The sequence below is a fragment of the Achromobacter pestifer genome (assembly GCF_902859625.1).
Lineage (GTDB): Bacteria > Pseudomonadota > Gammaproteobacteria > Burkholderiales > Burkholderiaceae_B > Achromobacter > Achromobacter pestifer.
In genome coordinates this window covers 576,717-690,286 of sequence record NZ_CADIJX010000003.1, presented here as the reverse complement: position 1 = coordinate 690,286, position 113,570 = coordinate 576,717, and the positions used below count along the sequence as shown (strand labels likewise).

110 protein-coding genes and 1 tRNA gene (2 of these 111 cut by a window edge) are annotated in these 113,570 nt (G+C 64.1%); 62 read left to right on the top strand and 49 right to left on the bottom strand.

Annotated elements, in window-relative coordinates:
• The 3 genes in view from HV753_RS14740 to HV753_RS14730 are tightly spaced (at most 9 nt apart) and all read right to left on the bottom strand, a layout consistent with a single transcriptional unit that may run on beyond the window.
• Positions 1–183 carry the start of an ABC transporter permease gene (locus tag HV753_RS14740; protein ID WP_175175218.1) on the bottom strand. Its footprint begins 648 nt before the window's first position, so 183 of the gene's 831 nt are visible here — the first part of the coding sequence; the start codon lies at positions 181–183; its stop codon lies beyond the left edge, outside the window.
• Positions 184–186: 3 nt separating this feature from the next.
• Entirely contained in the window at positions 187–1,161 is a 975-nt protein-coding gene (locus HV753_RS14735) for an ABC transporter permease (RefSeq protein ID WP_175175217.1), read from the bottom strand.
• A 9-nt stretch (positions 1,162–1,170) separates the two neighbouring features.
• Entirely contained in the window at positions 1,171–2,775 is a 1,605-nt protein-coding gene (locus tag HV753_RS14730) for an ABC transporter substrate-binding protein (RefSeq protein WP_175175216.1), read from the bottom strand.
• 260 nt (positions 2,776–3,035) lie between these two features.
• Here HV753_RS14730 and HV753_RS14725 point away from each other — a divergent pair, with 260 nt between their 5' ends.
• The 9 genes from HV753_RS14725 to HV753_RS14685 are packed head-to-tail and all read left to right on the top strand — an operon-like array spanning position 3,036 to position 12,371.
• A complete protein-coding gene (locus HV753_RS14725) occupies positions 3,036–3,908 on the top strand; it encodes a VOC family protein (RefSeq protein WP_175175215.1) in 873 nt (290 codons plus the stop codon).
• 1 nt (position 3,909) lies between these two features.
• Positions 3,910–5,019, top strand: a complete 1,110-nt coding sequence (locus tag HV753_RS14720; RefSeq protein WP_175175214.1) for a M14 family metallopeptidase — start codon at positions 3,910–3,912, stop codon at positions 5,017–5,019.
• 37 nt (positions 5,020–5,056) lie between these two features.
• Positions 5,057–6,070, top strand: a complete 1,014-nt coding sequence (locus tag HV753_RS14715) for a quinone oxidoreductase family protein (RefSeq protein WP_175175213.1) — start codon at positions 5,057–5,059, stop codon at positions 6,068–6,070.
• Positions 6,067–6,489, top strand: a complete 423-nt coding sequence (locus HV753_RS14710) for a PaaI family thioesterase (protein WP_175175212.1) — start codon at positions 6,067–6,069, stop codon at positions 6,487–6,489. Before HV753_RS14715 ends, HV753_RS14710 begins: the two co-directional genes overlap by 4 nt.
• Before the next feature lie 27 nt (positions 6,490–6,516).
• Positions 6,517–8,163 (top strand): ABC transporter substrate-binding protein, encoded by a 1,647-nt coding sequence (locus HV753_RS14705; RefSeq protein ID WP_175175211.1) that lies wholly within the window; start codon positions 6,517–6,519, stop codon positions 8,161–8,163.
• 10 nt (positions 8,164–8,173) lie between these two features.
• Positions 8,174–9,145, top strand: coding sequence for an ABC transporter permease (locus tag HV753_RS14700; RefSeq protein ID WP_175175210.1), 972 nt, complete (start codon positions 8,174–8,176; stop codon positions 9,143–9,145).
• Between the two features lies 1 nt (position 9,146).
• Positions 9,147–10,034, top strand: coding sequence for an ABC transporter permease (locus HV753_RS14695; RefSeq protein WP_175175209.1), 888 nt, complete (start codon positions 9,147–9,149; stop codon positions 10,032–10,034).
• Positions 10,035–10,059: 25 nt separating this feature from the next.
• Positions 10,060–11,601 carry a class I adenylate-forming enzyme family protein gene (locus HV753_RS14690; RefSeq protein WP_175175208.1) on the top strand — a complete coding sequence of 514 codons (1,542 nt, stop codon included), beginning with the start codon at positions 10,060–10,062 and terminating at the stop codon, positions 11,599–11,601.
• Positions 11,598–12,371 (top strand): SDR family NAD(P)-dependent oxidoreductase, encoded by a 774-nt coding sequence (locus HV753_RS14685; RefSeq protein ID WP_175175207.1) that lies wholly within the window; start codon positions 11,598–11,600, stop codon positions 12,369–12,371. Before HV753_RS14690 ends, HV753_RS14685 begins: the two co-directional genes overlap by 4 nt.
• Positions 12,372–12,526: 155 nt before the next feature.
• On the opposite strand, the gene HV753_RS14680 is transcribed toward HV753_RS14685, so the two are convergent.
• Both HV753_RS14680 and HV753_RS14675 read right to left on the bottom strand, forming a co-directional pair.
• A complete protein-coding gene (locus tag HV753_RS14680) occupies positions 12,527–12,973 on the bottom strand; it encodes a GNAT family N-acetyltransferase (RefSeq protein WP_175175206.1) in 447 nt (148 codons plus the stop codon).
• A gap of 175 nt (positions 12,974–13,148) precedes the next feature.
• The gene (locus HV753_RS14675) at positions 13,149–13,757 is read right to left on the bottom strand and encodes a glutathione S-transferase family protein (protein WP_175175205.1); all 609 of its coding nucleotides are present in this window, start codon (positions 13,755–13,757) and stop codon (positions 13,149–13,151) included.
• A 113-nt stretch (positions 13,758–13,870) separates the two neighbouring features.
• Here HV753_RS14675 and HV753_RS14670 point away from each other — a divergent pair, with 113 nt between their 5' ends.
• The gene (locus HV753_RS14670; RefSeq protein ID WP_175175204.1) at positions 13,871–14,878 is read left to right on the top strand and encodes a helix-turn-helix transcriptional regulator; all 1,008 of its coding nucleotides are present in this window, start codon (positions 13,871–13,873) and stop codon (positions 14,876–14,878) included.
• Positions 14,879–15,374: 496 nt separating this feature from the next.
• On the opposite strand, the gene HV753_RS14665 is transcribed toward HV753_RS14670, so the two are convergent.
• On the bottom strand, positions 15,375–16,340 hold the full coding sequence (locus tag HV753_RS14665; RefSeq protein ID WP_246288277.1) for a helix-turn-helix transcriptional regulator: 966 nt from the start codon (positions 16,338–16,340) through the stop codon (positions 15,375–15,377).
• A 114-nt stretch (positions 16,341–16,454) separates the two neighbouring features.
• Between HV753_RS14665 and HV753_RS31400 the strand changes: the two genes are divergently transcribed.
• From HV753_RS31400 to HV753_RS14625, 8 genes are all read left to right on the top strand, one after another.
• The gene (locus HV753_RS31400) at positions 16,455–16,667 is read left to right on the top strand and encodes an H-NS family nucleoid-associated regulatory protein (RefSeq protein WP_175175202.1); all 213 of its coding nucleotides are present in this window, start codon (positions 16,455–16,457) and stop codon (positions 16,665–16,667) included.
• A gap of 223 nt (positions 16,668–16,890) precedes the next feature.
• The gene (locus HV753_RS14655) at positions 16,891–18,432 is read left to right on the top strand and encodes a DUF1254 domain-containing protein (protein ID WP_246288276.1); all 1,542 of its coding nucleotides are present in this window, start codon (positions 16,891–16,893) and stop codon (positions 18,430–18,432) included.
• A gap of 42 nt (positions 18,433–18,474) precedes the next feature.
• The gene (locus tag HV753_RS14650; protein WP_175175201.1) at positions 18,475–19,923 is read left to right on the top strand and encodes a DUF1254 domain-containing protein; all 1,449 of its coding nucleotides are present in this window, start codon (positions 18,475–18,477) and stop codon (positions 19,921–19,923) included.
• A 58-nt stretch (positions 19,924–19,981) separates the two neighbouring features.
• Positions 19,982–21,022 (top strand): DUF1254 domain-containing protein, encoded by a 1,041-nt coding sequence (locus HV753_RS14645; RefSeq protein ID WP_175175200.1) that lies wholly within the window; start codon positions 19,982–19,984, stop codon positions 21,020–21,022.
• 279 nt (positions 21,023–21,301) lie between these two features.
• Complete coding sequence (locus tag HV753_RS14640) at positions 21,302–22,183, top strand: transporter (protein ID WP_246288275.1); 882 nt, start codon at positions 21,302–21,304, stop codon at positions 22,181–22,183.
• A 511-nt stretch (positions 22,184–22,694) separates the two neighbouring features.
• Positions 22,695–22,982, top strand: a complete 288-nt coding sequence (gene groES, locus HV753_RS14635; protein ID WP_054423089.1) for a co-chaperone GroES — start codon at positions 22,695–22,697, stop codon at positions 22,980–22,982.
• A gap of 39 nt (positions 22,983–23,021) precedes the next feature.
• On the top strand, positions 23,022–24,662 hold the full coding sequence (gene groL, locus HV753_RS14630; protein ID WP_169271334.1) for a chaperonin GroEL: 1,641 nt from the start codon (positions 23,022–23,024) through the stop codon (positions 24,660–24,662).
• 213 nt (positions 24,663–24,875) lie between these two features.
• A complete protein-coding gene (locus tag HV753_RS14625) occupies positions 24,876–25,808 on the top strand; it encodes a YihY/virulence factor BrkB family protein (protein WP_175175199.1) in 933 nt (310 codons plus the stop codon).
• Positions 25,809–25,815: 7 nt separating this feature from the next.
• Here the strand turns inward: HV753_RS14625 and HV753_RS14620 are convergent, their stop codons facing one another.
• The gene (locus tag HV753_RS14620) at positions 25,816–26,298 is read right to left on the bottom strand and encodes a MarR family winged helix-turn-helix transcriptional regulator (RefSeq protein ID WP_175175198.1); all 483 of its coding nucleotides are present in this window, start codon (positions 26,296–26,298) and stop codon (positions 25,816–25,818) included.
• 153 nt (positions 26,299–26,451) lie between these two features.
• Between HV753_RS14620 and HV753_RS14615 the strand changes: the two genes are divergently transcribed.
• The 10 genes from HV753_RS14615 (at position 26,452) to HV753_RS14570 (ending at position 35,863) form a co-directional block, all read left to right on the top strand.
• Positions 26,452–27,909 (top strand): 2-hydroxymuconic semialdehyde dehydrogenase, encoded by a 1,458-nt coding sequence (locus HV753_RS14615; protein ID WP_175175197.1) that lies wholly within the window; start codon positions 26,452–26,454, stop codon positions 27,907–27,909.
• A gap of 25 nt (positions 27,910–27,934) precedes the next feature.
• Positions 27,935–28,366, top strand: a complete 432-nt coding sequence (locus tag HV753_RS14610; RefSeq protein WP_175175196.1) for a RidA family protein — start codon at positions 27,935–27,937, stop codon at positions 28,364–28,366.
• Between the two features lie 27 nt (positions 28,367–28,393).
• Entirely contained in the window at positions 28,394–29,440 is a 1,047-nt protein-coding gene (locus HV753_RS14605) for a LysR substrate-binding domain-containing protein (protein WP_175175456.1), read from the top strand.
• Between the two features lie 166 nt (positions 29,441–29,606).
• The gene (locus HV753_RS14600) at positions 29,607–30,158 is read left to right on the top strand and encodes a 3-hydroxyanthranilate 3,4-dioxygenase (RefSeq protein ID WP_175175195.1); all 552 of its coding nucleotides are present in this window, start codon (positions 29,607–29,609) and stop codon (positions 30,156–30,158) included.
• A gap of 23 nt (positions 30,159–30,181) precedes the next feature.
• Positions 30,182–31,183: an amidohydrolase family protein gene (locus HV753_RS14595; protein WP_175175194.1), complete on the top strand. Its 1,002-nt coding sequence runs from the start codon at positions 30,182–30,184 to the stop codon at positions 31,181–31,183.
• Positions 31,184–31,238: 55 nt separating this feature from the next.
• Positions 31,239–32,414, top strand: a complete 1,176-nt coding sequence (locus HV753_RS14590) for an ABC transporter substrate-binding protein (protein ID WP_175175193.1) — start codon at positions 31,239–31,241, stop codon at positions 32,412–32,414.
• A 40-nt stretch (positions 32,415–32,454) separates the two neighbouring features.
• Complete coding sequence (locus HV753_RS14585; protein WP_175175192.1) at positions 32,455–33,375, top strand: branched-chain amino acid ABC transporter permease; 921 nt, start codon at positions 32,455–32,457, stop codon at positions 33,373–33,375.
• A gap of 9 nt (positions 33,376–33,384) precedes the next feature.
• Positions 33,385–34,371 carry a branched-chain amino acid ABC transporter permease gene (locus HV753_RS14580; RefSeq protein ID WP_175175191.1) on the top strand — a complete coding sequence of 329 codons (987 nt, stop codon included), beginning with the start codon at positions 33,385–33,387 and terminating at the stop codon, positions 34,369–34,371.
• Positions 34,368–35,156 (top strand): ABC transporter ATP-binding protein, encoded by a 789-nt coding sequence (locus tag HV753_RS14575; RefSeq protein ID WP_175175190.1) that lies wholly within the window; start codon positions 34,368–34,370, stop codon positions 35,154–35,156. Before HV753_RS14580 ends, HV753_RS14575 begins: the two co-directional genes overlap by 4 nt.
• Positions 35,153–35,863, top strand: a complete 711-nt coding sequence (locus HV753_RS14570; protein WP_175175189.1) for an ABC transporter ATP-binding protein — start codon at positions 35,153–35,155, stop codon at positions 35,861–35,863. Before HV753_RS14575 ends, HV753_RS14570 begins: the two co-directional genes overlap by 4 nt.
• Here the strand turns inward: HV753_RS14570 and HV753_RS14565 are convergent.
• The 9 genes from HV753_RS14565 to HV753_RS14525 form a co-directional block, all read right to left on the bottom strand.
• A complete protein-coding gene (locus HV753_RS14565; RefSeq protein ID WP_175175188.1) occupies positions 35,860–36,912 on the bottom strand; it encodes an Ldh family oxidoreductase in 1,053 nt (350 codons plus the stop codon). The two genes, HV753_RS14570 and HV753_RS14565, sit on opposite strands and share 4 nt — an antisense overlap.
• A gap of 10 nt (positions 36,913–36,922) precedes the next feature.
• A complete protein-coding gene (locus HV753_RS14560; RefSeq protein WP_175175187.1) occupies positions 36,923–38,443 on the bottom strand; it encodes a mannitol dehydrogenase family protein in 1,521 nt (506 codons plus the stop codon).
• Positions 38,444–38,591: 148 nt separating this feature from the next.
• Positions 38,592–40,127 carry a UxaA family hydrolase gene (locus HV753_RS14555; RefSeq protein WP_175175186.1) on the bottom strand — a complete coding sequence of 512 codons (1,536 nt, stop codon included), beginning with the start codon at positions 40,125–40,127 and terminating at the stop codon, positions 38,592–38,594.
• A gap of 40 nt (positions 40,128–40,167) precedes the next feature.
• Positions 40,168–41,034: a fumarylacetoacetate hydrolase family protein gene (locus HV753_RS14550; RefSeq protein ID WP_175175185.1), complete on the bottom strand. Its 867-nt coding sequence runs from the start codon at positions 41,032–41,034 to the stop codon at positions 40,168–40,170.
• 30 nt (positions 41,035–41,064) lie between these two features.
• Positions 41,065–41,811 carry an SDR family oxidoreductase gene (locus HV753_RS14545; protein ID WP_175175184.1) on the bottom strand — a complete coding sequence of 249 codons (747 nt, stop codon included), beginning with the start codon at positions 41,809–41,811 and terminating at the stop codon, positions 41,065–41,067.
• Between the two features lie 13 nt (positions 41,812–41,824).
• Entirely contained in the window at positions 41,825–43,234 is a 1,410-nt protein-coding gene (locus HV753_RS14540) for a TRAP transporter large permease (protein ID WP_175175183.1), read from the bottom strand.
• Positions 43,235–43,300: 66 nt separating this feature from the next.
• On the bottom strand, positions 43,301–43,933 hold the full coding sequence (locus tag HV753_RS14535) for a TRAP transporter small permease (RefSeq protein WP_175175182.1): 633 nt from the start codon (positions 43,931–43,933) through the stop codon (positions 43,301–43,303).
• A gap of 61 nt (positions 43,934–43,994) precedes the next feature.
• On the bottom strand, positions 43,995–44,969 hold the full coding sequence (locus HV753_RS14530; protein WP_175175181.1) for a sialic acid TRAP transporter substrate-binding protein SiaP: 975 nt from the start codon (positions 44,967–44,969) through the stop codon (positions 43,995–43,997).
• Positions 44,970–45,097: 128 nt separating this feature from the next.
• Entirely contained in the window at positions 45,098–45,832 is a 735-nt protein-coding gene (locus HV753_RS14525) for a FadR/GntR family transcriptional regulator (RefSeq protein WP_175175180.1), read from the bottom strand.
• A 170-nt stretch (positions 45,833–46,002) separates the two neighbouring features.
• Here HV753_RS14525 and HV753_RS14520 point away from each other — a divergent pair, with 170 nt between their 5' ends.
• The 3 genes from HV753_RS14520 to pyrF are packed head-to-tail and all read left to right on the top strand — an operon-like array spanning position 46,003 to position 48,594.
• Entirely contained in the window at positions 46,003–46,401 is a 399-nt protein-coding gene (locus HV753_RS14520) for a diacylglycerol kinase (protein ID WP_175175179.1), read from the top strand.
• Between the two features lie 47 nt (positions 46,402–46,448).
• On the top strand, positions 46,449–47,768 hold the full coding sequence (locus HV753_RS14515; protein ID WP_175175178.1) for an NAD(P)/FAD-dependent oxidoreductase: 1,320 nt from the start codon (positions 46,449–46,451) through the stop codon (positions 47,766–47,768).
• 7 nt (positions 47,769–47,775) lie between these two features.
• On the top strand, positions 47,776–48,594 hold the full coding sequence (pyrF, locus tag HV753_RS14510; RefSeq protein ID WP_175175177.1) for an orotidine-5'-phosphate decarboxylase: 819 nt from the start codon (positions 47,776–47,778) through the stop codon (positions 48,592–48,594).
• Positions 48,595–48,627: 33 nt separating this feature from the next.
• Here the strand turns inward: pyrF and HV753_RS14505 are convergent, their stop codons facing one another.
• The 6 genes from HV753_RS14505 to ribBA all read right to left on the bottom strand — a co-directional run bounded on the left by HV753_RS14505 (position 48,628) and on the right by ribBA (position 53,077).
• Positions 48,628–49,197 carry a CinA family protein gene (locus HV753_RS14505; protein ID WP_175175176.1) on the bottom strand — a complete coding sequence of 190 codons (570 nt, stop codon included), beginning with the start codon at positions 49,195–49,197 and terminating at the stop codon, positions 48,628–48,630.
• Positions 49,194–49,700, bottom strand: coding sequence for a phosphatidylglycerophosphatase A family protein (locus HV753_RS14500; RefSeq protein ID WP_175175455.1), 507 nt, complete (start codon positions 49,698–49,700; stop codon positions 49,194–49,196). The genes HV753_RS14505 and HV753_RS14500 overlap by 4 nt, the downstream gene beginning before the upstream one ends.
• A gap of 69 nt (positions 49,701–49,769) precedes the next feature.
• Entirely contained in the window at positions 49,770–50,735 is a 966-nt protein-coding gene (gene thiL, locus HV753_RS14495) for a thiamine-phosphate kinase (RefSeq protein ID WP_175175175.1), read from the bottom strand.
• A 138-nt stretch (positions 50,736–50,873) separates the two neighbouring features.
• Positions 50,874–51,383 carry a transcription antitermination factor NusB gene (nusB, locus tag HV753_RS14490; RefSeq protein ID WP_006227614.1) on the bottom strand — a complete coding sequence of 170 codons (510 nt, stop codon included), beginning with the start codon at positions 51,381–51,383 and terminating at the stop codon, positions 50,874–50,876.
• Complete coding sequence (gene ribH, locus HV753_RS14485; protein WP_175175174.1) at positions 51,352–51,888, bottom strand: 6,7-dimethyl-8-ribityllumazine synthase; 537 nt, start codon at positions 51,886–51,888, stop codon at positions 51,352–51,354. Before ribH ends, nusB begins: the two co-directional genes overlap by 32 nt.
• 10 nt (positions 51,889–51,898) lie before the next feature.
• Positions 51,899–53,077, bottom strand: coding sequence for a bifunctional 3,4-dihydroxy-2-butanone-4-phosphate synthase/GTP cyclohydrolase II (gene ribBA / locus HV753_RS14480; RefSeq protein WP_175175173.1), 1,179 nt, complete (start codon positions 53,075–53,077; stop codon positions 51,899–51,901).
• A 227-nt stretch (positions 53,078–53,304) separates the two neighbouring features.
• Between ribBA and HV753_RS14475 the strand changes: the two genes are divergently transcribed.
• The 7 genes from HV753_RS14475 (at position 53,305) to HV753_RS14445 (ending at position 60,473) form a co-directional block, all read left to right on the top strand.
• Complete coding sequence (locus HV753_RS14475) at positions 53,305–54,132, top strand: HAD-IIB family hydrolase (RefSeq protein WP_175175172.1); 828 nt, start codon at positions 53,305–53,307, stop codon at positions 54,130–54,132.
• A gap of 12 nt (positions 54,133–54,144) precedes the next feature.
• Positions 54,145–54,960 (top strand): IclR family transcriptional regulator, encoded by an 816-nt coding sequence (locus HV753_RS14470; RefSeq protein WP_175175171.1) that lies wholly within the window; start codon positions 54,145–54,147, stop codon positions 54,958–54,960.
• 159 nt (positions 54,961–55,119) lie between these two features.
• Complete coding sequence (gene phnD, locus HV753_RS14465) at positions 55,120–56,118, top strand: phosphate/phosphite/phosphonate ABC transporter substrate-binding protein (RefSeq protein WP_175175170.1); 999 nt, start codon at positions 55,120–55,122, stop codon at positions 56,116–56,118.
• 6 nt (positions 56,119–56,124) lie between these two features.
• The gene (phnC, locus tag HV753_RS14460; protein WP_175175169.1) at positions 56,125–56,895 is read left to right on the top strand and encodes a phosphonate ABC transporter ATP-binding protein; all 771 of its coding nucleotides are present in this window, start codon (positions 56,125–56,127) and stop codon (positions 56,893–56,895) included.
• On the top strand, positions 56,892–57,776 hold the full coding sequence (phnE, locus tag HV753_RS14455; RefSeq protein ID WP_175175168.1) for a phosphonate ABC transporter, permease protein PhnE: 885 nt from the start codon (positions 56,892–56,894) through the stop codon (positions 57,774–57,776). Before phnC ends, phnE (HV753_RS14455) begins: the two co-directional genes overlap by 4 nt.
• A complete protein-coding gene (phnE, locus tag HV753_RS14450) occupies positions 57,773–58,597 on the top strand; it encodes a phosphonate ABC transporter, permease protein PhnE (RefSeq protein ID WP_175175167.1) in 825 nt (274 codons plus the stop codon). Before phnE (HV753_RS14455) ends, phnE (HV753_RS14450) begins: the two co-directional genes overlap by 4 nt.
• Positions 58,598–58,814: 217 nt before the next feature.
• Positions 58,815–60,473 (top strand): CYTH and CHAD domain-containing protein, encoded by a 1,659-nt coding sequence (locus tag HV753_RS14445; RefSeq protein ID WP_175175166.1) that lies wholly within the window; start codon positions 58,815–58,817, stop codon positions 60,471–60,473.
• A gap of 335 nt (positions 60,474–60,808) precedes the next feature.
• On the opposite strand, the gene HV753_RS14440 is transcribed toward HV753_RS14445, so the two are convergent.
• Complete coding sequence (locus HV753_RS14440) at positions 60,809–61,057, bottom strand: hypothetical protein (protein WP_175175165.1); 249 nt, start codon at positions 61,055–61,057, stop codon at positions 60,809–60,811.
• On the opposite strand from HV753_RS14440, the gene HV753_RS14435 reads away from it, so the two are divergent.
• Positions 61,057–63,252 (top strand): phosphocholine-specific phospholipase C, encoded by a 2,196-nt coding sequence (locus HV753_RS14435; protein ID WP_175175164.1) that lies wholly within the window; start codon positions 61,057–61,059, stop codon positions 63,250–63,252. The two genes, HV753_RS14440 and HV753_RS14435, sit on opposite strands and share 1 nt — an antisense overlap.
• Positions 63,253–63,324: 72 nt before the next feature.
• On the opposite strand, the gene ftsY is transcribed toward HV753_RS14435, so the two are convergent.
• On the bottom strand, positions 63,325–64,362 hold the full coding sequence (gene ftsY / locus HV753_RS14430) for a signal recognition particle-docking protein FtsY (RefSeq protein WP_343056507.1): 1,038 nt from the start codon (positions 64,360–64,362) through the stop codon (positions 63,325–63,327).
• Positions 64,363–64,768: 406 nt separating this feature from the next.
• Here ftsY and rsmD point away from each other — a divergent pair, with 406 nt between their 5' ends.
• The 4 genes from rsmD (at position 64,769) to HV753_RS14410 (ending at position 67,476) form a co-directional block, all read left to right on the top strand.
• Positions 64,769–65,335, top strand: coding sequence for a 16S rRNA (guanine(966)-N(2))-methyltransferase RsmD (gene rsmD, locus HV753_RS14425; protein WP_175175163.1), 567 nt, complete (start codon positions 64,769–64,771; stop codon positions 65,333–65,335).
• 58 nt (positions 65,336–65,393) lie between these two features.
• Entirely contained in the window at positions 65,394–65,897 is a 504-nt protein-coding gene (gene coaD, locus HV753_RS14420) for a pantetheine-phosphate adenylyltransferase (RefSeq protein WP_006227601.1), read from the top strand.
• Between the two features lie 107 nt (positions 65,898–66,004).
• Positions 66,005–66,256, top strand: coding sequence for a YfhL family 4Fe-4S dicluster ferredoxin (locus tag HV753_RS14415; protein ID WP_006221659.1), 252 nt, complete (start codon positions 66,005–66,007; stop codon positions 66,254–66,256).
• The gene (locus HV753_RS14410) at positions 66,253–67,476 is read left to right on the top strand and encodes a benzoate/H(+) symporter BenE family transporter (RefSeq protein ID WP_175175162.1); all 1,224 of its coding nucleotides are present in this window, start codon (positions 66,253–66,255) and stop codon (positions 67,474–67,476) included. The genes HV753_RS14415 and HV753_RS14410 overlap by 4 nt, the downstream gene beginning before the upstream one ends.
• A 78-nt stretch (positions 67,477–67,554) precedes the next feature.
• Here the strand turns inward: HV753_RS14410 and HV753_RS14405 are convergent, their stop codons facing one another.
• Both HV753_RS14405 and HV753_RS14400 read right to left on the bottom strand, forming a co-directional pair.
• Positions 67,555–67,941: an MOSC N-terminal beta barrel domain-containing protein gene (locus tag HV753_RS14405; protein ID WP_175175161.1), complete on the bottom strand. Its 387-nt coding sequence runs from the start codon at positions 67,939–67,941 to the stop codon at positions 67,555–67,557.
• Positions 67,938–70,433, bottom strand: a complete 2,496-nt coding sequence (locus HV753_RS14400; RefSeq protein WP_175175160.1) for an AsmA family protein — start codon at positions 70,431–70,433, stop codon at positions 67,938–67,940. Before HV753_RS14400 ends, HV753_RS14405 begins: the two co-directional genes overlap by 4 nt.
• A 394-nt stretch (positions 70,434–70,827) precedes the next feature.
• On the opposite strand from HV753_RS14400, the gene HV753_RS14395 reads away from it, so the two are divergent.
• Positions 70,828–72,426 carry an MDR family MFS transporter gene (locus HV753_RS14395; protein WP_175175159.1) on the top strand — a complete coding sequence of 533 codons (1,599 nt, stop codon included), beginning with the start codon at positions 70,828–70,830 and terminating at the stop codon, positions 72,424–72,426.
• A 3-nt stretch (positions 72,427–72,429) separates the two neighbouring features.
• Positions 72,430–72,873, top strand: a complete 444-nt coding sequence (locus HV753_RS14390; RefSeq protein ID WP_175175158.1) for a MarR family winged helix-turn-helix transcriptional regulator — start codon at positions 72,430–72,432, stop codon at positions 72,871–72,873.
• 33 nt (positions 72,874–72,906) lie between these two features.
• On the opposite strand, the gene HV753_RS14385 is transcribed toward HV753_RS14390, so the two are convergent.
• A complete protein-coding gene (locus HV753_RS14385) occupies positions 72,907–73,845 on the bottom strand; it encodes a LysR family transcriptional regulator (protein ID WP_175175157.1) in 939 nt (312 codons plus the stop codon).
• A gap of 89 nt (positions 73,846–73,934) precedes the next feature.
• Between HV753_RS14385 and HV753_RS14380 the strand changes: the two genes are divergently transcribed.
• From HV753_RS14380 to HV753_RS14370, 3 genes are read left to right on the top strand one after another with little or no spacing between them, the layout of a single operon-like run.
• Entirely contained in the window at positions 73,935–75,149 is a 1,215-nt protein-coding gene (locus tag HV753_RS14380) for a CaiB/BaiF CoA transferase family protein (RefSeq protein WP_175175156.1), read from the top strand.
• Positions 75,149–76,213 (top strand): zinc-binding dehydrogenase, encoded by a 1,065-nt coding sequence (locus HV753_RS14375; protein WP_175175453.1) that lies wholly within the window; start codon positions 75,149–75,151, stop codon positions 76,211–76,213. Before HV753_RS14380 ends, HV753_RS14375 begins: the two co-directional genes overlap by 1 nt.
• Entirely contained in the window at positions 76,162–77,190 is a 1,029-nt protein-coding gene (locus HV753_RS14370; protein WP_425485894.1) for a Bug family tripartite tricarboxylate transporter substrate binding protein, read from the top strand. The genes HV753_RS14375 and HV753_RS14370 overlap by 52 nt, the downstream gene beginning before the upstream one ends.
• A 73-nt stretch (positions 77,191–77,263) precedes the next feature.
• On the opposite strand, the gene HV753_RS14365 is transcribed toward HV753_RS14370, so the two are convergent.
• Positions 77,264–78,385 carry a Fic family protein gene (locus tag HV753_RS14365; protein ID WP_175175155.1) on the bottom strand — a complete coding sequence of 374 codons (1,122 nt, stop codon included), beginning with the start codon at positions 78,383–78,385 and terminating at the stop codon, positions 77,264–77,266.
• A 132-nt stretch (positions 78,386–78,517) separates the two neighbouring features.
• The gene (locus HV753_RS14360; protein WP_175175154.1) at positions 78,518–79,063 is read right to left on the bottom strand and encodes a hypothetical protein; all 546 of its coding nucleotides are present in this window, start codon (positions 79,061–79,063) and stop codon (positions 78,518–78,520) included.
• A gap of 176 nt (positions 79,064–79,239) precedes the next feature.
• Between HV753_RS14360 and HV753_RS14355 the strand changes: the two genes are divergently transcribed.
• Entirely contained in the window at positions 79,240–79,608 is a 369-nt protein-coding gene (locus tag HV753_RS14355; protein WP_175175153.1) for a hypothetical protein, read from the top strand.
• A gap of 59 nt (positions 79,609–79,667) precedes the next feature.
• Here HV753_RS14355 and ychF read toward each other — a convergent pair whose 3' ends face one another.
• The 10 genes from ychF to HV753_RS14305 all read right to left on the bottom strand — a co-directional run bounded on the left by ychF (position 79,668) and on the right by HV753_RS14305 (position 89,554).
• On the bottom strand, positions 79,668–80,759 hold the full coding sequence (gene ychF / locus HV753_RS14350; RefSeq protein WP_175175152.1) for a redox-regulated ATPase YchF: 1,092 nt from the start codon (positions 80,757–80,759) through the stop codon (positions 79,668–79,670).
• A 95-nt stretch (positions 80,760–80,854) separates the two neighbouring features.
• Positions 80,855–81,634 (bottom strand): CPBP family glutamic-type intramembrane protease, encoded by a 780-nt coding sequence (locus HV753_RS14345; RefSeq protein WP_175175151.1) that lies wholly within the window; start codon positions 81,632–81,634, stop codon positions 80,855–80,857.
• Positions 81,631–82,230: an aminoacyl-tRNA hydrolase gene (pth, locus tag HV753_RS14340; protein ID WP_175175150.1), complete on the bottom strand. Its 600-nt coding sequence runs from the start codon at positions 82,228–82,230 to the stop codon at positions 81,631–81,633. The genes HV753_RS14345 and pth overlap by 4 nt, the downstream gene beginning before the upstream one ends.
• Positions 82,231–82,330: 100 nt before the next feature.
• Complete coding sequence (locus HV753_RS14335; protein WP_175175149.1) at positions 82,331–82,939, bottom strand: 50S ribosomal protein L25/general stress protein Ctc; 609 nt, start codon at positions 82,937–82,939, stop codon at positions 82,331–82,333.
• A gap of 144 nt (positions 82,940–83,083) precedes the next feature.
• The gene (locus HV753_RS14330) at positions 83,084–84,034 is read right to left on the bottom strand and encodes a ribose-phosphate pyrophosphokinase (RefSeq protein WP_006227587.1); all 951 of its coding nucleotides are present in this window, start codon (positions 84,032–84,034) and stop codon (positions 83,084–83,086) included.
• 144 nt (positions 84,035–84,178) lie between these two features.
• Positions 84,179–84,255: transfer RNA gene (locus HV753_RS14325), tRNA-Gln, on the bottom strand.
• A gap of 1 nt (position 84,256) precedes the next feature.
• Complete coding sequence (gene ispE, locus HV753_RS14320) at positions 84,257–85,156, bottom strand: 4-(cytidine 5'-diphospho)-2-C-methyl-D-erythritol kinase (protein WP_175175148.1); 900 nt, start codon at positions 85,154–85,156, stop codon at positions 84,257–84,259.
• A gap of 62 nt (positions 85,157–85,218) precedes the next feature.
• Positions 85,219–86,817: a methyl-accepting chemotaxis protein gene (locus tag HV753_RS14315; RefSeq protein ID WP_175175147.1), complete on the bottom strand. Its 1,599-nt coding sequence runs from the start codon at positions 86,815–86,817 to the stop codon at positions 85,219–85,221.
• Between the two features lie 248 nt (positions 86,818–87,065).
• Positions 87,066–87,638 carry a lipoprotein insertase outer membrane protein LolB gene (gene lolB / locus HV753_RS14310; RefSeq protein WP_175175146.1) on the bottom strand — a complete coding sequence of 191 codons (573 nt, stop codon included), beginning with the start codon at positions 87,636–87,638 and terminating at the stop codon, positions 87,066–87,068.
• A 29-nt stretch (positions 87,639–87,667) separates the two neighbouring features.
• Entirely contained in the window at positions 87,668–89,554 is a 1,887-nt protein-coding gene (locus HV753_RS14305) for a tetratricopeptide repeat protein (protein ID WP_175175145.1), read from the bottom strand.
• On the opposite strand from HV753_RS14305, the gene mutM reads away from it, so the two are divergent.
• From mutM to HV753_RS14285, 4 genes are all read left to right on the top strand, one after another.
• The gene (mutM, locus tag HV753_RS14300) at positions 89,553–90,380 is read left to right on the top strand and encodes a bifunctional DNA-formamidopyrimidine glycosylase/DNA-(apurinic or apyrimidinic site) lyase (RefSeq protein ID WP_175175144.1); all 828 of its coding nucleotides are present in this window, start codon (positions 89,553–89,555) and stop codon (positions 90,378–90,380) included. The two genes, HV753_RS14305 and mutM, sit on opposite strands and share 2 nt — an antisense overlap.
• Before the next feature lie 139 nt (positions 90,381–90,519).
• Positions 90,520–91,473 carry an MBL fold metallo-hydrolase gene (locus HV753_RS14295; protein WP_175175143.1) on the top strand — a complete coding sequence of 318 codons (954 nt, stop codon included), beginning with the start codon at positions 90,520–90,522 and terminating at the stop codon, positions 91,471–91,473.
• A 113-nt stretch (positions 91,474–91,586) separates the two neighbouring features.
• Positions 91,587–93,266 carry an FAD-dependent oxidoreductase gene (locus tag HV753_RS14290; RefSeq protein ID WP_175175142.1) on the top strand — a complete coding sequence of 560 codons (1,680 nt, stop codon included), beginning with the start codon at positions 91,587–91,589 and terminating at the stop codon, positions 93,264–93,266.
• A 17-nt stretch (positions 93,267–93,283) separates the two neighbouring features.
• Entirely contained in the window at positions 93,284–93,481 is a 198-nt protein-coding gene (locus HV753_RS14285; RefSeq protein WP_175175141.1) for a DUF2783 domain-containing protein, read from the top strand.
• A 160-nt stretch (positions 93,482–93,641) separates the two neighbouring features.
• Here the strand turns inward: HV753_RS14285 and HV753_RS14280 are convergent, their stop codons facing one another.
• A complete protein-coding gene (locus HV753_RS14280) occupies positions 93,642–93,830 on the bottom strand; it encodes a hypothetical protein (protein ID WP_175175140.1) in 189 nt (62 codons plus the stop codon).
• A 43-nt stretch (positions 93,831–93,873) separates the two neighbouring features.
• Positions 93,874–94,788, bottom strand: a complete 915-nt coding sequence (locus HV753_RS14275; RefSeq protein ID WP_175175139.1) for a LysR family transcriptional regulator — start codon at positions 94,786–94,788, stop codon at positions 93,874–93,876.
• Positions 94,789–94,956: 168 nt separating this feature from the next.
• On the opposite strand from HV753_RS14275, the gene hmgA reads away from it, so the two are divergent.
• Positions 94,957–96,255 carry a homogentisate 1,2-dioxygenase gene (gene hmgA / locus HV753_RS14270; protein ID WP_175175138.1) on the top strand — a complete coding sequence of 433 codons (1,299 nt, stop codon included), beginning with the start codon at positions 94,957–94,959 and terminating at the stop codon, positions 96,253–96,255.
• A 162-nt stretch (positions 96,256–96,417) separates the two neighbouring features.
• Complete coding sequence (fahA, locus tag HV753_RS14265) at positions 96,418–97,737, top strand: fumarylacetoacetase (RefSeq protein WP_175175137.1); 1,320 nt, start codon at positions 96,418–96,420, stop codon at positions 97,735–97,737.
• Positions 97,738–97,762: 25 nt separating this feature from the next.
• Here fahA and HV753_RS14260 read toward each other — a convergent pair whose 3' ends face one another.
• From HV753_RS14260 to HV753_RS14250, 3 genes are all read right to left on the bottom strand, one after another.
• The gene (locus HV753_RS14260) at positions 97,763–98,665 is read right to left on the bottom strand and encodes an acyltransferase (protein WP_425485898.1); all 903 of its coding nucleotides are present in this window, start codon (positions 98,663–98,665) and stop codon (positions 97,763–97,765) included.
• A 176-nt stretch (positions 98,666–98,841) separates the two neighbouring features.
• The gene (locus tag HV753_RS14255) at positions 98,842–100,737 is read right to left on the bottom strand and encodes an LTA synthase family protein (RefSeq protein WP_175175135.1); all 1,896 of its coding nucleotides are present in this window, start codon (positions 100,735–100,737) and stop codon (positions 98,842–98,844) included.
• A gap of 218 nt (positions 100,738–100,955) precedes the next feature.
• Positions 100,956–101,684, bottom strand: coding sequence for a FadR/GntR family transcriptional regulator (locus HV753_RS14250; RefSeq protein WP_175175134.1), 729 nt, complete (start codon positions 101,682–101,684; stop codon positions 100,956–100,958).
• 129 nt (positions 101,685–101,813) lie between these two features.
• On the opposite strand from HV753_RS14250, the gene HV753_RS14245 reads away from it, so the two are divergent.
• The 5 genes from HV753_RS14245 (at position 101,814) to HV753_RS14225 (ending at position 106,501) form a co-directional block, all read left to right on the top strand.
• Entirely contained in the window at positions 101,814–102,671 is an 858-nt protein-coding gene (locus HV753_RS14245) for an NAD-dependent epimerase/dehydratase family protein (protein WP_175175133.1), read from the top strand.
• An 8-nt stretch (positions 102,672–102,679) separates the two neighbouring features.
• Positions 102,680–103,558 carry an SMP-30/gluconolactonase/LRE family protein gene (locus HV753_RS14240; protein ID WP_175175132.1) on the top strand — a complete coding sequence of 293 codons (879 nt, stop codon included), beginning with the start codon at positions 102,680–102,682 and terminating at the stop codon, positions 103,556–103,558.
• A gap of 120 nt (positions 103,559–103,678) precedes the next feature.
• Positions 103,679–104,656 (top strand): TRAP transporter substrate-binding protein, encoded by a 978-nt coding sequence (locus HV753_RS14235; protein ID WP_175175131.1) that lies wholly within the window; start codon positions 103,679–103,681, stop codon positions 104,654–104,656.
• Positions 104,657–104,663: 7 nt separating this feature from the next.
• Positions 104,664–105,227 carry a TRAP transporter small permease gene (locus tag HV753_RS14230; RefSeq protein WP_175175130.1) on the top strand — a complete coding sequence of 188 codons (564 nt, stop codon included), beginning with the start codon at positions 104,664–104,666 and terminating at the stop codon, positions 105,225–105,227.
• Entirely contained in the window at positions 105,218–106,501 is a 1,284-nt protein-coding gene (locus HV753_RS14225) for a TRAP transporter large permease (RefSeq protein ID WP_175175129.1), read from the top strand. The genes HV753_RS14230 and HV753_RS14225 overlap by 10 nt, the downstream gene beginning before the upstream one ends.
• On the opposite strand, the gene HV753_RS14220 is transcribed toward HV753_RS14225, so the two are convergent.
• The 5 genes from HV753_RS14220 to HV753_RS14200 form a co-directional block, all read right to left on the bottom strand.
• Positions 106,453–107,244 carry a phosphatase PAP2 family protein gene (locus HV753_RS14220; protein WP_175175128.1) on the bottom strand — a complete coding sequence of 264 codons (792 nt, stop codon included), beginning with the start codon at positions 107,242–107,244 and terminating at the stop codon, positions 106,453–106,455. The genes HV753_RS14225 and HV753_RS14220 overlap by 49 nt on opposite strands.
• A 65-nt stretch (positions 107,245–107,309) precedes the next feature.
• Positions 107,310–108,674, bottom strand: a complete 1,365-nt coding sequence (locus HV753_RS14215; RefSeq protein WP_175175127.1) for a sensor histidine kinase — start codon at positions 108,672–108,674, stop codon at positions 107,310–107,312.
• Positions 108,671–109,384, bottom strand: coding sequence for a response regulator transcription factor (locus HV753_RS14210; RefSeq protein ID WP_175175126.1), 714 nt, complete (start codon positions 109,382–109,384; stop codon positions 108,671–108,673). Before HV753_RS14210 ends, HV753_RS14215 begins: the two co-directional genes overlap by 4 nt.
• 48 nt (positions 109,385–109,432) lie before the next feature.
• On the bottom strand, positions 109,433–110,848 hold the full coding sequence (locus HV753_RS14205) for an FAD-binding oxidoreductase (protein WP_175175125.1): 1,416 nt from the start codon (positions 110,846–110,848) through the stop codon (positions 109,433–109,435).
• Between the two features lie 95 nt (positions 110,849–110,943).
• Positions 110,944–111,573: a BPTD_3102 family carboxylase-like protein gene (locus tag HV753_RS14200; RefSeq protein ID WP_175175124.1), complete on the bottom strand. Its 630-nt coding sequence runs from the start codon at positions 111,571–111,573 to the stop codon at positions 110,944–110,946.
• 322 nt (positions 111,574–111,895) lie between these two features.
• Here HV753_RS14200 and HV753_RS14195 point away from each other — a divergent pair, with 322 nt between their 5' ends.
• Together HV753_RS14195 and pgi are read left to right on the top strand one after the other, a co-directional pair.
• On the top strand, positions 111,896–113,287 hold the full coding sequence (locus tag HV753_RS14195) for a phosphomannomutase/phosphoglucomutase (RefSeq protein WP_175175123.1): 1,392 nt from the start codon (positions 111,896–111,898) through the stop codon (positions 113,285–113,287).
• A 7-nt stretch (positions 113,288–113,294) separates the two neighbouring features.
• Positions 113,295–113,570, top strand: partial view of a glucose-6-phosphate isomerase gene (gene pgi / locus HV753_RS14190; RefSeq protein ID WP_175175122.1) — the start only. The gene runs 1,278 nt beyond the window's last position; 276 of the gene's 1,554 nt are visible here — the first part of the coding sequence; its start codon is at positions 113,295–113,297; its stop codon lies off the right edge, out of view.

The window sequence follows — 113,570 nt, the reverse complement described above, 5'->3', positions numbered from 1 at the left end:
CTGGTCGGTGCCCAGCACAAAGCGCGCATTTTCGCCAGGCCATTGCAGCGGCCTGCCTGCCAGGCTGAGCGGGTTCTTCGGGTACCACAGGCCAGCGCCTAGCGCGCCGGCACAAACCAGCGCCAGCAGCACCAGTCCGAGCACGGCGATGGGGCTATGGAAGTATCGGCGTATCGTTTCCATGGTTCAGCTCCGTGCAATGCGAGGGTCAAGCCGCGCATACAGCAGATCGACCACGAAGTTGATCGTGATCACCAGCAGCGCCGACACGAACACGATGCCCAGCAAGGTGTTCAGGTCGCGCTGCACCACCGATTCGTAGGCCAGCCGGCCCAGGCCGGGCAAGGCGAAGACACTTTCCACTACGACCGAACCGCCCAGCATGGTGCCGGCCTGCAAGCCCAGCAGCGTGATCATGGGCAGCAGCGCGTTGCGCAGGATGTGCCGCGCGACGACGGCCGTCTCGCGCAGGCCTTTGGCTCGCGCCGTGCGCACGAAGTCGTGCGTGGACACTTCCAGCATCGACGCGCGCATGATGCGCAAATAGGTAGCCAGGAAGATCAACGCAAGCGTGGCGGTCGGCAGCACAAGGTGCCAGGCGATGTCCAGGATGCGCGCCCAGCCCGAGTAGCCGGAGGCGATCGTCTCGAAGCCGCCCGCGGGCACCCAGTCCAGCCACACGGCAAAGACGAAAATCCCCATCAACCCGAACCAGAACGACGGCGTGGCGCAGAACACCAGGCCCAGCGTGGAGATCAGCGCGTCCGCCCAGCCATTGACGCGGCGCGCCGCGATGACGCCCAGCGCCATGCCGCCGGTGAAAGCGAAGGCCAGCGCCGACCCCATCAACAGCAGCGTGGCGGGCAGGCGTTCGGCGATTACCGTCGAAACCGGCTTGCCGTAGATGGCGGAGTAGCCCAGATCCAGGTGTACGAGCCGCCACAGGTAGCTGCCCAGGCGCGACGTCGTGGATTGGTCCAGTTCATAGTGGGTGCGCATGGCGGCGATGGTGGCGGCATCGGCCCCGCCGATCTGCGCCACCAGCGCATCCACCGTGTCGCCCGGCGCCAATTGCAAGAGCAGGAACAAGCCCGCCAGGATAATCAGCAGCGCTGGCGCGGCGGCCGCCAGCCTGCGGGCGGCCAAAGTCAGGAAACCCATGCCCGCGTCCTAGGCCGAGAGCCAGGCGTCATGCCAGTCGCTGGACGGCCAGCGCGCATTGTTGTGGCCGTTTTGCAGCTTGCGGCTAGCGACCGAATAGAACTGCCGTTCCGTCGCCATCCAGATGGGAAGCTCGTCATTGACGGCCGCGACCCACTCCGCGTAAAGCGCCTTGCGGCGGGCCGGGTCGATCTCGGACGCGGCATCGTCGATCAGCTTGTCCACCTTGTCCGATTGCCAGCCGTACTGGTTGGTCCACGGCGCGCCCGCAGGGCTGCCCGAGCGATACCAGACGGTGGTGGAGACGGCGGGATCGCCGCGATACTGGTGCCAGCCCGTGGCGATATCGAATGTATGGTTCTTGTAGACGGACGCCAGCGCGCCAGCGATGTCGTATTGGACGATCTCCACCTTGATGCCGACGGCTTCCAGCGACTGCTGGATGAAGGTGGCCAGCAACGGCACGTCTTCGCCGTTCTGGATGGGCACCAGTTTCAGCGTGAAGCGCGTGCCACCGGCGCCGCGCTTGTAGCCGGCCTCGTCCAGCAGGGCCTCGGAACGCTTGACGTCGAACGGATACGGCGGCTTGCTTGCGGTCGGAAAGAACGTCTCGGACGTGGACGGGATCGGACCGGTCGCGGGCTTGCCCAGCCCGTAAAGGAAGTTCTCGATGAAGAAATCGATGTCTATCGCGTGCACGATGGCGCGGCGGACGCGCACGTCGGCCAGCTCCTTGCGCCGGAAGTTGAATTCCAGCGTGTTGTTGAACACGTTGGCCTCCAGCCCCTTGCTGCGGACTTCAAAGCGCGGGTTTTGCTTGAGCCGGTCCAGGTCCGCCAGGGTCAGCTGCGAGTACGCGCTGAGCTGGATCTGGTCCGTTTCAAGGGCTGCGGTGGCCGCGGACTTATCCGTGATGATGCGCCATACGATGCGGTCCAGATAGGGCTGGTCGCGGCGCCAGTAGTTCGGGTTGCGTTCGGCGATGATGAACTGCCCCCGCTGGTACTGCGCGAACTTGAAGGGTCCCGTGCCCACGGGCGCGGTGTTGGCCGGGTTCTCCAGCACGTCGGTTCCCTCGTACAGATGGCGGGGCACCACGTATCCCAGGTCCGCCAATGCACGCAACAGCAGATCCAGCGGCATGGGCCGGCTATAGCGGAACACGGCCGTATGCGGGTCGGGCGTATCAACGGCATCCAGGTAAAGCTGAAGGGCCGTACCGAAGTTCAGGTGCTTCTTCCAGAGTTCCAGCGCGTTGTATTGCACGTCGGCCGACGTGAAGGGTTTGCCGTCATGCCAGGTCACGCCTTCGCGCAATTTGAAGGTGATGGTCTTGCCGTCGGGTTCGGTCGTCCATGACGTCGCCAGTTGCGCTACCGGCTTGCCGGCGGCGTCCAGGTCCACCAGCGATTCGATGATCTTGCTGGTCACGATGTACACCCCCGTCGAGGCGCGCAACGCAGGGTTGAGGATGCGTTGTTCAGAACCTAGATGGACGTTCAGCACGCCGCCATGACGAGGGGCCGTGGTCTGAGCCAGCAACGATGTGGGGAAAGCCATCGAAGCGGCCAGCGCTCCGGAGGACAGGAGGAATTCACGGCGGGTAGTGCGCATCGGAAGGGACTCTATGGTTCTGCCAGGAAGAAGCTGCGGATCATAGGCCTGCGTTATGAGCCAGGAGAAATGCCGATTTCTCATTTGCTCATGCGTCCGTCCGGCCCCCTATGGCCGATGCTGCGCGCAGGCAGGCTCATGAAGCGCGTTTGACGGCCCGTCGATTGAAAATCAAATATCCACATGCGAATTCAATCGTTCTAGCCAGCCGATGCCTGCGCCAGACTGCCAGTCTTTCCAACGCGCATTCAGGAGCTTTGATGTCTCTCCCGTCAGTCACCGGCCTAGATCACTACATCATCCGCGTCAACGATCTGCAGGCGGCGACCGACCGCTATGTGAAGCTGGGATTCAGCCTTGCGCCGCAAGGCAGGCACCATCGCGGCACCCGCAACCAGACCATCATTCTTGATGCCAACTACCTGGAACTGCTCTATTTCCCCGAGGAATTGAAAGCGGAGTCGCGCTTTAGCGGCTATGACGACGCCTATGAAGGCCCTGTCGCCACCGCCTTGCAGACCACTGACAGCACGGCCGTGCACGCGGAACTGGCGCGGCTGGGCATCACCGCGGAACCGCCGCAAAGCGGCGGCCGCCCGGTGCATCTGCCCGAAGGCAGCGAAGACGCCGCCTGGAACAACACCAATTTTCCGGCCGGCCTGTTGGGCGTGCCCGACTTCTTCACGTGCGGCCACCTGACACGCCACCTGGTATTCCGGCCGGAATGGCAGGAACACGCCAACGGCGCGCGGCGCATCGAATCGCTCATCGCCGTCCATCCCGATCCCGACTCGCTGCGCGCTGGCTATGAACGCGTGTTCGGGCCGATCGCCATCAGCGGACTGCCCGACGGCGGCCTGCAAGTGCGCCGCGGCAGCCTGCGCATCGACTTCCTGAGTCCTGCCGCCTTCGAACAACGCTACCCGCGCGTCCGCGTGCCTGCCGGCTTGCCGGCATCGGCGCACGGCGGCTGGTTCGCCGGATCGGTGATCGGCGTGCGCGATCTGGCGAAGACGCGCGCCCTGTTCGAGGCCAACCAGGTGAATTACCGCGCCAATGCGCAAGGCGAACTGGTGGTGGTGCTCGAAGACGGGGCGGGCGCGTTGCAGGTCTTCGTGCAAGAGGCGGCCTGACATGAGCGGCACCTTGCCCGATTACTGGGATTGCTTTTCCGCCGATTACGCGGCGGCGCGCCGGACGTTCATTGCCGTTGCGACAGAACGCGGCGCGGCGCTGTCCCGCCATGAGCATCCCTCGCTGAAAGATCCGCATGGCCAGCCGCTAAGCGTGGATGTCGCCGTGCTGGGCCGTGCCGATGCGCCGCGCACGCATCTGGCCATCAGCGGCACGCACGGCCTGGAAGGCGCGGCGGGTTCCGCCGTTCAGATCGGCTGGCTGCGCGCCGATGGCGGCAAGCCCTTGCCGGACGACGTGAACGTCGTGCTGGTGCATGCGCTGAATCCTTACGGCTATGCGTACGACACCCGCACGACCGAAAACAACGTCGACCTGAACCGCAACTTCATCGACCACACGCGCCCGACGCCGGTCAACCCGCATTACGCCACGCTGCATCCGCACCTGATTCCAGACGCCTGGACCGAAGCCAGCCTGGAAGCCGGCGCGCGCATGGTGGAAGCGTTCCGCGAAACGCACGGCGCCGACGCGCTGTTCAACACCACCGCCAGCGGCCAATACACGCATCCGGATGGCCTGGTCTACGGCGGCAGCGGCCCCGAGTGGTCCAACCGCACCCTGCGCCGCATCATCGACGAACATCTGGCCGCCAGCGAACGTGTGGCCTTCATCGACTGGCACACCGGCATCGGCGAATACGGCGAACCCTTTTTCCTGTGCTTCAACGAGGAAGGCAGCGCCGAACAGGCGCAGGCCGCCCATTGGTGGGGCGTCGAGCGCGTCCGCGACCAGCGTCCGCATGGCCTGGCGCGCCCTGACTACCAGGGCCTGGTCTTCCGTGGCGTGCAACAGGCGCTGGGCGCGCGCGCACTGGCCGGCGCCGTCGTCGAATTCGGCACACGCGGCCTGCAAATGCGGCCCGCGCTGAGGCTGGACCAGTGGCTGCGTTTCAAGGCGCCGCACGCACCCGACGCCGCACGCGACGCCCAGTTGCGCGCCGACCTGGTCGACGCCTTCGTGCCCATCTCCAGCGTATGGCGGCGCAGCGCCCTCGCCCATGGCCTGGCCATCACCCGCCAGGCGGTCGCCGGCGTGGCGGCCTGGTGAGTTTTCTTCCTATTTCTTCTTCCTACTACTGGCAGTCATGAAAGCAATCGTTTTGCGTGAACACGGCGGCACCGACAAGCTCCGCCTGGAAACCGAATTTCCGGATCCCATCGCCGGGCCGGACGACGTCGTCATTCGCGTGCGCGCGTCCTCCTTGAACTACCACGACGTGTTCACGCGCCGCGGCATGCCCGGCATCAAACTGCCCTTCCCCGTGATCATCGGCCTGGACGTGGCCGGCGAAATCGTGCAGACCGGCGCAAACGTGCAGGACTGGAAGGCTGGCGACCGCGTGCTGGTGGATCCGATCGACCGCGTCGACGGCGGCCTGGTGGGCGAAACCATCCATGGCGGTCTGGCCGAGCTGTGCCGCGTTCCGGCGCACCAGTTGCTGCGCCTGCCCGACGAGGTGAGCTTTGAGCAGGCCGCGGCGCTGCCCGTGGCCTACGGCACCGCGCTGCGCATGATGAACCGCATTGGTCAGATCCAGGCCGGGGAAAAGGTGCTGATCCTGGGCGCCAGCGGCGGCGTGGGCGTGTGCGCGGTGCAACTGGCCAAGCTGGCCGGCGCCGAAGTCATCGCCTGCGCGGGCACGCCCGAGAAAGGCGAAGCGCTGCGCGCCCTGGGTGCCGACCACATCATCCTCTACACCGAGGAAGACTTCCTCAAGGCGGTACAGGAGCGCTTTGGCCGCCCTGCCCGCCGCCGTGGCGCCAAGTCGGGCGGCGTCGATGTGGTGGTGAACTTCACAGGCGGCGACACCTGGGTGAAATCGCTGCGCTGCCTGCGCCTGGGCGGACGGCTCTTGACCTGCGGCGCCACCGCGGGCTTCGACCCCAAGGAAGACCTGCGCTACATCTGGACGTTCGAGTTGCAGATCCGCGGGTCCAACGGCTGGGACCGCGAAGACCTGCATGAACTGCTGGAACTGGTGCGCAGCGGCCGCCTGCACGTGGAGGTGGACCGCAGCTGGCCGCTTGAGCAAGGCGCCGAGGCGTTGGCATCGCTGGAAGATCGCAAGATCGTCGGCAAAGTGTTGGTGACGTCATGAGCGACGTGCTGAATGCCGCCCAGATCCAGGCCAAGTTCGACGATTCGTCCTTCATCGCCTGGCTGGGCCTGTCTGTCAGCGCCGTGGACCACGAGCGCGGCGAACTGACCGTGCTGGCCCCGATGCGGGCCGAATTCGAACGCGGCGCCGCCAGCGGCCAATGGCATGGCGGCCCGTTGGCCGCCGTGATCGACACCGTGGGCGACTTCGCCGTCGGCATGCTGCTGGGCCGCGGCCTGCCCACCATCAACTTCCGCGTCGACTACCTGCGGCCCGCCGTCAACACCGGCCTGACCGCGGTGGCGCGCGTGCGCCGCAATGGGCGCAGCGTCGGCGTGGCCGACGTCGACCTCTACAACGACCAGGGCGCGCTGGTCGCCATCGGTCGCGCCACCTACGCCACGCTCAGCCAAGGCTGAGGCGCATTACCCAACAAGGATGCCATCATGACCCAAGCCCCACGCCTCGGACGGCGCGCCTTCCTGACCCGCACCGCCGCCGGAGGCCTGGCCGCCACCGGCCTGGGCGCACTGCCGCAGGCGCTGTACGCCGCCACCGCCCAACCTGGCTCGGACACTGGCCCCGCCCGCAAGGGCGGCACGCTCGTCGCCACCTGGGGCGGCCTGGAGCCGCAAGCGCTGTTCGTGCCCGGCGGCGGCGGATCCAGCCCGTTCCAGACATCCACCAAGATCCTGGAACGGCTGCTCAAGCTGGATGCCGACCTGAAGTTCCAACCGGCGTTGGCGCTTAGCGTCACCCCGGCGGCGGACTTCCGCAGCTACACCATCAAACTGCGCGAAGGCGTCACTTGGCACGACGGCACGCCGTTCACGTCGGCCGATGTCGTCTACAACGTGTTGCAGCACTGGAAGCCGATCTCGGCGGGCATCGCGCTGAAGTCATTGACGGACGCCACCGCGCCGGACGCGCAGACGGTGATCCTGGCTTTCAACGCGCCGGTGCCGGAATTCTTCCTGAAATCCACGCTGTCCGGCCAGTATCAGCTGTTGGTGCCCAAGCACCTGTACGACGGCAAGGACCTGATCACCAATCCGCTGAACAACACGCCGGTGGGCACGGGTCCCTGGAAATACGGCAAGTGGGTGCGCGGCAGCCACGTCGAATACCAACGCAACGACAAGTACTGGAACCCGGGCGAACCCAACCTGGACAAGCTGGTCATCCGCTGGTGGTCCGACCCTGCCTCGCGCGGCGCCGCGCTGGAAACGGGCGAGTTGGGCCTGGCCTATTCCAATCCGGTTCCCGCCCGCGACATCGACCGCCTGGTCAAGACGGGCAAGGTCGTCGTGGACACGCGCGGCTACCAGAACACGGCCTGGACGGTGACGGCGGAATTCAATCAACGCCGCGACATCGTCAACCGCCGCGAGGTGCGCCAGGCCATCCTGCACGCCATCGACCGCCAGTTCATCGTCAACACCATCTATTACGGCCGCGGCAAACCTGCCATTGCCCCGATCTTCAGCAGCAACCCGCTGTTCTTCACCGAAGACGTGCCGCGCTATCCCTTCGACCCGAAGAAAGCCGCCGCGCTGCTGGACGCCGCCGGCCTGCCCGTCAAGGACGGCAAACGCTTCACCGTCAACCTGGTGGCCGCCGCGTGGTTCGAAGAGAACGCCAAGCTGGGCCAGTACCTGAAGCAGGCGCTGGAAGACGTCGGCATCGCCGTCAAGCTGGATTCGGTGGACCGTGCGACCGCGCTCAAGCGCATCTATGGCGACTACGACTACGACATCGCAGTGTCCAATTTCACCTCGCCGCTGGAACTGGTGCCCACCGTGACCCAGTTCTTCACCACCGACGGCATCGTGAAAGGGGCCGCCTTCCGCAACGCCACCGGCTACTCGAATCCCGAGATGGACGCCCTGGTCGGCAAGCTGGCGGTCGAGACCGCGCCTGAAGCCCGCAAGGCTCTGGCCGCGCAGTTCGCACGCCTGGCCTCGACCGACGTGCCGATCGTGCCGCTGGTGGAAATCCAGTCTTTCACGCTGGCCGGCAAGAACGTGCGCAACTTCACGACCGGTGCGAACGTCCAGGGCGAAACCCTGGCCGACGTCTGGCTGCAAGCGTAAGAGCGCCGCCATGCCATTGCGTTTGATCTTGCGCCGCCTGCTCCAGGCCGTTCCACTGTTGCTGGGCGTGGTGGTGCTTAACTTCGTCCTGATCCAGTCCGTGCCCGGCACGTTCCTGGACGTCATGACGGCCGAGCAGCAGGTCACCGACCCGGCGCTGATCGAACGGCTGCGCGTGACATACGGACTGGACCAGCCGCCGGCCGTCCAATTGCTGAAGTACATCGGCTCGGTCGCCAGGCTGGATTTCGGTTATTCCTACCGGCACAACCTGCCGGTGCTGGACGTGATCCTGGCCCATCTGCCGGCCACGCTGGTGCTGATGCTGGCCAGCATCGCCATCGCCGTGCTGGTCGGCATGGGAGCGGGCATCGTGTCCGCCATCAAGGTCAACACTTGGTGGGACAGCGCGGTCTCGGCCTTTGCCGTGCTGTGCTTTGCCGCGCCCAGTTTCTGGCTGGGCATCATGCTGATCATCCTGTTTTCAGTGAAGCTGGGCTGGTTTCCCGTCGGCGGCATGGTCACCATCGGCCTGGACGGCGGCTTGTGGCGGCAAGCGCTGGACGTGCTGCATCACCTGGTGCTGCCCGCCGTTGCCCTGGGCCTGTTCTATTCCGCGACCTATGCCCGCGTCATGCGGGCGTCGATGCTGGAAGTCAGCCGCATGGACTACGTGCGCACCGCCTACGCCAAGGGCCTGACGCGAACCGCCGTGGTGCTCCGGCACATCCTGCGCAACGCGGTGCTGCCCATCGTGACCTTGCTGGGCCTGCAATTGGGTTCGGTGCTGGGGGGCAGCATCGTGGTCGAAGCCGTGTTCAGTTGGCCCGGCATCGGCGGCGTGCTGTTCGACAGCGTCATGAGCCGCAACTACCCCGTGGTGCTGGGCATCCTGGTGCTGAGCTCCTTCGTGGTGGTCCTGGCCAACATCGCCGTCGATCTTCTCTACACGCGGATGGACCCGCGCATCAAGGCTGTTTGATATGTCCGCCTCCCCTTCCCTCACCACTCTGCCCACCGCCCGCGCCCCTGCCCGTCCGGCCTCGTTCGCCGCCCGATTCGCCAGGAACCGCGGGGCGGTGGCGGGCGCGATCGTCCTGCTGCTGGTGGCGTTGCTGGCCGCCGGCGCCGGCTGGCTGTATCCGACCAACCCGTTGCGCATCGTCGGAGCGCCCGAGATCTGGCCCTTCGAGTCCTGGCGTTATCCGCTGGGCACGGACTCCATGGGCCGCGACATCGCCGCGCTGATCGCGCATGGCGCGCGCGCTACCTTGCTGATCGGCCTGGTCGCCGCCGCGACCGCGACCGCGATCGGGGTCAGCATCGGCGCGGCCGCCGCCTGGTCCGGCGGTTGGATCGACGAAGTGCTGATGCGCGTCACCGAACTGTTCCAGATCATTCCGAACGTGGTCTTCGTGCTGACCGTCGTGTCGGTGCTGGGGCCACATATCGAAGCCATCACGCTGGCCGTCGGACTGGTGTCGTGGCCGCCCATCGCCCGGCTGACCCGCGCCGAATTCCTATCTTTCAAGGAACGGGAATTCGTGCAGGCCAGCCGTGCCGTGGGCATGAGCCCGCTGCGCATCGTCGCCGGCGAGATCCTGCCCAACGCGCTGCCCCCGGTCATCGTGATGTCGTCGCTGGTCGTGGCGGGCGCCATCCTGTACGAATCGGTCGTGTCCTTCCTGGGACTGGGCGACCCCAACATCGCCAGCTGGGGTCGGCTGGTCGGCGAAGGCCGCAGCCTGATCCGGTCCTCCTGGTACATCTGCGCCGTGCCCGGCGTCGCGATCATGCTTGCCGTGCTGTCCCTGAACCTGGTCGGAGACGGCCTGAATGACGCGCTCAACCCCAAGCTGCAAAAGCGTTGAGCGCCAACACTCCCGGAATTTCCCCATGACGCATCCTCTGAAGAACCTGGGCGACCTGGCGGACCCCAGCCGCCCCGCCGACCTGCCTGCCATCGTCGACCTGCGGGTCGCCGAGGCGCCCGTCCATTACTCGCATGGCGACGTCCGCCAACTGGCCGGCGGCGTCGCCGCGTGGCTCACGGCCCGCGGCCTGCCGGCCGGCTCGCGCATCGCCATCGCCGCCCTGAACCGCGCCGAATACCTGATCACGTATTTCGGCATCATGCGCGCCGGCTTCGTGGCCGTGCCGATCAATATCAAGCAGACGCAAGAGAACATCGACTATGTGATCCGCGACGCCGGAATTGCGCTGGCCTTTGTCGACAGCGCGCGCCGCGCCGCCTTCGAGGCCACGGTGCCGGTCGTGGACTTCGACGCCGCCGGGCCGCAGGGCTTCGCCGCGCAGATCCGTCCGACCGCCTTCGACACCGTCACGCCTGCGCATGAGGACGTGGCGCAGATGCTGTACACGTCCGGCTCCACCGGCAAACCCAAGGGGGTTCCGCTGACGCATGCGGGCCAGCTGTGGGCGCTGACCGCCACGTCCGGCCCTGCCGCCACGCCCGACCGCCAGGAACACTACCTGCTGGCGCAGCCGCTCTTTCACATGAACGGCCTCTTCATGGCCAAGCGCGCCTTCGCCAGCAATAGCCTGCTGGTGATCCAACCCGCCTTCGATGTGGCCGCCTATGCCGATGCGCTGGAGCGTTATCGCATCACCGTCCTGACTGCCGTGCCCACCATGTTCGCCAGGCTGGTCAAGGAGCCCGCCCTGCTGCGCGACCGCGACCTGTCCGGGCTGGCGCGCGTCATGCTGGGTTCGGCGCCCATGACCGTCGCGCTGTATGAACGCATCCAGCAGGCCTTGCCGCGAGTGCGCATCACCCATGGCTACGGCACCACCGAAGCCGGACCCGCCGTGTTCGGCCCGCACCCCGATGGGATCCCCACGCCGCCGCTGGCGGTGGGCCACCCGATCGATCCGTCCCAAGTCCGCCTGGCCGACGGCCCCCACCCCGATGAAGGCGTGCTGCTGATGAAGAATCCGGCCGTCTTGTCCGGCTATCACAACCTACCCGAAAAGAGCGCGCAGGTGTTGCGGGACGGCTGGTACTACAGCGGCGACGTCATGCGCCGCGACGCCCAGGGCTTCTACTACTTCGTGGGCCGCGCGGACGACATGTTCGTCTGCGGTGGCGAGAACATCTACCCCGTCGAAGTGGAGAAGCTGTTGGAGTTGCACCCGGACGTGCGCCAAAGCTGCGTCGTGCCCTTGGCCGACGAAGAGCGCGGCCAGATCCCCGTCGCCTTCGTCGTGCGCCGCGACGGCAGCGCCCTGGACACCGAGGCCTTGAAGCGCCATGCGCTGGCCCACGGCCCCGCCTACCAGCATCCGCGGCGCATCCGCTTCGTCGACGAGTTGCCCTGGGCCGGCACCAACAAGATCGACCGCAACGCCCTCCTGTTGCAGGCGCGCGCCCTGGAAGCCCGTCAAGCCTGGACCACGTATGAAACGGAGGCCGCATGAGCCACGCACCTGACAGCTTGGCGGGCAAGACGGCGCTTGTGACCGGCGCTAGCCGCGGCATCGGCCGCGCCATTGCGCTGGCCCTGGGCCGACGCGGCGCGCACGTCGCCGTCCATTACAACGCGGCCAGCGACGCCGCCGATGACGTCGCCGACCAAATCCGCGCCGCAGGGGGCCAGGCCTGGACGTTGCGGGCCGACTTGTCCGCGCCCGAGGCGGCAGCAGGCCTGGCCCGCGATCTGCGCCAGAGCTTGCTGGAACGCAACGGCGCAGATGGCCTGGACATCCTGGTGAACAATGCCGGCGTGGGCCTGCGCGCCCTCTTGGCCGACGTCACCCCCCAGGACTTCGACCACGTGCTGCAAGTCAATCTGAAGTCGCCGTTCTTCCTTATCCAGCACTGCCTGCCATTCCTGCTCGACAACGGTCGCATCGTCAACATATCGTCGATGGGGACCCGCGCCGCCTATCCGGAGATGAGCGTCTATGCGCCTGCCAAAGCGGGGTTGGAAGCGCTGAGCCTGCTGCTGGCCGCCGAACTGGGCGCGCGCGGGATCACGGTCAATGCCGTCCTGCCGGGCGCGACCAGCACGGACCTGAACCAGCGCGCGCGCGACCCGGAGATCAGCCAAGTCATCGCCAAGACGATTGCGCTGGGCCGCGTGGGCCAGCCGGAGGACATCGCGGACATCGTGGCGTTCCTGGCATCGCACGAGGGCCGCTGGATCACCGGGCAAAGCATCGACGCCACCGGCGGGCAGCGCCTGTAGTGCAACCCGAGGGGCTCTGACCGAGGACTGGAATGTGAAGGGCTTCATTGCACCTCCACCAACGACGTTACAGCCGTCAACCCTTGGGACGTCAGATTGGCCAGATGTCGATCAAAGTGACGCTCTCTTTGGTTCCAAGGACATGGCAATCGGGATCAGAGCCAGGTTTTGCGCATTCTCACTGCGTGGGAGAACTCCGTTTCAACGGCGGCGATAAATAGAAATCCAGAAGCTTCGTAGAATGATCGCGCTCGATCGCCAACCACGACGTGCAACGATCGAATTCCATGCTCTATTGCACGATGCTCGGCTTCGTTAAGCAGCCGCGTTCCCACACCCGTTCGCCATAGTTCGGGCGCGACAAACAGGTCTTCGAGTTCCGCCTCGGTGCCGGTACCGGGGACTACCGTTATGAACCCGACGAGCGTTCCATCTAGTTCGGCGACCATGGCGTAGGGTAGATGTGCAGCGGAAAACTGCCTCGCCTCTGGCAGGGCAAGCAACTCGTCAACATGATCGCCCCATGCCAACGCCGACCGCAACTTGAGTGCGCCAAGGGCATCGATGTCGTCGTTGTGCGCGGCTCGAATCAAGAGGTCCAAAGGAATTTTTACCTTATGCCGCCTTCGCGATCAGCTTCTCACGTTACACGCGCACGGCATCCCGGGCGCGGTTTCACACCGAAATCCATATCCAGAACGCCACAACGCCGCGCCATTAGACAGCGCGACGTTGTCACGTCGTGGCATCATCTTGCGTGACAGGCCCGTCGTCGCTTCAGACCTCGCCTTGCATCGCCGGCCTGGCCTTGACCGTGTTCAGCCATGCCTGCACCTTCGGATGGGCGGCCACCGGCGCACCCAAAAAGGCGGTGTAGCCGACCACCGACGCCACCACCAGGTCAGCCAGCGAATACTTGTCGCCCAACATCCACGGCTGGCGCGTCAGATGTGCATCCAGCAGCCCCAACAGGGAATCCAGGTCGGCGATGGCCCGCTCGGCCAAGCGGGCATCGCGGCTTTGCTCATCGCCATGGGCGACGACATGCAGACGCGAGATCACCGCGCCATAGGTCACGTAGGCCCACGTGCACCAAGACATGGCGGCCAGCCGCTGCGCAGTGCCGGCCGCGGGCCACAAGCCCTGCTCGACGCCCCAACGTTCACCCAGCCACAAGTGGATGGCCAAGGCTTCAAACAGCGGCGCACCGTCCACGGTCAGCGTCGGCACCTTGCCGTTGGGGTTCAAGGCCAGGAATTCCGGGCGGCGCTGCTCGCCGGCCCGGATATCCACCTTGACACGTTCGTGCGGGACTTGCAGTTCGGCCAGGGCGCAGGCGATGGGAGAGGCGCTGGACTGGGGGTACCAATAGAAAACGATGGACATGGACAAGCTCCGGATGGTGGGGAGTGCCGCGGCCCCATGGCCGCTGACGACGGACGAACTGTAGAATTCATTGCGGACAGTTTCCGCCCTCGATACGAATTACCGTCAACGCCATGCTTAGCTCCAGCAACCGCCTCCTGCGCCTGCTTTCCTTACTACAGACCCGCCGCCACTGGGCCGGCGCCGAGCTGGCGGAGACGTTGGCCGTGCATCCGCGCACGCTACGGCGCGACATCGACCGGCTGCGCGAACTGGGCTATCCCATTCAGGCCAGCAGCGGCGTCGCGGGCGGCTACGCCTTTCGCGCGGGCAACGCCCTGCCGCCCCTGCTGCTGGACGACGACGAGGCGCTGACGGTGGCCATCACCCTGCGCACCGCAGCGACGGGCTCGGTCGGCGGCGTGGAAGAAGCGGCGCTGCGCGCGCTGGTCAAGCTGGAACAGGTGATGCCCGCGCGCCTGCGCCACAAGCTGGACGCGCTGCGCTCGGCCATCGTGCCGCTGCCGCGCGGCGGCCCGGTGGTCGACGCGGGCCTCTTGGCCGCGCTGGCCGCCGCCTGCCGCGACCAGTTGCGCGTCAATTTTGATTACGCCGACAGCCGCGGCCAGCCCAGCACGCGCCAGGTGGAGCCACAAGGGCTGGCGCACACGGGGCACCGCTGGTACCTGGTGGCGTGGGATCCGGCGCGCGATGACTGGCGCACGTTCCGGCTGGACCGCATCACCGGGGCAGTGGCGCTGGGCGCGCACTTCGCGCCGCGTCCGCCCCCTGAAGGCGGCGATCTGCGGGCCTATGTAGCACGCGCGGTGGGCCTGGCGCCCAGTGCCGAAGAGGCCCGCATCGTGCTGCATGCGCCGCACGCGGCGATGGCCGCGCGCATTCCCGCGCAGGCCGGCCAGGTCGAGGCGTTGGACGATGGCCGCTGCCAGCTGCGCTGCACCGGCCAATCGCTGGAGGCGCTGACGTATTGGCTGCTGGCACTGGAAGTGGAATTCGATGTACTGGCCCCGGCGTCCCTGGCGCAGCGCTTTCAGATCGCGGGCGAACGGGTCGCCCGCATGCTGCAACGGCGCGATACCGCTACGCCGCAGCAGGCAGACGGCCCGGCGGCGAATGGCTAATGCTTCGCTGACCTGCTTGACCTGTTCGGCTTTGGCCAACTGCGGCATCACCCGCGACACATCGGCTTAATTAGTGTTGACAGGTCCTAGGGCAAGCCCCCGTGAAGGCGTAGCGGCCGGAAAGTCGACAGCACGTTGACACCCGTGTCGAAGGCGAATGAGTGTGGAACTGTAGCCCTATGGAAATCAACGACTTGAAAATTTCCCACAATCAGCTTTGGAACGCCAATGTCATTGAGTTTGGAATCTTGCAAAAAAAACGTGGTTGAGTTTGAAACTTAGGGCGAGCTAGGCTCAGCTACCGAACATCTCTAAGACGAAGCTTGATTCAGGCAAGGCTGCACTTCACGAGGTCGGTGCAGCTAGGGTTTTGAAGTGCAACACGGCCTATCATTGGACGATGCCCGAAGGATCCGTCGTCTGGTGCCCGTCTTCGCAAAAGAACCGCAAAGGTCTTGCCTGTTTCAGAACTTGATGGCTGCCATCACAAGGACTATCACTCACGAGAACCGGCACGACCGCGTTTCAACGTGTCGCTAGGCGATTCGCCAAATGCTTGGCGATAGTAGTGAGAGAAACGAGAAAGATGCCGGAATCCCCATTTGATGGCAGTGTCAGATACGGTGCGGTCTGCGGTACAAGCAATCAAATCGCGGAGCGCACCGTTTAGCCGAACGTTCATGAACCAGCGCCCTGGCGTCATGCCCACGCTGCGTCGAAAAATCAATTCAAGGGAGCGCAGCGTATAACCGCTACGCCGCGCGATCTCAACCACGGTGATATCCGAGCCCGCGCCGGAAATCGCTAAGCGTTCGCAGGCTGCGATCAGAGAATGGTGACGTTGCGCCGCCGACGATCGTCCGGACTTGCTAGCCGGCTCTGCGTCGAGCAATGCATCAACATAGCGATTCACAATAGACTCGCCCATCGCTGCCACTAAATCGGGCGCCATGCCTCCTGAGGCCTCAAGACGTCGCGCGACAGCCATGGCGTCATCAGCAAGAACAGTCAAGACGTCCCGTCCCCCCCGACACAATCGTACTGAGTGTGCGGTGTGTTTCGACATCTTCAGTGAACGCCCATTACGCGCTAAAGCAACTTGCTGTAGCCGGTCTTCGGAAACGGTGAAATTCACCCAGCGCGACGAACCGGATGCGTGATACAGAAGTTCCACGCCTGGAGGGTAAATCTGGATATCTTCCTCACCGATCAAGGCGGTGTTGTATCGCGTGACATGGCTGCCATCAGCCATGAATCCAATGCACACAGCATCTTTTGGCATACTGCCCTGCGCCACGACCGGGAAATCGTAACAACCAGATTCAAGTCTCAGATCGCCCAGATTGAGGCGCTGGTGCTCCATGGTTGCCAATTTAGACGACAGTAGGCGATGCTCAAACGTACCTCCGTAGACGATATCAAACGCCTGGGAGGGTTCAAAGCCGGAATAGACGTGTCGCATGTAAGTCGGCTGAAACGACATCGCAAATCCACCCCCAAGATTTCGCTTTTCGGATAGCAGTTCCGGCAGATTAGCACTACCTTTATTCCGAGCCTTCAAGCAAATTGAACCCATATGCTGCCCAAGCATCCACGCAAGAAGATGAGCCCTGCTGCCAACGCGCCAATCGATACATCCACAGTCCGCCCGCCGAAGCACGCTGACTGGTCGGCACTCGCCAAGCTTGTCCGCTATCGAGATGCAGAGACTGGGAACACGTGGTGCGGGTTCGGACGCCCGCCCAATTGGATTCGAGGGAAAGACCGCGAGCGATTTCGCGTTCGTTAGACTCCGATCATCCAAGATCTCCCACTCAAAAACAGATTGAATCCATGCAAAAAGGCGTGCCGCCTTGAGCGTTTTGCACGCCTGCTTTCGCGAGTAGTGAGATCGACGATATCGGGCCCGGTCAATCGGAATAACAGCTATTCTTTCGGATGATCATCCAATACCCGAGCTAACGCGCAGGGTGACGCAGGCGATAAGCAAGATTTCCAGCAAGGAGAAATCGATGGCTTTTCCAAGAACACGCAAAATGGCTGCCATGTGCGTAGCCTCACTCAGCATCGGCGCTACCATCGCCGCGCCTTCCCAGGCCGAAACCGACCGTTTTGAATCGCTTGCCAATTCGCCCTTCAAGCAGAACCGGCCCACAGCCGGAACCGCCAAAACGCTGACCGAAGAACTAGTTTTTCAGCGCGCAACACAGACATACCTCTGGGCCATGCCGCTACTGAACACCATGGGCATGCGGGACGGCTTCGCTGCGTCGTATCCACCTACGTACAACACTATGGCGATCTGGGAAAAGCGCCTGGATGCCAAAACCCTCATCACCACACCCAACTCCGACCTTATCTACGGCATGGTGTTCGTCAACCTTGCCGATACTGGGCCGCTGGTGTTCGAGGCACCTCCCAAACTGCAAGGTATTCTGCTCGACTTCTGGCAGCGGCCCATACCTGTTGACGGTGGCAAGTATTTTGGCGACCTCGGATTGCCCGGTCCTGATGGGGGAAAGGGTGGGAAGTTCCTGATCTTGCCGCCCGGCTATAAAGGCGAAGTGCCCGACGGATATTATGTCTACCGTTCGGCCACCAACAATGTCTTTATATTCCTGCGCTCGTTCTATCAAAGCCTCGACAACATCCAACCAGCAGTGGATGTCCTCAAGCAATCGGTACTCTACCCATTGGGCAAGCGGGACAGCGCCGAAAAGATGAAATTCTTCGACGCCTCGGGCAAGGCACACAACATGCTGCCGCGCTCCGACGCCGACGCGTTCCAGCAGCTCAAGTACCTGGTGGACACCGAAGGCGACAACCTCGCCGATCCCGATTGGCTCGGCATGCTCGCTGGCCTGGGGATCGTGAAGGGAAAGCCGTTCGAGCCGGACGCCCGAACGAAGAAGATCCTTTCTGCCGCCGCGAAGACGGCTTACAAGACCAGCCGCGTCATCGGTCTGCAAGGAAAGTCTGGCGACGCGGACTTCCGTGTGTATGGCGACCGGCAATGGTTGAATCCCGTCAACAATATGGCCGCGCGATGGCCGGATGCGCTGGTCGACCTGAGTTTCACGTCACGTGCGAGCGGGTACCGGGACATCGATAGCCGAGCATGGTTCTTCACGGACTACTACTCCATCAGCCCGGGCATGGTGTCGATGACCCCAGGCAAGGGCGCCTACTACATGATCGCGTTTAACGACAAGGACGGTAGGCCATTGGTCGGTGCAAACGGCTACAAGATCACCCTGCCCGCGAACATCCCCGCCGAACTGTTCTGGTCCGTTACGCTCTACGAAGCCGAGAACGCCTCGGGGCTCGCCAATGGGCAAGCATTCCCCTCGCTCGGCAAGCTCAACAACCCGAAGCAAAACGCAGACGGCAGCACCACGCTGTACATCGGTCCAAAAAGTCCCAAAGGCGCGGAGCATAACTGGCTGGCAACCGCCCCGACACGTGGCTTCTTCGCCATCCTGCGCCTGTACGCTCCATCCCAGCCGGCTCTGGACGGCAGCTGGAAGCCGGGCGATATCGAGCGAGTCAAGTAGCCACCGCGTCCGCGCGACTTCCTACAACCAGGAGCCTTCCCCATGAGAGCCACCAAATCGATTCTTGCGGCCGCAGTGATCTCGATGTTCTCGGCAACCGCGCCTGCGCAGCAAACCATGCCGGTTCCGCCTGTGAATATGACCACGCCGCCACTGCGCGACGTCATCGTCACCAAAGAATACGTGGAAGCGGTCGGGCGCATGGCATATCTTTGGGGCTGGCCGCTCATCAACGAGCGGCACCGCCATGACTCCTTCAACAAAGCCCCCGAGCCAGGTTTGCTTGGTGGCGTGGTGCCGGTTGGCCCATCGGGCTATGTCGGATTGCTGACGGACTACATCGCGCCTGAACAACGCTTCGTCACTTGCCCGAACCAAGATGTGGTCTACGGATTCGGTTTCGCCAAGGTCGACAAGGAGCCCGTCATCATCCAGGTGCCCGACTTCGGGACTCGCTACTGGGTCTATGCACTCTACGACGCGCGCACAAACAGCTTTGGCGGACTGGGCAAGCAATACGGCACGAAGCCTGGCATCTATATGGTGGTGGGACCGAACTGGAAGGGAAAAACACCAAAGGGCGTTACCCAGGTCATTCACGCGCCGACGGACACCATCGGCATGGGGCCGCGCATATTCATGGATGACACGGACCAGGACCGCAAGGCGATCCAGCCTCTGCTCAGCCAGGTCATGGTCTACCCCTTAAGCAAATTCACGGGTAAGTCGCAGACAAAGGACTGGTCGAAAGTGCCAAAATTCCCGGCCGAAGATCAAGGCCAGGGAGAAACCAAGTGGGTCAACCCAGAGACCTTCTTCGACGAACTGCCCGACGTGCTCCGCGAAGTGCCGCCGCTGCCCGGAGAAGAGGCCTGGTATGCACAGATGAAGGTTGTGCTTGACGCTGCGGCGAAAAGCTCGGCTATCAAGGACCAGTTGAGGGCGCTGGCGATCGATGCGGAAAAAACGCTCATGGGGCCGATATTCGAGTTCCGCAACAATGGCATCGCTGTCGGCGATGGCTGGACGACGGCGCCTAACGGTGGCCGCTTCGGCTACGACTACCTCACCCGTGCCGCCATCGCCCGATCCAACATGTACGTGAACAGGCCTGAGGAAACGCGCTACTTCTATCTGGATGTGGACAGCGGGGGCCAACTGCTCAATGGCGCAAATCACTACACGGTGACGTTCAAGACACTTCCGCCCGTCAATGGCTTCTGGTCGCTTACCGTCTACAACGAGCATCACCTCTTCGAGCCGAATGCAATTAATCGTTATTCGCTAGGCACCAAGAGCAAGTCGCTCAAGCGCAACGCGGACGGCACGCTTACGCTTTATGTGCAGGCGGAATCTCCGGGGCCAGACAAAGAATCCAACTGGATCCCCACCCCAAAGGGCAAGTTCTCGCTGTATCAGCGCAACTACTGGCCCAAACAGGAGATTCTTCAAGGGAAATGGACGCCACCCGCAGTCGTCAAGGCCAACTGACAGTTGGCATCGAGACTGCGCGAAATTGATCGCACGCATTACAGGAAGGAGCACGCCAATGATTGCGAAGCAATCCCTTGCTTTGGCCTGCCTAGTCGTTTCGCTCTCGGCAGGCTCGGCCGTCGCGCAGGATACCGTCAGCGTCACGAAGCAGAATTTCTCGCAGGCGATGACGGACCTTGCGATGCAGAAGGAGTTTTCGCAAGGCGCCGACAATACTTGGAACCACCACCGAAAGCCGATGCCTCTTGATGAGCAACCGGCGCCGCTGATGAACCGGGACACCGTCTATTCCTTTGCCATTCTTGATGGCGGTGGGGATGTCGCGATCACCCTGCCAGAGAACGACGGGCGTTACATGTCCCTGCACGTGATGGAGCACAACCACGTGACCTATAAAGTGTTCTATGGTCCAGGCCGCTATGTCATTCCCGCTTCGAAGACCACCGACTTTTTCTACGCAAATGTGCGAATGCAGGTCAACGCGGCGGATCCGGCTGACGTGAAAAAGGTGAACGACTTCCAGGATCGGCTGAAAATAGAGTTTCTGAACAGCTACAAGCCCAAGTCGTTCAAGGCCACGAACTGGAACATGGCGGAGTTCGAAAAGCTGCACAAGATGTACGTGGCCGAAGCACAGAAACAGGGAGTCACGGGCACTATGAGCACGGTGGCTCATCCCGTCTCCATGGAGGCACGCAATCGCGGCGCAGCAATCGCGACAGGGCTGCTTCCCGACAAGGACGCCGTCTACCTGACCGCAATGCACAAGGTCGAAATGGGCAAGACCTACAAGGCGACCTTTGCCGTGCCCGCGATGAGTGACCCTAAGCTTGGCTTCTATTCAGTGACGGTCTATGGCGACGATCAGTACCTGAAGACGGACAAAGGCTCGACGATAAGCAACAGTGAAATCAAGTTGAATCCGGACGGGAAAACGTTTGACATCTACTTCGTGGCAGAGAGCGAGTATGGCAATGGCAAACATGCCAACGAACTCATCGTTCCTACCGCGCCTTTCTGGACCTGCACGCGCATCTACATGCCGGGTGAGTCCGTGGTCAAAGGTGCATACAAACTGCCGAAATTTGCGAGTTAATCGTGGCGTCCAATAGGCAGCTCCCGGCACGCGCTCGCAGGTTGCAGGTTGGACGCCACCTCGCATTGCCAACATGTGCACACGAGAATATGCCGCGCAGGCCGGGTAAAGAGTGATCATCCAGGGGAAATGGGCTCCACCCGCGGTCGTCAAAGCCGATTGAAAGCTCATGTCAAGACATGGGACGGGTGCCTGCAACCAAGGAACATGCCAGTGATTACGAGCCATTCTCCCTACTTGGTCTGCCCGGCCCTTTCACTATCGATGGGTTCGCGTGTCATGCATATCGCACAAGGTTCTGCACCCAAGCGATCTCGTAGGGCTATCTCGCAGCGCGGGCGGGCGGGCACATCCCGATCGTCAAGCCACCTGGCGCACGGGGCCTTTGCGATAGTTCTTGCCATCGGGGCAGTCCCGGCCTGGGCTGCGGACAGCGCAGACCTTGCAAAGCAACTCAGCAATCCCGTTGCCGCATTGATCAGCGTTCCTTTCCAATACAACTACGATCGCGGCATCGGGCCTAACCATAGCGGCCACCGAGATACAGTGAATATCCAACCTGTCGTTCCAATCACGTTGAACGCTGATTGGAACTTGATCTCCCGGACTATCTTGCCAGTAACGTGGCAACACGACGTCACGGGCGACGGATCGAGCCAGAGTGGATTGGGCGACACCGTCCAGAGCTTCTTCTTTTCGCCAGCCAAGCCGACCGCGGCGGGCACCATCTGGGGACTTGGCCCCGCCTTGTTGCTGCCGACCGCGACCGATAGTCAACTTGGCGGGAAAAAATGGGGAGCCGGTCCCACAGGCGTGATATTGCAACAGAGCGGACCATGGACCTATGGGGGATTGGCCAACCATATCTGGTCTTATGCGGGCCAATCGTCTCGACCCGGAGTGTCGTCTACGTTCTTACAGCCCTTCTTGGCATACACCACTCCGGATGCAATCACCTATGGGCTAAACACCGAGTCGACATACGACTGGAAGAAATCGGAATGGTCGGTACCGATCAACCTCCAGGTTTCTAAAGTGGCCAAGATAGGCGATCAGCCCGTCAGTTTCCAGGTCGGCCTGCGCTACTGGGCGGAATCAGCTGAAAACGGCCCAAGAGGTTGGGGCGGGCGCTTCACGGTCACACTCTTGTTTCCTAAATAAGTCCGGCGGGTGTGCGCTCGTAGACGAACGCGATGCAGCACTTTGGCCCTAATGGTTCATTGAGCTTGGATGCTGATTGGGTCCATCACATCGCGAGGTCCCATCCCAGTCCGCCTGGCCGACCCTACAACGGCTGTGAGCTGGACGCGATTGACCAACGACGGCCACCGGCCAGAAGCGGACGTACAGAATCAATCACCTTCGAGGAATCTCTTTTCGCCCTGAGCTTGACACGCGAAATCGGACCTCCATAGACGAAATCCGGCTGAAGGCCGCGCCAGTGCTTGCATATCGGAAATTGCCGATTTCCAAACTGGATGACGCAAATCCCCAGTTAGATGAATTTCGACAATTATCGGGACGGCCTCACCCCCAAAATATGTAACAGCGCCGCTCCCCCCCTTGAACCCCAGAACATCATCCCTATAATTAGCACTCGACACCGGTGAGTGCTAACAGCGCTCCCGGGGGCTAACCGATCATTCACTTTTTAAGTAAACAGGAGTTCCACATGGCCTTGCGTCCCCTGGGCGATCGCGTGATCGTCAAACGCCTCGAAAACGAGCGCAAGACTGCCTCGGGTATCGTCATCCCCGACAGCGCCGCTGAAAAGCCTGATCAAGGCGAAGTCGTGGCCGTCGGCCCCGGCAAGAAGACCGAAGAAGGCAAGATTCTGCCGGTCGACCTGAAGGCTGGTGACAAGGTTCTGTTCGGCAAGTACGCCGGCCAGTCCGTGAAGGTTGATGGCGAAGAACTGCTCGTCATCCGCGAGGACGAAATCCTCGCCGTGGTTCTGTAAACCCCGCCTCAAACACGAATTTTCGAAGGAAGCTAAGAAATGGCTGCCAAGCAAGTATTGTTCGGTGACGACGCCCGCGTGCGCATCGTCCGCGGCGTGAATGTTCTCGCCAACGCTGTTAAGACCACCCTGGGCCCCAAGGGTCGCAACGTCGTGCTGGAGCGCTCGTTCGGCGCCCCGACGGTGACCAAGGACGGCGTGTCCGTCGCCAAGGAAATCGAACTGAAGGACAAGTTCGAGAACATCGGCGCACAACTGGTCAAGGACGTTGCCTCCAAGACCTCCGACAACGCCGGTGACGGCACCACGACCGCCACCGTGCTGGCTCAAGCCATCGTCATGGAAGGCCTGAAGTACGTTGCCGCCGGTTTCAACCCGATCGACCTGAAGCGCGGTATCGACAAGGCTGTCGCCGCTGCCGTGGCTGAACTGAAGAAGCAATCCAAGCCGGTCACGACCAGCAAGGAAATCGCTCAAGTCGGTTCGATCTCGGCCAACAGCGATTCGTCCATCGGCCAGATCATCGCTGACGCGATGGACAAGGTCGGCAAGGAAGGCGTCATCACCGTCGAAGACGGCAAGTCGCTGGAAAACGAACTGGACGTCGTCGAAGGCATGCAATTCGACCGCGGCTACCTGTCGCCCTACTTCATCAACAGCCCGGAAAAGCAAGTTGCCGTGCTGGAAGATCCGTTTGTCCTGATTTTCGACAAGAAGATCAGCAACATCCGTGACCTGCTGCCCGTGCTGGAACAAGTTGCCAAGTCGAGCCGCCCCCTGCTGATCATTGCAGAAGACGTCGAAGGCGAAGCGCTGGCCACCCTGGTTGTGAACAACATCCGTGGCATCCTGAAGACCACCGCCGTCAAGGCTCCGGGCTTCGGCGACCGCCGCAAGGCCATGCTGGAAGACATCGCCATCCTGACGGGCGGCACGGTGATCTCCGAAGAAACCGGCATGTCGCTGGAAAAGGCCGGCCTGGCTGAATTGGGCCAAGCCAAGCGCATCGAAGTGGGCAAGGAAAACACGACGATCATCGACGGCGCTGGCGACAGCAAGTCGATCGAAGCGCGCGTCAAGCAAGTGCGCATCCAGATCGAAGAAGCCACGTCCGACTACGACCGTGAAAAGCTGCAAGAGCGCGTGGCCAAGCTGGCCGGCGGCGTTGCCGTGATTCGCGTTGGCGCTGCCACCGAAGTCGAAATGAAGGAAAAGAAGGCCCGCGTTGAAGACGCCCTGCACGCTACCCGCGCCGCAGTGGAAGAAGGCGTTGTGGCTGGCGGCGGCGTTGCACTGCTGCGCGCCAAGCAAGCCATCGCTGACCTGAAGGGTGACACGCCTGACCAGAACGCCGGTATCAAGCTGATCCTGCGTGCTGTGGAAGAGCCCCTGCGCACCATCGTCACGAACGCCGGCGAAGAAGCCAGCGTCGTGGTCAGCAACGTGCTGCAAGGCAAGGGCAACTACGGCTACAACGCTGCAACCGGCGAGTACACCGACCTGGTTGAGCAAGGCGTTCTGGATCCCACCAAGGTGACCCGTACCGCCCTGCAAAACGCTGCTTCCGTTGCCAGCCTGCTGCTGACGGCTGAAGCCGCCGTGGTCGAACTGGCCGAAGACAAGCCCGCTGCTCCGGCCATGCCGGGTGGCATGGGCGGCATGGGCGGCATGGACTTCTAAGTCCCGCTTCCCTTGCGTGGCCTCCCCGGCGTCAAGCCGGGGAACGCAGTATCCCGAGAAACCCCCGGACCTTCGCCCCGGGGGTTTTTCTTTGCCTGTTGTTTCCAACTCGTCGCCGCCGGGGCCAGGCAAACACCTTTGCGCACAAACTGATGGTTTCGCCGTGGCGTATGCGTCCCTACAATAAAGGGCCCAACGACCGAGCCCAGACCCATGCGCCTTCCCCAGAGCCTGCGAGCCTTGCGTCCGTCCGAGATCGGCGGATTGCTGATGGACTCCGCCAACCAGTGGTCGAGTCATCGCGCCTCCAGCAAAGGCGCGGCACTGGCGCTGTATATGGTGTTTTCACTGGCGCCCATGCTGATCCTGGTGATCGCGGTGGCGGGCGCTTTCTTTGGCGAGGACGCCGTGCGCTCCGAGCTGTTTGCGTCGCTGCGGGACTTGACCGGCGAACGCGGCGCGGAAGTGATCCAGACCGTACTGGCCAGCGCCCATGAATCGGGTGGCGGCTGGATTGCCGCGTTGATTTCGATTTTTGTGCTGATCTTCAGCGCCACGACGGCGTTTGCCGAACTGAAGGCCAGCCTGGACGATTTGTGGGAAGTGCCGCCCAACCAGAAAGGCGGCATCCACGGCATGGTGCGCAGCCGCATGCTGTCGTTTGGCCTGGTGCTGGTGCTGGCCCTGTTCCTCTTGATCTCGCTGACCGTGAATGCCGGCCTGGGTGCCGCGCGCAAGTTCTACGGAGACATGTGGATGGCATCCACGTTTGCCACGGTGGCGGACTGGCTCTCCAGCCTGTTCTCGTTCTCCGTGGTGGTGGCGCTGTTTGCCGTGATCTTCAAACTGCTGCCCAGCGCCAAGATTTCCTGGAAGGACGTGATTCCCGGCGCTATCGTGACAGCCGCGCTGTTTTTGGTCGGCAAGTGGGGCATCGGGGTGTACTTGAGCCGTGGCGCGGCCGTATCCGCCTACGGCGCGGCGGGTTCCCTGATCGCGCTGCTGCTGTGGATCTACTATTCCGCGCAGATTTTCTTCTTCGGCGCGGTATTCACGCGGCAGTTCGCGCTGCGTTTCGGCGACGCGACCCCGCCTGCCGCCTCGGCCGCCCCTTCAGCGGAATCCACGCCGACGCCCGACGCCTGATCCGGCGTCAGGCTGGATCTTGCTGTTCCAGCCCCGCCATCAGCCGCAGGCACTTCAGGAATACTGGCCGCAGTTCTTCCGGGATGGGGGCCAGCACCTGGGCCTCTACCTGGGCATCCTGCGGCAAGATGCGCGCCAGCAGCGCCACGCCTTCATCCGTGATCTCCAGCGCATAAGCGCGGCCGTCCTCGACAGAGCGCGTACGGCGCACGTAGCCTTTGGCGGTCATGCGCGCCATCATTTCGGCAAAAGAGTTGCGATCCAGCGCGATCAATTCGGCGATGCGGTTCTGCGTGGCGCCGGGATTCTGATAGACGGTGATCAGCAAGGCCTTCTGGCGCGGCGTCAGGTCTTCGTCTGGAAACGCTTGCGTGAACAGGGCTTCGGCCCGGAAATGCGCCCGGCGCAGCAGGTGCGAGGCGACCTGGGTCAGATCGAAGGCTTGCAGGACGCGGGGCGCGGCCGCGACGGGGCGGGCAGTGGCGGTCATCGGGCTTCCATGGGTTGTGCCTGACGATTGTAGGCGTTGGCGTTCTCGAAAATGCGCATTGACTTGGTGCCGAGCGGTGCCTATGATCCGGAAATATAGTACGTATACGTATTTATTAACACCTGATCCGCACACTATTCAAGGGGCTAGCTCGTGACGATCCGCCAACTGCGCAACTACATCGACGGCCGCTTTGAAGATGGCACGTCCACATTCGACAAGCACAACCCGGTAGACGGGCAACGCATCGCCCAGGTCCACGAGGCCAGCCGCGAGCAGGTGAACCGCGCCATCGCCGCCGCGCACCGGGCGCTGCCGGCCTGGGCTGGCTTGTCCGTTGAAGCACGCACAGATCACCTGCTGGCGTTGGCCGACGGCATCACGCGGCGTTTCGACGACTTCCTGCAAGCCGAGATCGGGGACACAGGCAAACCTATCAGCTGGGCCAGCAAGATCGACATCCCGCGCGGCGCGGCCAATTTCCGCGCCTTTGCGGAACTGGCCCGCACGCTGGACATGGAAAGCTACATGACGGACACCCCTGACGGCAGGCAGGCGCTGAACTACGCCTACCGCAAGCCGTTGGGCGTGGTGGGCGTGATCTCACCCTGGAACCTGCCCCTGCTGCTACTGACCTGGAAAGTGGCGCCCGCCCTGGCGTTCGGCAACACGGTGATCATGAAGCCGTCGGAAGTCACGCCCAGCACCGCCACACTGCTGGCGGAAGTGGCCGATCAAGCTGGGCTGCCAGTTGGCGTGCTGAACCTGGCACACGGCTTCGGGCCAGACTCCGCAGGCGAATTCCTGACCACGCACCCGGACATCGACGGCATTACCTTCACCGGCGAATCAGCAACCGGCGCCGCCATCATGCGGGCCGTCGCACCGGGCGTGAAGCCGGTGTCATTCGAGCTGGGCGGCAAGAACGCCGCGTTGGTGTTCGCCGATGCAGATTTCGACGCGGCAGTGGATGGCGTCACGCGGTCGGTGTTCTCGAACTGCGGGCAGGTCTGCCTGTGCACCGAACGTGTGTATGTGGAACGCCCGATCTACGAACGCTTCGTTGCCGCGCTGGCGGCGCGTGCGCGCGATATGCGGATCGGCTGGCCCCTGGACCCGAACACGGAGATGGGTCCGCTGGTGTCCCGCGAACACCGCGAAAAAGTCATGTCGTACTTTGCGCTGGCGCGCGAAGAAGGCGCCACCGTGGTGGCTGGCGGCGGCGTGCCGGTATTTGGCGATGCACGCGACGCAGGCGCCTATGTGCAGCCCACCATCTGGACCGGGCTGAAAGAGGATGCCCGCTGCATCAAGGAAGAAGTGTTCGGCCCGGTCTGCCACGTGGCGCCGTTCGATACCGAGGAAGAAGCCATTCGCCTGGCCAACGACACACGCTACGGACTGGCCGCCGCGGTCTGGACGCAAAACCTGACCCGCGGACACCGCGTGGCGCAAGCCATGAAGGTGGGCCTGGCATGGGTGAATTGCTGGTTCCTGCGCGACCTGCGCACCCCGTTTGGTGGCAGCGGGCTGTCTGGCATTGGCCGCGAAGGCGGTCGCCATTCGCTGCATTTCTACACGGAACCCACCAACGTCTGCATCAAGCTCTGATCCCCTCCACGCAAAGGAAAGCACGATGACCCAGCCCAACGTCAGCGCCACCGTCGTCGCCGGCAAGGCCACGCCTCGCGGCAAGTACCCCCACATCAAACGCGCCGGCGACTTCCTGTTCGTCTCCGGCACCAGCTCGCGGCTGGCCGACAACCGCATCGCAGGCGCAGAAGTCGATGCCATGGGCACGACCACGCTGGACATCCGCGTGCAGACGCGCGCCGTCATCGAGAACATCAGCGACATTCTGGCGACCGCAGGCGCCACGCTGACCGATGTGGTCGAGATCAGTACTTTCCTGGTCAACATGAACGACTTCGGTGGATACAATCAGGTCTACGGCGAGTTCTTCGATGCCGATGGCCCGGCGCGCACCACCGTCGCGGTGCATCAGCTGCCGCACCCGCAATTGCTGATTGAGATCAAGGCGGTCGCCTACAAGCCGCTTGCACGCTAGCCCCCGAAGCTACGTGGCAGGCAGATGATGGGCGACGGTATTTCACGTTCACACCGGGAACAGGATGACGGCTCGCGGCGCACCGCCCGGGCCGCCGCACGCATGTCGAACTTTCGCATCACGCCCAACGCGCTTAGCCATAAGCTGAAGCTGCATCAATTGCAGATTTTTGAGCGCGTGCTGGCACGCCGTTCACTATCGCGCGCGGCCAGTGAACTGCACCTGACCCAGCCCACCGTCACCAAGGCCATCCACGACCTGGAAGCCTTTTTCGGCGCCACCCTGTTTGAACGCTCGAACCGGGGCGTCACGCCCACGGAACTGGCCATGGTGCTGGGGCGCCGGGTCCACGCCATGATGGCCGAAATCCGCTACATGGCCGATGACATCGACGCGGTGCTGGGCGGCGCCAGCGGCCACGTCGTTGTCGGTACCCTGATCGCCGCATCCGCCAAACTGTTGCCCGAAGCCATCGCGCGGCTGATGACCGAACACCCCGGCATCCAGGTCACGGTGCGCGAAGGCCCATCCGCCCAACTGCTGCCCGCGCTGGCCACCGGCGACGTCGACATCGTTGTCGGCCGCCTGCCCGGCGCGGACATGGCCTCCATTTCGGGCGTGGCGGTGGACCACCACAAACTCTACCGCGAAGCGCTGTGCCTGGTCGTCGGCGCCCAGCACCCGATGGCCAAGGCGGCATCCGTGTCGCTGTCCGATCTGATCGACCACATCTGGATCCTGCCCGCTCCGACCTCGCCGTTGCGCGCCGCTGTTGAACGCACGTTCTTCGATGCCGGCCTGCGCCTGCCGGCCCGCCATGTCGAATCACTCTCGCTGCTGACCAACATCGGCGTGCTGATGCATAGCGACGCCCTGGCTCTTATCCCTTACGACGCCGCCGCACAATTCCTGTCCATGGGCCTTCTGGCCCGGCTGCCCACCAACGTCTTCGGTGACTTCGGCGACGTCGGCTACTCCATCCGCGCCGATCGCCCGCTGACCCCTGCGTGCCAACGGCTGGTGGACTATCTGAAAGCGATCACGGCGCAGCGCACGCCGACGGAAAGCCTGTAGGCCAGGCAAACGCCGCGCCAGCGCGTCAGGTGCCTGACGCGCTCGTACATCTTCTACGGGAAACCCCGCGATAGATAGCCTGCATACCCAGGCCCACAATTTCTATTGTGCAGCGCCCCCCTGCCCCGCCTAGACTGCATCCATCAAGTCCCCCTCGGAGACCCCCATGCCCGCCTACGGCCCGCCGTTGAATTTCCAGCGCTGGATCCAAGACCACGCCCACCTGTTGAAGCCTCCCGTTGGCAACCAACAGATCTGGCAAGACGCGGACTTCATCGTCACCGTCGTTGGCGGCCCAAACCATCGCACTGACTATCACGATGATCCGCTGGAAGAATTCTTCTACCAGATCCATGGCAATGCCTGGTTGTCGCTCTGGGTGGACGGCAAACCTGAGCGCGTGGACCTGAAGGAAGGAGACATCTTCCTGCTTCCGCCCCACGTGCGGCATTCGCCGCAACGCCCGGAAACCGACAGCGCCTGTCTGGTCATCGAGCGTCAGCGCCCGATGGGCCTGCTGGACGGTTTTGAATGGTATTGCCCGCATTGCCGCCATCTGGTGCACCGCGTGGAAGTACAGCTAAAGAGCATCGTCACCGACCTGCCGCCGCTGTTTCAAGCGTTCTATGACAGCGCCGAACAGCGCACTTGCCCGGCGTGCGGAGAGATCCATCCCGGCAAGGGCCACGCGCCCGCCACCCAAGCCACCCCTGCCTAGTTGCCTTGCGAAGCCGTTTCCCCATGATTCAGAAAATCGACATGCACGCCCACTTCTTTCCGCCGATCACGCGGCAGGAAGCCGCGGCGCTGGACCCTGTGAACGCCCCTTGGCTACGGCCCGATGGCGATGGTTCCACTGGCCAGATCATGGCCGGCGACCGGCCGTTCCGGCCGGTGGACGCAACCTTGTGGGACCCGGCATTGCGCGTTGCCCAGATGGACCGCCACGGCGTGGACGTGCAGATCCTGTGCGCGACTCCCATCATGTTCGGCTACACGTATCCGGGCCAGGCCGCCGCCGATTGGGCCGCCCGCATGAACGACCTGGCGCTGGAACATTGCGCCCACGCGCCAAACCGCCTGAAGGCGCTGGCGCAAGTCCCGCTGCAAGACCTGGACCTGGCCTGCAAGGAAGCGTCGCGCTCACGCGCCGCCGGCCACCTGGGCGTGCAGATCGGCAACCACGTGGGCCCCCGCGACCTGGACGACGACACGCTGGTGCAATTCCTGATCCACTGCGCCAACCATGACATCCCGGTGCTGGTGCATCCCTGGGACATGATGACCGATGGCCGCATGAAGCAATGGATGCTGCCGTGGCTGGTGGCCATGCCCGCCGAAACGCAGCTGGGCATCCTGTCGCTGATCTTGTCTGGCGCCTTCGAACGCATTCCCCGCAGTCTGAAGCTGTGCTTTGCGCACGGTGGCGGCAGCTTCGCGTATCTGCTGGGCCGCGTCGACAACGCCTGGCGCCATCGCGACATCGTCCGCGAAGACTGCCCGCATCCGCCGTCGTCCTACACCGACCGCTTCTATACCGATAGTGCGGTGTTCGACCCGCGTTCGCTGCGCCTGCTGATCGATGTGATGGGCGAGGACCGCGTGCTGCTCGGTTCCGACTACCCCTATCCGCTGGGCGAGCAGGAAGTCGGCCGCCTGGTCACGCATTCCGACCTGAGTCCCACCGTGCAGCAGAAGATCCTGCTGCGCAACACGATGACGTTCTTTGGCTTGACCGCGTAGCTTCGCCATTCACAACACCATGACCGTGACACACGGCAACTCAAGGGAAAACACCATGAAACGCACCACCACGCTGGCCGCCGCTGCGGTCATGGGACTGGCCTTGTCAGCCACCGCGATGGCCGATGTGAAGATCGGCCTGCTGACCACATTGACCGGCCCGGGCTCAGTGCTGGGCCAAGACCAACTGGATGGCTTCATGCTGGCCGTGGAACAAGGCGGCGGCAAGCTGGGCGGCGTCCCCGTGCAGATCATCAAGGAAGACGACCAGTTCAAGCCCGAAGTGGGCGTACAGGCTGCGCGCAAGCTGGTGCAAAGCGACAAGGTGCCGATCATCACCGGCGTGGTGTATTCCAACGTGATGCTGGCCGTGGTGCGCCCGGTCACGACCGCAGGCGTCTTCCTGGTGGGCTCCAACGCCGGCCCGACCAATCTGGCGGGCAAGGACTGTTCGCCCTATTTCTTCTCGACGTCCTGGAACAACACGCAGCGCCACGAAGGCAGCGGCGAAATGGCCAACCAGATGGGCTTCAAGAAGGTCTACCTGTTGGCGCCCAACTACCAGGCCGGCAAGGATGCCATGGCCGGTTTCAAGCGCTTTTACAAGGGCGAGGTCGCCAACGAAGTCTTCACGCAGGTGAACCAGCCTGATTATTCGGTGGAACTGGCGGCATTGGCCGACGCAAAACCGGACGCTGCCTACGTGTTCTTTCCCGGTGGCATGGGCGTGAATTTCATCAAGCAATACCGCCAGGCGGGCCTGTTCGGCAAAATCCCATTGTTGTCGGTGGACACCATCGACGGCGCCACGCTGCCTGCATTGCAAAAGGATGCGCTGGGCGCGGTGACCAACGTGCCGTATTCGCCCGATCTGGACAATGCCGCCAACAAGGTCTTTGCCACCGCATTCCGCCAGAAGTATGGACGTGAGCCCTCCAGCTACGCCGCGCAGTCCTTCGATGCCGCCCAGCTGATTGGTTCGGCGTTGAAGAAGACCGGCGGCAAGGTCGACGACAAGGAGGCATTGCGCAAGGCGCTGGAAGCCGCCGATTTTCAATCGGTGCGCGGCGAGTTCCGCTATCAACCCAATCATTTTCCCGTGGCTGGATTCTTCCGCGCCGACGTGGAGGCGGGTGCGGACGGAAAGGTGGCCTTTGTGAATAAAGGCCCCATCTTCCCGGACCTGTCCAAAGTGTCGGACCAGTACGCCGCGCAATGCGTCATGAAGTAAGCCGGACGGCCACGCCGGCCGCTGGCAAGAGGTGAACCTTATGTCCACGACGCTGTTGCTGGTGCAGGCCTTGAACGGCCTGCAACTTGGCATTCTGTTGTTCCTGTTGGCCGCCGGGCTGACCTTGGTGTTCGGCATCATGAATTTCATCAACCTGGCGCACGGCTCGCTCTACATGATGGGCGCCTTCATCGCGGCCACCGTGTTCCGCCACACCGGCTCGTTCCTGCTGGCGGGCGCCGCGGTCATCGCCGGCATGGCGGCGCTGGGTCTGCTGCTGGACCGCATCGCGCTGGCTCGCCTGTATCCGCGTGAACACCTGGACCAGGTGCTGGCCACCTTCGGCTTCATCCTGTTCTTCAACGAGCTGACCCGCATCATCTGGGGGCCGGCGCCCATCAGCATGGGCCTGCCGTCCTGGCTGTCGGGCACGATCGATATTCTGGGCGTCACGTATCCGCTGTACCGCTTCCTGATTATCGTGGTGGGGCTGTTGGTGGCCGCGGGCTGCTATGTGCTGATCCACCGCACGCGGTTGGGCATGCTGATCCGCGCGGGCTCCACTGACCGCATGATGGTGGGCGCGCTGGGCGTGAACATCGCGCGGCTGAACACCTTGCTGTTCGTGTTGGGTGCGGTGCTGGCGGGCCTGGCGGGGTTGATGGCAGGCCCCATCCTGTCGGCGCAAACCGGCATGGGCGAGCCCATCCTGATTCTGACTTTGGTGGTGATCGTGATCGGCGGCATCGGCTCGGTGCGCGGGGCATTCCTGGCCGCGCTGATGGTGGGCCTGATCGATACGCTGGGCCGCGCGCTGCTGCCGACGTTGCTGCGCGCCGCGTTGCCCCCCGCTGCGGCGAACGCGGCCGGCCCCGCCATCGCGTCAATGTTGATCTACGTCGTGATGGCGCTGGTGCTGGCCTTGCGGCCGCAGGGCCTGTTCCCCGTCAAGCACGGATAAGGGGATTTCATGCAGAACCTATCTCCCCGCACCCTGGTGGCCGCAGCCCTGCTGTTGTTGCTGGCCCTGTTGCCCATTTACGCCCAATGGCAGGGCGAACCTTTTCTGCTGGCGCTGTTCGGGCGCGTGCTGGTCTACGGCGTGGCCGCGCTGGCCCTGAACCTGCTGTTGGGGTATGGCGGCATGGTCAGCTTCGGCCACGCGCTATACCTGGGGCTGGGCGCGTATTCCGTCGGCGTGATGTCGCACTATGGCATTGAAAGCGGTTGGCTGCACCTGGCGGGCGCACTGGGCGCCTGCGCCGTGGTGGGATTGATCAGCGGCTATGTGGTGATGCGTACCTCTGGCATCGCCTTCATCATGATCACGTTGGCGTTTGCGCAGATGTTCTATTTCCTGGCGACGGGCCTGGACGGCTTTGGCGGTGACGACGGCATGTCGCTGTTCGCCGGTAGCGACTTCGGTGCGTTCCGGCTGGATACTCCGCTGGCGCTGTACTACACGGCCTTCGGCGTGTTGCTGCTGGTGCTGGGGCTATTGCACCGCCTGATCCATGCTCCATTTGGCATGGCATTGCGCGGCTGTCAGGCCAACGAACGGCGCATGCGCGCTTTGGGCTTTCCCACCTTGCGCTACCGCCTGGCCGCTTACGTGATCTCGGCAATGATCTGCGGCGTGGCGGGCATGCTGCTGGCCAATCTGACGATGTATGTCTCGCCATCCTATCTGGCATGGACCACGTCGGGTGAACTGATCGTGATGGTGGTGCTGGGCGGCCTGGGCACGTTGTTCGGGCCGGTGGTGGGCGCGCTGGCCTTCCTGCTGCTGGAAGAAGGATTGAAGCTGCTGACCGGGCACTGGATGCTGATCATGGGGCTATTGATTGTCGGCGTGGTGCTGGTGTCCCGCCGAGGCGTGTACGGCAACCTGCCCGACAAGCCATGGCGCAGCCGGACGGCCAACTCCCTGCGCCAGCCCTCCGGAGAACCGCTATGAGCGCGCTGCGCATCGAGAATCTGCTGAAGCGCTATGGCGGCCTGACCGTCACCGACGACCTGTCGCTGGATGTGCACGCCGGTGAACTGCACGCCGTGATCGGGCCAAACGGCGCCGGCAAGACCACGCTGATCGGCCAGTTAAGCGGTGAACTACGGCCCGATGGCGGCCGCGTGTTGCTGGACGGCAGGGACATCACCCGCATGCCCGTTGAAAAGCGCGTGCGTCATGGCCTGGCTCGTTCCTACCAGATCACCTCGGTCTTCAAGCCGTTCACCGCATTGGAGAATGTCGTGATGGCGGTTCAGGCGCGGCGCGGCCACAGCTTCCGGTTCTGGCGCCCGGTACTGTCCACCGCCGCACTGACCACGCCGGCTCAAGAGGCGCTGGCGCTGGCCGGCCTGTCCGCCCGCGCCAACACGCCTGCGGGCGAGCTTGCGCACGGCGAACTGCGGCAGTTGGAACTGGCCATGGTGCTGGCCTGCCAACCGTCCCTGCTGTTGCTGGACGAACCAATGGCGGGCATGAGCCAGCACGAATCCGAAGCCATGACCCGCCTGCTGCTGCAACTGCGCGGGCGCTACACGATCCTGCTGGTGGAACACGATATGCAAGCCGTCTTCGCCCTATCCGACCGCATCACCGTCCTGGTCTACGGCCGCGCGCTGGCGTGCGGCACCGCGGACGACATCCGCAATAACGCGCAGGTGCGCGAATGCTATCTGGGCAGCGAACGTGGCAGCCGCCGCGCGAACAGCCCGCGTCAACGGGCGGCGCACGCATGAGCGCCCTGCTGTCGCTGCGAGGCGTGACCGCGCACTATGGCGCCAGCCAGGCCTTGTTCGGTATCGACCTGGATATCGGGCCTGGCGAATTCGTGACCTTGCTGGGACGCAATGGCATGGGCAAGTCCACCACCGTGAAAACGGTGATGGGCTTGAACCGGGCCACGCAAGGCAGCATCGTCTTCGACGGCCACGACATCAGCCGGCTGCCCGCCTACAAGGTGGCGCAATGCGGCATTGGCTTGGTACCGGAAGGTCGGCATATTTTTCCCAACCTGTCGGTGCGCGAAAACCTGATCGCCACTGCCCACAATCGCCAGGGCGCGGCAGAGCCCTGGACGCTGGACCGGGTGTACGCGCTGTTCCCCCGTCTATCCGAACGTGCGCGCCACTTGGGTAGTCATTTGTCGGGCGGCGAACAGCAGATGCTGGCGATCGGCCGCGCGCTATTGACCAACCCGCGCCTGTTGATCCTGGACGAAGCCACCGAGGGGCTGGCGCCGGTAGTGCGCGAGGAAATCTGGTCCGCGCTGGATACCTTGAAGCAGACGGGATTGGCTGTGTTGTGCATCGACAAGAACCTGGAACCCCTGCTGGCCACGGCGGACCATCACGCCATCGTGGAAAAGGGGCGCGTCGCCTGGACCGGATCATCGCAGGCCTTCCTGGACGACGAGCCCCGGTTGTTGCAGTACCTGGGCGTTTAAAGCCTGCGCGCGGGCGGCGCCACGCCCAAACGCACGCTCCAGGCCGCCATGTCCTCCCACAGCGCCGACGGCACGGGGATGCCTTGCCGCCGACGCTCAGCCTGGGCAGCGGCCTCCGGGTCGCCCGGCATGCGCGGGGCGCCGGGCGCCTGGGCCAACTCCATCGCCATTGCCGCCACCACGCCGGCCAGTGCCGCGCCTCCTGCGAACCGGGCGGGATCGATCACGATGAAGAAGGCTCCCAGTTCACGTGGGCGCTCCAGCGCGTCGTACATGGGAGAGATATGCGGCCCGAACGGATTGCCGTTCAGCGGCCCGCACAGCAGTTCAATCATCATCGCCAGGCCATAGCCCTTGTAGCCATAACCGTCGCCGCCCAACGGGCGCAGCGCGCGAACCTGATCGGCCTCCGTGCAGTCATTTCCTTGCGCGTCCAGCGCCACACCCGGCGGCAAGGCCACGCCATCGCGCCGGGCATTCATGACGCGGTTCCAGGGGATGGCCGTGGTGGCCATGTCCAGGCACAGGGGCTCGGCGCCCGCGCGCGGAAACGCCAGGGAAATAGGATTGGTGCCGAAGAATGGTTGATGGCCGGCGTAAGGCGCCGCGATCGAATCGGAATGCGTGAATGCGATGCCGATCAAGCCCTGCGCGGCCGCCGCGCGGCTGTACAGGCCGATAGCCCCGCAATGCGATGAGTTGCTGACACCCACCGCAGCTATTCCGGCCTCCAGCGCCAGTTCCATCGCCAGCGCGTTGGCCCGATGCGCCACCACGATGCCTTGCCCTCGGCCACCATGCACTTGCGCCGTGCCCGGGCCGGTGCGATCGATCCGGATCGCGGGGCGGGCCAGGATGGAGCCGTGCGCCACGCGGTTCAGGTAGTGCGGCAGGCGCGCGATGCCGTGGGAATCAATGCCCCACAGGCTGGTCTGAGCCAGACTGTCCGCCAGGCACCGCGCGTCTTCCTCGGTAAAGCCCTGGGCACGCAGACAGTCTTGCCCCCACCGTTGCCACTCGACGGCATCCACTCGACATTCCGCGTTCATGCAGCGCTCCTCAGGTAGCGGCCTCCACGGCGTGCAACACGCCATGCTGGCGCAGGGTTTCCAGATGCACGGCCAGCGCCGAGACAAACTCGGACGCTTTGCCCAAATCACCAAACACCGGTTTGAATCCCGACAACACCACCGCACGGCGATGCGCGGCCTGCGACGGCGCGGAAGCGCGGGCGGCGACCTCGGCGCGCGCCAGCAGCTTGGCCAGCCGAGCCGCCATCGGATCCTGGATCTTGTAGCGGCCGCCTGACTCATCCTCGCCACGCAGATAGTGCAGCCACGCCGCGACCGCCAGCGTCAGGCGCTGGATATCGCTGCCCGTGCGCAGCCGGTCGCGTATCGTGTCCAGCAGGCGTTGCGGGACCTTTTGAGATCCATCCATCGCCACTTGCGAGGTCGGGTGCGGTAGCGCGGGGTTCGCGATGCGCGCCAGGAAACGGCGGCGGTATTCCTCCAGCCCGCTATCCGGAATGCCTTTCAGCGTGGGCGCGATCTCCTCTCGCATCATGGCGTCGACGAAATCGCGCAAGGCAGGTGTTTGCACCGCCTGGCTGATCGTCTGGTAGCCCAGCAAGCCGCCCAGATAGGCAAAAGTGGAATGCGGGCCGTTCACCATGCGCAGCTTCAAGCGCTCATAGGGCGCGGCGTTGTGCACGAAGGTGGCGCCGCCATGAGCCTCCCAGGCCGGCCGGCCCGCGGCGAATTTATCCTCGATGACCCAGTTCATATAGGGTTCGCCGACCACGGGCCATGCATCTTCCACGCCCAGTCGCTCGGCGATACGCTGCCGGTCCTCGTCATCGGTGCCCGGCACGATGCGGTCAACCATCGAATTCGGGAAGGTGCAGTGCGTGTCGATCCAACTCGTCAGCGACACATCCACCCGCAAGGCGAAAGCCAGCACCAGGCTGCGCAAGGTATCGCCGTTGCCACGCAGGTTGTCGCATGACAGAAGCGTCACGGGCGGCAGGCCGCGTTCGCGCCGCAGTGCCAGTCCGTACACCAGAATGCCGATCGTGCTGCGCGGGCGGTGCGGGTTTTCCAGATCATGCAGGATGTCCGGATCATCCCAGCGCAAGTAGCCGGTGGCGGGTTCGTGGCTGTAGCCCTTTTCGGTGACGGTCAGGCTGACGATGCGGGTTTGCGGATAAGCGATCCGTTCCAGCACCGCGTTGGGATCTTCTTCCGCCACCATCACGCGCAGTACCGAACCCACGACGCGCAATTGCTCGCGGCTCTGCCCATCTGGCCCGCCGTCGCGCAAGGCCAATGTGTACAGGCCGTCTTGCGGCGTAAGCGCATCGCGCGTGGCGGAGCTGCGCAACGACACGCCCAGAATGCCCCAACTGAGGTCACCGCTGGCCTGCATTGCCAGGTCCGTCATCACCGCCTGATGCGCGCGGTGAAAGGCTCCCAGCCCCAGATGCACGATGCCGGGCGTCAGGCGGCTGCGGTCGTAAATGGGTCTTTCCACGTCTGCGGGCAGGCGCGGCAACGACTCCGTATTCAAACGTTCAAGCATGGTTGACCAATGGCGTAAGGCGCCATGCACCTGTCGAATGACCGGCCAGTCGGCGCGCGAACGAGGATATCCGCTGACGACGATTTCTTCGATATCGGCACAGTGACCAAATGCAACGTGGACGTCCGCGGTGTCACGCAAGATGCGTCTACATCACCGCGCCCAGCTGCCATGGCACAAACTCGTTCTGACCGTAACCGTGCTCTTCACTGCGCGTGCGGCGGCCCGACGCGGTCTGCAACATTAGCTGGAAAATCCGTTCACCCATCTGCGCCACGCTCTGCACGCCATCCACGACGTCGCCGCAGTTGATGTCGATATCGTCCGACTGACGCTGCCACAGCGCCGTGTTGGTCGACAGCTTCAAGGACGGCGCGGGCGCACAGCCGTAGGCGGACCCGCGGCCGGTGGTGAAGCAGATCAGGTTGGCGCCACCCGCCACCTGCCCGGTGGCAGACACGGGGTCGTAGCCCGGCGTGTCCATGAAAACCAGGCCACGCGCGCGGACCGGCTCGGCGTATTCAAACACGTCGGTCAGATTGGTGGTGCCGCTCTTTGCGATGGCTCCCAGCGACTTTTCCAGGATGGTCGTCAGCCCGCCCGCCTTGTTGCCGGCCGATGGGTTGTTGTCCATTTCAGCATCGTTGCGGGCGCAGTAGTCTTCCCACCAGCGCACCCTGGCCAACAGCTTGTCGGCCACGGCGGGGGTTTCCGCGCGGCGCGTCAATAAGTGTTCACCGCCGTAGATTTCAGGCGTTTCCGAGAGGATGGCGGTACCGCCGTGCCGCACCAGCAGATCCACCGCCGCGCCCAGCGCCGGGTTGGCGCTGATACCCGAATAACCATCGGACCCGCCGCATTGCAGGCCGACCGTCAGATGGCTGGCGGGCACCGGCTGGCGACGCACCTGATTGGCCTGCTCCAGCATTCGCTCCACCAGTTCAATCCCGCGCGCCACCGTCTTGCGGGTGCCGCCCGTGTCCTGGATGTTGAAGGTGTGCAGCAGGCCGCTTTCACGCAAGCCTTCCTGTTCCATCAGGCCGCCGATCTGATTCGTTTCACAGCCCAGCCCCACCATCATCAACCCGCCAAAATTGGCATGCCGCGCGTAGCCGCCCAGCGTGCGCCGCAACACCCGCAGCGGCTCGCCTTCGCTGCCGGTGGCACAGCCCGCGCCGTGAGTCAGCGCCACCACGCCATCCACGTTCGGACAGGCGGCCAGCGCATCCGGATGGATATCGCGCCTGAAATGGTCCGCGATGGCGCGTGCCACCGTGGCCGAACAGTTCACACTGGTCAGGATGCCGATGTAGTTGCGGGTAGCGATGCGGCCGTCCCCGCGCACGATGCCGTCGAAAGTGGCCGCTGGCGTCACGTAGTCCGTGGCGTGCGCGCCCTGCCCCACCGCATAGTCGCGTTCGAAATCCGAGAATTCCAGATTCTGCGTATGCACGTGCTGCCCGGGCGCGATGTCCTGCCGCGCCACGCCGATGATCTGGTTGTAGCGGCGTACCGGCTGGCCCGCCGCAATGGCTTGGACGGCCACCTTGTGGCCGGGCGGCACCAGGCCCTGCACCGTCACCCCTTCGCTTTCCAGTCGCGTACCGCTGACCAGCTGTCGCCGGGCGATCACCACGTTGTCCGCCGGATGGATGCGTATCACTGTCGTGTCGTTCTGGGCCATGAGGACTCCGGAAAGTAAGGGGTGCGGATTCAGACGAAGCTCATCCGTCGATCAATGCCGGATCCCAGGCATGAACCCGCTGGCGTTGTTCACCCAGGCCGGCAATGCCCAGCTTGATCTCGTCGCCCGCCTTCAGATAGACCGGCGACGGCTTCTGGCCCATGCCCACGCCCGGCGGCGTGCCGGTGGTGATCAGGTCGCCCGGATACAGGGTCATGAAGCGGCTGACGTAGGCCACCAGTTGCGCCACGCCGAACACCATGGTGCGCGTGCTGCCGTTCTGGTAGCGCTTGCCGTTCACTTCCAGCCACATCTCCAGGTCTTGCGGATTGGGAATTTCGTCCACCGTGGCCAGCCAGGGACCGATGGGACCGAAGGTGTCGCAGCCCTTGCCCTTGTCCCAGGTACCGCCGCGCTCAATCTGGTATTCGCGTTCGGACACATCGTTCACGACGCAATAGCCTGCCACGTGCTGCATCGCGTCGGCCTCGCTGACATAGCGCGCTTTTTCACCGATCACCACGCCAAGCTCGACCTCCCAATCGGTCTTGATGGAATCCTGCGGCAGCACGACGGGGTCGTTCGGCCCCACGACGGCGGACGTGGGCTTCATGAAGATGACCGGTTCGGCCGGCACCGGCAAGCCGGATTCGGCGGCGTGGTCGGCATAGTTCAAACCGATGCAGATGAACTTGCCCATGCCGGTCCAGGGCGGGGCCACGCGGCCCGGATTCGACACAAGCGGCAGCGTGGAAGGATCCAGCGCGCGCAGCTCGGCCAACCGGGCGCTGGTCAGCGTTTGCGCGGTGATGTCGGGCACGACGCCAGACAGATCACGTACCTTGCCTTGCGCGTCGATCAGACCGGGCTTCTCGGCGCCCTTGGCGCCATAGCGCATCAATTTCATAGCAGATTCCTTTGGAAAAACGTTGAACGTTCAGTTCGACCAGCCGCCGTCGATCACTTGGGCGGTGCCGGTGGTAAAGGCGGATTCATCGCTGGCAAGATACACCGCCAGCGCGGCGATTTCAGTGGTGCGGCCGATACGGCCCATCGGCTGGCGTGCCGTGAACGCGGCCTCCACCGCCGCGATGGACTGGCCGCTGGCCTGCGCCTGCGCTTCGATGCGCTGACGCAACGACGGCGACTCCACCGTGCCCGGGCAGATGGCGTTGCAGCGTATGCCCTGCGACACGAAGTCGGCCGCCACGGCCTTGGTCAGCCCGATGACGGCGGCCTTGGTCGCCCCATAGGCGCAACGGTTCGGCGCCCCCTTGATGCTGCCCGCCACCGACGCCATGTTGACGATGGACCCCGACCCGCGCGCCAGCATGCCGGGCAGGCAGGCGCGGATCAGACGGTACATGGAGCGCACATTCAGGTTGAAGGAAAAGTCCCAGGCGTCTTCATCGCAATCCAGGATGGTGCCGGCATGCACGAAGCCCGCGCCGTTGAACAGCACATCGATCGGACCCGCGCTTTCCGCCAGCCCAAGGATGGCGCGGCCATCCGTCACGTCCAGCACCTGGGTGCGGCAGCCGGACAGCGCTTGCAGCGCCGCCGCGTTGATGTCCACGGCCAACACGTCGGCGCCTTCCCGCGCAAAGGCCTCGGCCACGGCGCGGCCGATGCCCTGCCCGGCGGCAGTCACGATGGCGGTCTTGCCTTGCAATCTTCCAGACATGGAGGTGCTCCTGTTATTTGCCGGCCATGCCCATGGCGGTGGGCAGCCAAAGCGTGATCTGAGGAATGTAGGTAATGGCGATCAGCGCCACGAACAGCGGCACCAGCCAAGGAAGAATGGCCATCGTGGTGCGTTCGACCGACAGCCGTGCCACGCGGGCCAGCACGAACAGCACCATCCCCATCGGTGGATGCAGCAGGCCGATCATCAGGTTCAGGGTCATGATCAGGCCGAAGTGGATCGGATCGATGCCCAGCTTCAGCACGATGGGCAACAGAATCGGCACCAGGATGGTGATGGCGGCAATGGTGTCGATGAAGCACCCCACGATCAGGATCAACACGTTGGCCATCAGCAGGAACACCCACTTGTTCTGCGTCACGCTCAGGATGGCGTCGGTCAGCGTTTGTGCGGCCTGCGTGGTGGTCAGCAACCACGCGAAGACCGAGGCCGCCGTCACGATGAACAGCACCGATGCCGTGGTCTCGATGGTGTCGAAAGAGGCCTTGGCCAAGGTCTTCAACGTCATCGAGCGGTAGCGCACCAGACCCAGGAACAACGCCCAGATCACCGCCGCCACGGCGGCTTCGGTGGGCGTGAACCAGCCCAGCGTCATGCCGCCGATCAGAATCACCGGCGCCATCAACGCCATGACGGCGGAAAAATTGAAGCGCCAATCCAGTGCAAGCAAGGCCACGAATGCAATGCCGGTGGCGACGTTGGGCGACACGCCGGCCAGCGTCATCAACCAGATGGACGCGGGAAAGGACAGCACGACCAACACTTCCAGGCCCGCTCCGCCCAGCCGCTTCCAGTTGAACGCCACGTCGCCGCCCCAGTTGTTGCGGCGGGCGTAGTAGGCCACGGTCAGCATCATCAATATCGTCAGCACGGCGCCCGGCAGCAGGCCCGCCAGGAACAACGAGCCGATCGACACGTTGGCCATCATGCCGTAGATCACGAACGGCAATGACGGCGGGATGATCGGCCCCAAGGTGGCCGAGGCCGCGGTGACCCCCACCGCGAATTCGGTCTCGTAGCCGTGATCCTTCATGGCCTTGATTTCGATCGTGCCCAACCCGGCAGCGTCGGCAATCGCCGTGCCCGACATGCCGGCAAACACCACCGAACCAATGATGTTCACCTGGCCGAGTCCGCCGCGCATCCAGCCCACCAGCGCCACCGCGAAGTTGTAGATGCGGCCCGTGATGCCGGCGATGTTCATCAGGTTGCCCGCCAGGATGAAGAACGGCACGGCCAGCAACGGAAACGACTCGACGCCCGCGATCATGCGCTGCGCCACCACCACGTCCGGCACGCTGCCCGAGATCAACACGAACAGCAAGGAAGCGCCCGCCATGGACACCGCCACCGGCAGGCCCAGGATCATCAACAGCAAAAAGGTTCCAATCAGTGTGCCCATGTCTTGCTCCTGGAAAGGCACTGCGGATTCGTAGGGAGTTGGGTGCTGCGAATCTATTCGGCGATCTCAGTCCAGCGACTCGTAGGCCGCGGGGTTTTCCAGGATCGAATAGCCTTGCCGCCAGTTCTGCACGGACACTTGCAGCGACCTCAGAAACATCATCACGAAACCCGCCAGGGCAACCCAATACACATAGGACTTGTTCCAGAACAGCGTCGTCATGGGTTCATCGCCCACCAACACGATGTAGCGGTAAGTCAGCCACACGGCATAGCCAAAGAAGGCCGTGCGCAGGATGTCGATCACCGTGGACAGCACGCGGCCCACCGGTTTGGGCAGATAGCGATACAGGAAATCCACCTGGATATGGCGACAGGCACGCACGCACATCGCGGCGCCCAGGAACACCACGCCGATCAGGCAGTACACCGCCAGCTCTTCGGTCCAGGCATAGGAATCGTTCAGTACATAGCGGGAAAAGAACTGCAAGAAGACCAACATCGCCATCGTCCAGAAGATGGCCAGGCAGATCCAGTCTTCGGGCTGGTAGCCCGCCAGGCTGACCTCATGCTGATCGGCCTCTTCAAAGCTATGGACGATCTCGTCGACGGATGCCTGATGCGGACCCGCCGGCGGCAGGGGATGGTTTGGAGGGTGGCTGGCGGCCGCCAGCGGCGCGGCCTTCGCGTGGATGTGCATGGGATTTCCCCTGGTCGAATGTCGGGTCAAGGATGGCGGGCCGCAACGGCCCGCCTGCGGCTTACTTCACCGCCTGGATCTTTTCCCAATCCGATTTCTGATAGCCGTATTGCTCAAACGGCACCTTCTCCAGCACGGTCTTGCGGAAATCGTCGACATTGACTTCCGCCACGTTCAAGCCACGCTTCTTGAACACCTCGACCATCTTTTTCTCGCTGTCGGCCACTTCGGCCGACGCCTTTTCGGCCGCCTGCTGCGCCACCTCGGAGAAGATCTTCTTGTCGTCGTCCGACAGGCTCTTCCACAGCTTGCCCGAGATCACCGTGTTCAAGTGATCAACGATGTGCCCCGTCAGAATGATGTTCTTCTGCACTTCGTAGAACTTCTTCGCTTCGATGGTGGTCAGCGGGTTCTCTTGCGCTTCCACGGTGCCATTCTGCAAGGCCAGATAGACCTCGGCAAACGCGATGGGCGCGGTGTTGGCGCCACAGGCGCGCGGCATCGCCAGGTAGGCGGCCACGTCCGGCACGCGGATCTTCATGCCCTTCATTTCCGAGCACTTGGTGAACGCGCGGTTGGACGTCGTTTGGCGGGTCCCGTAATAGGTGGTCGCGACGATGTGATTACCGCTTTTCTCGTCGTAACCGCGCGTCAGCTCCTTGTAGATGTCGCTCTTGGTATAGGCGATCAGGTGCTCGGGATTGCGGAAGATGTAGGGGTAGTACGTGACGCCGATGCGGGGAAAGCTCTTGGCGGCAAAGCTGGACCCGGAAATGATCATGTCCACCGTGCCCAGGGTCAGCCCCTGGTTGATGTCGTTTTCCTTGCCCAGCTGAGAGGCGGGATAGACATCGATGTGATAGCGGCCGTTCGTGCGTTTCTCGATTTCCTGAGCCGCCCACACCGACGAGGTATGGAAGGGTTCGGAGGTCTCGTACACATGCGCCCATTTCAGCTTGGTTTGCGCCAGCGCGCTGCCACTGACGGCCAGCGCGACGGCGGCAAACAGCACTTTGATAGCGTTGCCTCGATTCATGTTGTCTCCTCTCTCTGAGGTAGCGGGCGCGGCGAATGGTGTTTTGAGCCGGCTCGCTTTATGTTTCACATCGGGATTTCACATACAGGTTGCACCTTCGTACTGCGACTACGGTTCCCCGGACGGCGTCAGGACGTCGCCGGTTCTTTGCTATCGGCACGCATCGCGTCGACGGCTCCCGGCCAAGTGGCCGTCAAGCGGTCGAACGAGCAGGAAAGATGGTGATGCATAGCGGCGCGCGCGGCGGTTTCATCCCCCGCCGCGATGGCGTCGATGACGCGGCGGTGCTCGGTGATGGCGGCGGCCCAGCTGCCGGGATTCTCGAAGTAATCGCCCAGCTTCACGGACAAGGGGTTATGGCGTTCGTCGAACAATTCGCCCACCACGCGCACCAGCACGGCATTGCTGGCCATTTCGGCCACGCGCAGGTGGAACAGCCTGTCGCCACGGATGGGGACGCTGCCCGCCAGGGCTTCGCCTTCCATCGCGCTTACCGCCTCCAGCAGCCCGTCGACCAGCGCGGGCACGGGGTTGCGGGCCGCCTGAGCGGCAAGCTCACCTTCGATCGTCCAGCGGGCGCGAATGGTTTCAAGGGGGCTTTCGGCAGTCAGGCTGGCGCGCGGCGCACCGGTCAGGCTTTGGACGTACACCCCCGACCCCATGCGCACTTCCACCCATCCCTCGACCTCCAGCGCAATCAGCGCTTCACGCACCGACGGACGCGACACACCCAGCTTCAGCGCCAGGTCGCGCTCGGGCGGCAGGCGGGCGCCAACCGGAAATTCCCCAGCTTCGATCAGCAACCGCAGCTGGTCGGCGATCTGGCGATACAAGCGGCGCGGCTCGATGGTCTGGATCGGCATGGTGACGAGGTGAGGAAAGATAAAAAGGTAAAGTGGCCTTACCAATTGACCAGAATCCTGCGCCTGCGCTCGTCAGGTCACAATTAGGGTTTGCCCATAGCCCTACGCCGCATCACGCGCGCAACCCATATCTGTTAAAAAGCCGCCACACCCGGCTCTCTTTCGCTTCCATGACCTACGATCCGCAACACTCACCCTTCAAAAGCACCGGCGGCGCGCGCCGCATCCTGAATGCGCTGCGCTATTCCTGGCAGGGGCTGAAAGCGGCCGTCAAATACGAAGCGGCGTTTCGCCAGGAGCTGGCACTGGCCGTCCTGATGATCCCGGCGGCTTTCTTCCTGGGCCGGACCACGGTCGAGGTCTTTTTCCTGGTGGGCACCGTGATCATGGTGCTGGCGGCGGAATTGTTGAATTCCGCCATCGAGGCGCTGGCCGATGCGCTGTCCGTCGAACGCCACCCACTATTGGGGCGTGCCAAGGACTTGGGCAGCGCAGCGGTCATGCTATTGCTGATCTTCGCTGGCGCCGTCTGGATCGGGGTGGCCATCAGCCGCTTCGTCATGCATTGACACCGGTGATTCCCCGCTAGGACACACCAGTCTTTATACTGAGAGCCATGATGCCTAACTCGACGTCAGCCCCCTCTCAGCGCATCGTCATCGTCGGCGGCGGTGCCGGCGGCCTGGAATTGGCCGCCAAGCTGGGCCGGATCCATGGCCGGCAACTCATCACCCTGGTCGACAGCCGCCCTTTCCATATCTGGAAGCCCTCGCTGCACGAAGCGGCCGCAGGCACGCTCGACATTCACCAGGAAGGCTTGTCCTACTTGATGCTGGCCCACATGAACGGATTTTCGTTCGCGCAGGGCCGCTTGCTGAGCGTGGATCGTGAACGCCGCCAGATCGTCGTTGATGCCGTCAACGACACGCAGGGCCAGGAAGTCCTGCCCCGCCGCGATCTGGCCTACGACACGCTGGTGCTGGCCCTGGGCAGCACCTCCAATTTCTTCAATACGCCCGGCGCGGCCGAACACGCCGTCACGCTGGACACCACTGAAAACGCCGAACAGTTCCGCCTGACCATGCTGAAGGCCATGGCGCAGGTGGACTTGGCCAAAGTGCGCAACCCGTCGGCCCGGCTGGACCTGGTCATCGTGGGCGGTGGCGCCACCGGCGTCGAACTGGCCGTTGAATTGACGGAAGCCAGCCACGTGGTCAGCGCCTACGGCCTGCCGAACTTCCGCGCCGAACGCGACCTGGCCATCACGCTTGTCGAAGGCGCTCCGCGCATCCTGTCCGCCCTGCCCGAGAAAATCTCTGAAGCCGCCACCAACCGGCTGACCGAATTGGGCATCGGCGTGGAAACGTCCTGCCGCGTATCGGAAGTGACGGGCAACAGCGTCAAGACCGCCGACGGCCGCGAATTCCCCGCCCAGCTGTGCATGTGGGCCGCCGGCATCAAGGGCCCCGCCCTGCTGGCCGACCTGGACCTGCCGCTGAACAAGCTGGGCCAGCTGGAAGTGAACGAACGGCTGGAAACGGCGGACCCCCACATCCTGGCGCTGGGCGATTGCTGCTCGGTGCCCTGGCGCGACGGCCGCACCGTGCCCGCCCGGGCCCAGGCCGCGCACCAGCAGGCCGATTACCTGACCAAGAAGCTCACCGCGCGCCTGCGTGGTTCGGCCGAACCCGCCGGCCCCTACGTCTATCAAGACCACGGGTCGCTGGTGTCGCTGGGCCAGGACGCCGGCGTTGGCAGCCTGATGGGCAAGCTGGCCGGACGAGGACTGTTCGTAAGCGGTACACTGGCGCGCTTGATGTACATGAGCCTGCACCTGATGCACCACAAAGCGGTGCTGGGCATCTCTCGCACCGCCTCCCTTGCCCTGGCCCGCCTGCTGATGCGGCGCACGCGCCCCCGGGTCAAACTGCACTGAACTCCCCATGAATTTCCTGCAAAAACTCGAACACGCCTGGACCACCAGCAACTCGCTCCTGCAAGTTGGGCTGGATCCCGACCCCCAACGCTTTCCGCGCGAATTGCAGGACAAGCCGGACGCCATCTTCCAGTTCTGCCGCGATATCGTCGACGCCACCGCGCCGTATGCGTGCAGCTTCAAGCCGCAGATCGCGTACTTTGCCGCGCACCGCGCCGAAGACCAATTGGAAGCGCTGTGCCAGCACATCCGCGACCACCATCCTGACCTGCCCATCGTGCTGGACGCCAAGCGCGGTGACATCGGCTCCACCGCCGAGAACTACGCCCGTGAAGCCTACGAGCGCTATCAGGCGCATGCGCTGACCGTCAGCCCGTACATGGGCCTGGATTCGGTTGAACCCTATCTGGCCTGGCGCGACCGAGGCGTGATCGTGCTGTGCCGCACGTCCAACCCCGGCGGGTCGGATCTGCAATTCCTGAAGATGGATAACGGCGAACCGCTGTACCTGCACGTCGCAGGTCTGGTGGCCGACAAATGGAATGCCAACGGCCAATGCGGCCTGGTGGTGGGCGCCACGTTCCCGAACGAACTGGCCGCCGTCCGTCAGCGCATCGGCGATGCCCTGCCCCTGCTGGTGCCGGGCATCGGCGCCCAGGGCGGCGACATCACCGCCACCGTGAACGCTGGCGCGAACGCCGCCCGCAGCGGCATGATGATCAATTCCTCGCGCGCCATCATCTACGCCAGCGGCGGCGACGATTGGCGCGAGGCCGCTGGCCGCGCGGCCATGGGCCTGCGCGACGCGATCAACGCCGTACGCTGAACCTCTGGCGCAGGCGTGGGGGCCACGCCTGCTCTAGCGACGGTTGACCGGCGCTCCCAGGAATTCCAACAGTCCCCGTAACGCATACTCCACCGCGGCCTGGCGCACTTGCGCCCGGTCGCCGGGGAACACATGCGTCACGGCGCGGCTGGTAATACCGTCGCCCACGCGCATCGCAAAACCAAAGCACACCATGCCTACCGGCTTGCCCGGCGTGGCGCCGCCCGGCCCGGCGATGCCGGTGGTGGAAACGCCCACATGCGCGGCGGAAGATGCCAGCAGCACGCCGTTGGCCATTTCCAGCGCGACCGGTTCGCTGACCGCGCCAAAGTGATGCAGCGCGTCGGGGGATACGTCCAGCTCGGCCACCTTGGCCTCGTTGCTGTAGGTGACGAACCCCCGCTCGAACCATTCGCTGGAACCCGCCACCGACGTCATGGCGCCAGCCAGCAGGCCTCCCGTGCAGGATTCCGCGGTGCCCAGCATCCACCCATGACGCCGCATGGCATCGCCCAGCCGTTCGGCCAGGCCCAAACTGGTTGCCTCGGCCAGCCCCGCAGCCGGCAGATTGGCCCGCGCACCCGCTTCTTGTTGCTCGTTCATCCCAAGACTCCTGTGCGTGCGACCAGCGCCATCACTAGCAAGGCATAGCCGGCCGCCACGATATCGTCCCACATTACCCCGAAGCCGCCCTTGATATGGGCGTCGAAGAACTTGATGGGAGGCGGCTTGACGATGTCGAACAATCGGAACAGTCCGAACGCCAGCAACTGAGACAACCAGCCTGCGGGCGTCAACCAAAGCACCAGCCAGAACGCCACCATCTCGTCCCAGACCATTCCGACATGATCCGGCTGCCCAAGTTCACGGCCAACGCGATCGCAGGCCCAGCAGCCGTACAGGAACGCCAGCGCCAGGAACACGCCAATCGCCATGTCGGAGGCCGCTGGCGCCGCTGCCACCCAGATCCCCCAGGCCAGCAAGGTACCCCAGGTGCCGGATGCGGGCCGGACCAGGCCGCTGCCCAGGCCGAAGGCGATCAGCCGGCCCGGATCGCGGCACACCCAGGACAGCGTTGGATAGACCGCCCGCGAGCGCTCACGCATGGAAGGGGATGACTTGTCGGTGGGAGGCATGGCGTTCCTGAGCCGTTGAGTAAAGGACGAAGCAGCGGATCAGGCCGCGGGGAAGTGATCAAAACCGGCTGGCAGCGCAGCCATCGGCTGGCCCTGCCCATCCAACACGGACAGGCCTGCCTGCGCCCGCACCTGGCCGATGCGGGTCACGCGGGCGCCAGCCGCACGCGCGGCGGCGTCCACCGCATCGCGCTTGGCGGCGGGCGCGGCAAAGCACAACTGATAGACATCGCCACCGCCCAGCACCGCCCGGCGCAACAGCGCGTCATCCAGGGAGGCCAGGGCAGCGGCCACCGGCATGCGCGTGTATTCCAGGCAAGCCCCCACGCGGCTGGCGGCCAGGATGTGGCCCAGGTCCTGCAACAAGCCATCCGATAAGTCGATGGCGGCATGCGCGATGCCGCGCAGCGCCAAGCCTAGTGCCACCTGCGGCTGCGGCCATTCCAGCGCGCCACGGGTGGCGGCCAGTAAGGCCGGGTCAGCCGGGTACTGGCCGTCCAGCAAGCGGTACGCGACGTCGGCCGCGCCCAACTCCCCCGATACCCAGATGTCGTCACCCGCCTGCGCGCCGTCACGACGCAGCGCCTGACCGGCCGGCACGGCGCCGAACACGGTGACGCTGATCGCCAGGTCGTGCGCGCTGCGCGTGGTGTCGCCACCGATCAACGGGCAGCCATGGGCATCGGCCAGCGCGTGAAAACCGTCCGCGAACGCGGCCAACCACGGTTCGTCCAGGCGTGGCAAGGCCAAGCCCAGAACGCAGCCGATGGGCCGCGCGCCCATGGCCGCCAGGTCAGACAGGTTCACGGCCAGGGCCTTGTGGCCCAAGGCGCGGGGATCCACGTCGGAAAAGAAATGCCGGCCTTCCAGCAGCAAGTCCGTGCTGGTGGCGACCTGTTCGCCAGGCGGCACGGGAAACAGGGCGCAATCGTCCCCCACGCCCAGCAGGCCTGCCGGCGCGGCGCGGGTGAAATAGCGCGCGATCAGATCGAATTCGGACGCCACGGCAACTCCGAGAAGCCGGTCTGAAAACCGGCGATGAAACAAGCCGAAGGGGTCAGGCGCAGACCACGCCTGCCGCATCGGTGAGGATGCGTGCAGGGCGGCATGCGCCTGACCCCTTCGGAGTCCGGCAAGCGCGGATTAGCGCCGTTGCTGCGCCGCGGCCTGAACCTCGTTCGCACGCACGTCGGCAGCCAGCTTGTCGAGCACACCGTTGACGAACTTGAAGCCATCGGTGCCGCCAAACGACTTGGCCAGCTCGACCGCTTCGTTGATGGCAACCTTGTACGGCACTTCGACATGATGAATCAGTTCAAAGCTACCGATCAGCAGGATGCCATGCTCAACGGGCGACAGCTCGGCCAGCGGGCGGTCGACGTAGGGCGTGAAACGCTCGCGCAGCGCGGGCGCTTCGCGCAGAACACCGTGCAGCAAGGTCTTGAACCACTGCGCGTCGGCCTCGGAAAAATCCTCGGTGTCGCGCAGGTGAGCATCGATCTCGCCGGCGTCTTGCGTGCCTTCGCCACCGCGCAGCAGCCACGCATACACGCCTTGCAGCGCGAATTCGCGTGCACGGCGGCGGGCGCTGCGCGCGTTGGCGCGGGCTTGCGCCGCGCTATCAGCGCTTGTCGTCGTCTTCTTCGTCGTCAAAATCTTCGTCCTCGTCGTCTTCTTCGTCGTCTTCGTCTTCTTCCTCGGGTTCCAGCGCTGCCACCAGATTGGCCATTTCAACGGCCACCTGAGCGCAATCGCGACCCTTGCCGGCGGCGCGGGCTTGCGCCTGCTCGTCGGTGTCGACGGTCAGCACGCCGTTTGCAACGGGAATGCCGGTTTCCAGGGAGATACGGGTGATTGCCATGGCCATTTCATTGCTGACCACTTCAAAGTGATAGGTCTCGCCACGGATGACGGCGCCCAGAGCGATCAGGGCGTCGAATTCAAACGTTTCGGCCATATGGGACAGGGCCACGCCCAGTTCCAGGGCGCCGGGAACGGTGGCGACCATCACGTCGCGTTCGTCCACGCCCAATTCGGCCAGTTCCTTCAGGCACGCTTCGAGTTCGGCCTGGCCGATTTCTTCATTGAAGCGGGCGCGTACGATGCCGATGTGCAGCCCTTCGCCGTTCAGGTCGGGGGTAAGGATGTAAGGGTTCATGAGTCGGCCTTCAGTGTGTTGCGGGAGTATTCAGCGGGTCGCAATCGTAACCCGTAATGGTGAGCGAGAAGCCCGCCATGCTGGGCATCTTGCGCGGCCGGGCCAGCAGCTTCATCTGGCCCACATTCAGGTCGCGCAGAATCTGGGCGCCAATGCCGTAGGTGCGCAGGCCGAAACGGTCAGTGCTGGCGGCCGCGTTGGCTTGGGCCTTCGGGTCATTCCAGCCGGCAATCTGGCCAAACAAGTGCTCGGTGGACGATTGGCAATTCATCAACACCAGGACCCCTGCTGGAGCAGCCGCAATGGCCTGCAAGGCTTGCGCCACGCCCCAGCTATGCGGGCTGGCGCCGGTATCCAGTACGTCCAGCACGGAGGCCGGCTCGTGCACGCGCACCAGCGTTTCGACGTCGGGGCTCACGTTACCATGCACCAGCGCCAAATGGGCGGAGCCGGTGGCGGCGTCTTCGTAGGCCACGGCCTCGAAGGTGCCCCAGGCCGTCTGCATGGGGCGCTTGCCCACGCGCTTGACGATGGATTCGTGTTCGCTGCGGTATTGGATCAGGTCGGCGATGGTGCCGATCTTCAGATTGTGCTGGCGGGCGAAGTCCACCAGGTCCGGCAAGCGGGCCATGGTGCCGTCCGGCTTGAGAATTTCGCAAATCACCGCGGCGGGCGTCAGGCCGGCCATCGCGGTCAGGTCGCAGCCGGCTTCAGTGTGGCCGGCGCGCACCAGCACGCCGCCGGGCACCGCGCGCACGGGGAAGATATGGCCGGGCTGAACCAAATCCGACGGTTTGGCGTCGCGCGCCACCGCCACCTGGATGGTGCGGGCGCGGTCGGCGGCCGAAATGCCGGTTTCCACGCCGACGGCAGCTTCAATGGACTGCGTGAAGTTGGTGCCGTAGCGCGTGCCGTTGCGGGCCGCCATCAAGGGCAGGTCCAACTGGCGGCAACGGTCTTCGGTCAGGGTCAGGCAAACCAGGCCGCGGCCGTGCGTCACCATGAAGTTGATGGCTTCAGGCGTGACGAACTCAGCGGCCATGACGAGATCGCCCTCGTTTTCACGGTCTTCTTCGTCAACCAGGATGACGATACGGCCGGCGCGAAGCTCAGCGATGATCTCGGCAACCGAAGCGATGCCGAAGGATTCCGGCTCGGAGCCGGGCAAAGAGGACAACTGAACGGACATGGCAGGCACGCAAACCAGGCGGGAAAGCCCGAATTTTACCGCCCCTGGCGCCAGAACCCCTATCGGGCCGCCAGAACGGCTTGCGGCGGGGGCATCCGGTTAAACTTTCGCCCGGAGATCGCCCCTAAGAAATTACGCCCACACGCTGCGCCTTCGGCTTGCCGCCCCCAAAAAGGGGCGCCTTTTGCCTTGGGACAGCCCGGCAGCAAAAAACGAGGAAAAACCCCATGCAAGCCCTTGCGGCCATGCCTTTGACCGTTGCGGCGGCGGTTCGCGTCGTTCTGACCGATATTGACGACACGCTGACCACCGATGGCCGCCTGCCCGCCGACGCCTATGCCGCGCTGGAGCGCCTGGAACAGGCTGGCGTGCAGGTGGTCCCCATCACCGGCCGCCCCGCCGGCTGGTGCGACCATATCGCCCGCATGTGGCCCGTGCGTGCCGTGGTGGGAGAAAACGGCGCGTTCTACTACGCCTACGACCGCCAGGCCCGCCGCATGACCACGCACTACTGGACGGACGCCGCTTCGCGCCAGGCCAGCCGCAAGCAACTGGATGCCATCCGCGACCGCGTGCTGGCCGAAGTGCCAGGTTCGGCCGTCGCCAGCGACCAGGACTACCGCGTGGCCGACCTGGCCATCGATTTCTGCGAAGACGTGCCCGCCCTGCCCGATTCGGCCGTCAGCAAGATCGTCCAGATCTTCCACGACGCTGGCGCCCAGGCCAAGGTCAGCTCGATCCACGTCAACGGCTGGTTTGGCGACTACGACAAACTGACCATGACCCGCACCATGTTCCAGCGCGAATTCGGCGCGGACGTGGCGGGCGCCCTGGACAGCACCCTGTTCATTGGCGATTCGCCCAATGACGAGCCGATGTTCGCCTACTTCCCGATCTCGGTCGGCGTCGCCAACATCCAAGCCCTGTTGCATCGCCTGACGCACCGCCCGGCCTTTGTCGCGGCCTTCCACGGCGGCGCGGGTTTCGTCGAAATGGCCGACCGGCTGCTGGCGGCCCGCAAGGCTGCGCAGCCATCCCACCCGCAACCGGCCTGAGGTCCGCACACCGTGGCCACCACCAAGACTCCCGCCCCCGCCGCCAATGACGGCCGCCGCAGCATCCAGTCCATCGAAGTGGGCGTGCCGCTGCTGGCCGCCCTGGTCGACGCCGCCAAGCCCCTGACCCTGCGTGACCTGGCCGCGGGCGCCGGCATGACCTCGGCCAAGGCGCACCCCTACCTGGTCAGCTTCATCCGCGTCGGCCTGGTGCAACAAGACACCATCACCGGCCAGTACGAATTAGGCCCCTTTGCCCTGCAAATGGGGCTGGTCAGCCTGCAACGGCTCGACCCGGTGCGCATCGCCATGCCCGAGATCGCCAAGCTGCAATCCGAGATCGGCCACACGCTGGGCATCGCCGTGCTGGGCTCGCATGGCCCCACCATGATCCACATGACCGAAGCCAGCTACCCGGTGCACGTGAACATGCGCAAGGGCACGGTGATGTCCATGCTGCACACGGCCACCGGCCTGGTGTTCGCGGCCTGGCTGCCGCCCAAGGTCAGTGAGCACTACATCGCCCGCGAAGAAGGCGACACGGCAGTCATCGCCAGCGTGCCTCCCCCGCGCAAGGCGTCGCGCGCCAATATCGAAGCCCAATTGGCCGATATTCGGGTGCACGGCATGGCCCGCGCGCTGGGCAACCCGCTGCCTGGCGTGGACGCCTTGTCGGTACCCGTGTTCGACAACACCGGCAATATTGTCCTGGGGTTGACCAGCCTGGGCCCCACGGGCTTGTTCGACGTGTCCTGGGACGGCGCGATCGCGCGTCCGCTGCTGGCTTGCGCGCAAGAAATCTCGCGCAAGCTGGGCTACCGGGGCTGATTCGATCTTGTTCGGTTGTTCGCAAACAAACGAACATAAAACGAACAATACGAACAAAAGTCGAAAAGAAAGGCAGGGACTTTCCCAAGTGTGCCCGTCCCCTCTTATGTGTTTGAATTCAGCAAATATTCAAATTCATCCCATAAGAGGAGACACACCATGCACGCAATGCGTCTATTGCAAGCGGCCGCCCTGGCCGCATTCGCCGTTGGCGGTTCCGCCGCCCAGGCCGCCGATACCTGCACCAACCGGGGTGACCTGGACCAGATGTATTGCGACAACAATAAGGACCTGGTGGCCGATACGCCCACCGATGCATCCAAGCTGAAGACGCCATCCACCCTGGTGTTCACCTACACCCCGGTGGAAGATCCGGCGGTCTACGAAGACATCTTCAAGCCCTTCACCAAGCACCTGTCCGAATGCACGGGCAAGCGCGTGGTGTTCTATCAGGTGCAAAGCAACGCCGCGGAAATCGAAGCCATGCGCTCGGGCCGCCTGCACGTGGGCGGTTTCTCGACCGGCCCGACTGCGTTCGCCGTGAACATCGCCGGCGCCGTGCCGTTCGCCGTCAAGGGCTACGCCGACGGCTTCCAGGGCTACAACCTGATCGTCATCGTCAAGAAAGACAGCCCCTACCAAAAGCTGACCGACCTGAAGGGCAAGAAGCTGGCGCATACCGCCCCCTCGTCCAACTCGGGCCACATGGCGCCGGTGGCGCTGTTCCCCAAGGAAGGCCTGACGCCGGACAAGGACTACAAGGTGGTCTTCTCGGGCAAGCACGACCAGTCCGTCATGGGCGTGAACTCCGGCGACTATGACGCCGCCGCCGTCGCCTCGGACGTGTTCAAGCGCATGGTTGAACGCGGCCAGGTCAAGGAAGCTGACTTCCGCGTGATCTACAAGAGCGAGAAATTCCCCACGTCGTCCTTCGCGTACGCACATGACCTGGAACCGAAGTTCCGCGACCAGATGCTCAAGTGCTTCTACGACTACCGCTTCCCAGCGGAAATGTCGAAGGCCTTCGATGGCGCCGACCGCTTCTATCCGGTGACCTACCAGAAGGACTGGGCCATCGTCCGCCAAGTGGCTGAATCGGGCGGCGAAAGCTTCAACCGCGCCGCCTATGACCGCGAATCCGCCAAGAGCAAGAAGTAATCCAGCATGACGACGTCGCTACGCATCTCCGGCCTGGTCAAGGAATACCGGGCCGGCCGGCCGGTTCTCAATGGCATCGATCTTGAGATCGCCGGCCAGGGGCTGACCGCCATCATCGGACCTTCCGGCACCGGCAAAAGCACGCTTCTGCGTTGCATCAACCGGCTGATCGAACCCACGCAGGGCGAGATCGTGCTGCAATCCAAGGAAGGGTCCGTGGACCTGGCCCGCGTGCGTGGCGCGTCGCTGCGCCGCGCGCGCCGGCGCATCGGCATGGTGTTCCAGGAATACAACCTGGTCGAACGCCTGACCGTCATGGAAAACCTGCTGACGGGACGGCTGGGCTACACCTCGGCCGTCAAGGCCTGGATGCGCCGGTTTGATCCTGAAGATATCGAGCATGCCTACAAGCTGCTGGATACCGTCGGCCTGGCCGGCTTTGCCGACCAGCGCGCCGATGCACTGTCAGGCGGGCAGCGCCAGCGAGTGGGCATCGCCCGCGCGCTGATGCAACGCCCGCAACTGCTGCTGGCAGACGAACCCACGTCGTCGCTGGACCCGAAGACCTCGGTCGAAATCATGGAGCTGCTGTCCGCGCAGGGCAGCGCCACCGGCATTCCCGTCATCGTGAACATCCACGACGTCGAACTGGCCCGACGCTACGCCACCCGCATCGTCGGCATGTCCGGCGGGCACGTGGTCTACGACGGCGACGGCCAGGGCCTGGACGCCACCATGCTCAAGACGATCTACGGAGGCGAGTCTTGGCTGGAATGACGCACCCTCGGGGCAACCGCCCCTTCGCCATGTCCGGGCGCGCGAAGGCGGGCCTGGTGTTGCTGGTGATCTACACCCTCTACGCGGGCGCGCAGCTGGATTTCAGCTGGGCGCGCTTTGAAACCGGCATGGGACACGCATCGACGTTTCTTTCGCGCATGTTCCCGCCCAATTTTGAAAAGCCCGCCACCTTGTGGAAGGGCATTGCGGAAAGCCTGGAAATCGCGGTGCTGGCTTCGGTGCTGGGCATCTTGTTCGCCCTGCCCGTGGGCCTCTTGGGCGCGCGCAACATGATGCCCGCCTGGGTCTCCTGGCCCGCGCGCTCGCTGGTGGCGCTGTGCCGTGCCCTGCATCCGGTCATCGTGGCCATCCTGTTCGTCAAGGCCGTCGGCTTTGGCGCGCTGGCCGGCATCCTGGCGCTGACCGTCGCCTCCATCGGCTTCATCGGCAAGCTGTTCACCGAAGCCATCGAAGAAATATCGTTGAAGCAGGTGGAAGCCGTGCGCGCCTCGGGTGCGTCGTTCGCCAACGTCATCATCTTCGGCGTGCTGCCGCAGGTGTTCGCGCGCTTCATCGGCTTTGCCACCTATCAGTTCGACTCCAACCTGCGCAACTCCACCATGGTGGGCATCGTGGGCGCGGGCGGCGTGGGCGGCACGCTGTTCTCGGCATTCCAGCGTTTTGACTACGACTTCGTGAGCGCCATCCTGCTGACCTTGATCGCCATCATCATGCTGGGCGAAATCCTGGCGGGCTTCGTGCGTGCCGTGTTCCTGGACAACCTGGGCTTTGACCGCATCCTGCAAGGCCGTTTTGCCGGCGCGCGTGGCATCGGTTCCAGCAAGCCGCAGGTGGCCCGCAAGGCGGAGGTGGAAGAATGAATACCCATGCCTCCACCCTGAACCCGGCCGGCTCCCCGCGCGTGTGGCTGCGCTACAGCATGGGCCAGCGGCTGCTGCGCTTTGCGCTGTACCTGCTGCTGGTCGCAGCCATCGCCCAAGCCATCCGTGGCGTGGAAGTCATCCCCGAATTCCTGTATGACGCCCCCGAGCAGATGGCTGATCTGTTCCGCCGCATGTGGCCGATCGACTGGGCTTACTACCCGGGCGGCGTCCACGACGCGCTGATCGAAACGCTGCATATCGCCACGCTGGGCACCATTCTGTCGGTGTTCATGGCGGTGCCCGTAGGCCTGCTGGCGGCCAACAACCTGACGCCCAGCAAGACCATCAACATGCTGGCCCGGCTGATCCTGGTCTCCAGCCGCTCGGTCAATTCGCTGGTGTGGGCGCTGCTGTTCATCGCCATCTTCGGCCCCGGGGCATTGGCGGGCACGCTGGCCATCGCCTTCCGCTCAATCGGCTTTGTGGGCAAGCTGGTCGGCGAAGCCATCGAGGAAGCTCAGCGCGGGCCGATCGAGGCCGTCACCGCCACCGGCGCCAGCAAGGCATCGGTGCTCTGGTACGCCTACTGGCCGCAGATCCGACCGGCGTTCTGGTCCATCGTGCTGCTGCGCTGGGACATCAACGTGCGCGAATCGGCTGTGCTGGGCCTGGTGGGCGCCGGCGGCATCGGCATGGCGCTGGACACCGCGTTGAACCTGTTCCAGTGGGACCGCGTGGCGCTGGTGCTGGCCGCGATCTTCGTCGTCGTCGTATTGGCCGAAATCATCATCACCCAGGCGCGCAAACGCATTCTTTGAACCGCGTCCCCGTTTTACGCTTGTCGGTTTCCCCTGACCAGCGCTCCTTGGCGCCGCCCCGAAAAGGGCGGCGTTTTTTCTTGCCCACCGGGCCGCCCCGGCTTGTCCGTCCGACGCAATCACGTCTATGCTCAATGTGAACAAAATATGAACCGTCATCAAATCCCACCCTCCGGTTGATTAAGATCTCGGCTTTTGCCGTTGGACACCCACCGCCATGTCGGAACAGGAATTGAAACTGCACGTGCCCACGGCTTCGCGCCAGGCCGTGCTGCGAGAGATCAAGCAACGCGAAGCGACACGCATCCGCCTGCATGCCATGTATTTCGACACGCCCGACCGCGAACTCGCGCGGGCCCGCATTGCCATCCGGTTGCGCCAAGAAGGCCGCGACTGGGTACAGACCCTGAAGATGCCTGGCATCAATGCCATCACCCGCATCGAACTGAACCATCCCCGCCCCGGCCCCGTGCTGGACCTATCGGTGTACGCCGGCACCGAAGTGGAAGCCGCCCTGGCCGCCGTCAAGGGTGAACTTGGCCTGCGCTATGAAACCGATGTGCTGCGCCTGCTGCGCAAAGTGCGCACACGCTACGGCACGGTGGAACTGGCGTATGACACCGGCATCCTGCGCGCTGGCGCACTGGAATTGCCGATCTCCGAACTTGAATTTGAATTGATGTCGGGCCGCCCCGCCGCCATTTTCGCCAGCGCGCGCGGCTGGCAGCAACGCCATAGCCTGGTGCTGGACCCGCGCAGCAAGTCGGAGCGTGGCGACGCGCTGGCCCAACTGGCGCAACGCTTGGCCGACGTGGACGCCACCCCGGGCGACGATCTGGAAGCCCGCCGGGCCAATGCCATCGCTCAATTCTGGGCACCGCGCGGCGCGTCGGCCGTCAAGCTGCGCGACGACATGACGCCGTCGCAGGCGATGGGCCGCATCGCCGCGGAATGCCTGGACCAGATCGCGCGCAACGCCGCGGTGCTGGCCGAAGTCGACACCGAAGGCGTGTATCGCGCCGGCAACTCGGAACACGTGCACCAACTGCGCGTGGGCGTGCGCCGGCTGCGTTCGGCCTGGAAACTCTTCGACGGCTGGATCGCGCCCGTGCCCGACTCCATGCTGCAAGGCGTGCGCACGCACTTCGCCGCCTTTGGCGCCAACCGCGACCAGGACGTGCTGAACGAAACCGTGGCGCCCGCGCTGATCCGTGCCGGCATGCCCGTGATTCCGATGGAAGCCGCGCCCCCCGAACAAGACGCCCAGACCATCGCGGGCGGCAAGGCCTTCCAGGCCTGGCTGCTTGAACTGCTGGAATGGAGCCTGGACGTCCCGCCCGCAGTGCCCGCAAGCGAGGGGCAACACATCGCCAACGGCACGCCCAGCGACGCCGCGCCCGAACCCGCCATCCGACTGGAAGGTGGCGTCGCCGGCCCCATCGTCAAGCCCACCATCATTCCCATGCTGGCGCCGGAACCCGATCCCCAACGCCTGCACAAACAGCTGGCTCGCCGCCTGCATCGTTGGCACAGCAAGGTGGCGGATCAGGGCACGCAATTCGCCTCGCTGGACATTCCCACGCGCCATGAACTGCGCAAGCGCGGCAAGCGGCTGCGCTACAGCCTGGCGTTCGCGGAATCACTGCTGCCGGCAGCCAAGCTGCGCGGCTATCGCAAGCTGCTGTCCAAAGTGCAGGACGTACTGGGCGAAATCAACGATTTGGCAGTTGCCAAGGAATACTACGAATCGTGCACCGCCACGCATCCGCAAGCGTGGTTCGCGCTGGGCTGGATCAGCGCGCGCCTGGACGAACTGGCGGACGAAGCGCAAAAGGCTTTTAACGACCTGGCACGCAGCAAGCCGTTCTGGAAGTAGGTTGTTCGCATGACCCGCCATGGCCGCAACGGCCATGGCGAACCCTGTTCCTGCGGATCGGAACGCAATGTTCCCTCAGCACGCCGCGCGGCCGCGCGCGTTTACCGCATCGGAACTTCAATCATTGAATACGTTTTCACCTGGAAACGGTTCTAGCACCGCGTTTCAAAAAAAGCGGTGCCGCAAGCAACGGGTCAGCCGCTTGTAAAAAGAACGACATCCGATGCGCCAATACTGGATCGCTGTCGTCCGGCCCCCATGCGCCGGGCGCATTCGTGGCCCGCTGCATCCGCCCGATATTCGTCCTGTGTGACGGCAAAGGCCCCTGCGGGCCGTCAGCCCATCCACACCGACCACACCATGGAAACCACTTCCCACTTGCTCGCCCATGCAAGACGAGGCCTCATGGCCTTCTGCGCGCTGTCGCTCGTGTTTTCGCTGTCCGCCTGCGGCGGCGACGACAACGATTCGGACGAACCGACTCCCACGCCTCCCACGACGCCCACCACGCCACCCGCCGCGTGCGCGTCGCACTGCGCCCCGTAAGCCCGTTCCCACCCGACCTTCAACGACAGAGAAGCCAATGACGTTCGATGCCTCCAAGAGAAAATTCTTCAAGACCACGTTGGGAACCACCGCCGCGGTCAGCGCGTTGTCGATGTTTCCGCCCAGCATCCGCCGTGCCCTGGCCATCGAGGCCAGCAGCCCCACCGGCACCATTCAGGACGTCAAGCACGTCGTGATGCTGATGCTGGAAAACCGCTCATTCGACGGCTACTTCGGCACCTTCCCCGGCGTGCGCGGTTTTGGCGACCGCTTCCCCATTCCGCTGGCCAATGGCAAGTCGGTGTTCCATCAGACGCGCAGCGACGGCAGCGAAGAACTGCCCTATCACCTGGACGCAGCACTGGGCAATGCGCAGCGCGCGGGCAGCACGCCGCACTCCTGGCCGAATTGCCAGGCAGCCTGGGACCACGGCCGCATGAACAAATGGCCCAGCGCCAAGCAACCGCTATCGATGGGCTACTACGAAACGGCCGAAGTGCCCTTCCATCGGGCGCTGGCCGATGCCTTCACCCTGTGCGACAGCTACCACTGTTCGATGCACGCGGGCACCATCCCCAACCGGCTGTTCTTCTGGACGGGCACCAATGGACCGTCCGGCGACAACGTGTCCGTCGTGATGAACGAAATGAACGACGGCGCCGACGTGGGTCCGTCCACCGAAGGCTGGACCTGGACCACCTACGCCGACCGCTTGCAGCAGGCCGGTGTCAGCTGGAAGGTCTACCAGAACATTCCCGACAACTTCGGCTGCAACGAAATGATGAGCTTTCGGCACTGGCGTGCCGAGATCGAAAAGATGCCCGCGGATCGTCAGGTCACCAACCAGGGCGGCCCCGCCTACAACCCCTCCATCGACGACCAGTACAGTCCGCTGGCCAAAGGCTTCGGCAACACCATGCCCGACGGCGGTTTCCTGCAAAGCCTGCGCGACGACGTCGTGAACGGCACGCTGCCGGAAGTGTCATGGATCATCCCGCCCGCCGCCTACAGCGAACATCCTGGCCCGTCCAGCCCGGCCAAGGGCGCGTGGTACATCCAGGCGGCGCTGGACGCGCTGACGCAATCGCCCGAGGTCTGGAGCAAGACGGTGTTCCTGGTGACCTATGACGAAAACGACGGCTTCTTCGACCACATGCCGACGCCCTCGGCGCCGTCACGAAACGACGACGGCACACTGGCGGGAAAATCCACGATGACGGATGCCGACATGGCATTCGAATACTTCACCTATCCGCCCGCCACGCCCAAGCAACTGACCGCTGACGGCAAACCGTTCGGCCCCGGCATGCGCGTGCCCATGTGGGTGATTTCGCCTTGGAGCCGCGGTGGCTGGGTCAATTCACAAGTGTTCGACCACACGTCGGCGCTGCGCTTCCTGGAACAGCGCTTCGGCGTCGTCGAACCGAACATCAGCGCATTCCGGCGCGCGGTCTGCGGCGACCTCACGTCCACCTTGAATTTCGTGTCGCCCAATAGCGCCGGTCTGCCGACCTTGTCCGGCCGCACTACCAAGACGGATGCTGACGGGCTGACCACCTGGCAAGAAGCACAGCCCGCCATCGCCATCCCCACAGAGCAGACGCTGGCCCAGCAGGCGCAGGGCACGCGCCCCTCTCGCGCCCTGCCCTACGAGCTGCACACCAGCGCCCGCGAAGAGGGGCGTGAGAACCGCGTCAGGCTGCTGTTCGCCAACGCCAGCAGCGGGCAGGCGGCGGCCGTCTTCCATGTGTACGACAAGCTGCATCTGGACCGCATCCCTCGCCGCTACGTGGTCGAGGCGGGCAAATCGCTGGACGACGCCTGGGACGTCTCCGCCGACAGCGGCAAGTACGACTTGTGGGTGTTGGGACCGAATGGCTTTCATCGCGCCTTCACGGGCGACCTGATGCAGACTGGCGGCGCACAACCCGAGATCCAGGTGTGCTACGTGCCCTGCGACGATCCGCAGGTGCAGGTCAAGCTGCACAACAATGGCAGCCAGGCCTGCACGTTCAGCGTGCAAGCGTTGGCGTACCGCAGCGACGGCCCATGGACCACGACCGTGCAGGCGGGCCAGACCGGCGAGCTAAGCTGGCCAGTCAGCGAAAGCGGCAAGTGGTATGACTTCGCGGTCGCGTGCGAAGGCTATGCCGCATTCGCGCGCCGTTTTGCCGGCCGCATGGAAACCGGTGAGGACGGGGTCAGCGATCCCGCAATGGGTCAGGTGAACTGACGGTAGATTCCGGCAGAAAAGCAATGGGGCGGCGCTTGCGCGCCGCCCCATTGACGGGTGTTCCGCCGAAGATCAGTCCGACAGCAAGGCCGCGGCGAATTCATCCGCCACGAACGGTTGCAGGTCTTCCAGACTTTCTCCCACGCCAATCCAATACACCGGAATCGGGCGCACGCCCTGGCTGCCCGCAGCCACGGCGGCCAGCGTGCCGCCCTTGGCGGTGCCGTCCAGCTTGGTCACGACCAGGCCCGTCAAGTTGATCGCGGCGTCAAACGCGCGAATCTGCGCCAGCGCGTTCTGCCCCGTGTTGCCATCCACCACCAGCAACACTTCGTGCGGCGCCGAGGCATCCGCCTTGCCGATGACGCGGCGGATCTTCTTCAGTTCTTCCATCAGGTGCAGCTGCGTGGGCAAACGGCCAGCGGTATCCACCATGACCACGCCCATGCCGCGCGCACGGCCGGCGTTCACGGCGTCGAACGCCACGGCGGCCGGGTCGCCGCCATCCTGTGCAATCACGCTGACGTTGTTGCGGCTGCCCCATTCCACGAGTTGTTCGCGCGCAGCGGCGCGAAACGTGTCGCCCGCAGCCAGCAACACGCTGGCACCCTGGCGTTGGAACGTGTGCGCCAACTTGCCGATGGAGGTCGTCTTGCCCGCGCCATTGACGCCAGCGATCATCACCACCAGCGGCTTGGTGCGGGTCAGGTCAAAGCTGCGCTCCAGCGGACGCAGGTGGTCCGCCAGCAATTGACGCAGGGCCGTCTTCACCTTGGCCGGATCTTCGATGCGATCCTTCTTGACGCGCGCACGCAGCGCCGTCAGCAGCTTCTCGGTAGCCTCCAGGCCCGCATCGGCCATAATGAGCGCCGATTCAAGTTCCTCGAACAGGTTCTCGTCGACCTTGACGCCGATGAAGATGCCGCCAATGCTTTGGCCCGTGCGTGACAGACCTTGCTTGAGCCGGGACAGCCAGGATGCTTTTTTAGGCGCCTCGGCGGCAACCGGCTCGGGAGCAGGCACTGGAACCTGAACAGGCGCCGGGGCCGCCACCGCCGGAGCGGCGGGCACGGGCGCCGGCACGACAGCGGGCGCTGCGGCAGCAGCCACGGCGGCTGGCGGCGCGTTCAGCGGTACGCTGGCAGGCGCTGGGACAGGCGCTTGAATGGGTGCTTGAATGGGAACTTGAACCGGGACTTGAACAGGCGTCTCAACCCGTACGTCCGGCGCTACCGTCGGTGCGGGCGCGGCAATCGGCGCCGACGGCGGTACCGGTGTCGCCACGGGCGCAGGAACAGGAACCGGCGCGGGCGCAGGAACTGGCTCGAAAACGGGAACGGACACCGGCGCCGCGACCTCGGGACGAGGAGCGGGCGCTGGCACGGCAGGCGGTGGAATTACCGGCGCGACGGCGGGCTCCGCAGGCGCGACGGCGGCGTCTACGACCTCTGGCGGCGGCGCGGGCTGGGCCGGCGCGGCGGGCGGAGGGGATTTTTTCTTGAAGAAGCGGCTAAACATGGGTAACAAGTATATTCGTATCGTCGGGGGCCAATACCGGCGCACCCCCATCGCCGTGCCCGACGTGGAGACGCTGCGCCCCACGCCCGATCGGGTACGCGAGACGCTGTTCAACTGGTTGAATCACCTGTGGAGCGGCGAATTCGCCGACAAGCAGGTGCTGGATCTGTTTGCCGGCAGCGGCGCCTTGGGGTTCGAGGCAGCCTCGCGCGGCGTAGCGCATGTGCAGATGGTCGAACGGGACAAGACCGCCGCGTCCGCGCTGCGGACACTGCGCGACAAGCTCAAAGCCGACATGATACGCATCCATGTGGGTGACGCCATGCAAGTGGCCGAGCGCATGGATGCGTCCCGATTTGACTTGATCCTGCTGGATCCGCCCTTCGGACAGGGCTGGCTGCCGCGCCTGTGGCCGATCCTGCCGGGTATTTTGACCGAGCATGGACTAGTCTACGTCGAGGCGGAAACCCCCATCGAACCCCCCGAAGGATTCCAGATCTTGCGGCAGGACAAGGCAGGCGCGGTCCACTACCATCTGCTGGAATTTGCTGCATTGCGCAAATAGATCAATAATCCGAGCTTCGGAGGATGGTGTACACCACTAATAACGGTACGGAGCTCGCATGATCATCGCTGTATATCCCGGCACTTTCGACCCGCTGACCCGGGGCCACGAAGACCTGGTCCGCCGCGCGGCCACGCTTTTCGACAAAGTCGTGGTGGGCATCGCCCTGAGCCGCAACAAGAAGCCTTTCTTCAGCATCGACGAGCGCGTGGAAATCGCCCGTGAAGTCCTGGGCCATTATCCCAACGTCGAAGTACAGAGTTTTGGCGGCCTGCTCAAGGACTTTGTCCGCGACCAAGGCGGCCGAGTCATCGTTCGCGGCCTGCGTGCCGTGTCCGACTTTGAATACGAATTCCAGATGGCGGGCATGAACCGCCACCTGCTGCCCGACGTGGAAACGCTGTTCATGACGCCGTCGGACCAATACCAGTTCATTTCGGGCACGATCGTGCGCGAAATCGCCCAATTGGGCGGCGACGTCAGCAAGTTCGTGTTCCCGTCCGTGGAACGCTGGTTGCAGGAAAAAGCCAAGGAACGCCGCGAGCAGTCCTGGCCGGGCTGAACGCCAGGCACTGCACCATCCCCGAAGGGCGCGATTTCGCGCCCTTCTTGCGCTTTGCCGCCCGGCAGTACAATGTGAATCGCCCCGGCTTTCATGCGTTGCCCATCATGGCCCTGCTAATCACTGAAGAATGCATTAATTGCGACGTTTGCGAGCCCCAGTGCCCGAACGATGCAATTTCCATGGGCGACGACTATTACGTCATCGATCCCGACAAATGCACGGAATGCGTCGGCCATCACGACGAACCCCAGTGCAAGGTGGTGTGCCCGGTGGAGTGCATTGAACTGCACCCGCAATGGAACGAAGGCCAGGAACAGCTCATGGCCAAATACCGCCGCCTGACTGGTGCCGCATGAGCGACACCACGCAAACCAGCATCAACCTTCCCCCCTCTTCCCACCACGCCCGCCGCGACATTTCCGCGTCTGCGGTCGCCGCTGGCTTGGTTGCCGTGCTGGTCAGCTTCGGCGGCACCGCCGTCTTGATGGTGCAAGCCGGCCACGCCGCGGGCCTGGATGCCGCGCGCATCGGTTCCTGGATCGGTTCGCTCAGCCTGGCATTCGGATTCGGCGGCGCGTTCTACAGCCTGCGCACGGGCCTGCCCATCGTCATGGCCTGGTCCACGCCGGGCGCCGCCTTGCTCGTCACCGCGCTGGTCGGCGTCCCGTTCAATGAAGCCATCGGCGCCTACCTGCTTGCTGCCGGCCTGACGTTGGCTTGTGGCCTGTTCGGCTGGATCGATCCCATCCTGCGCCGGATTCCCGGCGAAATCGCCGCCGCCATGCTGGCCGGCGTGCTGCTCAATTTCGGCATGGGCATCTTCAGCAACATCGGCAAGCAGCCCGCGCTGGTTCTGGCCATGTGCGCCACCTATCTGCTGTGCCGGCGCTGGGCCCCGCGTTACGCGGTGCTGGTGGTGATGGTGGTTGCCATTGCCCTGGCGTTCGCGCTGGACCTGATGCAACTGGACTTGCTGGACTGGCATCTGACGGAATTCGTCTGGACCACCCCCGCCTTCAGCGCCCAGGCCGCCGTCAGCCTGGGCATCCCGCTGTTTGTCGTGGCCATGGCGTCGCAGAACCTGCCCGGCCTGGCGATCCTGCAAGCGGCTGGCTATCGCCCCCCGGCTTCCCGCATCGTGGCCGCCACGGGCCTCCTGGGCCTGCTGGCCGCCCCGTTCGGCGCGCACAGCGTCACCATGGGCGCCATCAGCGCTGCCATCTGTACCGGCCCCGAAGCGCACCCCGATCCCGCCAAGCGCTATATCGCGGCAGCCACCTACGGACTGGGCTATGTGGGATTGAGCGTCGTCGCGGGCGCCGTGGCGGTCTTCTTCCAGGCCTTGCCCGCAGCCCTGCTGGCGGCGCTGGCCGGCTTGGCGCTGCTGGGCACGATCATGGGCGGCATGGCCGCCGCCATGGCCAACCCGCAGCGGCGCGAAGCCGCGCTCATCACCTTGCTGGCAACGGCGTCGGGTTTCAGTTTCTGGGGAATCGGATCGGCCTTCTGGGGCCTGGCGGCGGGCCTCGCGACCCACGCGGCATTCGAATACAAGCGCGCCAAGGCGGGCGCCTAAGCAAGACGAACGCTGAGATCGGGCGTCTGATCTCAGCGCATCCCGCGCGTGCAACCCGGCGGGGTGGCTAGACCGAATTCAGGCAGGCCAGGCGGCCACCGGCGTATCCGGATGCACCTTCATGATGCGGCAAGGCACTTGGACGAAGTTCGAGATCCAGGCCGCGGCCAGTTCCCCTTCATCGACCACATCGATGGTCTGCTCGCCCACCTTCATGCTGTAGCGCACGCTGTCGTCGTCTTCGATGACGTCCAGCGGAATATCCATGCGCAGCATGCCCGGCGCCTTCAGCACCAGATAGCCCAAGCGCAGTTCCACCGACACCTCGGCAAGCTTGGGGCACAGTTGACGGTTCAGCCACTGACCGGAATCATTGGCGATCAGCCACTGCCGGTGATAGGCCGCTGCGTTGGACTGCGGCGTGACACCGCATTCCGCGATCGGTTGGAAGGTATCGCCGCTCATTTTCCCAACAACCCTTTCAATGCCTTGTCCACGGCGGCGCCGTTCTTGCCCTTGCCCGTCACGGCTTCGCGCAGCTTGTTCTCCAGGCTGCGCTTGAGGATGCCGCCGATGGCGTCTTTCCACAGCAGCGTGTAGGACGGCTTGTCGAACGGCCCCTTCACATGCACGGGGATGGTCACGTCTTTCAGGTCGATCAGTTCCTTGCCTTCGGGGTCTGCCGCCGGATTGACGACGCGCGCACGCGCCACCAGATTCAGCTCGTTCTTCACGAAGTCAATGCTGGCAGGATCGCCTTGCGTCACGCGCAGCAACGGCGACACAACGTTCAGGCGCTTCACGGTGGCCACGCCTTTGGTAAAGGCCAGATCGGCGTCCATCTCCGAGAATTCCGTCTGCTTGCTGGTGTCGGCCGGCACGGTCTCGTCCTGCGACTCCGGCTTGAACGCGGCCTTCAATTCGCGCAGCGTTTGCGTCAGGTTGATGCCCTTGACCGCACCATCGCGCAAGCGCAACTGCAAGGTGCCGCCCAGACCGCTCTTCATGGCATAGGCATTGGCGCCTGCGGTCTTCAAGTCCAAGGCCAGGCTGCCCGTGCCGCTCAGCACGTTCTGATTCGCCAGATCCATCAGCAACGGTTCAATCGTGATTCCGGCCAGGGACATCTTGGTGGCCAATTGATTACCTTGCGCAGCATCCACCGACATCGCGCCGGCCAGCTTGCCGCCGTACAGGCCGGCCGTCAGGCTGGAGATTTCCAGCTTGCCCTTGTCCAGTTTGACCACGGCAGCCACGTCATCGGCTTTCAGGCCACGCACGACCAGTTTGCCAACCTTCAGCGTGCCGTTGACGCTAGGGCCCACCAACGCGGACAGGTCGATCGAATCATCCACAGGCGCGGCCGGCGCTGCGGGTTGCGCAGGCTTGCTCTCGTCTTTCTTGCCATCAGCCGGCGGCTTGGCCGCCACCACCACCGGGGGCACCAGCTTGTCCAGATCCAGGATGTCCACGGCCAAGGCGAAATTCACCATCGGCGTCTGGGACAACTTGGTGATGTCGGCGCTCAGGTCGAATTTGCCGCCTTCCAGCACCGCGTTGATCTTGCTGCTGGCTTGGTCTTTCAGCAAATCCACTGTCAGGCTGCCGATCACGGGAATCTGCAAATTGCCCTTGGGCAGCCCTGGATCGGTGATGTTCACGTCGCCGCGCAATCCGGACAGGCCGCCACTGCGTTGCAGCAGATTCAAGGTCAAGGGCGAAGCGAAGTTCAGCTTGACCACTCGTTCGCCATTCTTGGACGTGCTGTCCACCTTGGCTTCCTTGATGTCCAGTTCGCCGGCATTGCCACTGATGCCGTTCAGGCCAAAGCTGGCATCCAGGCCGCTGATGCGCACCCGTCCGGTCAGGGCTTCGCCCGTTGCCGACGCGGGCGAAATATTCAGCGCGGGCGCGTCCACGGCAAACTCAAACGGGCCGTCTGGCGACCCGCCCTTGGCGCGCACGGCCAGCTTTTCAATCTGAAGCTGGCTCTTGTGCGGATCGATCGCGAGCTTGGGCATGGCCACGCTGGCTTCCACATTGGTGGCGCGCGCGGCGGGGTCCGTGATGTCGCCCTGGAAAACCACTTCCAGGCCCGACACGTCCAGCGCCGACTTCTGCCCGTTGAAGGCCAGATTGCCGCGCATGGCCAGGCTCTTGGCTTCCGCGCCAGGCAGCTTGCCATCCATGCGCAAGTCCAACTTCTGGGCCGCGTAGCGCTTGGCCGACGGATCCAGCGTCAGCAAGGCCTGACCGGTCAGGTTGGCGTCGACGCGCGGATTGCCGCCCTCGACGCGGGCAGTCATGCGCACATCGAACGGCTGGTTGAATGTGACGCGGCCCGTATTGGCGTTGATCTTCGTGACGGCAACCGCCATGCCCGAGATCTCGTCCTGCAACTGCACTTCGCCGTCCTTCAGGTCCAGGCCGGCGATGTCGATCTGCATGTTGTTGCGCGATGGCGGCAGCGTGCCACTGGTGATGGCCTGGGCTGCGGTCTGAGCCGCGCCCACGATCGCTTCGGCCGGATTCGCCGGTGCAGTCGTAATCGCCGGCGTGCCGCCCACGAGGTTGCTGAAGTTGAACTGGCCGTCCTTGCCCCGCACCACGCGCGCCTTGAGGCCGCTGATGGCCACGTGGTCGACCACGAAGCTGTTGGACAGCAACGGCCACACCGCAACCGCCAGGCGCGTGCTTTCGATGGAAGCGAACGTGTCCGGGCTATTGGGCTCGGACAGGGACACGCCCTGCACCGACAAGCCGATGCGCGGAAAGAGCGATAGCTCGATCTCGCCGTCGATCGTGAGTGTCCGGTGATAGCGTTCCTGGACAAGCTCTTCCAGCTTGTACTTGTACGCGTTGGGGTCGAATGTCAGCAAGAAGATGGCCAGGCCAACGACGGCCACGACAACCAACACCACCAGGCCTATCAAAATGCGCTTGAACCACGTTTTCATTGCCGCCCCGTCGGTACCTCGACTGGAAATCCTTGAATACCGCCCGCCGCGCCAAGCGCGGGGATGGTGCTATAGCGGTGGAAACCACACGCCAATTGGAGCTGTGTGCCTTTTTGGACGAGTCCTCACTCCTGCCGAAAGCCTGCGGCTGCGGCGCCAGGAAAGAGGGTCAAACCAAGGAAGGCCTGCTGAAGACGCCGGCATGGCCAGCGTGCAGATTCCGCTATCGTAACAAATCGGGCCGGCTTCGCGCTGCCCTAAGCGGCCACGATGCCAAAACCCGAGCGATTCGCCCGTGCCGCACGCCCCGATGAGGCCGTGAAGCTGACGATTTTCTGTCTGGCGGATTGTAGGACTAGAATAATTGATCTATCAATCATTGATGTGTCCAACAATGCCCGCCCCCACCCCCAGCACCCCGCATTCGCCCGGCCAGGTGCTTCCTTTCCGGCAAACCCTGCTTGCCATGCTGGGCATGTGCTTCGTCATGATGATGGTCGCTATCGACCAGACGGTGGTGGGCACCGCGCTGCCGACCATTGTGGCCGAACTCAAGGGCTTCGAACTGTATGCATGGGTTGCGACGTCTTACTTGCTGACCTCGGTCATCACCGTGCCGATCTTCGGACGGTTGGGCGATTACTACGGACGCAAGCCCTTCGTGGTGGCGGCGATCATCCTGTTCACGCTGGCCTCGGTGTTGTGCGGGGCCGCCGACAGCATGTTCACGCTGGTGTTGGCGCGCGCCTTGCAAGGCGTCGGCGGCGGCATGCTGGTGGGCACGGCCTTCGCCTCGATCCCCGACCTGTTCCCCGACCCCCACGTGCGGTTGCGCTGGCAGGTCATGCTCAGTTCCGCGTTCGGCATCGCCAACGCGGTCGGCCCGACCTTGGGCGGCGCCTTGACCGAGCACTATGGCTGGCGTTCGGTGTTCTATGTGAACCTGCCCATCGGCATCCTGGGCCTGTGGTTCGTGGCACGCTATCTGCCGCACCTGCGCAACCACACGGAAGGCAAGGTGCGGCTGGACTGGCAAGGCGCGGTGCTGGTCGCGCTGGCACTGGGCAGCCTGCAATTGCTGGTCGAACTCTTGCCCAAAGAGGGCCTCAGCACACCAATCGTGCTGCTGGCGGTAGGCAGCGTCGCTGCCTTCGCGTTGCTGTACTGGTGGGAAAAGCGCTGCCCGCACCCGCTGCTGCCATTGGACATGTTCCGCAATCGCGGCCTGGCCACGCTTTTCACGCTGGCGCTGCTGGTGGGCGTGACGATGTATTCGCTGCTGTTCTATGCCCCCCTGCTGCTGCAAGGCGGCTTTGGCCTGTCGCCCCAGGATGCCGGCCTGCTGATCACGCCCATGGTCGTGTTCATCACGGTGGGCAGCATCATCAATGGTCGCGTCATCACGCGCATTCGAAATCCCAACCGGATGCTCTACGCCGGTTTCCTGCTGATGGCCTTCTCCTGTTTGGGTATTGTTACCACCCATAGCTATACGTCACATGCGCTGATCGCCGCCTACATGCTGATGGCCGGCCTGGGCATGGGCTTCATCATGCCCAACCTGACCGTCTTCGCGCAGCAGACCGCGGGGCGCACGCACCTGGGCATTGCCACGGCGCTGCTGCAATCGCTGCGCATGATCGGCGGCATGCTGGGCACGGCGGTCGTTGGAACCATGGTCAGCCACAGCTATTTCAATGGCGTTGAATCCACCTTGCGCGGCGCTTCGGCGCAATGGTTGCCAGAGCTGAACGATCCGCAGATGCTGGTCAATCCGGCGGCGCAGACGCAGTTCCTGGCACAATTGGCGCATCAAGGCCAGGACGGAACGTCGTTGATCGAGATCGCGCGCGTCGCGCTGGTGGGCGCCATCCACGAAGGGCAGCTCATCGCACTGGCCGTCGCCATCTTCGCGCTGTGGTGCGTGCGGCGCGTGCCCCTGGTGCAATTGGCCCGGCCTCCGAAAACGGAGCCCGCTGGCGTCGGAGAGTAGCTTTTGCCCAAACAACAACAAGGCCTGCAAGTCGTCCAACACATGGGGCAGACGTACCGCCTGATGCAAAGCGCGTTCAGCAGCAAGGTCGGTCACGCCCTGCCCCGCTGGCGCATTCTGCTGGCGCTGCATGAATGCGGGCAATGCTCGCAAAAGCACCTGGCGGAACGCTGCCGGCTGGATCCCGCCTCGCTCACGCGCCAGTTGCAGGCCATGCAGAAACTGGGATGGATATCCCGCGCGACCGACGCGCAGGACAATCGCCTGACCAACGCCAGCCTGACGCCGGCCGGACAAGCCGTGGTGAACGAAGCCCTGCCCAAGCGCGCGGCCTTCTTCGACGAATCGCTCAAGGGCCTTTCAGGCACGGATATCGACACCTTGAATCGCGTACTGAGCGTGCTGGAAGAGAACTTCCTGCGTGCGGCAGGCAGCAAGGCCGCGTAGCCTGCCTGCCGAATGGCGCGTGCCACGCGGACATCAAGCCGCGGAGGCGCGCTGCCAATCGCTGCGATGCTGTTCGATGTGTTCGCGCAGATGCTCCACCAGTGTCCGCGTGGCCATCGACGGAAAACGATTCGGAGCAGTCAGCAAATAGATGGCGTTGCCCACGCCTTCCGGCTCCAGCTCGGGCAGAACCTCGACCAGTTCACCATCGCGCAGCTGGCTCCATACCGCGTAGCGCGGCAACAGCGCCACGCCCAGCCCGGCCAGTACGGCATCGCGCAAGAAGGGGTAGTCGCCGGACTGCAACCTCGGCGCCACGCGCAGCAGCAAGGGGTCGCCGTCTTCGCGCTTGCAGCGCAGATCAAAGCGCCGGCCCAGCGATTGCGGCGCAATCAACGAACAGCGGCCCAACTGCTCCAACGTCGTCACTTGCCCCTGGTCGCGCAGGAACGCCGGCGTCGCACACAAGCACCATTGCACGTCGCAAATGCGACGCGCCACATGGTCTTCTGGCGGTGCGGAAGTGATCTTCAGGGCCATGTCGACCTCGGCCGACACCAAATCGCCGATGGCGTCGTTGATGTGGACACGTAGTGAAATATCGGGATAGCGGCGGGTGAAGTCGAGCAGCACAGGCGCAAGGTAGAGATGACCCAGCCCCGTCGGCAGGCGTATCCGGACGTCGCCGCGCACGGTGCCGTCCAGGCTATGGATGGAGGCTTGCGCAGTGCGCATCTCATCGAGCAGCCGCACGCCGTGCTGGTACAGCAATTGCCCCGCCTGAGTCAGTTCCACATGCCGGGTGGTCCGGCGCAAAAGCTGCGAGCCCATCGCCAGCTCCAGCCGTTTCAGACGGTGGGACATGTTTGAACGGGTCATGCCGCAGCGTTCAGCGGCCGCGCTCAGATTGCGCGATTCCACCATCGCAACGAACAGCCTGACCAAGTTCAGGTCCAGCTCTTTGTCAATCATTGTTCACCATTAAAGGAACAACTGCATGGATTGTCCACCAGACGAGCCGAGTCTACCATCGGCTTGTCAATGTCCTGCCGATGGATGCCATGAACCCTGCTGTTGCCGCCGATTTGGCCTGCGGTCCCTTTTCCGGTTTGCGCGTGCTGGATATCAGCCAGGGCATCGCGGGCCCGTATTGCGCACAAATGCTGTGGCAGCAAGGCGCCGAAGTCATCAAGGTGGAACCGCCTGCGGGCGACTGGGGCCGCCATGTCGGCACATTGAGCGGCACGCACAGCGCGCTATCCGTGGCCTATAACGTCGGCAAACGCGGCGTGTGTCTTGACGCGCGGCACCCCGAGGGGAAAAAGGCGCTGCGCCGCCTTGCCGGAAGCGCCGACGTGCTGATCCAGAACTTCCGGCCCGGCGTTGCCGAACGCATGGGCGTGGGCTACGCGGAGGTGGCGCAGGATGCGCCGGGCATGATCTATGTATCGATCAGCGGCTACGGGCAGGACGGCCCCTATGCCGACGCGCCCGCTTCGGATTCGGTGATGCAAGCCGACAGCGGCCTCATGTATGCCAATCAGGACGCTGCCGGAACGCCGCGCCGCATGGGCATGTTGATGGCAGATATCGGCACCGCCCTGTATGCCGCACAGGCCGCCACGGCTGCGCTGTACCGGCAAGCCAGGACCGGCCTCGGCAGCCATGTCCAACTGAGCCTGTTCCAGGCCTGCGCCGCGCTCCAGGTGAACGACATCCTGGCCCACGGCATGGCAGGCGCGCGTCGCGCCGGCCCCGTCAGCGCCCCCAATGGCGTGTTCGACACGGCGGACGGCCGCCTATCGGTCCTGGCCCTGAACAATGAGCAGTTCGCCCGGTTGTGCCGCGCGCTGGAACGGCCCGAATGGCTACAGAACCCCGCGTACGCGGACAATGCCGCACGCATGGCGCGACGCGACGAACTGCACGAACACATCGCCGCACAGTTGGCAGCCCAGCCTTCCGCACACTGGGTCGAACGGCTGGCGCGCGAAGAAGTCCTGCATGCAAGGGTGCGCGACTACGACGAGTTGGCGACGCATGCTCAGGCTGCGCACGTGCAACTGCTCCAGACGCTGGACCAGCCCGGCGTGGGCTCGCTGCCCTACGCCCCAATACCCGGCCTGACACAGCGGCGGCCATTGACGCCGGCGCCAACGATCGGCCAGCACTCTACCCAGGTGCTGCGGGATTGGGGATGGAGCCCGGCTGACATCCAGGCACTGATGACGACGGGCGCCCTGTTGCAGGACGCCACACAACCGGAGCAGGCATGATGCGCGCCCTGCTTTGCGAAAAATTCGGCCCGGTGCAGGACGTGGCGGTGCGCGATGCACCCGATGCCCGCCCGCCAGGTCCATCCGACATCACGGTCGAGGTGCAATACGCCAGCGTCAGCCACGCCACCAAACTGCTGATCGAAGGCCGATACCAAACCCGCCCTCCCATGCCGTTCGTGCCAGGAACCGAAGCCGTTGGCCGTGTGCTGGCCTGCGGCAGCGCGGTCACACGGCTACGCCCCGGCGACACCGTGGTGGCGCTGGCGCGCTGGGGCTGCTATGCGGAACGGCTGACATTGCCCGAGTACACGGCCTACGCGGTGCCGGATGGCTTGGACCCGTTGCTCGCGCTGCCCGTACCCATCTCCTATGGCACGGCCTACTGCGGTCTGTTGTGGCGCGCGGCCATGCAGCCGGGCGAGACCGTGCTGGTGCTGGGCGCAGGTTCCGGCGTGGGCCTGGCCGCAGTGGAACTCGCCGCCCTGCTGGGCGCTCGGGTCATCGCCTGCGCCAGCACCGAGGCCAAGCGGCAGGCCGCGCTGGCGGCAGGCGCCAGCCACGCCATGCAGGCAGACGCCGACATGCCCGCAGCGGTCAAGACACTGACCGAGGGCCGTGGCGCCGACATCGTGTTCGATCCGGTGGGAGGCTCCGCATTCGACTACGGCGTGCGCGCGGCAGCCGCGAATGCACGCATGCTGTCGGTGGGCTTCGCCAGCGGCAGCGTGCCGCAAGCGCCGCTGAATCTGCTACTGGTCAAGAATATTGCATTGCATGGATTCTTCTTCGGACGCTACATCGGCTGGACTCCCGCCGACGAGCGCGTGACCCATGCGCCCGCCATGCAGCGGGCCATGGCGACCCTGTTTGAATGGGCGCGCGGCAAGCGCATCCATCCCGCAGTAACGGCGATCTATCCGATCGCCGAACTCGCCGCTGCGCTCGAAGCGCTGGAAAGCCGCCAGATCGTGGGCAAAGTGGCGCTCAAAATAAGACCGGAGACTAGCCCATGCCATCCCACCTCGCTCCTTGCGACGCCCCCCACCGACGCCCAGACCTGACATTGCGGCGCACTTGCAGCCGATTTGCCGCGCTGGCGCTGGCCTGCGCCAGCGTGACCGCCACGATGACGGCCGCCGCTGCGGACGCCTACCCCAGCCGTCCGATCACGATGGTGGTGCCGTATCCGCCTGGCGGCCCCACCGACATCGTGTCGCGACTCGTGGCGGCCGAAATGTCCAAGACCATCGGCCAGAACATCATCGTCGACAACCGACCTGGCGCCAGCGGCATGATCGGCGCCGATCTGGTGGCGCGCGCCGCACCCGATGGCTACACGTTCCTGGCCAACGCTTCGCTACACGTCATCAACCCGTACATCTACCGATCCATGCGTTACGACGCATTCAAGGATTTCACGCCGATCACGCAGTTGGCGGACGTGCCGCTGGTGCTGGTGGTGCCACAGTCCAGTCCGGCGAAGACCGTGCAGGACCTGGTGGCGCTCGGCAAGACCCAGCCACTCAACTTCGGTTCGGCCGGTAGCGCCTCGGCGCAGCAGCTGGCGGGTGAATCGTTCAAGACACGCACCGGGCAACCGATGCAGCACGTGCCCTACAAAGGAAGCGCGCCCGCGCTGACCGATCTGGTGGGCGGGCAAATCCAACTCATGTTCGACTCCATGCCCTCGGCCACCCCATTCATCAAGTCGGGCAAGCTGCGGGCGCTGGCAGTCACGGTGCCGCAGCGGGTGGCTGAGCTGCCGGACGTACCCACCATGGCCGAATCAGGTTTCCCCGGCTTCGATATCAGCACGTGGTACGGCCTGTGGGCGCCCAAGGGCACACCACCCGCCATCACGGCCAAACTGGCCGAGCATGCGGCGCTTGCACTCAAGCAGCCAAACGTGATCAGCCAGTACGCGGGCCTGGGCGCCAAGCCGGTGGGGTCGAGTCCAGCGGACTTCGCGCGATTCAATTTGTCTGAAGGCCAGAAGTGGCGCGAGATCGTCACGGCAGCCGGCATCGTGCCGCAGTAGCGCGGCACCGGGATCGGCCGGAGCACAGAGGCTTGCAAGTGCCTGGCAGTCAGGTACCCACTCTGGTTCAGACTCAGGCCGTCTTCAACTCGTAGCTGGTACTGCGGCCGCCCGCCCCCGAGCGTTGCAACACACCAAGCTCAACCAGCTGGTTGATGTCGCGTAGCGCGGTGTCGGGCGAGCACTTGGCAAGTGCTGCCCATTTGCTGCTGGTCAGCTTGCCGTCAAAGCCATCGAGCAAACGATTAAGCACCTTCACCTGCCTGTCGTTCAACGAGGCGCCCGACACGCGCTGCCAGAATCGCGCCTTGCCCAGCACGGCATCCAGCGTGTGATGGGCATGGGACACGGCTTCATCCAGCATACGCAGAAACCACAGCAGCCATTCCGTCACGTCCAGCGTGCCTTTTTGCGTGCGTTCCAAGATGTCGTAGTAGTGCTTTCGTTCACGCTGAAGCTGTGCCGACAGGCTGTAGAAGCGCTGTGGGCTGCCATCTGCGCGCGCCAGCAGCAGATCGCCGATGGCGCGCGCAATGCGGCCGTTGCCATCATCGAAAGGATGCAAGGTCACGAACCACAGATGGCCCAGCCCCGCGCGGATCAGTGCAGGCTCTGGTGAGTCTGACGTGTTCACCCACGCAAGAAAGCGATCCAACTCAATGGGCAGACGTTCCGCAGCGGGCGCTTCGTAATGCACCTTCTGGCGCCCAATGGGACCGGAGACCACTTGCATCGGCCCATGGGCATCATCCCGCCAACTGCCGGTAGTGATTTTGCTCAGGCCGGAGTAGCCCGTTGGAAACAACGCGGCATGCCATCCAAACAGGCGCTCCACCGTAAGGGGCTGGGCGCTGTTGGCACTGGCATCAAGCACCATCTCCACAATCCCCTCCACATTGCGATCCACCGGCGCCAGAGAACCGATATCCACCCCAAGGCGGCGAGCGATGGAGGACCGCACCGAGGCGACGTTCAGGTGCTCACCTTCGATCTCGCTGGTTTTAAGCACGTCATCCGTCAGAGCGGCCAAACTAGCCTCATCGCGCAGACCCAAGCCAACGTCAGCAAGCCGCCCCAAGAGCAGCCCTTGCGCGCGGCTGACCCGAGCCAACGGCTCAGCCAATACGGCCAAGTCGTAGTGCCAGACAGGCCACTTGGGGGCTTGCCAGATGTAGAGGTAATCTCCGCTATTCATGCGGTGATTATGGGAGGAATTCGCCGCAACAGCAAGAACGCAACAAATTGGGCATTCAGCCGCCTAACCCCGCTTTCCGATGATCTGTCCCACCCACGCCAATCTGCCTTGATGCCGGCATGCCGATCACGCTTAAGGCAGCGTCGGATGCACCCGGTTCCTGCGCATCACCCATTCCCACAGATCGGAGAACAGCTTCGCTGAGACCAGGAAGACAACGAACGTGGCAGTCGCGAAGAGGGTGGGCCACTGCTGCGCCAAAGAGAACTCCGACAGCAGCCTCAGCAATAGATGGCCCTCGGCCGCGATAAGGGGCGTGCCGATGATCCATCCGGCGATGATCCATCGATCACGGCGCTGGAACACTTTGGCGAAATCGAGATGGTAAATGAGCCGCGCCACGTAGTAAGCCAACACAGCGCTGAGGAACACCAGGGCATACCCCGCCGGCGTGACGTCCTCGCTGACTCGCACTTGCGCCCAGTGTTGCAGTATGGGATCCCCGATCAGGAGCCACTGGCTCACTGCGGGATCGTAGTGAACGATCGGGATGATTCCCACGCTTCGCGCGAGCCAAGCCAGTCCGTGGAAGCAATACCAGGCAAAGAGGATTGATCCCGCCCCGGCCAACCAGAACCGCAGGCGCTCGAAACGTGCAGCCTTGATGGCTTGCCTCATGTCGCGACGGGTGACTGAAGGTGATTCACTGCCTCTCCTGCATATGCCTGCTGAAGGTGATTCACTGCCTCTCCTGCATGTGCCTGCCAGATGCACCTGGATTCATGGAGTGTATCGTGCACCAACGCAGCATCGCATTCACCCGCCGATATCATTCCCCGGGCAACAACCTACTGATGACTGATCCATCACCCACTGATTCCCCTCGTTCCGCGCCAGGCACGAAAGGCGCGGCACGACCCGTCCTGCCCAGGGCGACGGCATGGTCCCTCGCCCTGACGGCAGGTCTGGGCATGGCGGTACTGGTTTACGTGGTCAATTCCCTGCTTCCCTGGTCGCAGCCAGGCTGCGTCTATGGCGGTATGGGAGTGATGATGCTGTTGCCCTACCTGCTGATGGGTGCCGTCGTCAGCGTGGGCATCTCGTCCGTGGCCGTGTTCGCAGTTGCACTTCGGCTAGGACTGGGCGGCATCGCAGCAACCGTGTGTGTGTTGCTGGGCAGCGCCCTGGCGCTGGTTGGGTTCGTCATGGGTGCCATGACGTAGCGTGCCGGGTACGGCGGCACGTCGGTGCCGCCGCCTCGGTTCAAGCCCAGCCAGGTCGATCAGACGTTGAACAGGAAGTTCATCACATCGCCGTCCTGCACGATGTATTCCTTGCCTTCGGCGCGCATCTTGCCCGCTTCCTTGGCGCCCTGCTCGCCCTTGTACGTGATGAAGTCTTCGTAGGCGATGGTCTGCGCGCGGATGAAGCCGCGTTCAAAGTCGGTGTGGATAACGCCAGCGGCTTGCGGCGCGGTGGCGCCGATGGCCACCGTCCAGGCGCGCACTTCCTTCACGCCAGCGGTGAAGTAGGTTTGCAGGCCCAGCAGCTTGAAGGCAGCGCGGATCAGGCGGTTCAAACCCGGCTCTTCCATGCCCATGTCGGACAGGAAAGCTTGGCGGTCTGCGTCTTCCAGGTCCACGATTTCGGATTCGATGGCCGCGCAGATGGCGACGACCGGCGCGTTGCGGGCGGCGGCGAATTCGGTCAGGCGGTCCAGCAGCGGATTGTTGGTGAAACCATCATCGGCCACGTTGCCCACGTACATCGCGGGCTTGGCGGTGATGAAGCACAGTTGGGCGATGTCGGCCTTTTCTTCCGTCGTCAGGTCCAGCGCGCGGATCGGCTTGGCTTCGTTCAGCTGGGCGATGCACTTTTCCAGCACGGCCACGATGCGCTGCGATTCCTTGTCACCGGAACGGGCGGTCTTCTGATGGCGCAGCAAGGCCTTTTCGGCGGTTTGCATGTCGGCCAGCGCAAGCTCGGTCTCAATGACTTCGATGTCGGCGATAGGGTCGATCTTGCCGGCCACGTGGATCACGTTGGGATCCTCGAAGCAGCGCACGACGTTGACGATGGCATCGGTTTCGCGGATGTGCGACAGGAACTGGTTGCCCAGGCCTTCGCCCTTGCTCGCGCCCGCGACCAAGCCCGCGATGTCGACGAACTCGACCGTGGCGGACAGGATGCGTTCGGGCTTGACGATTTCAGCCAGCTTCTGCAAACGCGGATCCGGCACCTCGACCACACCGACGTTGGGTTCGATGGTGCAGAACGGGTAGTTCTCGGCGGCGATGCCGGCGCGGGTCAGAGCATTGAAAAGTGTCGATTTGCCAACGTTGGGCAGGCCGACGATGCCGCATTGCAGAGCCATGGGAATCCTGTGTAAGTACGGTATTGATCGTTAACGTTCTAGTTTACCCCGGCCAGGGCCAGGAGCACTTCTGGCGGCCCAGGGATGCGGCCCCGCTAATTGGCGGCGGTGGGCGCCCAGCGCATGACAGCCCAGATCATCAAAATGGGGCCGGCGTTGAACGTGGCATGCAGCAAGATGGCCGCGCCGATACCACGCCGCACGCGCATCCATCCCAGCACCAGCCCCGTCAGCCATTGCGGCAACACCAACAGCGGCATCAACCAGTACGGGGTCTTGCTGTAGACGAAGTTCGTCAGATGCACGGCAGCGAACGTCAGCGCCACCAGGTGGAACACCAAGCCAAAGTGCTTCAGGTAATAGCGCCGCCAGGTCGTGTCCCAGCCCTTCAGGGGCTCGGCACGCTGACGCGCGCCCCAGCATGCCAGAAGCACGAATGCCGCCAGCAACAATCCAGTCCAGACCTTCGGGCCATACAACACAACCGGCAGCAAGGCTGGAATCAGCCACAGCACCTGGCGGGGACGCCGCAACCCGTAGCGGAACAGCATTTCCTCGACCAGCGGCGCCCACAGCACGGCGGTCAGCCACGGTAGATTGGCGGGATCGATCCGGTGCGTGGCCCCGCCCATGCCGGCGGCCATCACGGCAACCGGCCCCAGCGCGAACAGATTCAGCATCCACAGCAGCCCGGCCCACGCCAACAAACGCCCCGGCCCGATGCCGGGCCACCAATCGGCCAATAGCGTGCTTCCGCCCGCACGCCCAGGCAGGCGCGAAACGGGATGCGGATGGCGGACAAAACGCCAGAAGTCCGCTATCTCGGTGCGAAAGCGCATTTTTCCGATTGATGTGGCGCGGGGCGTGTCCGTCATCCTGCGACGTTGCCGCTATGCAGTTGGCGAGTCGCCAGCGCGAAATCGCCGGCCAGCATCGCCGGCACGACGGCGCGGCAGCGGTCGATGACGGCTTCGATCTCTTTCTGTTCTTCGCGGCGCGGGGGATGCAGCACGAAGTCGGCCACTTGCTGGGCCAGGTTCAAGGTGCGCGGATGGCCGATGCCGATGCGCAGGCGCCAGAAGTTCGGGCTGCCCAACACCGCCTGGATATCCTTCAAGCCGTTGTGGCCGGCGTGGCCGCCGCCCTGCTTGAGCTTTACCTGGCCAGGCAACAGATCCAGTTCGTCATGCAGCACCAGCACCTGTTCAGGCTCCAACTTATAGAACCGCGCCAGCGCACCGACCGCTTGGCCGGACTTGTTCATGTAAGTGATGGGCTTGAGCAGCAACACGTTGTCCGCGCCCAGGCGCGACTTGGCCACCATGCCGAAAAAAGACTTCTCCAACGAAAAAGAAGTGCGCAGATCGTCCGCCAGATGGTCGGCCAGCCAGAAGCCGGCATTGTGTCGGGTAGTTTCGTAGTCAGGACCGGGATTACCCAATCCCACGATGAGGCGTATGGGAATAGACATGATGGAGGGTGTTTAAACCAAAAAACCCTGCGCATGCAAATGCACACGCAGGGTTTCGAGCATAAGCCGAGAGGAAAGCCCGTAGGCTTTCCGCCAAGACTTAGGCGGCCGGAGCGGCGGCTTCGGCTTCGTCGGCGGCAGCGCCACCCTTGACGACAGCGGCGGCCAGCAGCGGGTTGGCTTCAGCGCCGTGGGGGACGTACGTCACGCCCATGGGCAGCTTGATGTCGGCCAGGTGGATCGAAGCGCCAGCCAGCATGTCGGTCAGGTCGACTTCGATGAACTGGGGCAGAGCCTTCGGCAGGCAGGTGATTTCCAGTTCGGTCGTCACGTGGCTGATGATGGCGCCCGACAGCTTCACGGCCGGCGAGATTTCAGCGTTCACAAAGTGCAGCGGCACCTTGGTACGCAGGGCTTGGTTGGCGTCCACGCGCTGGAAGTCGACGTGCAGGACTTGCGGCTTGTAGGCGTGCCATTGAACCGAACGCAGCAGAACTTGCTCTTCCTTGGCGCCTTCGAGCTGCATTTGCAGGATCGATGCGTGGAATTCTTCCTTGCGCAGGGCGTGGTAGATCTCGTTGTGGTCGAGTTCGATGTTCAACGGGGCAGCCGTTCCACCATAGACAATGGCGGGAACGCGGCCGGCGTGGCGCAGGCGGCGGCTCGCACTCGAACCCTGGACGCTACGCGCAGTGGCGGTAAATTTCATGGAAAACTCCAAAAACAATATGGCGAAGAGACTTCACCAGTTAGCGGCACGGCGCGCAAAATGCGCGCCGTGTTGATTGCGCCTTGCCGCGACCAGCAAGGTGCAAAAACGGGGTGGGCTGTGGTTCAGCTGACGCGCAAGGCGTCAGTCGACGAACAGCGAGCTGACCGATTCCGCGTTGGAAATACGCAGAATGGTCTCGCCCAGCAGCGCGGCGCACGACAGCTGGCGGATCTTGCCGCTGGCCTGGCCTTGCTCGGAGAGCGGGATGGTGTCGGTGACGACCAGTTCGTCCAGTTCCGACGCTTCAATGCGGTCAATGGCGCCGCCCGACAGCACGGGGTGCGTGCAATAGGCGTAAACGGCGCCGGCGCCGCGGTCCTTCAGAGCCTGAGCCGCCTTGCACAGCGTGCCGGCGGTGTCGACCATGTCGTCCATGATGATGCAGGTACGGCCATCGACTTCACCGATGATGTTCATCACTTCCGACACGTTGGCGCGCGGACGACGCTTGTCGATGATGGCCAGATCGGCTTCCAGCTGCTTGGCCAGCGCGCGGGCACGGACCACGCCGCCGATGTCCGGGGACACAACGACCAGGTTCGAGAAATTGCGGCGCCAGATGTCGCCCAGCAAGATCGGACCGGCGTAGATGTTATCCACGGGGATATCGAAGAAGCCCTGGATCTGGTCAGCGTGCAGGTCCATCGTCAGGACGCGGTCAACGCCAGCCACTTGCAACATGTTGGCCACGACCTTGGCCGAGATCGCAACGCGCGCCGAACGCGGGCGGCGGTCTTGGCGGGCGTAACCAAAATAGGGAATCGCGGCGGTGATGCGGCCAGCGGAAGCGCGGCGCAATGCATCAACCATGACCATGATTTCCATCAGGTTGTCATTGGTAGGGGCACAGGTGGGTTGCAGGACGAAGACGTCCTTGCCACGCACGTTCTCGTTGATTTCGACCATCACTTCGCCGTCCGAGAAGCGACCGACGGTCATCTTTCCCAGGGACATATCGAGGTGGTTGACTACGTCCACGGCCAGCCGAGTATTGGCCGTGCCCGTGAAGATCATGAAGCTATCGTTTGCCATGATGGAGATGCGATGGTCGTTTTAAGACACTAACGAGGTGATGCGGGGTGCTACGAAACACCAGCGGACCCGGAAAATAAAAAAGCTGCTGAACCCGGGCCAGTGTCTTACAGGCGTGTTCAACAGCTTTTTTATGTATTCGGTTGGCTGGGGAGGAAGGATTCGAACCTTCGCATGCCGGAATCAAAATCCGGTGCCTTAACCAGCTTGGCGACTCCCCAACTATCTTGCAATCCAATTCCGCAAAGGATGTTCAGTTAAACCAGTACATGCCTGCACTAACCGAAACCCTGGATGCGTTGTGCTGAATGTTTTATCAGCGCCGCGCATTATAGCGGTTATTTCTGCTTTTGCCAAAACGGCTTCGGTAAGTTCGGAAAACTCGGCGAATAAACACGCGCCTGATCCCGACATGCGAACAAGTATGCCCTGTTCACTAAGCCACTGCGATGCCCTGAGAACCTCAGGATATAGACGGTGAACTACCGGCTCCAGATCATTTTTCCCGAAGGAAGAATTAGGCGAAGCAAGAAAGTCCGCTATTGTGATGTAAGAAGAATCCCTTGTCAAATCGGGTGCGGAAAATATTCCAACAGTCGGCACGCTGGTATCCGGTTGCGCCACGAGATAAGCGCGATCCGGCAGGGTCACGGCGGTGAGATCCTCGCCCACGCCTTCCGCGAATGCCGATTGCCCGAACACGAATACCGGGACGTCCGCGCCCAGCGGCAAGGCCAGCGCCATGAGTTCGCGCCGCGTCAGGCCCGTCCCCCACAGTTTGTTCAGCGCGATCAGCACCGTCGCAGCATCGCTGGAGCCGCCGCCCAGGCCGCCGCCCTGCGGAATCCGCTTTTCCAGGGCAATCTGCGCGCCCTGGCGCGTGCCAGTGGCGCGTTGCAGCGCATGGGCCGCGCGCAAGGTCAGATCATCCGCTTCGGATACGCCCGGCAAATCCGTGGCGCGACTGATGATGCCGTCGGTTCGCACATCGAAATGCAACGTGTCGCAAAGATCGATGAAACGGAAGACCGTTTGCAGCAGGTGATAGCCGTCAGCGCGACGGCCCACCACATGCAGGAACAGGTTCAGCTTGGCTGGCGCGGGAACATCGTACAAAGTCACAGAAGACAACCGGTGCGGGACAAGCCCACATTCTAGCCACGCACCGGCCGATCCGCGTTCGCTCAGGCCAGTTGCGGCGTGCCTGCACCCGCCAGGCGCGCGGCGGGCGCATCGATCACCTGTCCGCCAGGCAGCTTGAAGACCGACACGGCGCCCGCCAATTGCCGGGCCTGCTCCTCCAGCGCGCCGGCCGCCGCCGCAGCCTCTTCGACCAATGCAGCATTCTGCTGCGTCACGCTGTCCATCTGCGACACGGCGCGGTTGACCTGATCGATGCCGTTGGCCTGCTCTTCGGATGCCGAGGATATTTCTCCCATCAGGCTGGTCACGCGCTGCACCGACTCCACGATTTCGCGCATGGTGGCGCCCGCGTTCTCGACCTGGCCCGCCCCCATGCCAACCTTCTGCGCGGAATCCTCGATCAACTCCTTGATTTCCTTGGCCGCGGCCGCACTGCGCTGAGCCAAGGTCCGCACCTCACTGGCCACCACCGCAAAGCCCTTGCCTTGCTCGCCCGCACGCGCGGCTTCCACCGCGGCGTTCAACGCCAGGATGTTGGTCTGGAATGCAATGCCATCGATCACGCCGACGATGTCGGCGATACGCGAGGAACTGCCGGAAATGGCGTGCATGGTCTCGACCACGCTGGCCACGGCCTGTCCGCCACGCTGCGCCACGGCGGCGGATGCCGCGACCATGCGGTTGGCCTCGCACGCGGTGTCGGCGTTTTGCTTCACGGTGGACGCCAACTCTTCCATGCTGGCCGCCGTCTCTTCCAGGGACGCAGCCTGCTGCTCCGTGCGGCTGGACAGGTCAGTATTGCCCGACGAGATTTCGCGTGCGCCCACATTGATCTCGTCCACGCCACGACGCACGGCGGACACCGTGCGCACCAGGCTGTCCTGCATGGCCTTCAACGCGGCCAGCAACGCACCAACCTCATTCGTGCCCCGATCCGCCACGCGGCGGGTCAAGTCACCGTCGGCGATACGGCGAAAGATCTCGCCGGCCTCCAGTAACGGCCGCACGATCATGCGGCGGATCAACACCTGGGCGCCCACGGCCATCACCAGGCCCAACGCCAGAATGCCGGCCAACAGCGACGTGAACAGCGTGTGGAACAGGGAAATCTCGTTCATGGCACCGTGCCCTGCCTCTTCAGCGCGAACCATGAAGGCATCGCGCTCGCTGACCAGCAGTTCTTGCACTTGCTGGGTGCCCTGCTTGAAATAGCTTTCCATGTCGCCTGCCTCGAGCACGCGGCCCACGCTTTGCAGATTGGCGCTGAAATTGTTGTAGGCCTGGATCAGATCCGCCGACGCGGCCTTTTCCTCGGCCGACAGGCCATTGGCAAAGCCCTGGAAGGCGCGGTCACCAGAGGCGATGCGCTGGCGTGCCAGCCGCAGCGCGGTCGTATCGCTGGTGTTGCCTTGGGCGACGCGCGTGGCATAGCGGCTCAGATCGGTACGAGCCGCCACCAACGACAGCGCGGCGGTGTTGACGGCGTTGACCTGCTGCGCGGAAAGGCGGTAGAGCTGGGCAACGTCCAGGTTGGTCTGGCGCAGCGCGGCAAACCCCATGCCGCCCACCAGCAGTTGGAACGTGAAAAATATCGCGATGATTCCCAATAGCATCGTCGCGATGCGCGTGTTCCTGAACATAGGCTTTCTCCATAAAGACGGCGACCGGGTGTAGCCGCCGCCACAGTCGCGGTTCGCGCGTAGCAATGCCCCGCGCGGGCATGAGGAGAATTATTCAGTCTGGCCTGATTATTTCAAGCCGTAACAGCGCCGCCTTTGCCTTGCTTATCCGCCCGATTGCGAAACACCGGACGTGATAGGCCGGGCCGCAGGAGGCGGCCAAAGCAAGACATGAGGGAAGACGGCGGGGCGCGACGGCCCCACCGGGATCAAGGCTGATTGACGACCAGCCGGACCATGATGCGGCGACCGGGTTCCTGGCGTTCCAGGACCAGCAGTTGTGGACCCAACGTGTCGTAGCGCGACAGCCTGGCCCGCCAACCGCCTTGCTCGAAGGATGCAGGGCGGCCCAATTCATCGCGCGACACTTCCGTCGCTTCCGGCTGAGGCGGCAACTTCCCGCGCAGCCAATCGCGCAGGCCGGACACCGGCATGCTGCTGCCCAGTGCGTCTTCCGCCAGGGCATCGGGATTGTCGGCGAACAAGCGCGTGCCGTCGGCCTTGGTCAGGCTGGCAGCGCCCGGCTGGCCTTCCACGCGGGCCTCGGTCGAGCCCAGCGGGTTGGTCAGGTCAAGCACATAGCGCCGCCCATCGTCCGACCACGAGAAACCGCCTTGCACGGCATTTTGCTTGCCGCTTTCCTCGTTGACGGTGATGGCGAAGCGGCCGATGCGTGAAAACGCATCGGGGCTGACGCCTTCGATCGGCTTGGGCGTGGTGGTGCAGGCAGCCAGCGTGAGCGCCAGTGCGGCCAGCAGCGCCCAGCGCAGCCAAGCCGACATGCCGAGCAACCGCTGTTGCCCCCCTGCCGTCACAGACCCACCCCCAGACGCTTGACGACGTCCTGGACGGTCTTGTTCTTGGGATCCTTCATCAGCGCGGCGCGCAGCAGTTCAGTCGCCTGGTCGCGCTTGCCTTGGGTCCAGAGCACTTCGGCCAGATGGGCGGCGATGTCGGCTTCGGGACGCACGCTATAGGCGCGGCGCAAGTATTCCGCAGCGGAGTCGGATTCGCCCATGCGGAACTTGACCCATCCCATGCTATCCAGGATGAACGGGTCGTTCGGCGACAGTTCCAGCGCCTGGGTGATCAGGTCCAGCGCTTCGGGCAGGCGCTGGTTGTGGTCGGCCAGCGTGTAACCCAGCGCGTTGTAGGCATGCGCATGGTCCGGATCCAGTGCAATGACCTGGCGCAGCATGCGCTCAAGGTCAGCCAATCGGTTCTGGCGTTCATACAGCATGGCCAGTTCGTACTTGATCTCGACGGTATCCGGCAGCGCTTGGTCGGCCGCCTCCAGTGTGGCCACGGCTTGCGGGACGCGGTCGGCGTCGCGCAGGATCTGCGCTTTGGTCAGCACGCCCAGAGTACGTTCCTCGTCGTCCTGGGGGCCGGCGGAATCGATCATGGCCAGCGCGTCGTCCACCCGGCCACTCTTGGCGCGCAGCGCAGCCTGGCGCATGCGGACGGAATAACGCAGGGTGGGGTCGTCGATGCGGCCAAGTTCATTGATGGCTTCGTCGTACCGACCCTGGTCTTCGGCAATGCGCGCCAACAGCACATGCGCGTCCGCCGCGGCGGCGCCGGCATCGGTTGCGCCGGGCACGGTGGCCCGCTGGCGCTGTTGCTGCACGTCCAGGTACTGCTGAAGCAGCGTCCTGGCTTGCGGCAACTGGCCTGCCTTATAGGCCAACTGGGCCTGCATGAAGAGCAGGTCGAAATCTTCCGGCGAGCGGCGCGACATGGCCTGTAGTTCAGACAATGCGCCGTTGTAGTCGCCGCTGTCGGCAAGTTGCCCGGCCAGCATCAGGCGAACCTTGCGAGCGCCCGGATTGCGGTTGATATAGGCGCGGGCCTCGGTCTGAGCGCGCTGCGGATCCACCTTCGAACCATATTCCAGCACGCGCTGGGCGGCGGCCTCGGACTTGGGATCGGCAGCCAGCGCGGCGCGCGATTCCACGGTCGCGCGCTCGTAGTCGCCTGACGCGGACGCCACGTCGGCCAGCGCCAGATGGGCGGCAGGCAACTTGCGCACGCTGTCGCTCAGGGATTCGTCCAGGATGCGCAGGGCCAGCCGGCGGTCATTCAAACGGCTCAGCACGGCCAAGGCCTGGCCGATGGCGGCCGGTTTGTCGCGCGAGGCATCGATGCGATTGCGCAGCGCCTGGGCCAGGCCCTTGGTTTGCCCATTGGCGGCGGCCAGGGCCAATTCCGTGGAACTGGCTTCGATATCGTTGGGCGACAGGCGTGCCCAGACGCGGGCCGCCTCCAGCGCACCCGGCAAATTACCGCCCGCCAGCTGGAATTCCAGGCCACGACGGGCCAGGCGAGGATCGCCCGTGTCCCGGGCCAGTCCGACCATGGTGGTCGCGGCCGTGCCGTACATGCCGCGCTGTGCGGCAATCTCCGACGCGAGGACGCGGTAGAAGATATCGGCGGTCAGCGATACGTAGGGCAACTGGCCCGGACGCAGGCGGATCACCTCGGTTTCGGGTTGGCGGTTCTGGGGCGCCATGCGGGGCCCGGTCGCGTCGCGCGTCCGGCTGTCGGCCGCTTGGGCCGGCAGCGCAAAACCTGTTGTCAGCGCAAACGCCAACGCGGCGATCCCGATATTCATTTGTTTGAAAGACGACTTCACGCGGCCCGTCCGGTTGATGGCACAATCTTCGTACACGCAATTGATGATCTTACACTGGCTCATGCCGGAACTGCCTGAAGTCGAAACCACCCGTCGAGGAATTGACGCTGTCATCACCGGCCGGACGCTCCAGCGTCTGGTCGTCCATGAAGCCCGCATGCGGTGGCCCATCCCGCCGGAGCTGCCGACGCTGATCAGCGGCCGCGCCGTCCTGGAATGCGCTCGCCGGGGCAAATATCTACTGCTGCGCTTTGAACATGGCACCCAGATCGTGCATCTGGGCATGTCCGGTTCGTTGCGCAGCGTCGCCCCCGGTGAATTCCTGCGCAAACATGACCATGTTGAATGGATATTCGACGAAGCCGTGTTGCGGCTGCATGACCCCCGGCGTTTTGGCGCGGTGCTGTGGCACCCCGACGCCGACGGCCCGATCGAGACCCACCCCCTGCTGGCCAAACTGGGCATTGAACCCTTCGACCCGCGCTTTGACGGGGCGTGGCTGCACCGCCACTTCAAAAACCACGGCGCCGCCGTCAAGCAGGTGCTGCTGGCCGGCCTGGCCGTCGTGGGCGTGGGCAATATCTACGCATCGGAATGTCTGTTCCGGGCGCGGATCAACCCCAAGACGCCGGCCAACAAGCTGTCGCCCGCCCGCTGCGACCGGCTGGCGGACATGATCCGCGCCACGCTGGCCGACGCCCTGACGTCCGGCGGCAGCACCCTGCGGGACTACGTGGGCGCCACGGGCGAACCGGGGGCCTACTTCGACATCCACGCCGCCGTCTACGAGCGCGAGGGCCAGCCGTGCCGGGTCTGCACCACCCCGATCCGGCGCTTCGTCCAGGGCCAGCGCGCCACGTATTACTGCCCGAAATGCCAACGGAATTAATGACCGGAGCCCCCTGAAACCCTCGGGAAATCCCTGTAAAAACAAGGCCATTTGTTTATAGCAAACGTATTGCACAAACACTAACGCCACGCTATATTCCTTTCACACACCTATTCCTAGAACAGTGGAAGGAGCCTCCATGAGCAAGCAATTCGCCTCGCACGCCGACCTGGACGACAAGGTCGTCTCGTTCGAAAAACTGTCCGACAACGCCTATGCCTATACGGCCGAAGGCGACCCCAACACGGGCGTGCTCATCGGCGACGATGCCGTCATGGTGATCGACACCCAGGCCACCCCCACCATGGCCCAAGACGTGATCCGCCGCATCCGCGAAGTCACGGACAAGCCGATCAAGTACATCCTGCTGTCGCACTACCATGCCGTGCGCGTGTTCGGTGCCTCCGCCTACAACGCCCAGGAAATCCTGGCCAGCCGCGATACCTATGACCTGATCGTCGAACGCGGCGAGCAGGACAAGGCCAGCGAGATCGGCCGCTTCCCCCGCCTGTTCCGCGACGCCGAATCGATTCCGCCGGGCCTGGTCTGGCCGACGATGACGTTCAAGGGCGAAATGACCGTCAACCTGGGCAACCTGGAAGTCAAGCTGCTGCAAGTGGGCCGTGGCCACACCAAGGGCGACACCATCGCCTGGCTGCCCGAGCAAAAGATCCTGATGGCGGGCGACCTGGTCGAATACCAGTCCACCCCGTACTGCGGCGACGCCTACTTCCGCGACTGGCCCACCACGCTGGATGCGCTGGCAGGCTTTGAAGCCGAAAAGATGGTGCCCGGCCGCGGCCCGGCCCTCAAGAGCGCCGCCGAGGTCCGCCAAGGCCTGGCTGGCACGCGCGCCTTCCTGACCGACTTGTACAGCGCCGTGAACCGCGGCGTGGCGGAAGGCAAGGATTTGAAGACGATCTACCGCGAGGTCTACGACTTCATGAAGCCGCGCTATAGCGACTGGGTGATCTTCGACCACTGCATGCCGTTCGACGTGTCGCGCGCCTATGACGAGGCCACCGGCCACACCCATCCGCGCATCTGGACCGACAAGCGCGACCTGGAAATGTGGGCGCAGCTGGAAGGCTGATCGGTCAGGGCCGCACAAGACGGCCCGCCCCGCTGGCAAGAACCGGAATCCCGCGCCACCAGGTGGCGCGGTTTCGCGACAAAAAAACAAAATGACCCACACAGGAGACAACCGTGGGAGACATCGACTTTCAGGCGATGGAATTCGCCTATGAAAAGCACGCCGACCAGAACGCCGGCGCCTCGCCCCGGCATCAGGTCGTGGTCGTGGGGGCCGGCCCGGTCGGTCTGACCACGGCGCTGGACCTGGCCCGCCAAGGCGTGCGTGTCGTGGTGCTGGACGATGATTACCGCCTGTCCACAGGATCGCGCGCCATCTGCTTCTCCAAGCGCACCCTGGAGATCTGGGACCGCCTGGGCGTAGGCCAACGCATGATCGACAAGGGCGTGTCGTGGAACGTCGGAAAAGTGTTCTTCCGCGAACAGGAAGTCTGGCGCTTCGACCTGTTGCCTGAGCCCGGCCACCGCCGCCCCGCCTTCATCAACCTTCAGCAGTACTACGCCGAAGGCTACCTATATGAACAGGCGCGTCAGGAACCCAACATCGACCTGCGCTGGAAAAACAAGGTCGCTGGCGTGGTCCAGGCTGAGCACGGCGTTGACCTGACGATCGATACCCCCGAAGGTCCCTATACGCTGCACGCCGATTGGCTGGTGGCCTGCGACGGCGCCCGTTCGCCGGTGCGCAAGCTGATCGGCCAGGAAAGCCACGGCCGCATCTTCCGCGACCGCTTCCTGATCGCCGACGTGAAGATGAAGGCCGATTTTCCAACCGAGCGCTGGTTCTGGTTTGACCCGCCCTTCCACCCCAATCAGTCCGTCTTGCTGCACCGCCAGCCCGACAACGTGTGGCGCATCGACTTCCAGCTGGGCTGGAACGCCGACCCCGCCGAAGCCGTCAAGCCCGAGAACGTGCTGCCGCGCATCCGCGCCCTGCTCGGTCCCGACGCGCAGTTCGATCTGGAATGGGTCAGCGTGTATACCTTTGCGTGCGAACGCATGGACAAGTTCCGCCATGGCCGCGTCGTGTTCGCCGGAGATTCCGCGCACCGCGTATCGCCGTTTGGCGCGCGCGGCGCCAACAGCGGCGTGCAGGACGCCGAAAACCTGGCCTGGAAACTGAAGCTGGTACTGACGGGTCTGGCACCCGAGACGTTGATCGACAGCTACAGCGCCGAACGCGAATATGCCGCCGACGAGAACATCCTGAATTCGTCACGCGCCACCGACTTCATTACGCCCAAGAGTGACGTCAGCCGCAGCTTCCGCAATGCGGTGCTGAATCTGGCCAAGACGCATCCATTCGCGCGTTCACTCGTCAATAGCGGACGCTTGTCGCTGCCGGCCACCTACGCCGGGTCGCCTTTGAATACGCCCGACGAAGACGCATTCTCGGGCCGCATGGTCCCCGGCGCAGTCGCGTTGGACGCGCCCGTGACGCATCAGGGCGGCAACGACTGGTGGATGGCGCAACTGGACGGCGGCTTCGTGCTGGCGCTGTTCTGTGGCGACGCGCAGCCTGGCCCGGACACCCTTGCGGCGTTGCAGGCATTGCGCATGGCGCCCGTACCCGTCAAGGCCGTGTTGGTGGCCGGCGCGCAATGCGACGTGTCCAGCCTGCCGGCCGGCGTACCCGTGGTGACCGACGTCGAAGGCTGCCTGGCCAAGCGCTACGACGCCCAAGCCGGCACCGCCTATCTGATCCGGCCAGACCAGCACATCGCCGCGCGCTGGCGCGCGTTCAACGCTGACGCCATTGCGACTGCCGTCAAGCGGGCCACGGGCCACGTGTGAACCCAGAGGTCAATACCATGCTGATTACCGAAACCAATCTGAGCTCGCCCGACGACTTCTACGAAGCGCTGATCGAAACCCACCGCGACCTGACCAATGAGCAAAGCCAGGAGTTGAACGCGGCGCTGATCCTGCTGCTGGCCAATCACCTGGGCGATGTGGCGTTGCTGCGTGAAGCCTTGCAGCAAGCGCGAGCATCCGTGGTGCAGACGTAGGATGGGGCAGACGTAGGATGGGTGTAGCGCGAGAGACCGTAGCCTGGAACACGGCCGCACAACGCGCGCAACCCATCAAGCAGCGGTGAGTGCCGGCGGGTTCGGCCATGATGTGATTGCTGCACGATGGGTTGCGCGCGTTGTACGCCCATATCCTTCTTCACCGCATCTCGCGCTTCACCCATCCTACGTCCATCATCCCGCAAGTGATTTCATGCGCCGGCATCATCCCGCGAGAGATTTCATGCGTCAGCACCATCCCGCGAATGATTTCATGCGCCGGCACCATCCCGCGAATGATTTCATGCGCCGAAATCATCCCGCAAGTGATTCCATGCACCGGCATCATCCCGCGAGTAAATCCACGCGCCGACGCCCTCCTGCGAACAGGTTCATATATTTCCGCCCACGGCGAACGTATTCACGATCAACGCTCGCAGCCAATGGTTGCCGCCGTCACGGTCCACTCTGCGCTGCCAGTACATGTTGGTCTGTAGCGCGGGCACCTTCACCGGTGGCGTCATGAAGCGCAGGCCGAACGGCGGCGCGGCGCTGGCGGCCAGTTTTTCAGGTACGGTCGCCAGCAGGTCCGTCGCGCTGACGATGTAGGGCACGGCCGAAAAGTGCGGCACGCTGAAATGCTCGGCCAGGTCCACGCCTGCCCGCTCCATCGACTGGTTGACCTGCCCATAGGGCGCCGCGCGCGACACGATCAGATGCCGCTCCGCGCGGAACGCTTTAATGCCCATGCCTGCATGCGCGGTGGGATGCGCCTGGCGGAACAAGGTGGCATAGCCCTGGCGGAACAACATGCGTTGCAGTGTTCCCGCCCCCATCTCATCGAAAGCGCCAATGGCCAGATCCACTCGGCCCGATTCCATTTCACGCGGCAGGTCCGGCCCCTGCACCCGCACCGAATCGATGCGCACATGCGGCGCGACCTGCACACATACCTCCATCAGCCGTGGCATGAAGTGGATTTCGCCCACATCGGTCATGGCCACCCGGAAACGCCGGCTGCTGGTGGCGGCGTCGAACACGTCTTGATCCTGCAAGGCCTGCGTCAACATGGTCAGCGCTTCGCTGACGGGCCCTGCCAGCCGCTGCGCTCGAGGCGTGGGCAGCATGCCTTGCGCGGTACGCACGAAGAGCTCGTCCCCGAAGGCCACGCGCAAGCGGCGCAAGGCATTGCTGACCGCGGGCTGCGTCAGGTCCATGCGCCGCGCCACTGCGGACAGGTTGCGGTCTTCCAGCAGATGTTGAAACAGAATCAACAGGTTCAGATCCACATCGCGCAGTTCGGCCATGCCGCCCCCTACTATTCACAAAATTTATAGTCTCTATTTTTGCATTCCCGTAGCCGTAGCGGGCATTTTTTCCGACAATGACGAATGGCCCTGGATTTGCCCAGACCGCCCCCAAATACCGATACCGACCGCGCGGCCAAGTACCGCGCTGCCACCCAGGAGGATTCCATGGAATTGCAATATCAGACCGGCTTCGGCAACGACTGCTCGACTGAAGCGCTGCCCGGCGCGCTGCCGGTTGGCCGAAACTCCCCCCAGCAATGCCCGTACGGCCTCTATGCCGAGCAACTGTCCGGCACCGCCTTCACCGCCCCGCGTGGTGAAAACCGCCGCTCGTGGCTGTACCGCATCCGCCCGGGTGCGCAGCACAAGCCTTTTGAGCCCTTCGGCGGCGCGGCAGGCTGGGAAAGCACCTTCGGCCATGGGCCGGTGACGCCCAACCAGTTGCGCTGGAGCCCGATGCCCATCCCGGACGCGCCGACCGATTTCCTGGAAGGCGTGAAGACCTGGGGCGGCAATGGCGGCCCGGACGAACAAGGCGGCGTGGCCATCCATATGTACGCCGCCAACCGGTCGATGCAAGGCCGCTATTTCTACAACGCCGACGGCGAACTGCTGCTGGTACCGCAGCAAGGCCGCCTGCGCCTGGCCACCGAGCTGGGCCTGATCGACCTGGAGCCGCTGGAAATCGCCGTGATCCCGCGTGGCGTGCGCTTTCGCGTCGACCTGCTGGACGGCACCGCGCGCGGCTACATGCTGGAGAACTTCGGCGCCGCCTTGCGCCTGCCCGAACTGGGGCCCATCGGCTCGAACTGTCTGGCCAATGCGCGCGATTTCAAGACGCCGGTCGCGTGGTATGAAGACGTGGAGGGTGACTTTGAACTGGTCGCCAAATTCACGGGCGGATTCTGGCGCGCGTCCATCGATCATTCTCCACTGGACGTAGTGGCCTGGCACGGCACGCACGCACCGTACAAGTACGACCTGCGCCACTTCAATGCCATCGGTTCGATCAGCTACGACCATCCGGACCCCTCCATCTTCACCGTGCTGACCGCCCCGTCCGATACCCCGGGCACGGCCAACATGGATTTCGCGATTTTCCCGCCGCGCATCCTGGCAATGGAAGACACGTTCCGTCCGCCCTGGTTCCATCGCAACATTGCCAGCGAATTCATGGGCCTCATCCAAGGCGTGTACGACGCCAAGGCCGATGGCTTCGCCCCTGGCGGCGCCAGCCTGCACAATTGCATGAGCGGCCACGGCCCCGACGCCGAGACCTTCGAGAAGGCCTCGCATGCGGATACGCACAAGGCCCACTACATCCGCGACACGATGGCCTTCATGTTCGAAACGCGGCGCGTCATCCGTCCGACCGAGCAGGCCCTGGCCTCGGTAGAATTGCAGGGCGACTATTACCGGTGCTGGCAGGGCATCGTGAAGCACTTCGACCCCAAGAAGGCGTGACGGCAGCTCCTCGCTGATCCACGCCCACGGCGATGCGCGCAAGCGCATCGCCGTTTGGCGTTTCATTCGGCTTTGGCATTTCATTCGGCTTTTGAATTTTCCGGCGTTGCTGCCCCATCAGACCTGCCGGCCACCCCACACCATTAAAGAGACACGCAAGCCATGACCACCACGATCAACGAAACCCACGATCCCTCATTGAAGAGCTGGATCGTCAGCGCCAATACCGGCACGTCGGATTTTCCGGTCCAGAACCTGCCGTACGGCGCATTCCGCCGCCAAGGCTCCAAAGAGTCCTTCCGCCCCGGCGTGGCGATCGGCGACCAGATCCTGGACCTGGCCGCATTGGCCGCCAAGCAGCCGTTCGACGGCCTGGCAGCCGAAGCGCTGGCCACCTGCGCCAGCGACAACCTGAACGCCCTGATGGCGTTGGGCCAAGCGCACTGGAGCGCCCTGCGCCTGGCCCTGTCGCGCGCGCTGCGTGAAGGCGCCGCCCTCCGTGCCACGGTCGAGCCGTTGCTTGTCGCGCAAGCCGACGCCGAATACACCACGCCCGCCCGCATCGGCGACTACACCGACTTCTATATCTCGGTGCACCATGCGACGGCAGTGGGCAAGCAGTTCCGCCCTGATAATCCTTTGCTGCCAAACTATAAGTGGGTGCCGATCGGCTACCACGGCCGTGCATCCAGCATTGGCGTGGACCAGAAGTTCCCGCGCCCCGTCGGCCAGACCCGTCCGGCCAATGAAGGCGACACGCCGCAATTCGGCCCGTGCGCGCGCCTGGACTACGAGCTGGAACTGGGCATTTTCGTAGGCACCGGCAACGAGCAAGGCGAACGCATCGGCTTGGCCGACGCGGACGCCCACGTGTTCGGTCTGTGCATTCTGAACGACTGGTCGGCGCGCGATATCCAGGCCTGGGAATACCAGCCGCTGGGCCCCTTCCTGTCCAAGAATTTTGCGTCGACGATATCGCCGTGGATCGTCACGATGGAAGCGCTGGAGCCGTTCCGCACGCAGTGGAACCGCGGCCCGGCCGAACCGCAGCCGATGCCCTATCTGGCCTCCGACGCAAACCGCGCCAAGGGCGCCTATGACGTGCAGCTGGAAGTGCTGATGACGACTCAGCAATCGCGCGAAGCCAAGCAGCCCGCAGTGACGCTGTCTCGCAGCAACTTCCGGGATGCGTACTGGAACGTGGCCCAACTGATCGCGCACCACACGGTCAACGGCTGCAATCTGCAACCGGGCGACATGCTGGGTACGGGCACGCTGTCGGGCCCGCAGGCGTCTGAAGCGGGTTCGTTGCTGGAACTCAGCAATGGCGGGAAGACGGCGTTTGATCTGCCTTGGGGTGAGAAGCGGACGTTCCTGCAAGACGGCGACCAGATCATCATGCGGGCCGAGTGCGTGAAGGCGGGATATCCGCGCATCGGATTCGGGCAAAGCGTGGGCACGGTGCTGCCGGCGCGCGTCTGATCTGGCAGGCTGCCGGCACCCGCGCTCAACCAGCGCGGCCTGCCGTCAGCCGCTCGATCTCGTCGTCCTTGGCTTGCCACTGCTTGGCCAGCCAATGATGGAATTCGGTGCGAAACGCTTTGTCGCCGGTGTAGTCGGCGTCACAGAATTCGGGCGGCACCGGCAACTGCCGCATCCGCACGACCACCGAACCCGCGCGGCCGCAAGCCATGTCCCAGAAGCTCGGAATGCCGTCCGGGTAGGCGATGGTGGCGTCGATCATTGAGCGAAAGCGCGCGCCCATCGCGTTCAACGCCACCGCCAGCCCGCCCGCCCTCGGCTTGAGCAGATGGCGATATGGCGATCCCTGCGCGTCGCGCTTGGCCGCGGTGAAACGTGTGCCCTCGGCGAACACCATCACGCTGGTTGGCACCAGCGAGAACTTCGCGCACGCGCGCCGCGCGGCCGCCTGGTCCTCGCGCCCCAGCGCCGGGTTGCGGCGCAGCGCGGCCTTGCCGTGGCGCTTCATGAACGGGAAATCCAGCGCCCACCACGCCAGGCCGATCACGGGCACGTAAATCAGCTGCTGCTTCAGAAAGAACTTCAGCAAGGGGATGCGCCGGTTCAGCGATTGCTGCAACACGAAGATGTCGACCCACGACTGGTGATTGCAATTGACCAGGTACCAATCCGCATACCGCAGCCCGGCATGACCTTGTACGTCCCACGGCGTCCGCTGAATCCGCGCGAACCAACCGGCGTTGCACGACACCCAGGCCGTCGCGATGGCATTGAGCAGCGGGTCGATGCGCCGCCTGACCGCCGCGAACGGCAGCAGCAGCTTGAGCAACGCCACGGGAAACAACAACAGGCACCAGAAGACGGTGCTGACCGATAGCAGCAGCACGCTGAACGTGCCGGTTACCCAGGCGAGCCGGCCGCGCGGCACGGGAATCGCGCGCACGCGCGGCGCGGTAACGACGGCCGGGGCCACTTTCGGGGGTTGGTCGGGATAAGTCATGGCGGGCAGTTTGCAGCGCCTGGACCTGGAGCGGCTTGCGCAGGATCAAGCCAGCCCACATGGGACCGGCCGTCGGGGCTCTGCCCCATCCGGCGCCGTGCCGCTCAAGGCAGGCGGTATTTTTCCTCGCGATAGATCCAGCTTGCCCAGAGCGCATGCGCCAGGGCCTCTTCAGTGAGTGCCGGATCCGTAGGTTGCACGGGATCGTACGTTTCGTCCTGGCCCACGGGTGCGGCCTTGTAGCGGAATTCGCTCGGGGGCTTGGACGGTTCCAGCACCAGGAGTTTATCGCCTTGCAGGTATCCGAAATTGTCGGCGTACTGCATGATGGCGCGGTTCGGATCGCGTTGGGTCAGGTCGGCGCCCAGCATCGGATTCACGTTGTCCAGACCAATCAAGGACAGCAGGGTGGGAGCCATGTCGATCTGGCTGACCAGCCGTTCGTCCTGGCGCGGCGCGATGCCAGCGCCCAGGAACAGCGCGGGGATCTGGAAATGGCGCACGGGAACGGGGATCGAACCATACACGCGCGAATCATGGTCCGCGATGACCAGGAACACCGTATTTTCCCAGTACGGCGCCTTTTTGGCCTTCTCAAAGAACTGGCCCAGGGCCCAATCCGCGTAGCGCACGGTGTTGTCCACGGTGGCCGGGTCGCCCACGGGCTGGATGCGGCCTTCGGGGTACTCCCATGGCGAATGGTTCGTCACTGAAAACGCCAGGGTGAAGACCGGCTTGTCGCCGTCGGCGCGCAGCAGGCGGTCGACCTGGTTGAACATGTCTTCGTCCGAAGCGCCCCATGACCCCTCAAATACCGGGTTCACGAACTTCGGACGGTCGATGACTTCGTCAAAGCCATTGCCCAGGAAGAAGGCGCGCATATTGTCGAAGTGCGATTCGCCGCCGTAGACAAAGCGCGAGTGATAGCCGTGCTTGCCCAGCACCTGTGCCAGCGTGAAGAAACCCGTCTGCGAACGCGGCAGCTTGACCACCGCGTCGGCCACGCTGGGCAGGAAGCCCGCCGTCACCGCTTCGATGCCACGCACCGAGCGTGTGCCCGTGGCGTAGGCACGGTGGAACATCCAGGCTTCCCTGGACAGGCGATCGATGTTGGGGGTCAGGTCGCGACCGCCCAGGCTGCCCACGTATTGCGCGCCCAGGCTTTCCTGCAAGATGATCACGACATTCAGCGGCTTATCGCGGCGCACCGTGGCTTTCTGCTCGTGCAGACTGGGATATCGCGCGTCCAGCGGCGCACCGGTCAGGCCAGCTTTCTCGCGCACGATGGCGTTCATCTGGTCAACCGGCATCTTGGGATACATGGCAGCAGACGAACGCTCGTCCCGCATGCGATAGGCCGCGTCAAACACGCTGTACAGCGAGTTGAGCGCCAGCGAGTTGACCATGGCGTCCGAACTGAAGGCCACCTTGGCCGGGTTGATCGGGCGGTGCTCCAACGTGCCGCGCGCGCCCAACACCGCCAGAGCCAAGATCACGAACGACGCGATCGGCCGTTTCCACCATGCCATGAACGGATCACGCGCGCGCGTCGGGAACAGCTTGACCGCGAGCCAGGCCGCCACCAACAGCACCACGAAGGCGGCCAGCAAGACGCCCTTGTAGCCCTGCCACAGCATGGAACCCACTTCTTTCGGATTCAACAGGTAGATGAAGTACAGGCGGTTCGGGCGCGTGTCGTATTCCGCGATGAATTGCGGCGTGGAGACTTCCAGCAGCACATACAACATCCACCAGATGCGGAACCACCATGCCGTGATGCGGGCAGCCATCGGCCGGTGCCCGAACCAGGGCGAAAACACCGCCGGCAGCGCAACCACCATCGACAACAGGCAGACGTCGATGCGCAACCCGCCGAAGAGCACGGGCAATAAGCCGCCAGCCGCTTGCACGCGGTCCCACATCCAGAATGACAGGCCCAGACGCGACAGCGTCAACATCACCAGGACGGCGAGGATAAACCGGAGTGTCAGGCGACGCATGCGGCAGCCCTCCAAGAGCGGCGCGAGCTCGCTTGTTCAGATGAAGTGATCCTGCTGGGGGTGCCGAGCAAAGCCATGCCGCCTCGTTGTCCTGAAATGAAAACGGGCCAAGGTTAACGCGGTTTCACCGCCATGAACGGCGATATTGCGTGGCTCAAACGTTGTACGACATCATATTTCAACCGCTCGACGCAACCCAACGCCACGCCCCACGCCGGCTACTGCGCGCGGCGCAGGCGTTCGCGGCTATTGCTCAAGTGCGTGCGCATGGCCGCGCGCGCGGCCTCGGCGTCCTGGCGCAGGATGGCGCTGTAGATATCTTCGTGCTCAAGGTTCACGCGCGCCAGATAGGCGGCGCGGTCTTCGTGTGCGAACTTGGCCGAATTGATGCGAGTACGCGGAATGATGGCCGACCCCAGGTGCGACATCAGGTCCGCGAAGTAGCGGTTGTCGGTGGACTGCGCCACCAGCAGGTGAAACTGGAAATCGGGAGTGATCGTATCGCCGCCGTTCTCCAGCGCATTGCGGAACAGGTCCAGCGCACGGCGCATCTCCTGCAACTGCACATCGCTACGACGGATGGCGGCCAGGCCCGCGGCCTCGCTTTCCAGGCAGATGCGCAATTCCAGCAGCACCAGCACATCGCGCACGGTGGCGATGTCGGCCGGATCAATGCGGAAGTCACCGCTGCCGCTGGGTTCCAGCGCATAGGTGCCCACGCCGTGATGCGTTTCGACCAGCCCCGACGCTTGCAGGCGCGACAACGCCTCGCGCACGACGGTTCGGCTGACGCCGAACTGACGCATGATTTCGGATTCGGTGGGCAGCTTGTCGCCGGGGTGGATTTCACCGCTTCGGATGCGTTCGGAAATGCTCTCGACCAGGCCTTGGGCCAAGTTCCGGGGACGACGCTGTGGCAAAACGGGGGTATCGACAGGAGCGTTCATCAGGGATTATCCGAAGGCGGTTGCGCAAAGCTTGACGCTGAAATTTGGCGGTCATTATACTTTGCTGAAGTTGTACGATAACGTACCAGATAAGTCCACTCCACTGCGCCATCCACCGAGCGTTGCGCCATGAGCCGAACTATCAACAACATGCCTGCCTCCTTTCGTTGCCATCGCTTGTTGTTGACTGGCGCGGCGGGCAACCTGGGCCGGGTACTGCGTCCCCGGCTAAAGGCCCACGCGGAAGTGCTGCGCGTGTCGGACCTTGACCTTGCCGCTCTGGAGCCTGCCGGCCAAGGCGAAGAAACCCTCCCCTGCGACTTGGCCGATGCCACGGCGGTACTCCAGCTGGTGCAGGGTGTCGACGCCATTGTGCACCTGGGCGGCGTCTCGGTGGAGCGGCCGTTCGACGAAATCCTGCCTGCCAACATCCAGGGCGTCTACAACCTGTATGAGGCCGCCCGTATCCACAACGTGCGCCGCGTGGTGTTCGCCAGTTCAAACCACGTCATCGGCTTTCATGAGCAGGGCAAGCAGCTGGATGCCAGCGCGCCCCTGCGCCCCGACGGCTACTACGGCCTGAGCAAGGCCTATGGCGAAAACCTGTCACGGTTCTACTTCGACCGATACGGCATCGAAACCGTGTGCCTGCGCATTGGCTCGTCGTTTCCCGAACCCAAGGACCGCCGCATGATGGTCACGTGGCTAAGCTACGACGACCTGAGCGATCTGGTCACGCGGTCGCTGTTCACACCCGGCGTCGGCCACCTGATCGTATATGGCGCATCCGCCAATCGCGATCGTTGGTGGCACGACGACGCAGCCAAGGTATTGGGGTTCGTCCCCCAAGATTCGTCCGAGTCCTTTCGCGCGCAGGTCGAGGCGCAACCCGCGCTGGCGGCCGACGACCCCGCCGCCCGCTACCAGGGCGGGGCGTTCGTCAAAGCGGGACCCTTCCCCTTTCCGCCCTCCTCCCCAACCGAGTAGGCATCACCATGCCGGCAACCGCCGAACGTATCGGAAACCTGTTGTGCGGCACAGGCGAAAGCCCGGTCTGGCGCTCCGCCGACCAGACGTTCACCTGGACCGACATTCCTGGCAAGGCACTGTGGCGCTGGTCGCCCGGAACCGGCGACATCGCGCAGTGGGCGCTGCCGCAGATGGCGGGTTGCATCGCCATGCGCGGCGCAGGCTGGTTGCTGGCGATGGAAGATGGGCTGTACGCCTGCGACGCGCTGCAAGCGGGCGAGCCCTGTGTGCCCCGGCTCCTGGCCAGCGTCCCCCATGCGGCGCCCGGCATGCGCTTCAACGATGGCCGCTGCGACCGCCAAGGCCGCTTCCTGGCCGGCACGATGGTGATGGACATGGGCCTGGCGCAGGCTGCCGGCAAACTCTACCGCTATGACGTCCAAGGCCTCGCCGTGCTGCTGGACGACTTGATCGTGCCCAACGGCATGGCGTTCAGCCCGGATGGCAGGACGATGTACCTGTCGGACTCCCACCCGTCGCGCGCGATGGTCTGGGCCTTCGACTACGACAGCGACACAGGCATGCCGCACAACCGCCGCCCCTTCATCTCCGCCTTGCCGGCCGGCCGGCCCGACGGCGCTGCGGTGGATACGGACGGCGGTTACTGGATCTGCGGCAACGACGCCGGCCGCGTCTACCGCTACACGCCCGATGGCCGCCTGGACCAGACCTACTCCGTGCCCGTCGCCAAGGTCGCGATGTGCGCGTTCGGCGGCGCCGGCATGGACACGCTGTTCATCACGTCGATCCGCCTTCCGTCCGCCGCCCCCGGCGCTCTCGACGGCGCCGTGTTCGCCCTGCGCCCCGGCGCGCAAGGCTTGGAGGAAACCGCAAGCGCCGGCTAGCACCCGATCGGGGAGACCGTCACCCGCCCCAAAAGCGAAGTAAGCAGGTCCGTATCTATCAAAGAGCTTCGAGGCCGTCCCGGCCCTCAACGAAACGCCGTACTCCAACCGGAGGTAGACATGCTGCGCCCCACCCTGACCCGCGCCATTTTGGCGGCGGCCGCCTTGCTGACGCTGATTCCCGCCACCCACGCCGCCGAGCTGCGCTCAGCCGACATCCATCCCGACGACTATCCCACCGTGCTGGCCGTGCGCCACTTCGGTGAACTGGTCAAGCAACGCACCAATGGCCGCATCACCGTCAAGGTGTATGCCGGCGGCGCGCTGGGCAATGAAGACGATTCGATCGAACAGGTGAAGCTGGGTGCCCTGGCCATGGCCCGCGTCTCCAGCGCCGCGATGCACAACATCTGCCAAACCACGCGCGTGCCATCGCTGCCCTTCCTGTTCCGCTCCAAGGAACATCTGCACAAGGTGCTCGATGGCGACATCGGCGACCAGATCCTGCGTTCCTGCGAAGGGGCCGGTTTTGTTGGCCTGGCTTGGTATGACAGCGGCTCGCGTTCGATGTACACGCGCAACAAGCCGATCAAGACGCTGGCCGACGCCAAGGGGCAGAAGATCCGCGTGCAGCAATCCGACCTGTCCGTCGCCATGGTTGAAGCGATGGGCGGCAATGCCACGCCAATGCCGATGGGCGAGGTCTACACGTCCTTGAAAACGGGGTTGGTGGACGCCGCCGAAAACAACTTCCCCAGCTACGAAAGCGCGCATCACTACGAGGTCGCCAAGTACTACGCGATGACCGAGCACACCATGACGCCAGAGATCCTGATCTTCTCCAAGCGCCAATGGGACAAGCTGCCGCCCGAGGACCAGAAGATCCTGCGCGACGCGGCGCGCGAATCCGTTCCGTTCATGCGCAAGCTGTGGGACGAGCGCGAACAGAAATCGCGCGCCGTGGTTGAAAAGGCGGGCTCGCAGATCGTGGAGGTGGACAAGGCATCGTTCCAGGGCGCGATGAAGCCCGTGTACGACCGCTTCGTCACAACACCTGAAATGAAAGACCTGGTCGCGAAGATCCAGGCCGTTCAGTGAGGACACCATGTTGGCCACACCCACGAATGAAACCGATGTCGCCGCGGGGGGCCGGGCGCAAGCCCTGGCTGCCCCGCTGGATGCCTATACGCGCGGTTGCGCGGTGTTGGCGCGTGCCTGCATGTGGACCAGCGTGCTGGGACTGGTCTGCCTGATCGTCGCCGTAACGTTGCAGATCGTCGGCCGCCACGTGCTCAACAGCACACCGACCTGGGCGGAAAGCCTGGCGTTGCTGCTGGTGCTGTACGTCACGATGCTGGGCGCGGCAGTGGGCGTGCGCGATGCGGGCCACATCGGCTTTGAATCGCTGCTGGATGCCCTGCCGAAAGCCGGCCAGCGGCGGCTGCGGATCTTCATCCATCTGCTGGTGCTGCTGTTTGGCGTGCTGATGGCATGGAACTGCGGCGTGTTGGCGGAATCCGTCGCCGCCTACAAGATCCCGAACCTGGGGATATCGAACGCCTGGAAGTACATCCCCGCCACCCTGTCCGGCACCTTGATCGCGCTCTTCTCCATCGAGCACATCATCGCCATCCTACGCAACCATAAGGTGGTACCGGCATGGCGCTGACACTGCTTTCCTTTACGTTCATGGGGTTCCTGGTGATCGGCGTGCCCGTGGCCTTCGCCATCGGCCTGTCGTCCATCACCGCCATCATGGTCGAAGACCTGCCGCTGGCGGTGGCCTTCCAGCAGATGACGTCCGGCATGAACGCCTTCTCGTTCCTGGCCATCCCCTTCTTCATCTTCACGGGTGAACTGATGCTGTACGGCGGCATCGCCGACCGCATCGTGGCGTTTGCCAAGTCGCTGGTGGGGCACGTGCGCGGAGGGCTGGGCATGTCCAACGTGGTGGCCTGCACGCTGTTCGGCGGCGTGTCGGGGTCGCCCGTGGCGGACGTGTCCGCGATGGGTTCGGTGATGATCCCGATGATGAAGCGCGAGGGCTATCACGCGGACTACGCGGTGAACGTGACCACGCATGCCGCCCTGGTCGGCGCGCTGATGCCCACCAGCCACAACATCATCATCTACACGCTGGCCGCAGGCGGCAAGGTATCGATCGCGGCCCTGATCGCGGCAGGCGTCGTGCCAGCAGTGATCCTGACCCTGTGCAATCTGGCCGCGGCGTATTTCGTGGCGCGCAGCCGGGGCTATCCGGCGGGCACGTTCCCGGGGTGGCACATCGTGCTGCGTTCGCTGGTGGCGGCGGCGCCTGGCCTGTTCGTGGTGGTGCTGATCATCACGGGCATCCTGAGCGGCGTCTTCACCGCAACCGAATCCGCGGCGGTGGCGGTGCTGTATGCGCTGGCCCTCACGGTCTTCGTGTATCGATCACTGACTTGGGACCAGTTCGTGCGCGCCGCCAGCAAGGCCGTCAAGACGACGGGCGTCGTGTTACTGCTGATCGGCATCTCAGCCACCTTCGGCTACCTGATCAGCTTCTACGGCGTGGCCGAAAAAACGGGCGAGCTGATGGCTTCGGTATCGACCAGTCCGTGGGCCATCTTCCTGATGGTCAACGTCATCCTGTTCGTGCTGGGCACCTTTCTGGACATGGCCGCCACCATCCTGATCTGCACGCCGATCTTCCTGCCGATCTGCATGCAGTACGGCATGGGGCCGGTGCAATTCGGGATCGTGATGCTGTTGAATTGCGCGCTGGGACTGAACACGCCTCCGGTCGGAACGACACAGTTCGTGGGGTGCGCGATCGGCGGCGTATCGGTGGGCACCGTGATGCGGACGATCTGGCCCTTCTATGGCGCCTTGCTGGCCGCGCTGGCGCTGGTGACCTATGTGCCGGCTTTTTCGCTCTGGTTGCCTGGCGTGTTGCTTAACTGATCGGGTGACTCGTGGGACGGATCGCTAGCGCGGCTCCGTCCCGCGATCAGCGGATAGAAAAACAACGCCGCCAAGAACCACAACAATGCGGCCGACCAGAGCGTCTGGCTCAGAAAATGGGCGCCCTGCACAATGCGCACCGCCGAAAACCCAACACCAGCGGTCACTCCCACGGCCAGGCCCCACCAGCGCCAGGCCGGCCGGTCCAGGGCCCACCCGACAAAGTACAGCGTCAGCATTGAATAGCCCGCGCCCGCATGACCACTGGGCATGGCGCCCCCGGATCGCGCACGCACCCAAGTCCACCAGTGCAGCGGATACGGCGTATAGCCACCCAGGGTTTCCAGATCGTAGGGGCGCGGCAAGGTGGTGTAGTGCTTCAGTTGATTCACGACCACCTGCCCCACCAGGCAGGTGGCGGCCAGCGCCAGAGCCGGCCCACGCCACGGACGCCAGGCCGGAATGCGGAAACTGGCGGCCGCCACGCCGACGGCGGCCAGCGCAACAGCGATCGGCAGCGCCAGCACCATGCGGTGCCCCAGCAGATCCAGCCAGCGGTTCACGTGCAGCGGAAAGTCGTCCAGCACGGGGTCGAAAAGCGCCCGGGCAATGCGCAGATCCAGGCCCGAGGCATTGGCCCACCAGGCCAGGCACGCTAGCGCCAGCGTCACGCCGATCAGCTGACTGCTCAGGTACCAGGCAGGCGTCGGCGCGCGCGCTGCGGACAGCAAAGGGGACGGCATGGGTCGATAGACCAGGGACGCATCGGACAGGTGAAGAGCTTAGTTCGCCGAGAGTCGAAATTTCGTCAAATTCGGCCTTGTCGCTCCGACGCGACACCCCCGGCCGGCGTGGCGGCGCCCCCTCCCTCGAATCGCAGGGAAAAGCGCGTGCCCCGGGATTCCGGCTCGCGCGACGATTCAACGGTCAGCGACCAACCTTGCATGTCGCAGACGCGCTTGGCGATCGCCAGCCCCAACCCCCGGGCGGTTTCATCGCGATCACCCGTATTGGAATCCCGCATCCGTCCGCTGTAGTAGCGGCGGAACAGGAACGGCAGGTCGTCGGTGGCAATTCCCTTGCCATCATCGCTCAGTTCAAGCACGCCTTGCGCGCTGAAACGAGTCGTCAGCGTGGCCGGGGCGGCATGTTCCACGGCGTTGCGCACCAGGTTGCGCAGCACGGTCAAGAGCGCATAGCGGTCTAATGTCAGGACATGGCCGGGCGCGATCTGGTTGTCCAGGCGCAGTTCAGCCTGCCCGGCCAAGGTCTGGTAGCCACGCCAGGCATCTTCCATGCATTCAGCCACATCCACCGGTGCCGGTGGCAGCAGTTGGTCACGCGCCATTGCCCGCGCGCTCTCCAGGCAAACGATCACATCATCCACGTTGTCCACCACCCGGGTCAGGCGCTGGTGTTGATCCGGCGTCAGCGCCTGGGTCAGCAACATCAGTTCACTGTCGGAACGGATGGCCGCCAGCGGCGTGCGGACTTCATGGCTGAGGTTGCCCGCGAATTCGCGTTCACGGGCGATCGATCGATCGACCTGGTTCTGCACGCGGTTGAAAGCCTCGATCAGCCGGCCCGCCTCGTCATCGCGGGTGACCGCCATGTCCGGAGAACCGGGCGCCCAGGTCGACAGCCGATCCGTCAGATCCAGCAGGGGCCCCACCGCCACGGCCGCCACCCGCCGCGACAGCGCATAAGCGCCCACCACGCAGATGGCGCCCACGCCCAACACGATCAGGCCGAAGTCATGAACCCGTTCTTCGTTGTCGGTGGCGTCGTACAGCAGGTAGACCTTGCCCCGGCCTGTCTCGGCCACCATCACGTGCCAGGTATAGGCGCCCGGCTCGATCAGGTGCAGCCCGCTTTCCAGCCCCACCACTTCGTCGGGAATACCCGCCGGGCGCTGGCCATCCACGCTCATCCATGCCCGCATCGCGCCGCCCAGTTCTCGCGCGCCCCGACGCGGCATGAACTCGTCGCTGGCCCGTGCATGCTGGACCAGGCGGTCCATTTCGGTGTTGAGAATGTCGTTGACCAGATCGTCTTCCATCTGGTCGAAGGTCAAGTAGGCCAACAGCGCCAGCGCCGTCACGAACAGCGCAACCGTGCCCGTCAACGCCCACACCACCCGTTGGGTCAATGTGCCGCCGGCCGCCGATGTCATGGCTCGCCCCCGGTCAGCACCAGCCGCCAGCCGGTTCCATGCATGGTCTCGATACCGTCAAAGCCCGCGTCGGCCAAGGCCCGGCGCAGCAGGTGGACCTGACTGCGCAGCGCGTCTGAGGACGGAGGCTCATTGCCCCACAATACGGACTCCAGTTCTTCACGCGCCACCACCCTGCCCGGATCGCGCATCAGGGCTTCCATGATCAGGCCAGCCTTGCGCGTCAGGTGCACGGGGGTATCGTTGACCGACACGCTACGGCTGCGCGTATCGTATTGCAACGGGCCGAATTGGCGGATCGAATCCACCGTGGCCCCCTTGGCGCGCTGGATCAGAGCCAGCAGGCGGGCCTCGACTTCAAGCAGGGCGAACGGCTTGGTCAGATAGTCGTCCGCGCCGTGCGAGAACCCCGCCAACTTATCCTCAAGGCTATCGCGCGCGGTCAGCATCAGCACCGGCACTGCCATCCGCATGTCGTTGCGCAAGGTGTGCAGTACCGCATTGCCGTCCATGCCCGGCAGGCCAATGTCCAGGATCAGGGCATCGAAGCGTTGCTCTTTCGCGCGCTCCAGCGCGGCGTGGCCGGTGTAGGCCACGTCCGGCAAGAATCCGCGTGCCTCCAGAAAGGTGTAAAGGTTGCCGGCGATGATGTGATCATCTTCAACGATCAAGATCCGGTTGTTCGCACCCGCTGCGGGGCTGGCTGCCATGGTTGACGCTCCGAATGGAAAGTACGGCCGGGCCGGTGCGCAAGCGCCCTACGCTTGCAGCACCTTGCCTGGATTCATCAGCCCTTGCGGATCCAGCGCACGCTTGATGCGCAGCATCAGCGCCAGCTCGACGGGGCTCTTGTACCGCGGCAGTTCGTCGCGCTTGAGTTGCCCCACTCCGTGCTCGGCACTGATCGACCCGCTGTGGGCGTGCACGCTGTCATGCACGACGCCATAGATTTCGCTTTGCAGCGCCAACAACTCGCTCTCAGTCTGGCCGGGCGCATTGGCCACGTTGTAATGCAAATTGCCGTCGCCCAGATGCCCGAAGATCACGTGGCGCACGCCGGGAAAGCGCGCTTGCAGCAAGGCATTGGTCTTGTGCACGAACCCGGCGATGGAAGAAATGGGAATGGACACGTCGTGCTTGACCGACTTGCCCAGTTCGGCCTCGGCCAGCGGGATGCTCTCGCGCAAGTGCCAAAGCGCCTTGCTCTGCGCCACGTTGGCGGCAATGGCGGCATCGTCGATCAGGCCCGCATCGATGGCATCGCCCAGCACGGCCTCGAAGCGGTCGCGCGCATGCGCCTCGCTTTCGCTGTCGGACAGCTCAAGCAGCGCGAACCAAGGCGATTCGGCAGCGCCGCCTTCAAAGGGCAGCCGTTGTTGCGGAAACAGGCGCACCACGGCTTGCAGGCAAGCGCCGCTCATGAGTTCAAACCCGGTCAGCGCGGAGCCAAAGCCCGAACGTGCGCGCGCCAGCAGATCCACCGCGTGATCGATGGTGTCCAGCGTCAGTAGCGCGGTGCACGAAGCCACGGGGCGGGGAAATAATTTCAGGGTGGCGGCAGTGATGATGCCCAGCGTCCCTTCACTGCCGATGTACAGGTCACGCAAGTCGTAGCCGGTATTGTCCTTGCGCAGGCCGCGCAGGCCGTTCCAGATCTCGCCCTCCGCGGTAACGACTTCCAGACCTAGCGTCAGGTCGCGCGTGTTGCCGTAGCGCAGCACCTGCGTACCGCCCGCGTTGGTGGCAAGATTGCCGCCAATCGTGCAGCTGCCTTCGGCCGCGAGGCTAAGCGGGAACAAGCGATCCGCCGCCGCGGCGGCCTCTTGCACGGCTTGCAGGATGCAACCGGCTTCCACGGTGATGGTGTCGTTGGCGGTATCCAGGTTGCGCACGGCGGTCAGGCGCGAGGTGGACAACACCACCGCACGGCCGGAGTCGTCCGGCGTGGCGCCGCCGCACAGGCCGGTATTGCCACCTTGCGGCACAAGCGGCACGCCATGATGCAGGCACAGCTTCACCGCCGCAGCGACTTCCTGGGTGGAACCTGGCCGGATCACCGCCAGCGCCACGCCCCGGTAGCGGCGACGCCAATCCAGCACGTAGGATTCAGCGTCCTCGCCGGTCAACACATGGGAGAACCCCAGCAGGGACTGTAGATCGCTCAGCAATGTCATAGGCGCCGCACAAGGAAGGCCTGGTCTCGCCCAGGCGCAGATCAAGGGATGTGCGGACTATTGTAGGGGCGGAATCGCCCGGGCCGAAGCTGGCCCTAACCGACCACCTGGTCCAACCGTGTACCCGTCAGGCCAGAGCAGTAGGCACGGGACGCAATGCGGTTCATGAGAAAAGCCCGGTCGACGCCCGCAGGACCCGGCATTTCGGAGAGAGCACGGTAGGCACGGCGCAGAGCCTCGCCGCGCGTCGCGCCGCATACCAGCAGCCGCGTGCAGGGCAGGCGGCGGTCCACGCAACCGTCGATGCGCATTTCCAGCGCATGGGCGGCATCGGGATCATGCCCCGCCACCGCCGAGCCCGCATGTGGCTGCGCCTGCGCGCCCGTCACCCGGAACACGCCACTGCGGTCGTCCAGCGAAAAAGCCACCGTACCCATCCCCTGCCATCCTCGGTCACGAGCCACATCGGCGGCAATCGTGCGCAGCGCGGCCTCGACGGAAGACGGCAGATGCGGCGCCGGGCACTCGGCGATCAGTACCCGGGCTTCACGCCAGACGCAGCGTTCCCAGGCCCGGCCTGTGGCCAATTCGCCGGCTTCGGATACGAAGACATGGATATCAAGGCGGCGCTCGCGGCCTGCTGCGGGTCCGGCGTAGTCCGTGGGGGGGCCGCGCCTGCTGGTGGCGCCCCGCGATGACATGACAGTAGAAACTTTGGCACCCATGGCCCCTCCCGGTCTTTCTGCTTGCATAGCAAGCGTATCACCTTCGGATGACGAGCAAGTTCCATGCCACGCCGCCGCCCCTGGCAAAGCCCTTGCCGCGTTGCCGCCAACGCACCGGATCAAGGAGCCCGCGCCATCCCGTGCACCAAATCAGGGCGTACGCCAACCCTTAAGATGCCCTACACCGCCCGTTGGATGAGGCAGGCCCGTCCAATGGGGGATAATTCCAACTTGACCCCTTTACTAATCTGATTTTGATGTGCGGGTTTACCATTAAATCCCGTCAGAATCTGCGCAGCTACTCCCTTATCAAGGAATCGTCGTGGGCAAACAAAATCCCTTTCCCTCTTCCGTCTTCAAGGCCTACGACATCCGCGGCACCGTGCCGGATCTGATCGACGCCGACTTCGCCCGCGCCTTGGGCGTGGCACTGGCAGCCCGTGCGCGCGACGCAGGCGTGCAGACGCTGGTCGTAGGCCGGGACGGCCGCCTCAGCAGCGAAATGCTGTCGATCGCGTTGCAGGAAGGTATGTTGGAAGGCGGTGTGGATACCCTCGACGTCGGGATGGTTCCCACGCCCTTGGTCTATTTTGCCGCGAACATCATGCAGACCGGCTCCGGCGTGGCCATCACGGGTAGCCACAATCCGCCCAAATACAACGGCTTCAAGATGATGATGGGCGGCCGCGCCCTGTATGGCGATGACGTCCAGGCCCTGGGGGCTGCCATGAACGGCGCTAGCCCGGCGCCGGCAGAACGCCCCGGCATACGTCGTCAGTTGGACTTGGTTGCCTCCTATATTGCCCGCGTGGCCTCCGGCATCAAGCTGGCCCGTCCCATGAAAATTGCGATCGATTGCGGCAATGGCGTGGCCGGTGCGGTCGCCCCCCAGTTGTTCCGCGCACTGGGCTGCGAGGTCACTGAACTGTTCTGCGAAGTGGACGGCACGTTCCCCAACCACCATCCCGACCCCGCCGAACCCAAGAATCTGCAAGACCTGATCAAGTGCGTGGCGGAAACCGACTGCGAACTGGGATTGGCCTTCGACGGCGACGGCGACCGCCTGGGCGTGGTCACCAAATCGGGCCAGATCATCTGGCCCGACCGCCAACTGGTGCTCTTTGCCCGCGACGTGCTGGACCGCAACCCGGGCGCCACCATCATCTATGACGTGAAGTGCAGCCGCCACGTCGGCCTGTCGGTCGAAGCCGCCGGTGGCGTGCCCTTGATGTGGAAAACCGGCCACTCGCTGGTCAAGGCCAAGCTGGCCGAAACCGGCGCTCCGCTGGCTGGCGAAATGAGCGGCCACATTTTCTTCAAGGAACGCTGGTACGGTTTTGACGACGGCCTGTACACCGGCGCCCGCCTGCTGGAGATCGTGTCGCGCTTTGCCGATGCGTGCGCACCGCTGGAAGCCTTGCCGCAAGACGTGTCCACGCCTGAACTGAAGCTGGAAATGGAAGAAGGCCAGCCCTTCACGCTGGTCCAGGCCTTGCAGGAACAAGGTCAATTCCCCGATGCGCGCCGCGTGATCACCATCGATGGCGTCCGTGCGGAATACGCCGACGGCTTTGGCCTGGCGCGGCCCTCCAATACCACGCCCGTCGTCGTGCTGCGCTTTGAAGCGCAGACCGCCGAGGCGCTGCAACGCATCCAAGCCGACTTCCGCCGCGAACTGGGCAAGCTCGCGCCGGACGCCAAACTGCCTTTCTGAACCGCCCATGTCTCTTCCCAACAGCCCGGCCTGGCATCAATTCACCGCAGCGGCGAATGCCGCACCGCGACGCGGCGAGCAACTGCGCTTGATCAACGCCCCGGGGCTGCGTCTGGACCTGAGCACGCAGGCCCACTCCCCCGCCTTGCAAGAGGCGTCGTCAGCGCTGCTGGCGCAGCAGGGCTTTGACGCTGCCCGCGCCACATTGTTTGACGGTGGCAACGCCAACTGGACCGAAGGACGCGCCGCCTGGCATACCGCCCTGCGTGCGCCCCAGCCGCCC

Bases quoted from the DNA above. Each gene is read 5' to 3' on its own strand.
- HV753_RS14735 (WP_175175217.1), bottom strand. From the start codon at position 1,161: ATGGGTTTCCTGACTTTGGCCGCCCGCAGGCTGGCGGCCGCCGCGCCA.
- HV753_RS14730 (WP_175175216.1), bottom strand. From the start codon at position 2,775: ATGCGCACTACCCGCCGTGAATTCCTCCTGTCCTCCGGAGCGCTGGCC.
- HV753_RS14725 (WP_175175215.1), top strand. From the start codon at position 3,036: ATGTCTCTCCCGTCAGTCACCGGCCTAGATCACTACATCATCCGCGTC.
- HV753_RS14720 (WP_175175214.1), top strand. From the start codon at position 3,910: ATGAGCGGCACCTTGCCCGATTACTGGGATTGCTTTTCCGCCGATTAC.
- HV753_RS14715 (WP_175175213.1), top strand. From the start codon at position 5,057: ATGAAAGCAATCGTTTTGCGTGAACACGGCGGCACCGACAAGCTCCGC.
- HV753_RS14710 (WP_175175212.1), top strand. From the start codon at position 6,067: ATGAGCGACGTGCTGAATGCCGCCCAGATCCAGGCCAAGTTCGACGAT.
- HV753_RS14705 (WP_175175211.1), top strand. From the start codon at position 6,517: ATGACCCAAGCCCCACGCCTCGGACGGCGCGCCTTCCTGACCCGCACC.
- HV753_RS14700 (WP_175175210.1), top strand. From the start codon at position 8,174: ATGCCATTGCGTTTGATCTTGCGCCGCCTGCTCCAGGCCGTTCCACTG.
- HV753_RS14695 (WP_175175209.1), top strand. From the start codon at position 9,147: ATGTCCGCCTCCCCTTCCCTCACCACTCTGCCCACCGCCCGCGCCCCT.
- HV753_RS14690 (WP_175175208.1), top strand. From the start codon at position 10,060: ATGACGCATCCTCTGAAGAACCTGGGCGACCTGGCGGACCCCAGCCGC.
- HV753_RS14685 (WP_175175207.1), top strand. From the start codon at position 11,598: ATGAGCCACGCACCTGACAGCTTGGCGGGCAAGACGGCGCTTGTGACC.
- HV753_RS14675 (WP_175175205.1), bottom strand. From the start codon at position 13,757: ATGTCCATCGTTTTCTATTGGTACCCCCAGTCCAGCGCCTCTCCCATC.
- HV753_RS14670 (WP_175175204.1), top strand. From the start codon at position 13,871: ATGCTTAGCTCCAGCAACCGCCTCCTGCGCCTGCTTTCCTTACTACAG.
- HV753_RS14665 (WP_246288277.1), bottom strand. From the start codon at position 16,340: ATGCGACACGTCTATTCCGGCTTTGAACCCTCCCAGGCGTTTGATATC.
- HV753_RS31400 (WP_175175202.1), top strand. From the start codon at position 16,455: ATGCTGCCCAAGCATCCACGCAAGAAGATGAGCCCTGCTGCCAACGCG.
- HV753_RS14655 (WP_246288276.1), top strand. From the start codon at position 16,891: ATGGCTTTTCCAAGAACACGCAAAATGGCTGCCATGTGCGTAGCCTCA.
- HV753_RS14650 (WP_175175201.1), top strand. From the start codon at position 18,475: ATGAGAGCCACCAAATCGATTCTTGCGGCCGCAGTGATCTCGATGTTC.
- HV753_RS14645 (WP_175175200.1), top strand. From the start codon at position 19,982: ATGATTGCGAAGCAATCCCTTGCTTTGGCCTGCCTAGTCGTTTCGCTC.
- HV753_RS14640 (WP_246288275.1), top strand. From the start codon at position 21,302: ATGCATATCGCACAAGGTTCTGCACCCAAGCGATCTCGTAGGGCTATC.
- groES (WP_054423089.1), top strand. From the start codon at position 22,695: ATGGCCTTGCGTCCCCTGGGCGATCGCGTGATCGTCAAACGCCTCGAA.
- groL (WP_169271334.1), top strand. From the start codon at position 23,022: ATGGCTGCCAAGCAAGTATTGTTCGGTGACGACGCCCGCGTGCGCATC.
- HV753_RS14625 (WP_175175199.1), top strand. From the start codon at position 24,876: ATGCGCCTTCCCCAGAGCCTGCGAGCCTTGCGTCCGTCCGAGATCGGC.
- HV753_RS14620 (WP_175175198.1), bottom strand. From the start codon at position 26,298: ATGACCGCCACTGCCCGCCCCGTCGCGGCCGCGCCCCGCGTCCTGCAA.
- HV753_RS14610 (WP_175175196.1), top strand. From the start codon at position 27,935: ATGACCCAGCCCAACGTCAGCGCCACCGTCGTCGCCGGCAAGGCCACG.
- HV753_RS14605 (WP_175175456.1), top strand. From the start codon at position 28,394: ATGGGCGACGGTATTTCACGTTCACACCGGGAACAGGATGACGGCTCG.
- HV753_RS14600 (WP_175175195.1), top strand. From the start codon at position 29,607: ATGCCCGCCTACGGCCCGCCGTTGAATTTCCAGCGCTGGATCCAAGAC.
- HV753_RS14595 (WP_175175194.1), top strand. From the start codon at position 30,182: ATGATTCAGAAAATCGACATGCACGCCCACTTCTTTCCGCCGATCACG.
- HV753_RS14590 (WP_175175193.1), top strand. From the start codon at position 31,239: ATGAAACGCACCACCACGCTGGCCGCCGCTGCGGTCATGGGACTGGCC.
- HV753_RS14585 (WP_175175192.1), top strand. From the start codon at position 32,455: ATGTCCACGACGCTGTTGCTGGTGCAGGCCTTGAACGGCCTGCAACTT.
- HV753_RS14580 (WP_175175191.1), top strand. From the start codon at position 33,385: ATGCAGAACCTATCTCCCCGCACCCTGGTGGCCGCAGCCCTGCTGTTG.
- HV753_RS14575 (WP_175175190.1), top strand. From the start codon at position 34,368: ATGAGCGCGCTGCGCATCGAGAATCTGCTGAAGCGCTATGGCGGCCTG.
- HV753_RS14570 (WP_175175189.1), top strand. From the start codon at position 35,153: ATGAGCGCCCTGCTGTCGCTGCGAGGCGTGACCGCGCACTATGGCGCC.
- HV753_RS14565 (WP_175175188.1), bottom strand. From the start codon at position 36,912: ATGAACGCGGAATGTCGAGTGGATGCCGTCGAGTGGCAACGGTGGGGG.
- HV753_RS14560 (WP_175175187.1), bottom strand. From the start codon at position 38,443: ATGCTTGAACGTTTGAATACGGAGTCGTTGCCGCGCCTGCCCGCAGAC.
- HV753_RS14555 (WP_175175186.1), bottom strand. From the start codon at position 40,127: ATGGCCCAGAACGACACGACAGTGATACGCATCCATCCGGCGGACAAC.
- HV753_RS14550 (WP_175175185.1), bottom strand. From the start codon at position 41,034: ATGAAATTGATGCGCTATGGCGCCAAGGGCGCCGAGAAGCCCGGTCTG.
- HV753_RS14545 (WP_175175184.1), bottom strand. From the start codon at position 41,811: ATGTCTGGAAGATTGCAAGGCAAGACCGCCATCGTGACTGCCGCCGGG.
- HV753_RS14540 (WP_175175183.1), bottom strand. From the start codon at position 43,234: ATGGGCACACTGATTGGAACCTTTTTGCTGTTGATGATCCTGGGCCTG.
- HV753_RS14535 (WP_175175182.1), bottom strand. From the start codon at position 43,933: ATGCACATCCACGCGAAGGCCGCGCCGCTGGCGGCCGCCAGCCACCCT.
- HV753_RS14530 (WP_175175181.1), bottom strand. From the start codon at position 44,969: ATGAATCGAGGCAACGCTATCAAAGTGCTGTTTGCCGCCGTCGCGCTG.
- HV753_RS14525 (WP_175175180.1), bottom strand. From the start codon at position 45,832: ATGCCGATCCAGACCATCGAGCCGCGCCGCTTGTATCGCCAGATCGCC.
- HV753_RS14520 (WP_175175179.1), top strand. From the start codon at position 46,003: ATGACCTACGATCCGCAACACTCACCCTTCAAAAGCACCGGCGGCGCG.
- HV753_RS14515 (WP_175175178.1), top strand. From the start codon at position 46,449: ATGATGCCTAACTCGACGTCAGCCCCCTCTCAGCGCATCGTCATCGTC.
- pyrF (WP_175175177.1), top strand. From the start codon at position 47,776: ATGAATTTCCTGCAAAAACTCGAACACGCCTGGACCACCAGCAACTCG.
- HV753_RS14505 (WP_175175176.1), bottom strand. From the start codon at position 49,197: ATGAACGAGCAACAAGAAGCGGGTGCGCGGGCCAATCTGCCGGCTGCG.
- HV753_RS14500 (WP_175175455.1), bottom strand. From the start codon at position 49,700: ATGCGTGAGCGCTCGCGGGCGGTCTATCCAACGCTGTCCTGGGTGTGC.
- ribH (WP_175175174.1), bottom strand. From the start codon at position 51,888: ATGAACCCTTACATCCTTACCCCCGACCTGAACGGCGAAGGGCTGCAC.
- ribBA (WP_175175173.1), bottom strand. From the start codon at position 53,077: ATGTCCGTTCAGTTGTCCTCTTTGCCCGGCTCCGAGCCGGAATCCTTC.
- HV753_RS14475 (WP_175175172.1), top strand. From the start codon at position 53,305: ATGCAAGCCCTTGCGGCCATGCCTTTGACCGTTGCGGCGGCGGTTCGC.
- phnD (WP_175175170.1), top strand. From the start codon at position 55,120: ATGCACGCAATGCGTCTATTGCAAGCGGCCGCCCTGGCCGCATTCGCC.
- phnC (WP_175175169.1), top strand. From the start codon at position 56,125: ATGACGACGTCGCTACGCATCTCCGGCCTGGTCAAGGAATACCGGGCC.
- phnE (WP_175175168.1), top strand. From the start codon at position 56,892: ATGACGCACCCTCGGGGCAACCGCCCCTTCGCCATGTCCGGGCGCGCG.
- phnE (WP_175175167.1), top strand. From the start codon at position 57,773: ATGAATACCCATGCCTCCACCCTGAACCCGGCCGGCTCCCCGCGCGTG.
- HV753_RS14445 (WP_175175166.1), top strand. From the start codon at position 58,815: ATGTCGGAACAGGAATTGAAACTGCACGTGCCCACGGCTTCGCGCCAG.
- HV753_RS14435 (WP_175175164.1), top strand. From the start codon at position 61,057: ATGACGTTCGATGCCTCCAAGAGAAAATTCTTCAAGACCACGTTGGGA.
- rsmD (WP_175175163.1), top strand. From the start codon at position 64,769: ATGGGTAACAAGTATATTCGTATCGTCGGGGGCCAATACCGGCGCACC.
- coaD (WP_006227601.1), top strand. From the start codon at position 65,394: ATGATCATCGCTGTATATCCCGGCACTTTCGACCCGCTGACCCGGGGC.
- HV753_RS14415 (WP_006221659.1), top strand. From the start codon at position 66,005: ATGGCCCTGCTAATCACTGAAGAATGCATTAATTGCGACGTTTGCGAG.
- HV753_RS14410 (WP_175175162.1), top strand. From the start codon at position 66,253: ATGAGCGACACCACGCAAACCAGCATCAACCTTCCCCCCTCTTCCCAC.
- HV753_RS14405 (WP_175175161.1), bottom strand. From the start codon at position 67,941: ATGAGCGGCGATACCTTCCAACCGATCGCGGAATGCGGTGTCACGCCG.
- HV753_RS14400 (WP_175175160.1), bottom strand. From the start codon at position 70,433: ATGAAAACGTGGTTCAAGCGCATTTTGATAGGCCTGGTGGTGTTGGTT.
- HV753_RS14395 (WP_175175159.1), top strand. From the start codon at position 70,828: ATGCCCGCCCCCACCCCCAGCACCCCGCATTCGCCCGGCCAGGTGCTT.
- HV753_RS14385 (WP_175175157.1), bottom strand. From the start codon at position 73,845: ATGATTGACAAAGAGCTGGACCTGAACTTGGTCAGGCTGTTCGTTGCG.
- HV753_RS14380 (WP_175175156.1), top strand. From the start codon at position 73,935: ATGAACCCTGCTGTTGCCGCCGATTTGGCCTGCGGTCCCTTTTCCGGT.
- HV753_RS14375 (WP_175175453.1), top strand. From the start codon at position 75,149: ATGCGCGCCCTGCTTTGCGAAAAATTCGGCCCGGTGCAGGACGTGGCG.
- HV753_RS14370 (WP_425485894.1), top strand. From the start codon at position 76,162: ATGCCATCCCACCTCGCTCCTTGCGACGCCCCCCACCGACGCCCAGAC.
- HV753_RS14365 (WP_175175155.1), bottom strand. From the start codon at position 78,385: ATGAATAGCGGAGATTACCTCTACATCTGGCAAGCCCCCAAGTGGCCT.
- HV753_RS14360 (WP_175175154.1), bottom strand. From the start codon at position 79,063: ATGAGGCAAGCCATCAAGGCTGCACGTTTCGAGCGCCTGCGGTTCTGG.
- HV753_RS14355 (WP_175175153.1), top strand. From the start codon at position 79,240: ATGACTGATCCATCACCCACTGATTCCCCTCGTTCCGCGCCAGGCACG.
- ychF (WP_175175152.1), bottom strand. From the start codon at position 80,759: ATGGCTCTGCAATGCGGCATCGTCGGCCTGCCCAACGTTGGCAAATCG.
- HV753_RS14345 (WP_175175151.1), bottom strand. From the start codon at position 81,634: ATGACGGACACGCCCCGCGCCACATCAATCGGAAAAATGCGCTTTCGC.
- pth (WP_175175150.1), bottom strand. From the start codon at position 82,230: ATGTCTATTCCCATACGCCTCATCGTGGGATTGGGTAATCCCGGTCCT.
- HV753_RS14335 (WP_175175149.1), bottom strand. From the start codon at position 82,939: ATGAAATTTACCGCCACTGCGCGTAGCGTCCAGGGTTCGAGTGCGAGC.
- HV753_RS14330 (WP_006227587.1), bottom strand. From the start codon at position 84,034: ATGGCAAACGATAGCTTCATGATCTTCACGGGCACGGCCAATACTCGG.
- HV753_RS14315 (WP_175175147.1), bottom strand. From the start codon at position 86,817: ATGTTCAGGAACACGCGCATCGCGACGATGCTATTGGGAATCATCGCG.
- lolB (WP_175175146.1), bottom strand. From the start codon at position 87,638: ATGTCGGCTTGGCTGCGCTGGGCGCTGCTGGCCGCACTGGCGCTCACG.
- mutM (WP_175175144.1), top strand. From the start codon at position 89,553: ATGCCGGAACTGCCTGAAGTCGAAACCACCCGTCGAGGAATTGACGCT.
- HV753_RS14305 (WP_175175145.1), bottom strand. From the start codon at position 89,554: ATGAGCCAGTGTAAGATCATCAATTGCGTGTACGAAGATTGTGCCATC.
- HV753_RS14295 (WP_175175143.1), top strand. From the start codon at position 90,520: ATGAGCAAGCAATTCGCCTCGCACGCCGACCTGGACGACAAGGTCGTC.
- HV753_RS14285 (WP_175175141.1), top strand. From the start codon at position 93,284: ATGCTGATTACCGAAACCAATCTGAGCTCGCCCGACGACTTCTACGAA.
- HV753_RS14280 (WP_175175140.1), bottom strand. From the start codon at position 93,830: ATGATGCCGGTGCATGGAATCACTTGCGGGATGATTTCGGCGCATGAA.
- HV753_RS14275 (WP_175175139.1), bottom strand. From the start codon at position 94,788: ATGGCCGAACTGCGCGATGTGGATCTGAACCTGTTGATTCTGTTTCAA.
- hmgA (WP_175175138.1), top strand. From the start codon at position 94,957: ATGGAATTGCAATATCAGACCGGCTTCGGCAACGACTGCTCGACTGAA.
- fahA (WP_175175137.1), top strand. From the start codon at position 96,418: ATGACCACCACGATCAACGAAACCCACGATCCCTCATTGAAGAGCTGG.
- HV753_RS14255 (WP_175175135.1), bottom strand. From the start codon at position 100,737: ATGCGTCGCCTGACACTCCGGTTTATCCTCGCCGTCCTGGTGATGTTG.
- HV753_RS14250 (WP_175175134.1), bottom strand. From the start codon at position 101,684: ATGAACGCTCCTGTCGATACCCCCGTTTTGCCACAGCGTCGTCCCCGG.
- HV753_RS14245 (WP_175175133.1), top strand. From the start codon at position 101,814: ATGAGCCGAACTATCAACAACATGCCTGCCTCCTTTCGTTGCCATCGC.
- HV753_RS14240 (WP_175175132.1), top strand. From the start codon at position 102,680: ATGCCGGCAACCGCCGAACGTATCGGAAACCTGTTGTGCGGCACAGGC.
- HV753_RS14235 (WP_175175131.1), top strand. From the start codon at position 103,679: ATGCTGCGCCCCACCCTGACCCGCGCCATTTTGGCGGCGGCCGCCTTG.
- HV753_RS14230 (WP_175175130.1), top strand. From the start codon at position 104,664: ATGTTGGCCACACCCACGAATGAAACCGATGTCGCCGCGGGGGGCCGG.
- HV753_RS14225 (WP_175175129.1), top strand. From the start codon at position 105,218: ATGGCGCTGACACTGCTTTCCTTTACGTTCATGGGGTTCCTGGTGATC.
- HV753_RS14220 (WP_175175128.1), bottom strand. From the start codon at position 107,244: ATGCCGTCCCCTTTGCTGTCCGCAGCGCGCGCGCCGACGCCTGCCTGG.
- HV753_RS14215 (WP_175175127.1), bottom strand. From the start codon at position 108,674: ATGACATCGGCGGCCGGCGGCACATTGACCCAACGGGTGGTGTGGGCG.
- HV753_RS14210 (WP_175175126.1), bottom strand. From the start codon at position 109,384: ATGGCAGCCAGCCCCGCAGCGGGTGCGAACAACCGGATCTTGATCGTT.
- HV753_RS14205 (WP_175175125.1), bottom strand. From the start codon at position 110,848: ATGACATTGCTGAGCGATCTACAGTCCCTGCTGGGGTTCTCCCATGTG.
- HV753_RS14200 (WP_175175124.1), bottom strand. From the start codon at position 111,573: ATGGGTGCCAAAGTTTCTACTGTCATGTCATCGCGGGGCGCCACCAGC.